Here is a 111,807-nt window from a genome sequence, read left to right on the forward strand (position 1 = left end):
CTGAAGGGCGTGAACTTCGACTTCGACAAGTCGAACCTGCGTCCGGACGCTGTGGCCATCCTGTCGGAAGCTTCGGAAATCCTGAAGCGTTACCCGGATCTGCGCGTTGAAGTGGCCGGTCACACCGACTCGAAGGGTACCGACGCTTACAACCAGAAGCTGTCCGAGCGTCGCGCCACCGCGGTGTACAACTACCTGACCCAGAACGGCGTGGACGCTTCGCGTCTGGTCGGCCCGATCGGCTACGGCGAGAGCCGTCCGATTGCTCCGAACACCAACCCGGATGGTTCGGACAACCCGGAAGGTCGCGCCAAGAACCGTCGTACCGAGCTGAACGTCCAGAACTAAGTTCTGACGCTCTGCCAGTAAGACACAGCAGGACCCGGCTTCGGCCGGGTCTTGTTGTTTGTGGAGCCAGGGAATGTGCGGGTACCGCGCAAAGACAACCGTCCATCGGCTTTTTTTCCAGAAAACCAACAAGTTGCCGTATTCATTGAAGGTTCCGCTTGAAAGCTGTGGCGGCATTGCTAAACTCGCCGCGTCACTTCCTTTCGTGGATGCCCCTCATGTTGCGCTCTGCATCGGCCGCCGTTCTGGCGCTGGCCCTGGTTCCCGCTGCCCACGCCGCGGTTGATTGCTCGGTCAACACCAGCGCGTCGCCGCTGCCCCTGCCGGCCACCGCCATCGCGCCGGTGGCCGACGAGCTGTACATCCGCGGCAGCCAGCTGGGCATGTCCGCCGGCGTGCTGGGCAGCAGCTACGATCCGTCGCAGTCGCTGGACCAGGTGCTGCAGCGTCTGCGCATCGATGGCTGCCAGAACATTGCCAAGGCCATTCCGAGTGCGCCGGCGGTGAAGCCGAACGACCCGGCCGCGTACAAGCCGCAGACCGAGTTCGACAACACGCCGTGGCGCTTTGACATGAGCCAGAACGGCAAGCGCATGACCGCCGAAGAGTTCGACGCCTGGATGAAGGCGCGCGGCGTGCGTGTGGTCAAGGCACGCCCGGCACCGGCCGCGGCGCCGGCGGCCGCCACCGAAGCACCGGCTGAAACCAAGCCGGGCGAGAAGAAGTAAGCCGCGCGGGGAGCAGAGGCTTGCGCACGCGCCGCCCACCTGCCACCCCCGCCGCCCGCGCCCACGCACCGCGTGGGCGTGCGAATGCCACTGCGGCACCGGCCGGGGTTCGCCATGGCCTGGCCCGCGTGTTGTCCAAGGCGGGCGTCTGCTCGCGTACCGAAGCCGCGCGCTGGATTGCCGAAGGGCGCGTGCGCGTGTCCGGGCGCATCGTGCGTGACCCCGAATTCCCGATTGCCAGCCCGGCACCGCCGATCGAGGTGGATGGCCAGCCGCTGGCGCCGCCGCAGCGCCTGTACCTGATGTTGAACAAGCCGCGCGGGGTGGTGACCACCGCCCAGGACGAGCGTGGGCGCGACACGGTGTACCGCTGTTTCGATGGTGCCGGCCTGCCGTGGATCGCCCCGGTGGGGCGCCTGGACAAGGCCAGTGAAGGGCTGCTGCTGTTCAGCAACGACCCGCAATGGGCCGCGCGCCTGACCGATCCGCAGACCGGGCCGGACAAGACCTATCACGTGCAGACCGACCGCCTGCCCGACGACGCCACCCTGGCGGCGCTGCAGGCCGGTATTGAAGACGAGGGCGAGTTCCTGGTGGCCCGTGCCGTGCGCGTCCTGCGCAGCGGCGACAAGACCGCGTGGCTGGAGGTGGTGCTCGACGAGGGCCGCAACCGCCATATCCGTCGCCTGTTGGCGGCCTTCGACCTGCAGGTGTTGCGCCTGGTCCGGGTCGCGATCGGCGGGCTGGTGCTTGGCGATCTCGGCAAGGGGCAATGGCGGGAGCTGCAGGTCAGCGACCAGCAGCAGCTTGTGGCTGCTGCACCGGGCTGAAGTCCGGCCCACGGCTGGCCGCGGCCAGCCACCGTTCCAGGCGTAGGGGGCGCCTGGTTTTCGATTTACTTGAACGGAGTGTGCCCATGTACCCGACCCTCAACCGAACCCTGCGCTGCGCCGGCCTGCTGTTGCCGCTGGCCGTGCTGACCGCCTGCAGCGGCCACAAGAAGGTGGCCAAGGCCGAAACCCCGGCCGAGGCGCCGGTGGTGGAGGTAAAGACCCCGGAACTGGATGGCCGCGGCAGCTACCGCTTCATGATGAGCAACGGCGACCAGAAGATGACCGCCGACCAGTTCGACGCCTGGATGAAGGCCAACGGCATCCGCGTGGCCAAGGGCAACGCGCAGGACGCCGCCGCCAAGCCGGTGGTGGTGGCCAGCAAGGACGAACCGAAGGACAAGAAGAAAAAGAAGAAGTAAGCACCGGCAGGTGCCGACCTTTAAGCCCCGGTAGGTGCCGACCTTGGTCGGCACGCTATGCGCGGTGGGGTCAGCACGCCATCAGGCCCGGTAGGTGCCGACCTTGGTCGGCACGCTCTGCTTGATGGGGTCAGAGCCCTTTCCTGCGGAAAGGGATCCGACCCCGGACCTGATCAACCCTTGATCACGCCCAGTTCCACGCCGATGCGGGTGAACGCATCGATCGCGCGGTCCAGGTGCTCGCGGGTGTGGGCGGCACTGATCTGGGTGCGGATGCGCGCCTGGCCCTTGGGCACCACCGGGAAGAAGAAGCCGATCGCGTAGATGCCTTCTTCCAGCAGGCGCTCGGCGAACTTCTGCGCCAGCGGTGCGTCGTACAGCATCACCGGGCTGATCGGATGCACGCCCGGCTTCACGTCGAAACCGGCGGCGACCATCTTTTCGCGGAAGTAGGTGGTGTTCTGCACCAGCGTGCTGCGCAGATCATCGGCGGCGGCCAGCATCTCGAAAGCCTTGATGCCGGCGGCCACCACGTGCGGCGGCAGCGAGTTGGAGAACAGGTACGGGCGCGAACGCTGGCGCAGCAGTTCGATCACTTCGGCGCTGGCGCAGGTGAAACCGCCGAGCGCGCCGCCCATGGCCTTGCCCAGGGTGCCGGTGATGATGTCGATCTTTTCCAGCACGCCCTTCACTTCGGCCGAGCCGCGACCGCTGGCACCGAGGAAGCCGGTGGCGTGGCATTCGTCGATGTGCACCAGTGCGTTGTACTTCTTCGCCAGCGCGGTGATTTCGTCCAGCGGGGCGATGAAGCCGTCCATCGAGAACACGCCGTCGGTGGTGATCAGCTTGGTCTTGCAGCCGGCCGCATCGGCGGCCTGCAGCTGCGCTTCCAGGTCGGCCATGTCGCAGTTGGCGTAGCGGAAGCGCTTGGCCTTGCACAGGCGCACGCCGTCGATGATCGAGGCGTGGTTCAGTGCGTCGGAAATGATCGCGTCGTTCTCGCCGAGCAGCGGTTCGAACAGACCGCCGTTGGCGTCGAAGCAGGCCGCGTACAGGATCGTGTCCTGCTTGCCGAAGAAGTCGGCAATCTGCTTTTCCAGCTGCTTGTGCAGGTCCTGGGTGCCGCAGATGAAGCGCACCGAGGCCATGCCGAAGCCGTGGCTGTCCAGCGCGTCCTTGGCGGCCTGGATCAGGTCCGGGTGGTCGGCAAGGCCCAGGTAGTTGTTGGCGCAGAAGTTCAGCACGGTGCGGCCATCGTCGAGGGTGATCTCGGCCGACTGCGGGCTGGTGATGATCCGCTCGGACTTGAACAGGCCTTGGGCGCGGATGGCGTCCAGTTCGTCGGCGTAATGGCGGGTCAGGGCGGAGGAGGCGTCGGTCATGGCGTGGGCACGGCTCAGCACGGGAAACCACCGATTCTACCGGGCAACCCGGGCCGTCGACCGGGCAGGGCGCGCCACCGCCATGGCCGGCACATGTTGCATCGCAATAGCAAACGGGTTAAAAATTCGTGAACCGGCCCTGTCTGGCCCGGTTGCCGCTTCCGCCTTCCACGCCACCGCCCCCCACCGGAGACGCCCATGAAGCACGCCCGTGCCTGCCTGTCCCTTGCCGCCGCCCTTGCCCTGGCCCCGTTTGCCGCCAGCGCCCAGGAGGCCGAGTCGCCTTACAGCTGGAATGTCACCGCTGTTTCCGATTACCTGTTCCGTGGCGTATCGCAGACCGACGAAGATCCGACCCTGCAGGCCGGCTTCACCTACACCAGCCCGGTCGGCCTGTATGCCGGCGTGTGGGGTTCGGGCGTGGATTTCGGCCCGGGCGACCCGAGCGTCGAAGTGGACTACCAGATCGGCTACGGCATTGACGCTACCGAGCGCCTGAACTTCGATGTGCTGCTGAACCGCTACACCTATCCCGGTGCCAGCGAGCTGAACTACAACGAGCTGATCACCACCACCACGCTGGATGACACCTACAAGCTGACGGTGGCCTACAGCAACGACGTGTGGAACAGCAGCACCGATGGCTGGTACTACGCGCTGGGCGGCGAGTGGGGCCTGCCGCAGGACTTCACGCTGAGCGCCAATGTCGGCCGCAGCACCTTCGAAAAGGGCATCGCCAAGGATTACACCGACTGGAACGTCGGCGTCAGCCGCCAGTTCGGCATGTTCAACGTGGGCCTGGGCTACTACGGCACCGACAGCGACGGCCGCTACAACTCCGGCAAGCTGGCGCACAGCCGCGTGATGCTGTCGGTTGCCATCGGCAACTGATCCGACGCTGCTGTCGTCCACGAAAAAGGCGCCCGATGGGCGCCTTTTTCACTACCGGAGCGTGCCGAGCAAGCTCGGCACCTACCATTCGCGCGCGGAACCGAGGATCAGTTCCAGCTGAGCACGACCTTGCCGGCCTTGCCTTCTTCCATCAGGTCGAAGCCCTTCTGGAAATCGTCGATCGGCAGCTGGTGGGTCATCACCTTGCCCAGCGGGAAGCCGGACAGCACCAGCTGGGTCATCTTGTACCAGGTCTCGTACATCTTGCGGCCGTAGATGCCCTGCACGGTCAGGCCCTTGAAGATGATCTTGTCCCAGTCGCAGCCGGCGCCCTTGGGCATGATGCCGAGCATGGCGATCTTGCCGCCGTGGTACATGCAGTCGAGCATGTCGTTGAACGCGCGCGGGTTGCCGCTCATTTCCAGGCCCACGTCGAAGCCCTCCATGTGCAGTTCCTTCATCACGTCCTTCAGCGACTGGTTGGCGACGTTCACCACGCGGGTGGCGCCCATGTCGGCGGCCAGCTTCAGGCGGAAGTCGTTGACGTCGGTGACCACCACGTTGCGCGCACCGATGTGCTTGCAGATGCCGGCGGCGATGATGCCGATCGGGCCTGCGCCGGTGATCAGCACGTCCTCGCCGATGACGTCGAATTCCAGCGCGCAGTGCGCGGCATTGCCGTACGGGTCGAAGAAGGCGGCCAGCTCGGACGGGATCTGGTCGGGGATCGGCCACAGGTTGCTGGCCGGCATCACCATGTATTCGGCGAAGGCGCCGTTGACGTTGACGCCGATGCCGACGGTGTTCGGGCACAGGTGCGGGCGGCCGCCGCGGCAGTTGCGGCAGTGGCCGCAGACGATGTGGCCTTCGGCCGAGACGCGCTGGCCGATTTCATAGCCGGTGACGGCCGAGCCGAGTCCGGCGATGCGGCCGACGAACTCGTGGCCGATGGTCAGGCCCGGCTTGATGGTGCGCTGGCTCCACTCGTCCCACAGGTAGATATGCAGGTCGGTACCGCAGATGGCGGTCTTTTCCAGCTTGATCAGCACCTCGTTCGGGCCCGGGGTCGGAACCGGAACCTCTTCCAGCCAGATGCCCTTGGCGGCTTCGCGCTTGACCAGGGCCTTCATCGTTTGCTGCGCCATCGGGTGGAACTCGTCAGGGGGAAAACGCGGATTATAGAGCGCTGGGCGCAATTCCCATGTTGCGCTGCGGGTGCGCAGCACCCCCGGCAGCGCCAGGCCCTGCCCGGCGCCCATGCCCGGCGGGAAGGCCCGCGCAGCCCATGACTTCCGGGCATCGGGCGGGGCAGGGGGCTGGGCTACACTCGGCGGTTCTTTCACCAGGGGCTGCTCGATGCGCTCGAACCTGCTTGCATTCTCCGTCGTCGCCAGCCTCGGGCTGGTCCAGGTCGCCCATGCCGCCGAAGGCATGTGGGTGCCGCAGCAGCTGCCGGAAATCGCCGGCCCGCTGCAGAAGGCCGGCCTGAAGCTGTCCCCGCAGCAGCTGGCCGACCTGACCGGCGACCCGATGGGCGCGGTGGTTGCGCTGGGCGGCTGCACCGCCAGCTTCGTCTCCCCGCAGGGCCTGGTGGTGACCAACCACCACTGTGCCTACGGCGCCATCCAGCTCAATTCGACCGCGCAGAAGAACCTGATCAAGGACGGCTTCAACGCGCCGACCCTGAAGGACGAACTGAGCGCCGGCCCGAACGCACGCGTGTTCGTGCTTGACCAGATCACCGACGTCACCGCCCAGGCCAAGGCCGCCATTGCCGCCGCCGGCAAGGACCCGCTCGCCCGCAGCCGCGCGCTGGATGCCTTCGACAAGGCCCAGGTGGCCGCCTGTGAAGCCGACGCCGGCTTCCGCTGCCGCCTGTACTCGTTCAGCGGCGGCAACACCTACCGCCTGTTCCGCAACATGGAAATCAAGGACGTGCGCCTGGTCTACGCGCCCCCGGGCAGCGTCGGCAAGTTCGGTGGCGACATCGACAACTGGATGTGGCCGCGCCACACCGGCGATTTCTCGTTCTACCGCGCTTACGTCGGCAAGGACGGCAAGCCGGCGGCATTCTCGGCCGACAACGTGCCCTACCAGCCCAAGCACTTCCTGAAGTTCGCCGACCAGCCGCTGGGCGCCGACGACTTCGTGATGGTGGCCGGTTACCCGGGCCGCACCAACCGCTACGCGCTGGCCGGTGAGTTCAACGAAACCGCCAGCTTCACCTACCCGACCATCGCCCGCCACTACAACGCGGTGCTGAAGATGATCGACGAGGCCGGCAAGGCCGACCCGGACGTGAAGGTGAAGTACGCCGCCACCGCGGCCAGCATGAACAACGTGGCCAAGAACTACCAGGGCCAGCTGGAAGGCTTCAAGCGCATCGACGCGGCCGGCCAGAAGCAGGCCGAAGAAGCGGCCGTGCTGGCCTGGCTGAAGAAGCAGGGCGCCGCCGGCAAGCCGGCACTGGCCGCGCACGCGCAGCTGATCCAGCACCTGGCCACCAGCAAGGCCACCCGTGAACGCGATCTGTTCGTGGGCCAGTTCAACAACACTTCGGCGGTGGGCGCGGCCATCACCCTGTACCGCCTGTCGATCGAACGCAGCAAGCCGGACGCCGAGCGCGAAGCCGGTTTCCAGCAGCGTGACCTGACCACCATCGAAGGTGGCCTGAAGCAGATGGACCGCCGCTACGTGGCGAAGATGGACCAGCAGCTGCAGACCTACTGGCTGGACCAGTACGTGGCCCTGCCGGCCGCGCAGCGCGACAACGAAGTGCTGAACAAGTGGCTGGGTGGCAGCAACGAGGCCGCCGTGAAGTCGCTGGTGGGCAAGCTGTCGGGCACCGAGCTGGGCAGCCTGGACACGCGCCTGAAGTGGTTCAACGCCGACCGCGCGGCCTTTGAAGCCAGCACCGATCCGGCCATCCAGTACGCCGTGGCAGTGATGCCGGCGCTGCTGAAGCAGGAAGAGCAGAAGAAGATCCGCGAGGGCGAATCGCTGACGGCCCGTCCGCTGTACCTGCAGGCCGTGGCCGACTACAAGAAGAGCCAGGGCGAGTTCGTCTACCCCGATGCCAACCTGTCGCTGCGCATCACCTTCGGCAACGTGATGGGCTACGGCAAGGACGGTGTGCAGTACACCCCGTTCACCACCCTGGAAGGCGTGGCCGCCAAGGAAACCGGCGAAGACCCGTTCGATTCGCCGAAGGCGCTGCTGGATGCGGTCAAGGCCAAGCGTTACGGTGGCCTGGAAGACAAGCGCATCGGTTCGGTGCCGGTGAACTTCCTGTCCAACCTGGATATCACCGGTGGCAACTCGGGTTCGCCGGTGCTGGATGCGCACGGCAAGCTGGTCGGCCTGGCCTTCGACGGCAACTGGGAATCGGTCAGCTCCAACTGGGTGTTCGACCCGGTGATGACCCGCATGATTGCCGTGGACAGCCGCTACATGCAGTGGATCATGCAGGAAGTGGCGCCGGCGCCGCAGCTGCTGAAGGAACTGAACCTGGCGAAATAAGGTAGTGCCGGCCGCTGGCCGGCAACGCCACCGGCGGATCATCCACGCATGGCGTGGATCTACCAACCCCGCGACCGACGTCGCGGGGTTTTTTCATGCCCGGTCCGGCCCGGTGCGCCGAACAGGTATCATCCCTGTTCCGCGTACTTCACAGGATGTGAACGAAACGGAATCTTCCTCCCCCCAGGACCCCTTGTTCGCATGCGCATCCTGCTTGCCCGTCACGGCGAAACGCCGTGGAACGCCGAAGGCCGCTACCAGGGCCAGATCGACATCCCGCTTTCGCCCATCGGCGAAGCCCAGGCCCAGGCTCTGGGCGCCCGTCTTGCTTCGGTGGACATCACCCGTGCGGTGGCCTCGCCGCTGTCGCGCGCCCAGCTGACCGCCCAGCTTGCCCTGGGTGCCGACCGCGCCGGCATGCTGCAGACCGAACCGGATCTGCAGGAAATCGCCCACGGTGAGTGGGAAGGCCTGCTGGCCAGCGAGATCAACGAAAAAGACCCGTCGCGCCTGAAGGCCTGGCGCGAGGAACCCGATACCGTGCTGATGCCGGGCGGCGAATCGCTGCGCCTGGTGCTGGAGCGCAGCTGGCGTGGCCTGGCCCGTGCCGCTGAAGGCCTGGGCGAGCACGACACCCTGCTGGTGGTCGCCCACGACGCAGTGAACCGGGTGATCCTGTGCAAGGTGCTGGGCCTGCCGATTTCCCGCCTGTGGACCTTCCGCCAGGCGCCGACCACCCTGAACCTGCTCGAAGGCGCCGACCTGGACAGCCTGGAAGTGGTGCGCCTGAACGATTGCGCCCACCACACGCCGTTCTTCGGCGAAGCCAAGCACCGCGCGCTGTAAACCCTTCCAACGAACCACCTGCTGCTGCTGGAACCCTTGCCGTGACGAACACCCCGACCACCCTGGCCGACTGGCTGGACTACATTGAACGCCAGCACCCGGCGAGCATCGACATGGGCCTGGAGCGCGTGCGCAGCGTGGCCGCGGCGATGGGCCTGGGCGCACCGGCCGGGCGCACCATCGTGGTCGGTGGCACCAACGGCAAGGGTTCCACCGTCGCCTTCATCGAAGCCATCGCCCGCGCCGCCGGCTGGAAGGTTGGCGCCTACACCTCGCCGCACCTGCTGCGCTACAACGAGCGCGTGCGCATCGATGGCCAGGACGTGGACGATGCCGCGCTGGTGGCGGCGTTCAACGCGGTGGAAGCGGCGCGCGGGCAGACCACCTTGACCTATTTCGAGTACGGCACGCTGGCCGCGCTGCACCTGTTCGCGGCGGCCGGGCTGGATCTGGCCGTGCTGGAAGTGGGGTTGGGTGGTCGCCTGGACGCGGTGAACATCGTCGATGCGGATGTGTCGGTGATCACCACCGTGGATATCGACCACGCCGAATGGCTGGGCGAGGACCGCGAAGCCATCGGCGCCGAGAAGGCCGGCATCATCCGTGGCTGGAAGCCGGTGATCCTGGCCGAGACCGATCCGCCGTCCAGCGTGCTGGCCCGTGCCTATCTGCTGGGTGCCAATGCCATCCGCGGTGGCAGCGACTACTTCTACGAACCGATCGATGCGCAGCGCTGGCGCTGGCGCGATGTCGGCACCCGCCTGGAGCTGCCGACCCCGGCGCTGGCTGGCCCGATCCAGCTGGCCAATGCCGGCGCGGCGATCGCCGCCCTGCGCGCGCTGGACAAGCCGGTGCCGCGCGCGGCCTGGGCCGAAGGCGTGGCCGCCGCGCGCATTGCCGGCCGCCTGCAGGCGTTCGAGCGCGATGGCGTGCAGATCCGGGTGGATGTGGGCCACAACCCGCAGGCGGCCGGGCAGCTGGCCCGCGCGCTGAAGGCCGAAGTCGTGCCTGGCCGCACCCTGGCGGTGTACGCCGCGCTGCAGGACAAGGACGCGGTGGGCGTGGTGAACGCGCTGCAGGACGTGGTGACGCAGTGGACCCTGGCCGGCCTGGACGGCGCCCGTGGGCAGAGCGCGCAGCAGCTGCAGGCGCGCCTGGCTGACACCGCCGCGGCAGCGGCCCCGCGGGCCGACAGCGTCGAGCAGGCCCTGCAGCAGGTGCTGGCGCAGGCGCAGCGCGGCGATCGCGTGCTGGTGTTCGGCTCGTTCCACACCGCGGCACAGGCGCTGGCGTGGCTGCAGGCCTCGGCCTGACCCGCGTTCAGCCGACGCCGACGCCGTTTCGCCCGGCACCCGTATAATCGACCCAACTCCCGCCTGTCGCCTGCCTCACGTGGATACACCCCTGAAACAGCGTTTGATTGGCGCCATCGTCCTGGTGGCCTTGGCCGTGATCTTCCTGCCGATGCTGGTCAAGGGGCCGGCCCCGGACAGCGGTGTGGCCAATGTGCCGATCACCGCGCCCGATGCGCCGGGCGATGGCCAGTTCGAAACCCGTGAGCTGCCTCTGGTGGCTCCGGCAGGCGGCGCCACCGGCCTGCAGAGTGGCCAGGCCCGTGCGCTGGACGAAGCGGCCGCACCGGCCACCCCGCCCACCGTGGACACCTCGCCGGCCGTTGCCGCCGGCAACTACGCGGTCACCTTCGGCGCCTACGCCAGCCAGGCCGATGCCGAGGCGGTGATCGCCTACCTGAAGCGCTCGCAGCTGCCGGGCTTCTCGGACACCACCACCATCAATGGTCGCGCGGCGTGGCGGGTGCGCGTGGGGCCGTATGCCGATCGTGCCCAGGCCGAAGCGGCCCGGTTGCAGGCGGTGAAGGTGCGGGCCGACGTGAAGGCCGAAGTGATCACCCTGGACGCGGCTCCGGCGGCAGCCGTTGCCGCCAGCCCGGCGGCGACCGCGCCCAGCGCCAGTACCCCGGTGGCCGCACCGTCTTCGGCCGCCACGGCCAACCCGGTGCGCAGCGAAGCCCTGCCGGCCAGCACGCCGGTGGCGGCAGCGCCGAAGCCCGAAGCGCCCAAGCCGGCACCGAAGCCGGAAGCGCCGAAGCCTGAAACCCCGAAGCCGCAGCCCAAGCCCGAGGCCAGCGCTGCGGCCAAGCCGGCACCGGCAACGCCCGCGGCGCCTGCGGCCAGCAGCGTCGGTTTCGCCGTGCAGCTGGGGGCCTTCGGCCAGGCCAATGACGCAAATGCCTTGCGCGACAAGGTGCGTGCGGCCGGTTTCAGCGCCTTCGTCGAGCAGGTGCGCACCGACAAGGGCACCCTGCACCGGGTGCGCGTGGGGCCCGTGGCCAACCGCGCCGACGCCGACCAGCTGAAGGCCCAGGTGGCCGCCAAGGTCGGCGTGGCCGGCATGGTGCGCCCGCACCCATGACCTGTCCGCCGCCTCGTTGCCAGCGCCGCCGAAGGAGCGGGGCGCCATGATCGACGTGGTGCTGCTGATCGTGATCGCCGCCTCCACCCTGCTGGGGTTGCTGCGCGGCTTTGTGAGCATCGTCATCGGCACGGTGTCGTGGCTGGTGGCGGCCTGGGCGGCCTTCGCCTTCGGCAATGATGCCGCCCGCTGGTGGGCGGCCCCGGCCGCCCCCGGCGGCGAACACTTCGTCGGTGGCTATCTGGGCGTCGGCATCGGCGTGATGATCGTGGTGGCCGTGATCGGCATGGTCATCAAGCACATCGTCCACCGCAACATGCTGGGCAGCCTGGACCGCCTGCTGGGCGGGGTGCTGGGCGCCGTGCGCGGCGGCCTGATCGCCGCCATCCTGCTGCTGCTGGGCAGCTTCACCCCATTGGCCGCCGAACGGTCGTGGCAGGCCTCGGCCATCCGCCCGGTGCTGAACCCGGCCGTGGCCTGGATGAACAGCAAACTGCCGCACTGGCAGGTGCCCGGTGCCGATCTGCTGCCCAAGGCCTTGCCGATGGACGCTTTGTCCCCATCTGCGTTGATGGAACTGGGCAAGAGCGCCGGCGCCGATTTGGGCAAGCCGGGCGCGACAGGCGATAATGGCATCCTCAACCAGGTAGTGGCGGGCAGCGGATGGCTGCGGCCCGCGAAAGCGGAACAGGGCGAAGCATACGATCCGGCCGAAGTGCGCCCGGATGCCCCTGCACTGCCGGGCAACATCGAGCCGGACGATCCGGCCAACGTCGACCGCAGGCGCGGCGACCACTAAAGGCCAGGCACGGCCACCTTCCTTGTAACTGGGCACTGCCCAGCGGAGACCTCGCACCATGTGTGGCATCGTCGGAATCGTCGGCAACCAGAACGTCGCCGGGCAGTTGTATGACGGCTTGACCGTCCTCCAGCACCGTGGCCAGGACGCGGCAGGCATCGCCACCGCCAGCGGCAGCCGCCTGCGGGTGCAGAAGGCCACCGGCCTGGTCCGCGATGTGTTCGATGCGCGCACCATGTCCACCCTGGAAGGCAGCGTCGGCATCGCCCATGTGCGCTACCCGACCGCCGGTTCGGAGGGCATGGACGAGGCGCAGCCGTTCTACGTCAACTCGCCCTACGGCATCGCCCTGGCCCACAACGGCAACCTGATCAATACCGAAGCCCTGCGCCAGCAGGTGTTCGAGCAGGACCGCCGCAACGTCAACACCGATTCGGACAGCGAAGTGCTGCTGAACGTGTTCGCCTACGAACTGGAACAGCAGCGCCAGCTGAGCCCGGAAGCGGCGATCCGCGCGGTGGCCGGCGTGCACCGTCGCTGCAAGGGTGGCTATGCCGTGGTCAGCGTGGTGCTGGGCCTGGGCCTGGTCGCCTTCCGCGATCCGCACGGCATCCGCCCGCTGGTGCTGGGCAAGCGCAGCCACGCCGAAGGCGATGAGTACATCGTGGCCTCCGAATCGGCGGCGCTGGACATCCTCGGTTTCCAGCGCGTGCGTGATGTGCAGCCCGGCGAAGCGCTGGTGATCACCGCGCGCGGCGAGCTGTTCTCGGAAATCTGCGCCGAGCCGGCCGAGCACACCCCGTGCATCTTCGAGTACGTGTACTTTGCCCGCCCCGATTCGATGATCGACAACGTGTCGGTGCACAAGGCGCGCATGCGCATGGGCATCAAGCTGGGCGAGAAGATCCTGCGCCTGCGCCCGGACCACGACATCGACACCATCATTCCGATTCCCGATACCTCGCGTGACGCCGCGCTGGAAATTTCCAACGTGCTGGGCGTGAAGTACCGCGAAGGCTTCATCAAGAACCGCTACGTCGGCCGCACCTTCATCATGCCGGGGCAGGGCGAGCGGGTGAAATCGGTGCGCCGCAAGCTGAACCCGATCCACCTGGAATTCCGCAACCGCGTGGTGCTGCTGGTGGATGATTCCATCGTGCGCGGCACCACCAGCCAGCAGATCGTGCAGATGGCGCGCGACGCCGGTGCCCGCAAGGTCTACCTGGCCAGCGCCGCACCGCCGGTGCGCTTCCCCAACATCTACGGCATCGACATGCCGGCCGCCGAAGAGCTGGTGGCGCACAACCGCAGCGTGGAAGAGATCGAGGCGCACCTGGGCTGCGACTGGCTGATCTACCAGGACATCGAAGACATGGAAGCGGCGGTGCGCGAAGGTAACGCCGCACTGCAGAACTTCGATTCGTCGTGCTTCAACGGGCATTACCCCACCGGTATCGAGCCGGGCTATTTCGAGCGCATCCAGCAGTTGCGTTCGGACGATGCCAAGCACAAGCGCCGCGCCTGAGGCGCAGCCGGTGGTTGACCTGCCCGACGCAGGCGGTGACCTGCTGCGCGCCGCGCAGCAGTGTCTGGCCGAAGCCGATCCGCTGCGCAAGGTGGCACTGACCCAGGCCTACGCAGCGGCCTTCCGCAGCGGACGCCTGAAGGTGCCGGCCGATGCGCCGCCGCCCGAGCCGATCCGCATGCCCGGGCGGCCGCCGCAGCTGCGGCTGGTGCATCCGCGCGAAGTGCCGCGGCGCGGGTTGGGTGGCGTGGAAGGGCGGGCTGCCTTCATCCACGCCATCGCCCATATCGAACTGAACGCCATCGACCTGGCCTGGGATGCGGTCTACCGCTTCCGTGGCCTGCCGCCGGCCTTCCACGCCGACTGGGTCAGTTGCGCCGACGACGAATCGCGCCACTTCATGCTGCTGCGCGAACGCCTGTTGGCGCATGGCCACGAATACGCCGATTTCCCCGCCCATAACGGCTTGTGGGAAATGTGTGAGAAGACCGCCCACGACGGCCTGGCACGCATGGCGCTGGTGCCGCGCGTGCTGGAAGCGCGTGGCCTGGACGTGACGCCGGGCATGATCGAGAAGCTGCGCAACGTCGGCGATGCTGCTACCGCTGATGTCCTGCAAGTGATCCTGCGCGAGGAAGTGGCCCACGTGGCCGCCGGTTCGCGCTGGTACCGCTGGTACTGCGATCGCGCCGGCGTCGAGCCGCGTGCGCGCTTCAAAGCATTGCTGCAGGAGTTCGCCGGCGGTTACCTGCATGGGCCGTTCAATCTGGAAGCGCGGCTGCTGGCCGGTTTCGATGAAGACGAGCTGGCCAATCTGGTGGAACAGGCCGGCTGAGCCGCAGGGCAGGGCGTCCATCCACGCATGTATCGGTAGATCCACGCCATGCGTGGATGGCCGCGCGCTGATGCGCTGTGCCAAGCAAGCTTGGCACCTACCAGAAGCGGGCAAGCTTGGCACCTACCAGAAGCGGGTTCGCGTAGTAGATCCACGCCATGCGTGGATGGGCCTCACGCGTTGGGCAGCACCACCCGTCGGCCATCCACCGTTGGCCGGTTGATGTAGAACAACCCCGGCCCCGGCCGATACGGCAGCTCGCTCACCCCCGCATCGGCGGCGAAGGTCAGCGCGGTATCGCCCAGTGCATCGAAGTTCCAGTGCGCCGACTGCATCAGGTAACGGCGTCGCAGCAGGGCTTCCTGGGTCGGCGTCAGGGTCTGCCCCGCCAGCAGCCGGCGCGCGATCGGCTGCAGCGGCGCTGGCAGCTCCCAGCCCGGCACCTGCGCCCCATCTGCGCTCCACTGCACGCCGGCTTCAGCGGCGCGCTGCTGCATCACCTGCAGGGCGATCAGCTGGTAGCGCCAGTCGATGCGCCTACGCAGCACCACCGCAGCGGTCACGTGCAGCACCGGTGCCATCATCACGCTGCGGCTGCCGGCGCGGCGCTGCTGCTGCCACTGGTGCCACACATCCACCCATACTTCCTTTTCCGTCGCCCCCAGCTGCTGGCGCCAGCGCTCGGCATCGGCCTGCGCTTCGGCGTAGACCGTGGTGGCCTGCAGCATCGCCAGCGTGGGGGTCTGGTAATCGTCCACCGGCGCCCGCCGCAACGGCTGCCGGCGCGGGCGAGCCAGCAGTTTCGGGCCTTCTTCCAGCTGGTCGTAGCCGCCGCCGATGTTGGCGTGCACGCCCGGCAGGGCAATCTCTTCATGGGTCGGTGCGACCGTGGTCAAGGCGTAGTGCTGGCGATGCTCGTCGCGCGCACTCAGTTGCACCACACGCTCGGCAATGCCCGCCGGCAGGGCGATGCGCGGCTGCTCGTCGGCGCGCCGGCCGCTGACCGCCACCACGGTGTCGAACAACCCGACGAAACGCAGTGCAGGGCGCGGCAGGGCGAAGTCGGCGGCGCAGGGCAACCCGGCGCCCTGCAGGCGCAGGCGCCACTGGTTGGCATCCCAGCCACGCAGTTGATTGGCCAGGTCGCGCGCGGCCGCGGCCCCGCGCGAAAAGCCGAACAGATCGACCTGCACCCCGTGCAGCGGCTGCTGCCAGTGCGCCGTCAGCGCCGAAAGCGCAGCCGGCAGCAGCTCGTGCAGTGCGCGCTGCACCTTGGCGCGCACACCGCTGGCGCCAATGCCGAAGGCCAGGCCGATCAGATCATCCTCGGCATCGTCGCGGGTTCCCACCCCTTCCACGTAGATCGCCAGCGACGGTTCGGCCAGCGGCGCACGACGGCTGTCCGGGTACAGCTGGTGCAGCCGCGCGATGTTGGTGGTGCCGTTGTCGTAGCTGCTGGTCAGCCGGCTCTGGTAGGTCGAATCGTCGTCGGCACGCAGCAGGGCAGGGCGCGGTTGCGGTGGCTGCGGCCGCCCGCGCGCCAGGTTGTGCGCGTTGTTGCGGGTGCCATCGAAGAACAGGCCCAGGTGCAGCACGGCGCCCTGCGCACTGTCCCCGTTGCGGGTCTGACCTGCAGCCATGTGCATCCCCTGTGGTGGTCATGTCACGGCGGTGCGAAGGCCGTGTATGGGCGCAGTGTACAGCGGCTCTTGACCTGCCTGAACACTGCCGCTGGCCGTCACAGATCCGCATGCCGACCGGCTTCAAGGCTTGTATTCACGGGGGCTGCGCAGGCCATATGGCCACACCCGGCACCCGGGTCGTGCTGCATCAACGCTGTCTACTTCACTCCAAGGAGCGACAAGATGATGTCCAGATACATCGGTCAAGCGGCAGGTGGTGTGTTGTTGGGGCTGTGCGTGGTAACGGCCGCGCAGGCGGCGCCGCTGTTCGAACCGGTCACCGTGCTCAGCCGGGCCTCGGCCAGCAGTGAACCGCAGCTGGGGCGGCTGCTGTCGGCACCGTCCACCGCAACGGTGCAGGAAGTGCGGGTGGATGCGGCGGCCACCGCGCAGTCGCAGCTGGAATTCGAACTGCTGGGGCAGCAGGTGCAGGCCACGCGCAGCCGGGTCGAGGCGTTGGCCGACGGGGGCAGTGTCTGGTACGGGCAGATCCGCAGCCCGTCCGATCGCCTGCAGAAGGCGGGCGCCACACTGCCGGATGATCCGGCGAATTCGGTCATCCTGGTGCGGTCGGGCAACACGCTCACCGGTTCCATCCGCAAGGACGGCACGCTGTACCGGCTGCGTCCATTGGGCGATCGGCACGTGCTGGTGGAAGTGGATGAATCGCGCATGCCCGCCGATCATCCGGCCGATTACAACCAGCTGCCGAAGATCAGCATGCCGGCCAATGATCGTGTCGGCATCGCGCAGGCGTCATCGGGCAGTCCGGCCACGATCCGCGTGCTGGTGGTAGCCACCAATGCGGCGGTGGCCGCCTATGGCGGCAACATGCAATCGCTGGTGCAGCTGGCGGTGGCCGAATCCAACCAGGGCTATACCAACAGCAACGTGGGCATCACCCTGCAGTTGGCCGGGTACGAAACCACCAGCTACACCGAGTCCGGCAATTTCAGCACCGACCTGGCCCGCTTCCGCAGCACCAGCGACGGCTACATGGACAGCATCCACACCAGCCGCAACAACACCGCGGCCGATGTCGGCGTGCTGCTGATCAACAACAGCAGTTATTGCGGGCTGGCCTCGGGCATCGGCTCCACCGCGTCCACCGCCTTCGCCGCGGTGTATTGGGACTGCGCGACCGGCTACTACTCGTTTGCCCACGAAATCGGCCACCTGCAGAGTGCGCGGCATGACATCGCCGCCGACCCCAGCACGTCGCCGTATGCCTATGGCCATGGTTATCGCTATGAACCGGCCAGTGGTTCGCGCTGGCGCACGATCATGGCCTATGCCTGCTCGGCCGGCTGCCCGCGGCTGAATTTCTGGTCGAACCCGAACATCAGTTACAACGGTGTGCCGATGGGCATTGCCAGCAGCGCCGACAACCAGCGCGTGCTGGTGAATACCAAGGCCACCATCGCCGGCTTCCGCTGACGCGGTTACCGGATGGCACCCGCCGACCAAGGTCGGCGTCTACCGGCCTACGCGCTCTGGTAGATGCCAACCTTGGTTGGCGCTCGGCAATCCGTCATTCGCGCTTGAGCGAATCCAGGTGCCAACCGTCGGCGTCCACGCGCAGCACCGAACCCTGTTCGTACCAGTCGCCCAGCACGATGCGGGTGCAGTTGCGGCCACCGGCCTGCAGGCTGTGGATGGCCGGGCGGTGGGTATGCCCGTGGATCATGGTGTCCACACCATGGCGTGCGAAGGTGGCTTCCACTTCCGCCGGGGCCACGTCGGTCACCGTTTCAAACTGTGCGCGGTCGCCCTGCTTCATTTCCGACTGGCGGGCCTGGCTGGCATCGCGTGCCTTGTGCGCGAACGCAATGCGTGCGGCCAGCGGCTGCGCCAGGAACTGTGCCTGGAACACCGGATCGCGGGTCTGCGCGCGAAACTGCTGGTAGGGAATGTCATCGGTACACAGCAGGTCACCGTGCTGCAGCATCACCGCGCGGCCGTACAGATCGATCACGCAGGGGTCGGGCAGGATGCGCAGGCCGGCGCGGCGCGCATAGTCTTCGCCCAGAAGGAAATCGCGGTTGCCGCGGATGAAATAGATCGGCACGCCGCTTTCGGACAGCGTCTTCAGTGCGTCGGCCACGGCGTCGGCCACCGGCGAGGGCGTGTCATCGCCGATCCAGGCTTCGAACAGGTCGCCCAGGATGTACAGCGCATCGGCGCCAGGCGCTTCCTCGCGCAGGAAGCGCAGGAACAGGTCGGTGATGGCTGGACGGCTGGGGTCCAGGTGCAGATCGGAAATGAACAACGTGGTCATGTGGGCATTCTAGGGCATCGGCCCGCCGCGTCGGGCCGGGGTCAGAGCCCTTTCCGCAGGAAAGGGATCCGACCCCCCGGAATTAATCCAAGCCGTATCACACCGGCAGCGGCAGCCAGGCCAGGCTGGCCCACGCCAGCAGCGTGGCGATGCCCGTCGCGGCCAGTACATCGCTGGGGTAGTGCAGGCCCAGTACCACCCGCGACAGTCCCACGCCCAGGGTGAACGGCACCAGCAGCGGTGCCAGCCACGGGTAGTAGGCCAGCGCCACGATGGTGAACGACACCGCATGCAGGGTGTGTCCCGACGGGAAGCTGAACTCGTCCAGCGGGGCCACCCAGGCGCGGATGCGCAGGTCGGCTGCATACGGGCGCGGGCGCCGGGTCCAGCGCTTCAGCCCCTTGTACAGCAGCAGCGCGGCCAGCCCGGTGGCGGCCATGTGCACCGATGCCCGCAGGCCATCGAAGCCATCCACCAGCACCAGCGCGCCCATCAGCAGGTACCAGAACACGCCGTCGCCCAGGCGGCTGATCACCGCGAACAGGCGGCGTACCCGGCGGCGGCGGCAGTAGTGGTTGGCGCGGCGGCACAGCCGTGCTTCGCGCCCGGCCAGCGATTCAAGCGGCGTGGTGCGCATGGCCGTTCCTCCGCGCCTGTGCCAGTTCGGCCAGCAGCGATTCGAACTCGGCCACCACCTGCTGCGGGTGCAGGCGCTTCATCGCGCGGGCGGCATTGCTGCCCAGCTCGCGGCGCAGCGCGTCATCGCTGGCCAGCTGCACGGCGGCCTCCACGAACTGCGCATCGTCGTCCACGGGCGCGCCGTTTTCGCCGTTGCGCAGGTATTCGCGCGCGGCACCGTAATCGAAGGCCACCGTGGCCAGGCCGCTGGCCATGCTTTCCAGAGTCACGTTGCCGAACGTCTCGCTGCGGCTGGGGAACAGGAACAGATCGCCGCTGGCGAAATGGCGGGCCAGCGCGTCGCCGCGCTGGATGCCGCAGAAAATGAAATCGGGATTGTCGTGGGCCAGTTTTTCGCGCGCCGGGCCATCGCCCACGAACACGAAGCGTGCCTTCGGTCGTACCTGCTGCAGGCGGCGGAAGGCCTTCACCGCCAGCCCCAGGTTCTTTTCGGCGGCGATGCGGCCCACGTACAGGGCCACCAGTCCGTTGCCGTCCACGCCCCATTCCTCGCGCAGCGCAGGATCGCGCCGGGCCGGGTCGAACTGCTGGCTGTCCACCGCGCGCGCCAGCAGGCGCACGCGCTCGAAGCCCTGCTCGCCCAGGAATTGCTGCAGCTCGCGGGTCGGTACCAGGGTGGCGTCGGCCTGGTTGTGGAAGCGGCGCATCCAGCGCATGGCCGCCGACTGCAGCCACGCTACGCCGTAGTCGGGCAGGTATTCGTCGAAGCGGGTGTGGAAGCCGGTGGCCACCGGAATGCCCAGCCGCCGTGCGGTGCGCAGCGCCGACCAGCCCAGTGGGCCTTCGGTGGCGATGTAGATGGCATCAGGGCGGTGCTGCTGCCAGTGCCGGCCCAGGCGGATGGGGGCGGGCAGGCCGAAGCGCAGGCCGGGGTAGCGGGGCAGGGCCGCCCCCGGTACCAGCAGGGTGCCCGGCGCGGCTTCCAGCGCTTCGTTGGCCTGGCGTGGGCGGATCAGATCGACCTCATGGCCGGCGGCGCGCAATCCCTGCTCCAGGCTCTGCACAGTCAGTGCAACGCCGTTGACCTCCGGCGGATAGGTCTCGGTGACGATGGCATGGCGCATGGCGGGCCTCCGGTTTTCCGGCATGCTCGGGCCTGGCGATGTAGCCGTTGTGACCGTAATGCGACCGCCCGATGACGGTGCCCGGGCCTGCCGCACGCAGAAAAAACCACGGCCCCGAAGGGCCGTGGTCGTGTCAGCTCATGACGGCAGCGCGGTGGATCAGAAGCGCTGCTGGTACTTCAGGTAGACGAAGCGACCGATGTCGTAGCCACCGTAGTAGGAGAACACCGAGTTCGGCTTGGTGTACATGTTCGGGCCGTACTTCTCGAACACGTTGTTGGCACCGACCGAAACAGTGGCATCCCACGGCAGGTTGTAGCGGAACTGCACGTCGTGGAAGGTGACCGAACCGCGCTCGTTGTAGTTGCGGGCGCCGGAGTACCACGGTGCACGCACGCCCGGATCGGAGCACTCATCCGGATGCGTGATCGCATTCAGGCAGGTCTCCTTCACGCCGGAGTAGTAACGGGCGGTCCAGCTGACACCGAAGTCGCCCTTGTCCCAACCGACGGTCAGGTTCGAACGCACGCGGAAGCCGCTGGTGGAGTTGGTGGAAATGCCGTTGACCGGGGTCGGCACCACGGTCGGGTCGTTGGTCGAACGGAAGATGTTCGAGCTGACGTAGGTGGTCGACCACTGGGTGCTGAAGCTGCCCAGCGCGTCGGTGTCCAGACGGTGGGTCAGTTCCATGTCGTAACCTTCGGTTTCCAGGAAACCGGCGTTACGGTTGCCGTAGGTCAGCTTGTTGACGATGCCCAGCACCGGATCACGGGTGAACTGCGCGCAACGCGAATCGATGCCCTGCTCGTAGCAGTCGATCAGGATCTGGTTCGGGCTGTCGGCAACGATGGTGTTGTCGATGCGGATCTTCCACCAGTCCAGCGACACGTTGAAGTTGCGGATGAAGCTCGGGCTCCAGACCAGACCCAGGGTCTTGCTCTTGGAGGTTTCCGGCTGCAGCAGCGGGTTGGAGCCGTTGGTGAACGGTACCGGGGTCTGGTCGGTGCTGCTGGTGATCGGCACGTTGCCCTGCTTCAGCTGACGGTAGGTGTCAGCGTTGGCGATGTCGCGGGCGCAGCGGGCGCGCACGGCGGCGCTGGTACGCGACGGGCCGTAGACGGTGTCGCAGGGATCGGCGTAACCGGTGGTGAAGGTTTCCGAACCACCGCCGTACAGGTCGTTGATGGTCGGGGCGCGGAAGCCTTCAGCCCAGGTGCCGCGCACCATCAGCTGTTCGATCGGGCGCCACTTGAAGCCGAACTTGCTGTTGAGCGTGTTGCCGAAGGTGTCGTAGTCCGAGAAGCGGGTGGCCGCGTTCAGGGTCAGCTCCTGCGCGCCCGGCAGACCGGCCAGGATCGGCGCGTTCAACTCCAGATAGGCTTCCTTCACCTTGTAGCCGCCACCGGTCGGGCCAGCGGCCAGGTTGGTGGTGGCACCGGTCTGGGCCAGCGCATCGGGAATGAATTCACCGGTTTCCTTGCGGTGTTCAACACCGAAGGCGAAGCCCAGGTCGCCGCCCGGCAGGGTCAGGATGCTGCCGGCGATGGTGGCGAAGAAGTTCTTGCCCACGGTCTTGCCGGAGGAATCTTCAGCCGGCATCAGGTAGTCGATCAGGGCCTGGTTGCCGGTCAGACCGTACGGGTTCACCACGCCGGCAGCGACCAGCGGGTTCCAGACCATGCAGTTGGCGATGGGCGCGGCGGCGCTGCCGCACTCCACTTTGCCGGTAGCGGCGTTGTAGTACGACGGGCCGACGGCGTTCTTCACGCGTTCCTTGTGCAGGTTGCCGGTGGCGTGCTGGCGCAGTTCGTTCTTGTTGTACTGGTAGCCCACTTCCCAGTCGAAGTAGCGCTCGCCGATGTTGAAGGTGCCATCGAAGGCGGCCACGGCGCGGTAGGTCTTCAGTTCACTGTCGCTGACGCGCGGCACTTCCCAGGTGCGGTGGTTCCAGGCCACGGCGGTCGGGGTGGCGTAGCCGTTCTTGCGGCCGAACGGGTTGAAGTAGCTGTCGATCGACATCGAACCGATGCCGGCGGTGGACGACTGCAGCGGGTAGCCGGCGATCTGGCGGCTCGATTCGCGCTTGTTGTAGCCCAGCTGGGTGCTGAAGTGCACGTTGTCGGTGATGTTCAGGCGACCATCGACGAACACCGAATCACGCTTCAGCGGATAGTTCAGGTGCATCTGTTCGTTGGTGTTGCTGACATCGCCATCCGGTGCATTGGCATTGGTCAGGTGGTAATTGGCCGGGTTCAGCGGGTCGGCGCCGCGGTTCAGCGAGTAGCTGCAGGTGCCGTTGTTGGCCGCGGTGCAGCCCGGGCCACGCAGGCCGGTGATCTGGCCCCACTGGCTGACCGTGGTCCACGCTTCGGTCGGGTGGCGCGAGGTGTTGCCGAAGGCGCTGAAATCGCGGTCCTTGGCCCACACCGCCTTTTCTTCCGAATGCTCGGCCGACAGGGTGATCGAGCCGCGGTCGTTGGCCCAGCCGGCCACCACGTCGAAGCGGTCACGGGCGCCGTCGCCCTGGCTGTACTGGCCGTGGTAGACGTTGGCGGTCACGCCGGTGGCGTTGTGGCGGGTGATGATGTTGACCACGCCGGCCATGGCGTCCGAACCATAGATGGCCGAGGCGCCGTCCTTCAGCACTTCAATGCGCTCCACCGCCGACACCGGCAGGCTCGACACGTCCTGGTAACCGGAGGTGCTGATGCCCAGGCGCTTGCCGTTCACCAGCACCAGGGTGCGCTGCGCGCCCAGGTTGCGCATGTCGATGTAGGTGCCGCCCGCGTTTTCACCGGCGCTGAGCACGTTGGCGCGGCTGATCGCCGGGCTGCCCATGGCGGTGACGTTCTGCAGGATGTCGGCCACCGAGCTGAAGCCCTGGCGTTCGATGTCCTTGCGCGAGATCGCCAGCACCGGGTTGGCGTTTTCCACGTCGACTTGGCGGATGCGCGAACCGGTGATCTCGATGCGGTCGAGGGTGGTGGGGGCGCCGTCCTGGGCCAGGGCAGGCAGCGCGATGGTCGCGGTGCCGACGATCAGGGCATGGCGGATCGCCTGGCCCAGCACGGTGGAGCGTGAAGTCATCGAGTCTCTCTCTCTCGTTGAGTCTGCAGATGCAGGCCAAAAGGGCCTGCGAAAGCCGGATTCGCCTGTTGGGACTGAGCCGGTGACTTCGATTTATTCTCGTTCGTTAACCACCTGTAAAGAGGGTGTTGCAAATTGTGTCGCAATTTTTCGCGTTCAGTTCACGCAATTTGAACAAAAGCAAGGGCTTAGCGTCATGACGAAAGTCACGGGTCAGGCGCGAATCAGAAACCTGAATCCGCATTCAGGTAGTGAACTGCGCAAAACGCAACGAACAACGGCCCGCTGAGGGGCCGTTGTCGGGGTGCTGCGGGAGGGGTAGGGCTGCCCGTCGGGGCGGCGCTCAGACCACGAACGGGCGGAACTGCAGGCCCAGGCCAGCCAGGCCTTCGGTCTCGCCGATCAGGTCGGCGCGCAGCAGCGGGCGCGCATCGATGAAGGCCTGTGGGACGATCAGCGACAACCGGCTGTCGTCGGCGGTCAGTTCCAGCGCCGGCGGCGGCACGTCTTCGTGGGCGCGGTTCAGCAGCACGGCCAGACGCAGCAGCGCGGTCAAGCGCCGTGCGGTCAGCAGCAGGCGCTCGGGCAGGGCATCGAACGCGGACTTGCCGACGCTGCGCCGGTGGCTGCGCACCAGGGCGGCCAGCATCTGCTGTTCCTGGCGCGAGAAGCCGGCGATGTCGGAGTTTTCCAGCACGTAGCTGCCATGCACGTGGTAGCCGCTGTGGGCGATCATCAGGCCCAGCTCGTGCAGGCGCGCGGCCCAGCCCAGCATGCGCGCATCGTCGGCATCCAGCTTCCAGCGTTCCTGCACCTGCTCCAGCAGGCCCAGCGCGGTGTCCTGCACGCGGTCGGCCTGGGCGGTATCGATGCCGTAGCGCTGGGTGAGCGCGGCTACCGATTCGTCGCGCGGATCGTTCTCGCCGGCGCGGCCGAGGATGTCGTACAGGATGCCCTCGCGCATGGCCGCCTTGCTGACCAGCAGCTTCTGCAGGCCCAGCGCCTGGAAGGCCGCTTCCAGCACCAGGATGCCGCCGGCGATGATCGGCCGGCGGTCGCTGGACAGGCCGGGCAGCTCGATGTCGTCGATCTTCTTGGCCTTCAGCAGCTCGTCGCGCAGCTGCGGCAGGGCTTCGGCGGTGATCGCGCCCTTGCTCAGCTTCATGCTGGCGCAGATCTCGCTGATCGCCTTGTGCGTGCCCGACGAACCCAGCGCCTCGTGCCAGCCCAGCACGCGGTACTTGCTGGCGAAGGGCTGGAACTCGCGGCCGATCTCGGCCAGCGCATCCTTCCAGCGCTTGCGGCTGAGCTTGCCGCCGGGGAAGAAGCGGCGGGTGCTGGCGATGCAGCCGGCCTGCAGGCTCTCGCGTTCCAGGGTCTGCATGCCCTGGCCGATGATGAATTCGGTGGAGCCGCCGCCGATGTCGATCACCAGGCGGCGCTGGTCGGCCTTGGGCGGCTGTGCATGGGCCACGCCCAGGTAGATCAGGCGGGCCTCTTCGCGCCCGCTCACCACTTCGATGGCATGCCCCAGCGCGGTTTCGGCCGGCATCAGGAAGGCCTGCGGCGAGCGCAGCTGGCGCACGGTGTTGGTGGCCAGGGCGCGCACCCGGTGCGGGGGCACGTTGCGGATGCGCTGGCCGAAGCGGGCCAGGCATTCCAGTGCGCGCTGGCGTGCGGCGGCGGACAGGCCGCCCTTGCCATCCAGGCCATCGGCCATGCGCACGGTTTCGCGCAGGCGGTCGATCACCCGCAGCTGGCCGAGCGTGTAGCGCGCGATGACCATGTGGAAGCTGTTGGAGCCAAGGTCGATGGCGGCCAGCAGGTCGCCATCCTGCAATGCGGGCGGAGTCGTGGTGGTATGCGGCATGGGCGAATGTTAGCCGAAGGGGCGGTGTGCTCGTCACCGCGCGGCCTTCACATTTTGTAGGGGGCGTACGGCAGGGCTGCGCCCTGCACCTGCTCAATGCAACGTCAACGTCAACGTCAACGTCAAAGGCGGGCTGTCCGTGGGATGGCGGGGTGGGTCCGGTTGCTGCGTAACGGGCTCTGACCCCGGTGTTGAATCGCTTTTGTAGAGTCGAGCCATGCTCGACTGCCTTTGCTGTTGGTAGGTGCCGACCAAGGTCGGCACCTACCGGCTGTCCGGACGGCACGGGGTCGGATCCCGTTGCTGCGCAACGGGCTCTGACCCCGGTGTTCTGCATGGAGCGCGTTGTGCCGACCAAGGTCGGCACCTACCGGATCACAGCCCCTGCATCAGCGCCATCTGCGCCGAATGCGGCGCTTCGTCGTGGGCCGGGGCGCGCTTGTGGTACACGCCTTCGGCATCCAGCTCCCACGCGTTGAGGTTGTCGTCCAGGTAGTTCTGCAGCACTTCGCGGTAGACCCGCTTGGCCAGTTCCGGGTCCAGGATCGGGAAGCCGGTTTCGACCCGGCGCAGCAGGTTGCGTTCCAGCCAGTCGGCGCTGGCGCAGTACATCTCCGGCGCGCCGTCGTTGCCGAACCAGTACACGCGGCTGTGCTCCAGGAAGCGGCCGACAATGGAGCGCACGCGGATGTTGTCCGACACCCCCGGCACGCCCGGGCGCAGAGTGCAGGCGCCACGGATGATCAGGTCGATCTGCACCCCGGCCTGCGAGGCGGCGTACAGCGCGCGCACCACCTGCGGTTCGTTCAGTGCGTTCATCTTGGCGATGATGCGCGCCGGGCGACCGGTGGCGGCGACGCGCGTCTCGCGCTCGATGCGGCCGAGAATGCCGGTGTGCAGGGTGAAGGGCGACTGCAGCAGGCGCTTGAGCTTCATCTTCGAGGCCAGCCCCGACAGCTGCTGGAACAGCAGGTGCACGTCGTTGCCGATATCCGCATCGGCGGTGATCAGGCTGATGTCGGTGTACGCGCGTGCGGTGCCGCTGTGGTAGTTGCCGGTGCCCAGGTGCACGTAGCGACGCAGCTTGCGGCCTTCGCGGCGCACGATCAGCAGCATCTTGGCATGGGTCTTGTAGCCCACCACGCCGTACACCACCTGCACGCCGGCTTCCTGCAGGCGGTCGGCGAGGCCCAGGTTGGCTTCCTCGTCGAAGCGCGCGCGCAGCTCGACCACCACCGTCACGTCCTTGCCGTTGCGCGCGGCCTGGATCAGCGCATCGACGATCAGCGAATCCTTGCCGGTGCGGTACAGGGTCTGCTTGATCGCCAGCACGTTCGGGTCCACTGCGGCCTGCTTGATCAGGTCCAGCACGGCGGTGAAGGCATCGAACGGATGGTGCAGCAGCAGGTCCTGGCGGCGGGCGATCTCGAAGATGCCGTCGCTGTCGCGCAGGGTGCGCGGGTTCATCGGCGGGTACTTCAGGTCCGGCTGCGGCACCAGGTCGTACAGCTGGATGATGCGGTTGAGGTTCACCGGGCCGTCGATGCGGTACACCGCGTTCTCGGTCAGGCCGAAGTTCTGCAGCAGGGTACGCACGATGTCCTTGGGCGTGTCCTCGGCGATCTCCAGGCGCACCGCTGGCCGGTAGCCGCGGTCGACCAGTTCATCGCGCAGGGCCAGCGCCAGGTTCTCCACTTCTTCCTCGTCCACCACCAGTTCGGAATTGCGGGTGACGCGGAACTGGTAGGCGCCCTGGACTTCCATGCCCGGGAACAGCTCGTCGACGAAGGCCGACAGCACCGAGGACAGGAACACGAAGTTCTGGCCGCCGCCCAGACTTTCCGGCAGCTGGATGATGCGCGGCAGCGAACGCGGTGCGCGCACGATGGCCAGGTGGCCGGCGCGGCCGAACGCGTCGGTGCCCTTCAGCACGACGACGATGTTCAGCGACTTGTTGAGAATCTTCGGGAACGGATGCACCGGGTCCAGGCCCAGCGGCGACAGCACCGGCATGATCTCGTTGCGGAAATACGCGCGCAGCCAGCGCTTCTGCCGGTGGTTCCAGGAATGCCGACCGAGCACGCCGATGCCAGCCTCGGCCAGCGCCGGGCGCAGCGTCTGGTTCCAGCAACGGTACTGCTGGTCCACCAGTTCGGCGGCGCGGTCATGGATGGCGTTGAGGATGGCCTGCGGGCTCATCCCGTCCGGCGCTGGCGGCAGGCCGAATTCCTGCGCGTGGCGTACGGCCGCGGCGCGGATCTCGAAGAACTCGTCCAGGTTGGTGCAGGAGATGCACATGAAGCGCAGGCGCTCCAGCAGCGGCACCTGCGGGTCCATGGCCTGGGCCAGCACGCGGAAGTTGAAATCCAGCTGCGACAGTTCGCGGTTGATGTACAGCGCCGGGTCGCGCAACGGATCGCTGTCCGGGCTCACGGGGAGGGGGAGGGATCCGAGGCTGCTCATGGCGTCATTCTTCGATGGAAGTCAGGGGGGCGGTGTCGCGCGTTCGTACGTGGTCGGCATCGAAATGGCAGGCAAACACCGAGCCCTTGCCGACTTCGCTGTCGATCTCCAGCCGGGCGTGGTGCAGGCCGAGGATGTGCTTGACGATGGACAGGCCCAGGCCGGTGCCGCCGCTCTCGCGCGAGCGGCTGCTGGACACCCGGTAAAACCGTTCGGTCAGGCGCGGCAGGTGGCTGGCCGGAATACCGTAACCGGTATCGCGCACGGCCAGCACCACGCCGTCGCCTTCGCGGCGGAACTGCACGTCGATGCGGCCACCGGCCGGGGTGTAGCGCACGGCGTTGGTCACCAGGTTGGAGAAAGCGCTGTGCAGCTCCTTGGTCGAGCCCTGCAGGTCCACCCCGGCCAAGTCGTCCACGTTGATCTGGTGGCGGCCCTGGCTGTGTGCCTCCGCTTCGCGGCGCAGGGTGGCCAGCATCGGCTGCATGGCCACGGTCTCTTCCTCGCTGTGTTCCTGCGATTCCAGCCGCGACAGGGTCAGCAGGTCTTCCACCAGCTGGGCCATGCGCTGGCTCTGCTTGCGCATTTCTTCCAGCATCGGGCCGGTGCCGGGGAAATCCTCCGGGTCCATCATGTCCAGGTAGCCATGCACCACGGTCAGCGGCGTGCGCAGTTCGTGCGACACGTTGGCGACGAAATCGCGACGCACCTGTTCCAGCCGCAGCAGCTTGCTGACATCGCGCGCGATCAGCAGCCAGTAGTCCTGCGAATAGGGAATCAGCCGCAGGTTCAGGCGGATGGCCGGGTCGACCGGCGAGGGCACGTCCAGGATCGGTTCGGCGTTGCGCCCGCCGGCCAGCCAGTGGGCCAGCGGCATCGGTTGCAGGCGGTCCACCAGCGCTTCGCCCAGATCGCCGGGGTGGTGCAGGCCGAGCAGGGCAGTGGCCGCTTCGTTGAACCACTGCACGCGCTGGCTGTTGCGGTCCAGCACCACCACCGCATCGGGCAGCGCGGCAGCGGCGGCACGGTAGCTGCGCAGCATGTCCAGCAGGCGGCGCTTGCGCACGCGCATTTCCACCTGGTTGCGGTACAGCAGGCGGTCCAGCTCGTTCCACACGCCGGAACCTTCCTCGGCGGTTTCCCAGCGCTGGCGTGCGGTCAGCCGGCGCAGCACGCTGCGCAGGCGCCAGTAGTGCCAGGCCAGCGTGGCCAGGGCGGCCAGCGCGATGCACAGCCACAGATGCCCACTGAACCACCCGACCACGCCGGCCAGCACCAACACCGCTGCCACGGAGGCCAGCGTCTTCAACCAGGCGGAGCGGATGTGGCGGGGCATTGCGGTCTCGTCGTTGGAGGCGGCGGTTCATGCGGTGAACCGAGGGTTATAGCAGAGTTGCCGACACCGGCACCGGCAGGTGCGCGGTGCCGGCACGACGAGGCTCAGGTCGCGGTGGAGAAGCGGTAACCGGCGCCGCGCACGGTCTGCACCATGTTCTCGGCATTGAACGGTTCCAGCGTCTTGCGCAGGCGGCGGATGTGCACGTCGATGGTGCGCTCTTCCACGTACACGCTGCCGCCCCACACATGGTCCAGCAGCTGCGCGCGGGTATACACGCGTTCGGGGTGGGTCATGAAGAAGTGCAGCAGGCGGTATTCGGTCGGGCCGATCGGCACCGGCTGGTCGTTGGCGAACACGCGGTGGGCGGCGCCGTCGATGCGGATCGGGCCGACCGACACGCTGCCGTCCTCGTCGTCATCGCGGGCGCGGCGCATGACCGCGCGGATGCGCGCCAGCAGTTCGCGCGCGGAGAACGGCTTGACCACGTAGTCGTCCACGCCTGCTTCCAGGCCGCCCACGCGGTCGTTCTCTTCGCCGCGTGCGGTCAGCATGATGATCGGCACTTCGCGGGTCAGCGTTTCCTTGCGCCAGCGACGGGCCAGGTCCAGGCCGCTGGTGCCCGGCAGCATCCAGTCCAGCAGGATCAGGTCCGGCACGCGGTCGGCGATGGCGGTCTGGGCTTCACGGGCATCGCCCGCGTGCACCGGCTCGTAATCGCCCTTGCGCAGGGCGAAGGCGACCATTTCTCGGATCGCGGGCTCGTCATCGACGATCAGGATGCGTTTCTGCACGAGGACACCGTAGGGCTCGGTTACTGGAGTGGTGCCAGTAGACTACGGTTTGATGACATGTTTGTGACGACCCGGCCGGATAAATCTCCCGCTGCCACACACCGGTCATCCGCGCCTCAGCGGCGGTCCAGCTCCGGGTCCTGCACGCCCTGGCGGCGCAGCTCCAGCACGGTGGGGGTGATCGCCTCGATACGCGCATCCACGCGGGCGCGGCCCACGTAGTCCAGCTCCGGATTGCGCTTCAGCGCCTGCAGCTGCATCAGCGCCTGTTCCGGGCGGCCCCCCAGGAAGGCGGCTTCGGCGTAGGCTTCGCTGGCGCGCACGCTGTCCCCGGCCAGTTCGCTGGCACGGGCGTAACGCTGCTGGAAGACCGGATCGTTACCACTTTGCGACAGCAGCGGGCGCAGCATGGCCTGGGCGCGCTGGCCGGCCTCGCGGCCGCCCTGTTCGTTCAGGATCTCGGCATAGGTCAGCGCCACCGGTCGGCTGTTGGGGTGCTGGCGCAGCAGTTGTTCGAAGCGCGCGTTGGCCTGGGCGGGCTGGCCCGAGCGCGATTCGGCTTCGGCCAGGGCCAGCGCCACCCACAGGTTGTCCGGGTGGGTCTGGGCCAGCCCGGCCAGGGCCTGGCGGGACTGCAGCGCACCGCTGCGGCTGCCGCGCATGCCGGCCAGGGCCTGGCCATAGCGCTGCGCATCGGTCAGCCCGTTCTTCTGCCGCTTGGCCAGATCGGCGTACTCACGGTCCACTTCGCCGCTGTTGTCGCCACTGAGCACGCGCAGGCGTTCGCGGGCCCAGTCGAAATCGCCGCTGGGGCCACGGTTGAGCTGGCCGATCGGCAGGCGCAGCACGCTGCCCGGCAGCAGCGGGTTGTTGCCGCGCAACAGCGGCTCGGACAGGCTGGGGTCGGCAGGATTCACCCGCTCCTTGCGCTCACCGCCGGGGGTGGTGGTGGTCAGCACCACCGTGTCCTTCTTCATCTGCTCGGCCCGCGCCTTGGCTTCGCTGATGCGCGTGGTGTTGACCGGGTGGGTGCGCAGGAAATCGGGAATGCTGTAGCCGCCGTCGTTGCCGCGCATGGCCGCGGACATGCGTTCGAAGAAGCCGGCCATCGCGTCCACGTCGTAGCCGCTGCGCGACAGGGTGCGGATCCCCAGGCGGTCGGCCTCGGATTCGTTGGAGCGGGTGTAGTTGATCTGCCGCTGCTGCATCAGCCCCATGCCGGAACTGATCGCGGCCATGGTGGCATCGCCGGACGAATTGCCGCCGCTGGCCTGGGCGGCCACCACCGCCGCCAGCATGCCCAGCAGGATCGGAATCTGGTCGCGCTGGGCCCGTTCCACCCCGCGCAGCACGTGCTGCTGGGTCACGTGGGCGATTTCATGGGACAGCACCGCAGCCACTTCATCTTCGCGCTCGGCGGTCAGCACCAGGCCTGCATTGACCCCGATATAGCCGCCCAGGGTGGCGAAGGCATTGATCTGCCGGTCCTTCATCATGAAGAAGGTGTAGGACTGGCGGGGCTGGTCGCTGTTGGAGCCCAGCCGGGTGCCCATGGTCTGCAGCCAGTCGTTCACCAGCGGGTCGTCCAGCAGGTAACCGTAGTTGCGCAGCTCGCGCAGCATCATGGCGCCGTACTCGGCCTGGCGGGCCGGGGTCAGCAGCTCGCCGGCCGACGAGCCGATGTCGGGCAGCTTTTCCTGGGCGCGCGCCAGCGGCATGGCCAGGGCCAGGGTAACGGCGGTGGTCAGCAGCAGGGCTCGCAAGCGGGACATCCTCGGGCAGGGCGGGCACAGCGTGGCAGGGCAGGGGGCAACCCTTCGTTAATCCACAGTGTTGCGGTGGTGGCGTGGAAATTCCAGCGCACCGGTACCATATACAGACCGTCGATCCATCGTGGAGTTTCCCGTGACAGCCCAGCCCACCGGCGCCAGCCCCGCCATCACCATCTATTCCACCGCCGTCTGCCCGTACTGCGTGGCCGCCAAGAACTTCCTCAAGAGCAAGGGCCAGCAGTGGACCGAGGTCCGCATCGACCTGGACCCGGCCGAGCGCGAGAAGATGATGGCCCTGACCCGCCGTACCAGCGTGCCGCAGATCTTCGTGGGTGAAGTCCACGTGGGAGGCTATGACGACATGATGGCCCTGCACCGTGAAGGCAAGCTTGAGCCGCTGCTGGCCGGGCAGGGCCAGGCATGAGCGCCGCCGACGAGGGCAGCAAGGACCGCATCGCCGAGTTCACCGCGTTCCGCAAGCGCATGAACGAGCGCATCCTGGGTGAACCCAACCAGGTCGTGCGCCGCTTCTTCGCGCTGGATACGCAGACCTACCAGGCCGGCGCGCTGGATGTGAAGACCAAGGAACTGCTGGGCCTGGTGGCCTCGATGGTGCTCCGCTGCGATGACTGCATCAGCTATCACGTGGCCCAGTGCAAGGACGCCGGGGTCACCCGCGAAGAGTTCTTCGAGACCTTCTCGGTGGGCCTGGTGGTGGGCGGTTCGATCGTCATTCCGCACCTGCGCCGTGCCGTCGATTTCCTCGACCAGCTGGAAGGCGGCGCCGCCGCCCCCGAAGCGCACGAACACTGAAACCACGCCGGGCCAATCCCGGCGGGCAGCTGAACGAACAGCCGCCGGGCACGGCCCGGCGCTACCGGCCCCCGCTGCGCGGGGCCTTTCCCGCGATCCCGCCGCCCAGGAGCCCCCTTGTTGTTGAAGGGGGCGCGCCGACAGGCGCGGGGATAAGGTGGAATGCGCGGGCAATTCTGCCTGAGCCGGGGACTGGGACCATGGTCTATTTGGGACCTCGGCCCCGGCTCAGGCATAATTGCGGGTGAAACTTCCTTTGCGCCGGCGTTTCCGGGCACGTCCGGACGGCGTACTTCCCCCTGTTCGGAACATCGATCAATGACGCAGAAAATTACGGTCATCCGCGGCGACGGCATCGGCCCGGAAATCATGGACGCCACCCTGTACGTGCTGGACCAGCTGAACGCTGGCCTGGAGTACGAAGACGCCGACGCCGGCCTGGTGGCCCTGGAAAAGCACGGCGACCTGATGCCGGCGGTGACCCTGGAATCGATCGCGCGCAACAAGGTGGCGCTGAAGAGCCCGCTGACCACCCCGGTCGGTGGTGGCTTCACCTCGATCAACGTCAGCCTGCGCCGCCATTTCGACCTGTACGCCAACGTGCGTCCGGCCCACACCTTCCCGAACACCAAGTCGCGTTTCGACAACGTCGACCTGATCACCGTGCGTGAGAACACCGAAGGCGCGTACCTGGCCGAAGGCCAGGAAGTCTCGGCTGACGGTGAGACTGCCTTCTCGGGCACCCGCATCACCCGCAAGGGCTCCGAGCGCATCGTGCGCTACGCCTTCGAGCTGGCCCGCAGCGTCGGCCGCAAGAAGGTCACCGCCGTGCACAAGGCCAACATCATCAAGTCGACCTCGGGCCTGTTCCTGAACGTCGCCCGTGAAGTGGCCGCGCAGTACCCGGACATCGAGTTCCAGGAAATGATCGTCGACAACTGCTGCATGCAGCTGGTGATGCGTCCGGAACAGTTCGATGTGATCGTCACCACCAACCTGTTCGGCGACATCATCTCCGACCTCTGCGCCGGTCTGGTCGGCGGCCTGGGCCTGGCCCCGGGTGCCAACATCGGCAAGGACGCGGCGATCTTCGAAGCCGTGCACGGCACCGCGCCGGACATCGCCGGCCAGGGCAAGGCCAACCCGTGCGCGCTGCTGCTGGCAGCCGCACAGATGCTGGACCATATCGGCCAGCCGGAAAACGCCGAGCGCCTGCGCAAGGCCATCGTGGCCACCATGGAAGCCAAGGATTCGCTGACCGGCGACCTGGGCGGCACCGGCACCACCATGGGCTTCGCCAAGGCCATCGCCACCCGCCTGTAAGCGGAAGGTCGATCGCGGTTCGATACCCAGCGGGGCGCCTTCGGGCGCCCCGTTGCGTTTGCGGGTGGATCCACGCACGCGTGGATGACGGAACGCCAATCTGTGCGTTTCCCGCACAGATCATGTGCCGGAACACGGCTGGTCCGTGCGCTATCGGCTGCGCATCCTGTGCCGACTTTCCCTTGCACAGGAGCTGTCCCATGAACCTTTCCGCGTTTGGCCTGGCCAGCCTGATCGGCATCGCCGTCACCGCCCCCGTCGCCGCGGCCGCGCCTTCCCATCCCACCATCCGCCACATGGCCGGTGCGCCTTCGGTCACTGCACTGGACGCAGCGACGACCGCGGTGCTGGTCATCGACTTCCAGAACGAATACTTCGATGCCAGTGCCGCGCCGGGCTTCAGCGGCGGGCGCATGGTCATTCCCGATGGCAAGGCGGCGCTGCGCCAGGCCAAGCGCGTGGTCGATTTCGCCGATGCCAATGGCATCCGCGTCATCCATGTGCAGCACGTGTTGCCGGCCGCTGCACCGCTGTTCGCGCAGGGCAGCGTCAACGCCGCCTTCCACCGTGACCTGCAGCCGCGCCCGGGCGACACCGTGGTGCAGAAGGACAACGTGAGTGTGTTCGCCGGTGCCTCGGCCGCCGTGCTGGACAAGACGTTGAAGGACGCGGGCATCGATACCCTGATCGTGACCGGCCTGCAGACCCACGCCTGCGTGGTCGGTGCTGCCCGCGACGCCGCCGCCGCCCCGCGCGGCTACCGCGTGATCGTGGCCGGCGATGCCACTGCCAGCCGGGATCTGGACCTGGCCGGCGGCCAGCGTATCGGTCACCGCGCGCTGCACGAGGCATCGTTGGCGCAGATCGAAGATGCCTTCGGCCAGGTGCTGAGCACCGATGCGGTCCTGGCGCTGCCGGTGCGCAAGGCTGGCGACGGCGCTTGATAAGCTGGCGGGGCCCGCAGATCGCGGGCTCCGCTTCCGGGGGCTGTCTTCGATGGATCACTTCGCCGCCCTGCGCGCGCTGCGCGCCATCGTCGAAGCAGGCAGTTTCAGCGCCGCCGCCGAGCGCCAGGGCACCACCCATTCGGCAATGTCGCGGCAACTGCGGCAACTGGAAGAGCACCTGCAGGTGCGCCTGCTCGACCGTAACAGCCGCCGCCTGTCGCTCACCGAGGCCGGCCGCGAGTACTACGGCGAAGCGGTCGGCCTGCTTGATCGCCTGGACGCGGCCGATGATCGCGCCCGCGCCGGCCAGGCGCAGCCCAGCGGACGCCTGCGCATCAGCGTGCCGCAGGTGGTGGCCAGCCAGGAACTGCCGCATTGGCTGCCGGCTTTCCTCGCCCGCTACCCGCAGGTCTCGCTGGATCTGTCGGCCGACGATCAACTGGTCGACATCGTGGGCGGCGGTTTCGATCTTGCCCTGCGCATTGCGCCATCGCTGCCGGACAGTCAGCTGGTAGCGCGCGAGCTGGCCCGTTGCCCGCGCATCCTGGTGGCGGCGCCACCGTATCTGGCGCGGCATGGCTTGCCGCGGCAGGTGGCGGATCTGCAGCAGCATGCGCTGCTGGGCTTCAGCCCCACCGCTGCCAGTGCGCCGTGGCACCTGCACGGCCCGCGTGCCGCCACCGCCACGATCGACGCCGGCCAGCGCCTGCGCGTGGACGCCACGCCGGCCCTGTATGCGGCGGTGCTGGCAGGCATGGGCATCAGTCTGTTCACCGCATTGACCGTGCAGGAGGACCTGCGTGCCGGTCGCCTGGTGCGCGTGCTGCCGGCCTGGCATGGCGGCCAGCGCTGCTACTTCGCGCTGTATCCGCACGCACGTGCGCTGGCGCCCAAGGTGCGGGCGCTGATCGACCATCTGGCCACGCACTATGCGGCGTGGCGCAGTGGCTGATGCTCAGGCCGGGCGGAACATGCGGAAGCGTTGTTCGGCACTGACCCGGAAGTAGTCGGCCGGGCCGCCACCGCGCAGGATGGGATCGCCGGCGGCGGTGTCGTAGATGCCATCCACCAGCAGTTGCTGGTCGATATGCACGGCCACCACTTCGCCCAGCACCAGCCAGCCGTTGGTGTCCTGCCCGCCGGCATCGCGCAGGCGCACGATCTGCGTGCAGCGGCACTCCATGCTGACCGGGCTCTGCGCGACGCGCGGCGGGCGCACCTGGGTGGACGCCAGCGGGGTCAGCCCGGCCAGGGCGAACTCGTCCACCTCCGGCGGCACCGCGCGGCAGCTCTCGTTCATCGCTTCGGCCAGCGCGAACGTGGCCAGGTTCCAGACGAACTCGCCCGTGGCCTCGATGTTGTGCAGCGAATCCTTGCGGCCCTGGCTGGAGAAGCCAATGATCGGCGGGATGTAGTTGAACGCGTTGAAGAAGCTGTAGGGCGCCAGGTTCAGCGCGCCCTCGGCGTTGCAGCTGGAAATCCAGCCGATCGGGCGCGGGCCGATGATGGCGTTGAACGGATCGTGCGGCAGGCCGTGGCCTTCGGCCGGGCGGTAGCTGTGGAAGCGGGGGAGGGAGGCGTTCTGCATGGCGTGGGGTTCCAGATGAAAAAACCGCGACCCTTGCGGATCGCGGTTTGTCGTTTACAGCCGTTTCTGCGATCAGCGCTGCTGGATCTTCGACAGCAGGCGCAGGAATTCGACGTACAGCCAGACCAGGGTCACCATCAGGCCAAATGCGCCATACCACTCCATGTACTTCGGCGCGCGCTGGGCCACGCCGCTTTCGATGAAGTCGAAATCCAGCACCAGGTTCAGTGCGGCCACCACCACCACGAACAGGCTGAAGGCAATGCCCAGCCAGCTGGCGTCATGGATCACCGGCACGTTGATGTTGAAGAAGCCCAGCACGAACGAGGCCAGGTAGAGCAGGGCGATGCCGCCGGTGGCCGCGACCACGCCCAGCTTGAAGTTCTCGGTCGCCTTGATCAGGCCGCTGCGATAGGCCATCAGCAGGGCGAACAGGGTGCCGAAGGTGAGCAGCACGGCCTGGAACACGATGCCCGGGAAGCGCAGCTCGAACACCGCGGAAATGGCGCCCAGGAACAGGCCTTCCACCAGCGCATACAGCGGCGCGGTCACCGGCGACCATTCCTTCTTGAACACGGTGATCAGTGCCAGCACCAGGCCGCCGATCGCGCCGCCCATGGCGTACAGCTTCGCTCCGGCCATCACCTGGCCGTAGTCGTCCACGGTCTGGTTCCAGGCAAAGGCAGCGGTCAGCACGGTCAACAGCAGCAGGATGCCGGTCTTGTTGACGGTGCCGTTGAGGGTCATGGCCTGGTCGGGGTGGGTGACCACCGAGCCGCTGGCCAGGTCCAGGAAGGTCGACTCGGAAAGAGCCGGGTTGCCGCTGCGCATGCGAAGTCTCCGTGCGAAAAGGGGATCGATACGGCCATCCGGCCGCTGGCTGCGAGCATAGCCGATGGCTGCTTACGCTGCTGTGGTGGCCGCGCCGGGGCGCCCCGGTTGCTGCCGGCCGCGTTGACAGGCTGCGCCGCGCTTGGCCACAATGGCCAGCTCGCCGGGCCTGTGCCTGGTGGGGAAGCATCACCGGGGTATAGCGCAGTCTGGTAGCGCGCCTGCTTTGGGAGCAGGATGTCGGGGGTTCGAATCCCTCTACCCCGACCAATCCCACGCCATGTCGGATTGGACGCCGTTCCGGTTCGGGCGCCCGTAGCTCAACTGGATAGAGCACCGGCCTTCTAAGCCGGCGGTTACAGGTTCGATTCCTGTCGGGCGCGCCATCGGCGCGACAGTCCAGGGTATCGCTGGTGCGATGTGAAGAAGTGCTTGCAAAAGCGCGGCGGCTGCACCAGAATGTCGGACTCGCTTCGGCGGATCGGAACTTCGGTAACGGCCCCGGGCAACGTTTCAAGCTTCAACGCCAGCAGCATCGGCGGTGCAGCGAAAGTTTCAGTGGTGGCTGTAGCTCAGTTGGTTAGAGTACCGGATTGTGATTCCGGTGGTCGGGGGTTCGAATCCCCTCAGCCACCCCACTGATTCAACCGCATCGGCAACGCCGACACGGTATTGCAATAAACAGAATGCACGTTACAATGTGCGTCTGAGTTTCACGGGCTGTTAGCTCAGTTGGTAGAGCAGTTGACTCTTAATCAATAGGTCCAAGGTTCGAATCCTTGACAGCCCACCAAGACGGAAGCCACCTGGTTCGCCAGGTGGCTTTTTTCTTCAGATGTAACCCTTCGCGATGGATCGCAGGTTGCAGTGCTTGTTTCAACGCTGTTGAAGAAAGTGCTTGCAACGCCCTCGCGGATCGGGTCATAATTCGCGCCCCGATTTCGGGCTGTTAGCTCAGTTGGTAGAGCAGTTGACTCTTAATCAATAGGTCCAAGGTTCGAATCCTTGACAGCCCACCAAGACGAAAGCCACCTGGTCCGCCAGGTGGCTTTTTTCTTTTCTGCGCTATTCGCGACAGGGGCGCGGTGCCTCAAGGTCGCATCCGTGCCACATGCGTCAGCGATGTTCTGCAGGATGTGCGCTGCATCCCAGCGCGCCCTGGGCGAGTGCTTCCCAATGAAGATTCCGCGCCGCCGTGCGCATCTTCCAGGAATGCTTTGATGGCCCCGATCAATCGTCATGCCGTCGCCGTGGCAATGCTTGTCGCGATCGCCACTGCGGGATGTGTCGCAGTTGACCCTCCGGCGCAGGCGGAGGCCGCCGTGGCAGCGCCCGATCCCGCGCACACTGTCGAACGCCCGGAGGGCAGTGCGTTCCAGCCCGCGCAGCCGCTGGATCCCGCCGAAGGGCAGCCGTCCGCCCCCGCAGGCGTCGCCGTGCAGCGCTCGGCCGATGGGCAGGCGATGCAGATCCGCACCCTGGACGAAGCCGAGGCGGCTGCGGCGGGCGACGATGCCCAGCCCGCCCGGCCGGTCGATCCCGCGCCCTGACCCCGGCAAGGGGGACGGCCAAGCCCTGCACAGTGCCTGCGCGGTGGGGGTGGGAAAATACCGGCATGAATCCCGATACCTCCCACTCCCGCCCGCGCTGGCTGGGTTCGCGCCAGCAGTGGCTGGAGCGCCTGGCCCTGTGGGGCGGCGCGGTGGCCGTGGCGCTGGCCGCGATTGTCTTCGCCAAGGCCAGCGACGCGGCGTTCGCGGTGTTCCGTCGCGTGCACGACGCCTCGCCGTGGTGGCCGCTGCTGCTGACCCCGGCGCTGTTCGCCCTGCTGGCTTGGCTGACCCAGGGCATTCTGCGGCCGACCCGGGGCAGTGGCATTCCGCAGGTCATCGCCGCGCTGGATACCCCAGACCGTGCCTTCCGCAGGCAGAACCTGTCCCTGCCGGTGTCGCTGGGCAAGCTGGGCCTGACCGTGCTGGCCCTGCTGGGCGGTGCGTCGGTGGGGCGCGAAGGCCCTACGGTGCACATCGGCGCCAGCCTGATGTACATGATCGGCCGCGCGTTCGGTTTCCGCGATCCACGCCAGGCGACCCATTTCCTGCTGGCCGGTGGCGCCGCCGGTATCGCCGCGGCCTTCAACACCCCCTTGGCGGGCGTGGTGTTCGCCATCGAAGAGCTATCCGGCCGCTTCGAACACCGCTTCTCCGGCACCCTGCTGACTGCAGTCATCGTGGCCGGCGTGGTGTCGCTGGGCCTGCTCGGCAACTACACCTATTTCGGCCGGGTCAGCGCCACGCTGCCGCTGGGCATGGGCTGGCTGGCGGTGCTGCTGTGTGGGCTGGTGGGTGGCCTGGCCGGTGGGTTCTTCAGCCGGTTGGTACTGGCCGCCGTGGACGGCCGGCCGCGCTGGCTGGGTCGCAGCCGCAGTGCGCACCCGGTGCTGTTCGCCGGCGCCTGTGGGCTGGCCCTGGCCGTGCTGGGCCTGGTGTTCGGGCTGGGCGCGTTCGGTACCGGCTACGAGCAGGCCCGCGAACTGGTGCAGGGCGGTGGCGGGGTGGGGCACAGCTTCGGGGCGATGAAGTTTGCCGCCAACCTGGTGTCGTATGTGGCCGGTATTCCCGGCGGGCTGTTCTCGCCCGCGCTTGCCGTGGGCGCCGGCATCGGCCACAACCTGGCCGTGCTGCTGCCCGGCGTGGACCCGGCCGCGGTGGTGGTGCTGGGCATGTGCGCCTACCTGACCGGCGTCACCCAGGCGCCGCTCACCTCGGCGGTCATTTCGCTGGAACTGACCGATACCAGCGACATGCTGCTGCCGATCCTGGCGGCGGTGCTGCTGGCGCGGGTCGCCTCCTCCTGGGTCTGTCACGTGCCGATCTACCGCGCGCTGGCCGAACGTCTGACCGCCGCGATGCCCGCCCCGGCACCCGTTGCAGCCGCGCCTGGCCCCTGAATCCAGCGCGTTCAGCTTTGTCACGCCTTCCGCTTTGCAGCCCCGCCTGCGACAATGAACGCCTGTGCCGGCCACGCGAAAGTGGCGGAATTGGTAGACGCCCTGGATTTAGGTTCCAGTGCCGCAAGGCGTGGGGGTTCGAGTCCCCCCTTTCGCACCAGTGCCGGCCTGTCCCCGCCCTGATCGGGCCCTGCGCGGCCGCTTGACCGCCGCGCGCTGGCAGTGCACGCCGAATTGGGCGAAACTAAAGGGCTGCGGCAATGCAGGCGCGTCCCAGACGCCGTGTCCTTACAACCGATTCATCCATCATCGAGCCGGGGGCCAGGGCGCCACCGGTGGCAGGAGTCAACATGCAAGCTTCTATCGAATCCACCGGCAACCTGGAACGCCGCCTGAGCTTCTCGCTGCCGGAAGACCGTCTGCAGAGCCACATCAACGGCCGCCTGGGCGAAATCGCCCGTACCACCCGCATCAAGGGCTTCCGTCCGGGCAAGGTGCCGGCCAAGGTGATCGAGCAGCGTTTCGGCGCGCAGGTCCGTGGCGAGGCGCTGGACGGCCTGCTGCGCGAAACCTTCGACGCGGCCGTGCGTGAGCACGACCTGCGCATCGTCGGCAGCCCGCGCATCGACAAGGGCGAGGAAGGCGAATTCTCCTTCGTGGCCACCGTGGAAGTGGTGCCGGACTTCGGCGACCTGGACGTCAGCAAGCTGACCGTGGTCCGCCACTCGGCCGAGATCACCGACGCCGACATCGACCAGATGATCGAAAACCTGCAGAACCAGCGTCGTACCTGGGCCCCGGTCAGCCGTGGCGCGCAGGACGGCGACCTGGTCGCGGTGGAAACCTGGTCGCAGGCCGGCGAAGAGCGCCTGCCGGCCGAGGGCACCGAGAAGGGTTCGATCGTGCTCGGCCAGGGCATGATGTTCGACACCATCGAAAAGGGCCTGGTCGGCCTGGCCAAGGGTGAAGAAAAGACCCTGGACGTGGACTTCCCGGCTGACTGGCGCGTGCCGGTGCTGGCCGGCAAGACCGTGCAGGTCACCGTGAAGGTGGCTGAAGTGTCCGAGCCGGTCGTGCCGGCGGTGGACGAAGCCTTCATCAAGAGCTTCGGCGTGAAGGGCGGCGACGTCGAGCAGTTCCGCAGCGACATCCGCGCCAACCTGGAGCGTGAGCTGAAGGGCGCGCTGATGAACCGCCTGCGCCGCGAAGTGGGCGAGCAGCTGATCGCCGCCTACGCATCGGTGGAAATGCCGCCGCGCCTGGTCGAGAACGAAGCCCGCGCCATGCTGGCCCAGCAGGTCGAGCAGGCCCGCCGCAACGGCCAGAACGTTGGCCAGGTGCCGGCCGATGCCCATGAAGGCTTCAAGGACGCTGCTGCCAAGCGCGTGCTGGTCGGCCTGGTGGTGGGCGAAGTGGCCCGCGGCAACGACCTGCGCCTGGACCCCAAGCGCCTGAACGAAACGATGCGCCTGATCGCCTCGACCTACGAAGAGCCGGAGCAGGTCATTGAGATGTACCGCAACGATCCCCAGCTCATGTCGGGTCTGCAGAACCGTGTGATGGAAGAGCAGGTGATCGACTGGATCGCCGAGCGCGCCCAGCACACCGAAGAAAAGCTGTCGTTCCAGGACGCGATCCGCCAGTAACATCGGGCGGATCGTCCCAAACCCCGCGCCAGCCCTGGCGCGGGGGTGTTTCCCCCCAAGATAGGTACCTCACGAAATGGACAACCGGACCAAAGCCCTGAACATGGTGCCCATGGTGGTCGAGCAGACCAGCCGCGGCGAGCGTGCCTACGACATCTATTCGCGCCTGTTGAAGGAGCGCCTGATCTTCCTGGTGGGCCCGATCGACGATCACATGGCCAACGTGGTGGTGGCGCAGCTGCTGTTCCTGGAAGCGGAAAACCCGGAAAAGGACATCAGCATCTACATCAACTCGCCCGGTGGCGTGGTCACCGCCGGTATGGCGATCTACGACACCATGCAGTACATCAAGCCGGACGTCAGCACCATCTGCGTCGGCCAGGCCGCCTCGATGGGCGCACTGCTGCTGGCCTCGGGCGCTGCCGGCAAGCGTTATGCGCTGCCGAACTCGCGCGTGATGATCCACCAGCCGCTGGGCGGCTTCCAGGGTCAGGCGACCGATATCGACATCCACGCCCGCGAGATCCTGACCCTGCGGTCGCGCCTGAACGAAGTGCTGGCCAAGCACACCGGCCAGTCGCTGGAAACGATCGCCCGCGACACCGAGCGCGACAACTTCAAGAGCGCGGTCGACTCGGTGGCCTACGGCCTGGTCGACCAGGTGCTGGAGCGTCGTCCGGAAGAGTCGATCCAGGCCGGCTGACCGGCCTTCACGGGGCCAGGGAGGCCTCGTTCCTGCAGGGTCGGACCGGGACTGGTGTCCCTCCGGCCCTGTGCTATTCTCGAATCGAACCCCCGTTCAGCGGGTGGGGTAACTGGGTAAGCGAAGCATGAGCGAAGACCGCCAAGGTCGTTCCACGGACACCGGCAAGATCCTCTACTGCTCTTTCTGCGGCAAGAGCCAGCATGAAGTGCGCAAGCTGATTGCGGGTCCGAGCGTGTTCATCTGCGATGAATGCGTAGAGCTGTGCAACGACATCATCCGCGAGGAACTTGAGGAAAAGGCGCAGTCGGCGCGCAGTTCGCTGCCCAAGCCGCGCGAGATCCTCGAGGTGCTCGATCAGTACGTGATCGGCCAGAACCGTGCCAAGCGCACCCTGGCCGTGGCCGTGTACAACCACTACAAGCGCATCGAGAGCCGGCAGAAGAACGACGACGTCGAATTGGCGAAGTCGAACATCCTGCTGGTCGGCCCGACCGGTTCGGGCAAGACGCTGCTGGCCGAAACCCTGGCCCGCCTGCTCAACGTGCCGTTCACCATGGCCGACGCCACCACGCTGACCGAAGCCGGTTACGTGGGCGAGGACGTGGAAAACATCATCCAGAAGCTGCTGCAGAAGTGCGACTACGACGTCGAGAAGGCACAGCAGGGCATCGTCTACATCGATGAAATCGACAAGATCTCGCGCAAGAGCGAGAACCCGTCGATCACCCGCGATGTGTCCGGCGAAGGCGTGCAGCAGGCCCTGCTGAAGCTGATCGAAGGCACCGTGGCCAGCGTGCCGCCGCAGGGCGGGCGCAAGCATCCGCAGCAGGAATTCCTGCAGGTGGACACCAAGAACATCCTGTTCATCTGCGGCGGTGCGTTCGCCGGCCTGGACAAGGTGATCCAGCAGCGCTCCAACGACGCCGGCGGCATCGGCTTCGGCGCCAAGGTGAAGAGCAGCGAGCGCAAGCAGGAAGTGGGCAAGGTGCTGGCTGAAGTCGAGCCGGAAGACCTGATCAAGTTCGGCCTCATTCCCGAGTTCGTCGGCCGCCTGCCGGTGGTGGCGACCCTGGAAGAGCTGGACGAGCCGGCCCTGATCAAGATCCTGACCGAGCCCAAGAACGCCATCACCAAGCAGTTCAAGAAGCTGTTCGAGATGGAGAACGTGGAGCTGGAGTTCCGCCCGGATGCCCTGTCGGCCATTGCCCGCAAGGCGCTGAAGCGCAAGACCGGTGCCCGTGGCCTGCGTACCATCGTCGAATCGGTCCTGCTGGACACCATGTACGACCTGCCGTCGCAGGAAAACGTCAGCAAGGTGGTGGTGGACGAATCGGTGATCGAACACAAGTCCGAGCCGTACCTGATCTACCAGACCCCGGCGGCCCCTGAACAGAAGGCCGCAGGCGCCGAGTGACGCTTTCAAGCTGCTGATTTGAAAGTAGTTTTCACGAACGCCTTGCATCTGAAAGCCGATGGCCCCATAACGGGGCCATCGGCTTTTTTTGTCTCCGGAAGATGCCCTCCCGGAGACGGTTTTCCCCTTCCCTGGAGCCCCCATGGCCCGTTCCCCAAGTGAGACCCTCGACCTGCCGGTCCTGCCGCTGCGCGACGTAGTGGTGTTCCCGCACATGGTCATTCCGCTGTTCGTCGGCCGTGACAAGTCCATGCACGCGCTCGAACAGGCAATGGAGGCAGACAAGCGCATCCTGCTGCTGGCGCAGAAGTCCGCCGAAACCGACGACCCGCACGCGGCCGACCTGTACCAGGTCGGTACCTTGGCGCAGGTGCTGCAGCTGCTGAAGCTGCCCGACGGCACCATCAAGGTGCTGGTCGAAGGCCTGTCGCGCGTACAGGTCACCCACGTCGACGAGCGCGACGGCTCGCTGCACGGCCAGGCCGTGGAGATCGAGGCCGAAGACGCCCGCGAACCGCGCGAGATCGAGGCGATTGCCCGCTCGCTGATGTCGCTGTTCGAGCAGTACGTGAAGACCAACCGCAAGCTGCCGCCGGAACTGCTGCAGACCCTGGCCGGCATCGACGAGCCGGCACGTCTGGCTGACACCATCGCCGCGCACATCAGCGTGCGCCTGGCCGACAAGCAGCGCCTGCTGGAAACGCTGGCCGTGGGCGAGCGCCTGGAAATGCTGGTCGGCCTGGTCGACGGCGAGATCGACGTGCAGCAGATGGAAAAGCGCATCCGCGGCCGCGTGAAGTCGCAGATGGAAAAGAGCCAGCGCGAGTACTACCTCAACGAACAGATGAAGGCCATCCAGAAAGAACTGGGTGACCTGGACGATGCGCCGGGCGAGCTGGAAGAGCTGGCCCGCAAGATCGCCGAAGCCGGCATGCCCAAGGCGGTGGAAGCCAAGGCGCGCAACGAACTGAACAAGCTCAAGCAGATGTCGCCGATGTCGGCCGAAGCGGCCGTCGTGCGCAACTACCTGGAATGGCTGCTGGGCGTGCCGTGGAAGAAGCGCACCAAGGTGCGCAAGGACCTGAAGGCCGCGCAGGACACCCTGGACGCCGATCATTACGGCCTGGAGAAGGTCAAGGACCGCATCCTGGAATACCTGGCGGTGCAGTCGCGGGTGAAGCAGATGAAGGGCCCGATCCTGTGCCTGGTCGGCCCGCCGGGCGTGGGCAAGACCTCGCTGGGGCAGTCCATCGCCAAGGCCACCAACCGCAAGTTCGTGCGCATGTCGCTGGGCGGCGTGCGCGACGAGGCCGAGATCCGCGGCCACCGCCGCACCTATGTCGGTTCCATGCCGGGCCGCATCGTGCAGAACCTCAACAAGGTCGGCAGCAAGAACCCGCTGTTCGTGCTCGATGAGATCGACAAGATGTCGATGGACTTCCGTGGCGATCCGTCGTCGGCGCTGCTGGAAGTGCTCGATCCGGAACAGAACAACGCCTTCAACGACCACTACCTGGAAGTGGACCTGGACCTGTCCGAAGTGATGTTCGTGGCCACGTCCAATTCGCTGAACATTCCCGGCCCGCTGCTGGACCGCATGGAAGTGATCCGCATCCCCGGCTACACCGAGGATGAGAAGCTCAACATCGCCACCCGTTACCTGTCGCCGAAGCAGATCAAGGCCAACGGCCTGAAGCCGGAAGAGCTGGAGATCGGCAGCGATGCGATCCAGGACATCGTGCGCTACTACACGCGCGAATCGGGCGTGCGCAACCTGGAACGCGAGATCGCCAAGATCTGCCGCAAGGTGGTGAAGGAAATCGCGCTGGCCGGCCCGCAGGCGGCCAAGCCGAAGAAGGGTGCGAAGAAATCCAAGGCGCTGGTCAGCGTGACCAGCAAGAACCTGGACAAGTACCTGGGCGTGCGTCGCTTCGACTTCGGTCGTGCCGAAGAAGAAAACGAGATCGGTCTGGTCACCGGCCTGGCCTGGACCGAAGTGGGTGGCGATCTGCTGCAGATCGAATCGACCCTGGTGCCGGGCAAGGGTCAGCTGATCCTGACGGGCCAGCTGGGCAACGTGATGAAGGAATCGGCCTCGGCGGCGCTGTCGGTGGTGCGTTCGCGCGCCGACGGTTTCGGCATCGATGGCGACTTCCTGCAGAAGCACGACGTGCACGTGCACGTGCCCGATGGTGCCACCCCGAAGGACGGCCCCAGTGCCGGTGCGGCCATGGTCACCTCGCTGGTGTCCATGCTGACCAAGGTGCCGGTGCGTGCCGACGTGGCGATGACCGGCGAGATCACCCTGCGTGGTCGCGTCACCGCCATCGGTGGCCTGAAGGAAAAGCTGCTGGCCGCACTGCGTGGCGGTATCCGCACGGTCATCATTCCCGAGGAGAACCGCAAGGATCTGGCGGACATTCCGGCCAACGTCACTCGCGATCTGCAGATCGTGCCGGTGAAGTACATCGAGGAAGTGCTCGACCTGGCCCTGGAGCGTCCGCTGGCCCCGAAGAAGGCACGCAAGAGTGCGCAACGCGTCACGGTGCGTGGCAAGGGCAAACCGGCTTCGAACGCGCGCGTCAAGCATTGACGCGCGTTGTCGAAATGCTTGAAACCCGCGTCGTTGCTGGCTTTCCGGCTTGCGTGGGGGTAGGGCCGCTGGTATAAAAGCAGCACTCGCGAATGAGTGATCGCAATCGCTGATCGCTGAATTCGGCGAACCGTTTCCACATGGCGGCCGTGCGCAGATGGCGTGCGGTTGCTCCCCTGTCGAATAAGCGGAACCCACCGCCAAAGGAGCTGTAAAGAATGAACAAGACCGAATTGATCGATGCCGTTGCTGAAGCCGCCGACCTGACCAAGGCCGAGTCCAGCCGCGCTGTCGATGCTGTCGTTGCCGCCGTCACCAAGGCGCTGAAGGACGGCGATGCGGTCACCCTGGTTGGCTTCGGTACCTTCCAGGTGCGCGACCGTGCCGCCCGTACCGGCCGCAACCCGAAGACCGGCGACACCATCAAGATCGCTGCTTCGAAGAATCCGTCGTTCAAGGCTGGTAAGGCCCTGAAGGATGCTGTAAACTAAGCGGCTCGCTGGGGTGCTTAGCTCAGCGGTAGAGCGTCTCCTTTACACGGAGAGGGTCGGGGGTTCGAAACCCTCAGCACCCACCACAGCACCGTAGTAAAAGTTTGAGTGTGGAGCGGTAGTTCAGCTGGTTAGAATGCTGGCCTGTCACGCCGGAGGTCGCGGGTTCGAGTCCCGTCCGCTCCGCCACTTCAACGCGAGGCCCCCGGGCAACTGGGGGCTTTGTTTTCTTCCAGGCTTCGGCCCGGGGGAACTGCAGTAAAACTGGAGCGGTAGTTCAGCTGGTTAGAATGCTGGCCTGTCACGCCGGAGGTCGCGGGTTCGAGTCCCGTCCGCTCCGCCAGTTGCAAAGGCTTCCGGGCAACCGGGCGCCTTGTTTCCTTCCCGGCCCCGGCCGGGGGAAGCAGAAAGGTTTACGACAACGTGGAGCGGTAGTTCAGCTGGTTAGAATGCTGGCCTGTCACGCCGGAGGTCGCGGGTTCGAGTCCCGTCCGCTCCGCCAAGTTGTGAACTGGTTTCAAGGGGTATCCGAAGTTTGTCGTGGAGCGGTAGTTCAGCTGGTTAGAATGCTGGCCTGTCACGCCGGAGGTCGCGGGTTCGAGTCCCGTCCGCTCCGCCATCCCCGGATCCCAACAAGTTCTGCCTATGTGGAGCGGTAGTTCAGCTGGTTAGAATGCTGGCCTGTCACGCCGGAGGTCGCGGGTTCGAGTCCCGTCCGCTCCGCCAGCAGAGTTTGAAGTGTCATCGAAGATGCCCGTCGGTCCTGGACCCGCGGGCATTTTGCTTTTTTGGGGCTGTGCGCATGCACGTGCCCGCCGGGCGTGGCCCGCTGCTAGCGTTCAAGTGATGCGACGCGGTCCAGCACCGACTGCGCGGCCATATGCCGCTGCACCGACGCCTGCAGCGCGGGCAGCCCCGGAAATGCATCGGCCTGCAACGCGTGCGCGAACAGCGCCGGCAGATCCTCCAGGCGGCGCAGCCACAGCCCGGCACCGGCTGCCTGCAGGCGAGCGGCATGGTCAAACTGGTCGTAATCCAGCGGATACACCAGCGCCGGAATGCCTGCACACAACGCGTGGTACATCACCCCGGCGCCGCCATGGTGCAGTACCTGGTCGTAGCGCGGCAGATGGCGCGCGTAATCGACGAAGGGCAGCAGGTGCAGGTTCGGCAGCGGCTGCGCGCGCGTGGACAGATCGTGCTGGTGCCCCTGGCTGACGTGCACCTGCCAGTGCGGGTACTGCCGCGCCAATGCGGCGGCAGCCTCGGCCAGTCGTGGTTTGACCCAGTCCTGATGCGTGCCTGCGGTCACCAGCAGGTGTCGCGCGCCGTCCACGAACGGCGGCGCTGCGTGCTCGCTGTGCGGGGTGTGCAGCATCGGCCCGATGAACTGCAGCGCCGCCGGCCAGCGCCGCGGAAATTCCAGTTCCGGCACGCCCAGGGCCAGGATGCATTCATCGGAGTAAACCTGTTCACTGCCATCGCGGCGGTAGATGGCAGGCACGCCCAGGCGGCGCATCGCCGGGCGCTGCCAGGCATGCACGCCGCGCTTGAACAGGCGGATCATCTGCCGCCCCGCCGCCTGCTGCACGCGCTGCCACACCGTGCGCGGCGGCGACATGCCGCCCAGGTAGGGCGGTGGCCCATCGGCGCAGTCCAGCACGCAGGGCGAGGGCAGGCTGGTCCACCAGCGGATGCCGAGTTCGGCGGCCAGCAGGCCGGCCGGCGGCAGGGTGAAGTCAACGATGACCAGATCCGGCCGCTGCTCGGCCCAGCGCTGCTGCAGCGCGTGCCGCATCTGCGCCATCAACTGCAGGGCCTGGCGCAGCTGCGCGTGCATGCGCAGCGGGTTGGCCTTCACCGCCACGCCGGGATTGGCGATCTGCCACAGCGCCGCTTCGTGCGCGGCCGAAAGCAGCACATCGCCATGCAGCCCGCTGGCAGTAATCGCCGCTTGCGCGCCGGGCGTGCTCAACACCGTTACCTGGTGTTGCGCCTGCAGTTGCCGGGCGATGGCCAGCAGCGGATGCAGGTGGCCGCTGTAGGGCGGTGCCAGCAGCTCGATCTTCACGGCAACGCCTGCTCGATGCGGGCAATCATCGCGTGCGCCTGCGCCAGCACCGGCGCCTGTTGCAGATAATCCATGTGGCCGCTGCGCACCCACTGTCGCGCGCCGCGCCAGCCGGCTCGGGAGATCCAGTCCTGCCGCCCCACCAGCACCTGCAGGCGTGCGGCCGCCGGGGCGTGTCGCGCGACAGGGCCATAGGCCAATACGCTGAACCGCTGTGACAGTGTGGCCGGCAACTGCAGGTTGGCCAGCAGTTCCAGCCCGCAGCTGCCGGCCAGCAACAGCGTGTGTGGCGCCGCGTCCAGCAGATCAGTCACCGCGGCAACATGGCGGCGGGCGAAGGCTGGCTGGCGTGAGCGCAGGTACTGGCGGCTGTTGTGCCAGCTTGCCGATAGCAAGGACACGCGGCGGAACGGCGCTGTGCGCGCGTCGTAGGGGAAGTTGCAGGGATGCAGGCGTCGGCCAGGTGCCAGCAGCGCCTGGCCGAACTGCAGTTGAGCCGGGCTGAGCGCGCAGCGCGCCGGATCACTCTGCCCGCACAGGAAGGCGATCTGCAGGTGGATGGGCGGCGCGGCGGGTTCAGGCATCGTGGAAGCGGTCATTGGCGCGCACATGATAGAGATGGGTGCGCCAGCGGATGCGCCGCACGCAGGTCGCGTGCAGCAGGTGCAGGGGTTGCAGCAGTTCGGCCAGCACCGACAGCACGGGCCGATGGCGCACACGCCCACTGGCGCGCCGCTGCAGTCGCATCAGTACCGCCGCACGCAGCAGCAGCACGGCGGCCGCGATCAGTGCCGGTGCTCCCAGCGGTGGCCACGCCGCCAGCAGCAGCACCGCCCACAGCAGCAGCGGCGGCAGGCCGTGCAGCAGCCCGATCAAGGCGCGTACCGGGCGCGATTCATCGCGCAGCAACAGCAGCGCAAACAGCATCCAGCGGTGCATCTGCTGCCGGTAGCGCTGCAGCGTCGGCACATGCGTCTGCACTTCCACGCAGGCGGTGGACTGGTGCAGGCGGGCGCCCTGGTCGCGCAGGGCACGTGCCAGCGCCAGATCGTCGGCCAGCATGTGCCGCAGCGGCGCGAAGCCGCCCAGTTCGCGCAGGCGCGCGGTCTGCAGTGCGTAGCACATGCCATTGATCGACAGCGGCGCCAGCCACGGCAGCAGGCCCAGATAGGTGAGTGCGGTGTTGTTGTTGACGAACTGCGCCATCAATCGCGAGCCGAACCGGGCGTCGTCACGGTAGCAGGGCAGGGCGGTGACCAGATCGGCGTGCGGCAGCTCATCCAGCATCTGTGCCAGCGCCGCTGCGGACAGCCGCGCATCGTCGTCCAGCACCAGCACGACCGGCTCCTGCACGCGCGGCAATACGCCATCGAGTTTGAATGTCTTGGGATTGATGCCCTGCGGCGCCGCGGGGTGCAGCAGGCAGGTGATGGGGTGGTCGGGGTACTGCGCACACAGCTGCGCCGCCGCCGCCCGCCCCAGCGCATCGGCTTCATCCAGCAGCCAGTGGAAATGCGCGCCGGGCAGCGCCTGCAGGTTCGCCGCCAGCACCTGGGCCAGCAGTGGGTCACCGCCCAGGATCGTTTGCAGGATCGCCACTCCCCGGCCGTCGAAGCGGCTGTGGGGGCTGGGCGGTCGTTGCCGCAGCACGCGCATCGCCCCCGTTGCCTTCAGGGCGAGCAGCAGCAGGTAGGCCAGTGCGATTGCGGCGCTGACGAGGTTCACGGTGTTCATTGCGCACGCTGCTCGTGGATGAGGCGTTCGATGGCGGTCTCCATGCCCAGCAGGGGCGGGCCCAGATCGGCCAGCATGCGCTGCGGGTTGAAGGTCTTTGAATAGGCGAATGCGGCCACGCCGAAGCGGGTGATGGGCGGCTCGCCGCGCAGGCGCAGCAGGCGCCAGACGCCTTCCAGCGCGCCGGCGCCGGCCAGCGCCAGACCGGTGGGCAGGCGGCGGCCCAGCGGTGGCAGCTCCAACGCGGCCAGCAGGCGCTGCAGCAGGGCCTGCACATCCACCGGCTGCGCGTTGGTCAGGTTGTAGGCCGGGGCCAGCCGGGGCGCCTGGATGGCCCGCAGCAGGTACGCCACCAGGGTGTCGATGTGGATCAGGTCGATCAGCGGTGGCCCGCCGGCGCTGACCAGCCGTGGCAACGCCCCGCGACGGGCGGCCTGCAGCAGGCGCGGCATCAGCAGGGTGTCGCCCGGGCCGAACACTGCGCGCGGGCGCAGGATGCAGTGCGGCCCCGGATAGGCCGATACCAGCGCCTCGGCTGCCGCCTTGCTGCGCGCGTAGTCGTTGAGGAAGGCCGGGCCGATCGGGCTGTCCTCGTCCAGGTCGTACTGGTGCGCGGCGCGGTAGAACACCGCCGTAGTGGACAGGTGCAGCAGGCGCGGCAGGCCGTTGGCCTGGCAGAAGGCGATGACCTGCGCGGTGGCGTCTACGTTGTGCTGCCGGTACTGCGCCGGGCTGGCCCAGGGCGCTGCCAAGGCCGCCGCATGCACCACCACGTCGGGCCGGAACGACAGGTGCAGCGGCTGCCGCAGGTCCGCCTGCACGTAGTCCGGCCGGTCCAGCGGGCGGCGGCCGACGCCCAGCGCCTGTACCTGCGGCAGCGAGGCCAGGCGGCGCAGCAGGGCGCCGCCGATGAAGCCGGACGCGCCGGTGACCAGGATGCGCATGGGCGTGGTTTCCTCCGCCCTTGCCGCGGGCCGAACGCAGGTCGCATGCCTGCCGGGGCGGCCAGTATGCGCAATGACGGCTGCGGCAGCCATGCCGGGGGGCTGGCGACCTGCCGCAGAGGCTTGTGCCGCCTGCCTTGCGGCCGTTTTTGGTGCCTGCGGCGAAGCGGGTTACACTGCCGGGCTCGCCAATCAGGCCATGTGATTCCTCACCATGCTGCAGAAACTCCGCGACAAGACCTCAGGCTGGATCGTCACTGTGATCCTGGGGCTGCTGATGATTCCGTTCCTGTTCGTGATCGACAACAGCTACCTCGGTGGTGTCGGCGCGCAGAACGTGGCCAAGGTTTCGGCACCGCCGACCTGGTGGCGCTCGGCGCCGTCGTGGTGGCCGGTGCGCTTGCTGTGGCAGCACCACGAGATCAGTTCGCAGGATTTCCGCACCCGCTTCGAGCAGGAGCGCATGCGCGCCCGCCAGCAGCAGGGTGAAGACTTCGACCCGCGTGCGTTTGAAAGCACCGAGAACAAGCTGGCCGTGCTCGATCAGCTGGTGGACGAGCAGGTCGTTCGCCTGGTCGGTGAACAGGCCGGTGTCGTCATTGGCGACGGCGCGGTGCGCGAGTACATCATGACCATCCCGGCCTTCCTGGGCCAGGATGGCAAGTTCAGCGAAGCCAACTACCGCCTGGCCCTGCAGACCGGCAACCCGCCGCGCACGCCCACCCAGTTCCAGGAACTGGTGCGTGACAGCCTGCAGCAGTCGGTCATTCCGTCGGGCCTGCAGAATTCGGGCTTCGTTACCCAGGCCGAGACCGAGCGCCTGCTGAAGCTGCTGGGCGAAACCCGCGACGTGCAGCTGGTGGGTCTGCCGGAAGTGCCGGCCGATACCGCGCCGGTGACCGACGCGCAGATCAAGCAGTGGTACGACAGCCACGGCAAGGATTTCCGCCAGGCCGAATCGGTTTCGCTGGAGTTCGTCGAAGTGAATGGCGCCAACCTGCCGGCCCCGGCCGCAGCCGACGAAGCTGCCCTGCGCAAGCGCTATGAAGAAGAGAAGGCCAAGTTCGTGGCGCCGGAACAGCGCCAGGCCGCGCACATCCTGCTGACCGGCGACGGTGCCGAAGCCAAGGCCGCCAAGCTGGCCGCCGAAGCCAAGGGTGGCGCTGACTTCGCCGCGCTGGCCAAGGCCAATTCGCAGGACCCCGGTTCCAAGGACCAAGGCGGTGACCTGGGCTGGGTGGAACGCGGTGCGATGGTGAAGCCGTTCGAAGATGCCCTGTTCGCCGCCAAGGCCGGCGAGATCGTCGGCCCGGTGAAGACCGATTTCGGTTATCACGTCATCAAGGTCGCCGCAGTGCGCGGTGGCGAAGGCAAGTCGTTCGAGGAAGTGCGTGACACCCTGGCCGCCGAGCAGCTGAAGGCCGATGGCGAGCGCGGTTTCAACGAACTGGCCAGCCGCCTGGTCGATGCCATCAACAAGAGCCCGAGCGATCTGGCCGCCGCCGCCAAGGAAGTGGGCCTGCCGCTGCAGACCACCGGCGTGATCACCCGCGCCACCGCCAGTGGCGTGGTGGCCGACCCGGCCGTGCTGCGCGATGCGTTCTCCGACGTGCGCGTGCAGGACGGCACCTCCAGCGATCCGATCGCCGTGGGTGGCAGCAGCAACCACAGCGTGGTGATCCGGGTGGCCGCGCACACCCCGGAACAGGCGCTGCCGCTGGACAAGGCCCGTGAGCAGGTGATTGCCGCCATCCGTGCCGACCGTCAGCGCCAGGTCAGCGACAAGGCCGCCGACGCCCTGCTGGCCAAGCTGAAGGGCGGCGCCAGCCTGCAGTCGCTGGCTGCCAGCGAGAAGCTGCAGGTCAGCCCGATGCCGGGCCTGCCGCGCAGCCAGCCGGTGCCGACCCCGGACATCCACCGCGCCATCTTCAGCGCGCCGGTGCCGACCGAGGGCAAGCCGAGCTACGGCAAGATTGACGTGAATGGCCACGCGTTGGTGTTCGTGGTGGACAAGGTCACCCCGGGTGACGTGAAGGAAGTGACCGCCGAGCAGCAGAAGCAGCTGAAGGACCAGTTGGCCCAGATCGATGGCGCCGCTGCGGCCAAGGCCTTCGTGGAAGCCATGCGCAAGAAGTTCGTGGTGCAGACCACCGAAGCCAACCTGTAACCCAGGGCGGCGCGCAGAACGAAAAGGCCCGGCAATGCCGGGCCTTTTTTGTTGTGTGCCGCGGGGGGAGGCTTCGTAGAGTCGAGCTTGCTCGACTGAAGCAGTCGAGCAACGCTCGACTGAAGCCACTATGTGTAGAGTCGAGCCATGCTCGACTGAAGTGCAGTCGAGCAAGCTCGACTCTACCGGGGCGTGCAGTCGAGCAACGCTCGACTCTACCGGGCGCGGGTCAGTCTTCCACGCGCAGTACGGCGCCGGGCTTCAGCACGCTGCTGCCGCTCAGGCCGTTCAACGACAGCAGTGCCTTCACCGGCATGCCGTAGCGGCGGGCGATGGTCCAGGCCGATTCGCCGTTGCGTACGGTGTGGCGGCGGCTGCGCGGGCGGTCGGCGGCGCTGGCCACGGTACCGGCCACCTGCGGTGCAGGCGTGGCGATGGGCGCTTCAGTAGCCGCCGTAGCGGCCACGGCGGCCGCGGCGTCCAGCACACTGGCATTGGCGGCCGAAACCGGCGCCAGTACCCGCGCGTTGCCGCTCGGGCGCTTGCCTGCGGCCAGGCCCGGGTTCAGGCGGGCGATGCGGGCCGGGTCCAGCGACCGTTGCGCGGCCCACTGCTGCACCGTGGTGCCGGCCGGCAGCGTGTGGTCCTTCAGCACCGGCACGGTGCGGTCCAGCGAGGCCATCACGCCCGGCTGGTCTTCCACGTTTTCCAGCACGCAGGCCAGCGCATGCAGCTTTTCCACATACGCATGGGTGACCGGCGACAGACCGGGCAGGGCGGAGGGCTTGGCATTCTGTGCGTTCATGCCGGCCTTGCGCATCGACTGCAGCACCCGGTACTCGCCGGCGTTGTAGGCCATGGTGGCCAGGCGCCAGTCGCCGCCGAACATGCCGTGCAGGGTCTTCAGGTAGCGCACCGCCGCCTGGGTCGATTCCACCGCCGACAGGCGGCCGTCGTAGCCGTTGGACATCGGCACGCGATGGTTGCGCGCGGTGGTGGCGATGAACTGCCACAGGCCGGTGGGGCCGCTGCCGTTGCGGGCATTGGGGCGGTAGCCGCTTTCCACGAACGGGATCAACGCGAATTCGGTGGGCAGGTTGGCCTTGCGCAGTTCTTCGACTACATAGCCGAACAGCACCAGGGCGTCATCGTCCTGGTTGGCCAGGCGCGAGGGGGCGTGGGCGAACTGCTTCTGCCAGCGCGGGCTGGTGGCCTCGGCGTCGCAGGTGGGCTCGGCCAGGCCGTCGCGGAAGCTGGTGAATATGTCCTGGCCGTTGCGCACGCTGGCCGCCGGCAGGGCCGTCGGGTCCAGCGGTACCGCGGCAGCGGCGGTCAGGTTCTGGCTGATGCCGGCGCCCAGCGACTGCGCGCCCGCGTTCCCGGCCAACCCCAAGGCAAGCCCCAGGGCCAGCGTCAGACTTCGGCGCATCATGCGCGGAAGCCGTCTTTCCAGTGCCGGAGACCGGCCATGACGTCGACGTCGTCCACGACCTCGCGCCCCAGGTGCGCCGACACCGCCGCGCGGATCGGCGCGGTATGTGTACGCAGGAACGGATTGCAGTCGAGCTCGTTGGCCAGGGTTACCGGCAGGGTGGAACGGTCATCGCGGCGCATGGCCAAAGCCTCCTCTTGGCGCTGCAGCAACGCAGCGTTGGCGGGGTCGACATGCCGCGCGAAGACGGCATTTGACACGGTGTACTCGTGAGCGCAACACAACAGCAGTTGCGCGGGCAGGGCACCCAGCCTGCGCATTGATGCCAGCAGCTGGGACGGCGTACCTTCGAACAGGCGTCCACAGCCCAGGCTGAACAACGAATCGCCGCTGAAAAGCTGTTCAGCGGTGTGAAACGCGATGTGGCTGCGGGTGTGCCCGGGCACGGATAGTACGTGGAACATCTGCCCCAGTGCCTGAACGCGTTCACCTTCGCCCACCCGCTCGGTGGCCGTGGGAATGCGTTCTTCCACCGGGGCCACCACCCGCACGCCGGGAAAACGCGCCTGCAGTGCGGGCACGCCACCGATGTGATCGTCGTGGTGGTGGGTGAGCAGGATGGTGTCCACGCGCAGGCCCTGGTCGGCCAGCGCCAGTACCGGCGCGGCATCGCCAGGGTCGATCACGACCGCGGCGCCGTCGTCGGCCGTCAACATCCAGATGTAGTTATCCGCAAATGCGGGCAGGGCAGTCAGTCGCATAGAATTGGACCATGCCCCTGCTGCAGAGCCACCGTCAAGCGAGCCTGGTGCCCTGGTTCGACAGCGAGCCGGCGCAGCCGCTGCGCGTGCTGGAACGGCAGCTGCTGCTGCCGCAGCTGGCCGCGCTGCCGGTGCAACCCTGGTTGTGGATCGCGCCCAGCCCGGCCTGGTTGCAGGACGCGCAGGCCGCCGGGCGTGGCCTGCGCCTGTACCGCACCGGCCAGGGCTACGCCGGTGACACCCGCTGCGCGCTGCCGTTGCCGCTGGCCAACGAGAGCGTGAACGCAATCGTGCTGCAGCACGTGACCGCCGCCGACGCCGATGCGCTGCTGGACGAATGTGAGCGCGTGCTGATGCCCGGCGGACACCTGTGGCTGACCAGCCTCAACCCGTTCAGCCCCTACCGGGCGCGCTGGCGCCAACACGGCCTGGTGGTGCGCACCCCGCAACGCCTGCGCCAGCTGCTGGACCGGCACGGGCTGGACTGTGGGCAGACACGCTACCTGGGGCCGCTGTGGCAGGGCCCGGGCAGCCGCGCGCGCCCCGGCTGGGCGCCGCTGCGGGCGGCCTGCCTGTTCCATGCCCAAAAACGTACGCTGGCCCTGCCAGGGCCGACCCCGCTGCCGGTGCGCTGGCACGGCACCGTAGCCACCTGATCTGGAGTTGTATTGAAAACCATTGAAATCCACACCGACGGTTCCTGCCTGGGCAATCCTGGTCCCGGCGGCTGGGCCGCGCTGCTGCGCTACAAGGGGCACGAGCGTGAACTCAGTGGCGGCGAAGCGCACACCACCAACAACCGGATGGAGCTGATGGCGGCCATCTGTGCGCTGGAAACCCTGACCGAGCCGTGCAACATCGTGCTGTTCACCGATTCGCAGTACGTGCGCCAGGGCCTGACCCAGTGGATGGCGGGGTGGATCCGCAAGAACTGGAGGACCGCCGGCGGCGACCCGGTGAAGAACCGCGAGCTGTGGGAGCGCCTGCATGCGGCCACGCTGCGCCACCAGATCGACTGGCGCTGGGTGAAGGGCCATTCCGGTGACCCGGACAACGAGCGCGTGGATACCCTGGCGCGCAATGCCGCGACCCAGATCCGCGACGGCAGCCCGGTAAACTGAGCCCATGCGTCAGATCATTCTCGATACCGAAACCACCGGCCTGGAGTGGAAGAAGGGCAACCGCGTCGTCGAAATCGGCTGCGTGGAGCTGTTCAAGCGCCGCCCGTCCGGTAACAACTACCACCAGTACCTGAAGCCCGACTGCGACTTCGAGCAGGGCGCGCAGGAAGTGACCGGGCTGACCCTGGAGTTCCTGGACGACAAGCCCGCCTTCGCCGAGGTGGCCGATGAGTTCCTGGCCTTCATCAAGGGCGCCGAACTGATCATCCACAACGCGGCGTTCGACCTGGGCTTCCTGGACAACGAACTGTCGCTGCTGGGCCCGCAGTACGGCCGGATCACCGACCACTGCACCGTGGTCGACACCCTGGCGCTGGCGCGCGAGCGGTTCCCGGGCCAGCGCAATTCGCTCGATGCCCTGTGCAAGCGCCTGGGCGTGGACAACTCGCACCGCGCACTGCACGGCGCGCTGCTCGATGCGCAGATCCTGGGTGATGTGTACATCGCGCTGACCTCGGGCCAGGAAGAAATCGGCTTCGGTCTGGACGACGAGGGCGGTGGGGCAGGGGCGGCGCTGCAGGCGTTCGATACCAGTGCGCTGCTGCCGCGCCCGCGCGTGGTGGCCACGCCGTCCGAGCAGGAAGCCCATGCCGCCCGCCTGGAGCGCCTGCGCAAGAAGGCCGGCCACGCGTTGTGGGATGGCCCGAAGGTGGAAGAAGCGGCGAGCGCGTAGGCGGTGGGGGTGGCCGCCGGGCATGGCCCGGCGCTACCACCCTATCCACGCATGGCGTGGATCTACCCTCATCGTATCCACGCATGGCGTGGATCTACAGTAGAGCCACGCCATGCGTGGCTATCAGTGGCAGCGCACCAGGATTACGGTGATGTTGTCCGATGACGCGCCAGCGCATTCGCGCTGACGCCCCACAATTTGCGCTGCAAATCGTGGGCCCCGTCTCATCATCACCCATACCCCCGCCGCTTCGCGTCCGCCCCCTGACTCAGGGGGCTCTCCCCCAGATGCAGCGTGCGTGCGTCAGGATCAGTGGCAGCGCACCAGGATTACGGTGATGTTGTCAGAACCGCCGCCGTCGAGGGCGGCGGCGACCAGGGTGTCCACGCATTCCTGGGCGCTTGCATCGTCGTAGGCCAGGGTGCGGGCAATGCCGCGGTCGTCCACTTCCTCGGTCAGGCCGTCGCTGCACAGCAGCAGCTGCATGCCCGGGCGCAGTTCACCACTGGTGGTGGCCACGTTCAGGTGGGTGGGGTCGGTTACCCCCAGTGCCTGGGTCACCACGTTGCGGTGCGGGTGGGCGCGGGCCTGTTCGGCGGTCAGGTTGCCCTGCGCCACCAGTTCCTGCACCACGCTGTGGTCCTGGCTGAGCTGGGCCAGCTGGCCGTCGCGCCACAGATAGGCCCGGCTGTCGCCCACCCAGGCCACCTCATAGCGGTTGCCCTGCACCCGCGCGGCGACCACGGTGGTTCCCATCGGCAGGGTGTCGTTGCGGCGGCGCGAGGCACGGATGATCTCCTCGTCGGCGGTGCGGATGGCCTGGGCCAGCGGCGCGCCCCGGCGGATCTCGCGCACGATGGTCTCGCGCGCCAGCGCGCTGGCCACCTCGCCGCAGGCATGCCCGCCCATGCCGTCGGCCACCAGCCACAGCGACAGCTCGCCATCACCGTAATAGGTGTCTTCGTTGAGCTCCCGGCGCAGGCCGGGGTGGGTGAGGTGTCCGAATTCGATCATGGTGGGGGCTGGGGAAGGGTGATGCCGGGGAGAACGGCATCATCACGGCCAAGCGGACATCCGGCAAGGCATGCAGTCAGAAATATTTCATCGGATGTGCGGCAATGGCTTGTGGTCTGCCTCGCTTCCTCGTATTATTCGCGTCCCCGGTTCGCCGGGGACCATCTGGAGAGGTGGCAGAGCGGTTGAATGTACCTGACTCGAAATCAGGCAGGCGTTTATAGCGCCTCGGGGGTTCGAATCCCCCCCTCTCCGCCAGATTAAAAAAAACGGGCTGCCTTAGGGCAGCCCGTTTTTTTTAATCTGGCGCGGGATGCGAAACGCGCTTTGCGCGCTTCGCCCCATGCGTTGCTGCGCAACGCATGGGGCCCCTCCCTTTGCCTGCCTCTCCCCGCCCCTGTCGGGGCAGCCCCTCAACAGAGGGGCTTGTTCCACCCGACGCGACATCGGGTTGCTGTCACGCGGGAACAGCATCTTCGCTGCGGGTTACCATGTGCGCATCATTTGCTGGAGCGTCCCCCATGACCGCTGAAATCCTGGTGCCTGTGTCTTTCGGCGAGCTGCTGGACAAGATCTCGATCCTGCAGATCAAGTCCGAGCGGATCAGTGACGAGGGCAAGCTGGCCAATGTGCGCCGCGAGCTGTCGGCGCTGGATACCACCTGGATGGGCCATCCGGCCGCGGTGAAAGACATCGCCAAGCTGCGTGCCGAGCTGAAGGCGGTGAACGAGCAGCTGTGGGACATCGAGGACGATATCCGCCTGAAGGAAAAGGCGCAGTCCTTCGACCAGGGCTTCATCGACCTGGCGCGCAGTGTCTACCTGCGCAATGACGAGCGCGCGCGCATCAAGAAGGCGATCAACCTGGCGCTGGGCTCGGTGTACGTGGAAGAGAAGTCGTACCAGGATTACGCGCCCCGCGCGTAATCCCGTAGATCCACGCCATGCGTGGATGGGCCCACCGGCCCGTCGATCAACCCCGATGGTCGGCCACGTAGCGCTCGAAGGCGGCAATGCCGTCCTCGACCGTGATCAGTTCCATCACATCGTCGAACTCGATCTTGGTGCCCCACTTCAGGTCGACCGCCTGCTTGCCCAGGTACTTGCGCGCGGCATCGTCGTAGCGGTCCACGCAGTAGCGGCGGTCCGAATACGGGCCGCTGCGGTGCGGGTTGCTGGCCGCATGCAGGCCCAGCACCTTGCTGCCCATGGCGTTGGCGATGTGCATCGGCCCCGAATCGGGGGTCATCACCAGGTCGGCGCGGGCCAGCAGCGCCGGCAACTGCTTCAGCGTGTCCCTGCCCACCAGATCCAGTGCCGGGGTCTCCAGCTGGGCCTGGATGGCATCGGCCATGCTGCGTTCCAGTTCACTGCGGCCGCCGCACAGCACCACGCGCCAGCCACGGGCCTGGGCATGGGTGGCCACGGCGGCGTAGCGGTCGGCATACCAGTTGCGGCGCACGTGGCTGGAACACGGCGAGATCATCAGCACCGGGCGGCCATCGTCCTCCCATTGCGCCGCGGCCCACTCAAAGGCGGCCGGCGGTACGGCCAGGTCCCAGCTGACCGTGTCCTGGCGCAGGCCCAGCGGCTCGCAGAAGCTGCCGATGGCATCGAGCACATGGATGCCGGGGCGGTCGGGAATGCGTTCGTTGATGAACAGCCCGTGCAGGTCCTTGGAGCGGCTGCGGTCGTAGCCGATGCGGCGCTCGGCCGGAATGAAGGCCGACAGCAGGTTCGCGCGGAAGGCCACCTGCATCTGCAGCAGCGCCTCGAAGCGCCCGGGCGGCAACTGATGGCGCAGTGCCTTCACCCCGGCCATGCCGGTCTTCTTGTCATAGGCATGGAAGACCACGCCGGGCAGGCCGTCCAGCAGCTTGTGGCCGACCTTGTCGATGATCCAGTGGATCGGCGTATCCGGGCGCGCGGCCTGCAGGGTACGCACCAGCGGCACGACATGGGTGACATCGCCCAGGGCAGACAGGCGAAGGAGGCACAAGGATGAGGACGCTGATGCCATGTGTTGTTAGACTCAAAGGAATGGTCGCATTTGACGCCAATGAAGCGCTGACGCCATGCCGCGAGGGTCGCGGCATCGGGGCCATTCTGTTCGACCGCGAGCGGCTGCGGCAAGCCGAGGCGGGTCTGTTCTCGCCCCAGTACTGGGGAAACAAGGCCCGGCCGGTGGGCGAGGGCGGCCGCGGCAGCGCCTGGTTCGTCGATGCTTCCTTCGGCCCCGGGGTGCTGCGCCACTACCTGCGCGGCGGCCTGGCAGCCAAGCTCAGCCACGACCAGTACATCTGGCGCGGCTCGGACCGGACCCGCAGCTTTGCCGAATTCCGGCTGATGCGCGCGCTGCGTGCGCAGAAGCTGCCGGTGCCCCGGCCGATCGCCGCGTTCTACATGCGCGAGGGCCTGCGCTACCGCGCGGCCATCCTGATGGAGCGCATCGAGGGCGTGCGCTCGCTGGCCGACCGTGCACTGGTGGCCGGCCGCGGTGCCCCCTGGGAAGAGGCCGGCCGTCTGATCGCGCGCTTCCACCGCGCCGGGCTGGACCATGCCGACCTCAACGCACACAACATCCTGTTCGATGGCAACGGCCATGGCTGGCTGATCGATTTCGACCGTGGGGTCATCCGTATTCCTGCCACTGCCTGGCGCGAGCGCAACCTGAAGCGCCTGCTGCGTTCGCTGCTGAAGCTGCGCGGCGAGCGCAGCGTGGAAGACGTGCAGAAGGATTACGCGCGGCTGCGCCGTGCCTACGACATGGCCTGGAACCGGGGCACCTGATGGACTGGTCGTTGCGTTTCCTCGGCGTCGGCAATGCGTCGGCGGTCGAGCTGGGTTCGCCCATGTCGGTGATCGAATGCGATGGCCGTCCGTGGCTGACCATCGATTGTGGCGGCGAAGGGCTGACCGCGTTCAAGGCGCACTACGGGCACCTGCCGCAGGCGCTGTTCGTCACCCATGTACACCTGGACCACGTGGCCGGCTTCGAGCGGCTGTTCGTGGATACCTTCTTCAGTGCGCAGCGGCGCGGCAAGGTGCGCCTGTATGTGCCGGCCACGGTGGTGCCGCTGCTGCACAAGCGCATCGGTGACTACCCGAACGTGCTGGCCGAAGGCGGCGCCAACTTCTGGGATGCCTTCCAGCTGATCGTGGTGGGCGATGCGTTCTGGCATGAAGGCGTGCGCCTGGAAGTCTTCCCGGTACGCCACCACTGGCCGGAAACCGCCTATGGCCTGCGCCTGCAGGGGGCGCTGGTGTGGAGTGGCGATACCCGGCCGATTCCGGAAATGCTGGCGCGCTTTGCCAACGACAACGAACTGATCGCCCACGACTGCGGCCTGCACGGCAATCCGTCGCACACCGGCGTGGACGATCTGGAACGTGAGTACAGCACCGAACTGCAGGCGCGGATGATGCTCTACCACTACGCCAGCGCGGCCGATGGCCAGGCCCTGGCCGCACGCGGGCATCGCGTGGCCCAGCCCGGGCAGTGCGTGGCACTGGCAGTGCCCACCGCGCCGAACGTGCTGGCGCAGGACCCGCCGTGAATATCTGCGGCCAGCCTGCTGGCGCGGCGCTGGCGGCCGAACTGGAACATCTGGAACGCGCGCTGCACACCCCGCACGTGCGCGGAGACCGTGCGCGGCTGGCGGAACTGCTGGATGAGGATTTCAGCGAGATCGGCAGTTCAGGCCAGAGCTACGGCCGTGCGGCAGCGCTGGCCGAGATTCCGCTGGAACGGGCGCAGGTGCAGATCGAATCGGAGCAGTACGCGGTTGCGCTGCTGACGCCCGAGCTGGCCCAGGTGCGTTACCGCAGCCGCTACCACGTGGATGGCCAGCCGCAGCGCTGGGTGCTGCGCAGTTCGCTGTGGCGCCGGCATGCGCAGGGATGGCGGGTGGTGTTCCATCAGGGCACGCCGGAGGCGGGGTAGCGCCGGGCCATGCCCGGCGAAGGGCGCCAACCAAGGTTGGCAGCTACCAGGGCGAGGGGCGCCAGCCATGCTTGGTATCTACGGGGAACGAGGCACGGCCTGAAAAGGCGGTGGCCCCGCCGGCTGACCTCGGCGCCCGCGTCGATCGATACCGTTGCTGCCTTCCGGCCCTGGCGGGATTTTCGACCTAGCGTCGCGAGGGGCCGACGGGGCCACCATAGAGACGTTGGCCGCCCAAGGGCGGCCGGTTCACGGAACAGGGGAAGTGGCGCGCAGCGCGCCGAAGACCACAGCCGGACTGCACATCGACTGGGCCGATGGCAGGCGCGCATTCTAGCGCAGGCGCGGCCGCTTGTGCCAGCGCCGCGCACTGAATCGGCTGTAACCCGGCACCACCTGCAGCGGCCCCGGCGCAGCCGCGTTGCTAGAATGCCCGACAGGAGGAACGGCCTCCCCCACATCGGGAATGAATGACCAGGACGGCCTGGCCCTGCCAAAAGGAGGGCCGTCATGGCCTGGATCCAATTGTTGTTCGCTGGCCTGCTGGAAATCGTCTGGGCCGTTGCGATGAAGCAATCCGAGGGCTTCAGCAAGCCCGTTCCGTCCATCATCACCGTGGTCGGCATGATCGCCAGCTTCTGGCTGCTGGCACTGGCCATGCGCAACCTGCCGCTGGGCACCGCGTACACCATCTGGACCGGCATCGGCGCGGTCGGCGCGTTCGTGGTGGGTATCGTTTTCCTGGGCGAGCAGCTCAGTGCGATGCGTATTGGCGCGGCGGTGCTGATCGTCAGCGGGCTGGTGCTGATGAAGCTGTCCAGCAGCTGACAGGTCGCTACACTTTGCGGCCCCACCGTGCCTGTGCCGCGGGCCGACGCAAGGACGCAATGCCGCCATGACCACTGCAACACGGACACCCCGCGCTGACCGCGTGGCCAAAGGGCTGTTGTTTACCCTGATGGGCATGGCGATGCTGGCCATCGCCGGCTGGACCCTGGCCGATCGCCTGCAGTTCCTGGACCGGGCACAGCCGGTCCAGGGCTGGGTGGATCATCTCAATGCCGGCGGCTCGCACCCGCAGGTGGTGTTCCAGACACCGGCAGGGCAGCGCGTGTCGTACGCCCAGAACGGGCTGATCTTCGGCTATGCGCCGGGACAGCCGGTGCGCGTGCTGTACCTGCCCGAGGCGCCGGCGCGTGATCCGGTGGTGGACACGCCCGCTGCGTTGTGGGGCGTGATCGTACTGATTGGCCTGATCGGTGCGGTGTTCGTGTTCGCCGGGTTGGGGCGGGTGCTGCCGCGTCGTTAGAGCTGGTTGTGCGTGCAGGGATCGCGCACAAGGTGCAGTTCCATTTCGACGGCATGCAGTCCGGGCCCGTGTCCGTCCACGGTTTCCCGCACCACATGGAAGCCCAGGGCCGCATAGAACCCCTGGGTGTGCTGGCTGGTGTTCAGCACCACGCGATGCACCCGTTCGTCGGCCTGTGCCTGGCGCAGCCGCGCGTGGGCCAGCATGCGCCCCAGGCCCCGGCCTTGATGCTCCCGCGCGACCATGCCCCAGCAGAAGCCGGCACTGCCATCGGCATGCCGTGACAATCCGCCGCAGGCGACGACGAGGCCATCGACTTCGACGACCTGGAAGGCGTGCGCGAGCGCGTGGTCGCGCAGGAATCCGGTGAAATCCGTGCGCTCGGCGGGTGCGAAGAACGCCGGTGTATTGCCATCGAACAGTGCCAGGCAGGCGTTGGCATCGCTCAGCCGGTAGGCGCGCAGCTCAGGTGTCATATACGCCGCTGTCCCACGGTTCGAAGAACGCCATGTAGTTGCCGGGCTGCATTTCCACTGCCCACAGATCGTCCTCGTCTTCCGGTGCGCGTGCGACCAGGCCGAAGGTCGTGCCGAACTGCTCCACCGCGAACGGTGCAACCTGCACGCGCCGATGCTCGATGGCACCCAGGGCGTGCAGGCGTGCCTGGTGGATCGCGCGGTGCTGTTGTGCATCCACCTGGTCGCGCGGGCCCAGCGAATCGATCTGCGCATCCAGCAGGGCGCCGTCGGCGTCGAACAGGTACAGCGCGATGTATTCGCAGCCTGGCTGGCGCCGCGTGGCCGGTTCGAACGGTGTGGTCAGGATGAACTGCCGTCCATCTTCCGTGCGGCCGATGCAGTCGGCGTAATGGTCATCCGGGTCGATGGCGATCCGTTCGGGGCATTGGCTCATGGTGGCGTCCTTGCAGGGGAGCGGCATTGAACCGCGTCTGCCCGGGGCGACTCAAGTGATCGCCGCAGGTATTGGTGTCTGAAGATGGCGAGCAGCCGGCCGCGCGTGCCCGCAGACTGCGCGCCTCGCAGACACGGAGTTCCCATGATCGATCGCCATCATCGTTTTGAAAGCCTGCACCGCAGCGCTGACCTGTTGGTGCTGCCCACCGTGTGGGACGCAGGCAGCGCGCGCCTGGCTGAGGAGTGCGGTGCGCAGGCACTGGGCACTTCCAGCGCGGCCATGGCCTGGTCCTGCGGCCATGCCGATGCGTGCGTGTTGCCGGAGGACGCGCTGCTTGAGCGCGTGCGGCAGATTCTGAGGGTGACGACGCTGCCGCTCACCGTGGATATCGAGAACGGCTACAGCGACGATCCGCAGCAGGTGGCCGCGCGCGTGCTTCGCCTGGCTGATCTGGGCGTGGTGGGCATCAACATCGAGGATGGCGAGGGCAGCGTCGAGCTGTTGGCGGCGAAGATCGCGGCGGTGCGCTGCGCGCTGGCGGGGCGTCCGTTGTTCATCAACGCACGGACCGACGTGTATCTGCGCGGCTTGGCAGAGGGTGCGCAGGCCGTGGCACTGAGCGTGCAGCGCCTGCAGGCCTATGCGCAGGCCGGTGCGGATGGGGGATTTGTTCCTGGATTGCAGGCGCTGGCCGAGGTGGCGGACGTCGCTGCACAGGTGGCGCTGCCACTGAACCTGATGGCGTTGCCCGGCATGGCGCCAGCCGACCATTTGCGCCAGGCCGGCGTACGCCGCTTGAGCGCCGGGCCGGCGCTGTTCCTGCAGGCCTGGGCGGCTACGGCAGCGGCAACGCGCACGCTGCTGCAGAGTGGGGCGCTGGTGGGTGCGGCTGCTGCGTCTTACCCGGATGTTGACCGACGCTTTGCGATCACTGACCGGCGCCAGGCTCAATAGCGATCGGTGTGGCGAGTCATGCCATGACGAACAGCGGCTGCATCGATTCTAGTTCCAGATCACGATGGTTCCATCCGCGCAGTTCAACTGCATTGCTTCCGGGCCAGAGTAGCCGCTGTCACTCACGTCTACGGTGAGTGATACCCCGCCAGAAAACTGCGCCACCATTGTCGTTTGATCGAGCAGATAGTTCGTTAGAAGCAGCCCCTGTGGGGCTTGCGCAGGCTGCTTCGCAGTGCCATCGCAATGAAGGCGGACAGTGTTGTAGATGTGCAGCTCCCAGCCATCATGGGTCCTGATCGTCGTGATGCCGTCGCCCGTTTCCAGCGTCACCGCTTTCCCGATCAGATTCCGAAGTCCCGCCATCTGATGTTCCATCATGTTTCGGCCCGTACGACTGGAGAAGGGAATGGCAGCCAGGATGTCGCTGCGTCGCTGCAGTATGGGGCGGCGACGCAGCGGGAGAGAGTGGGGGCGGGGAAGGGGAAGGGGCCGGTGAAGCCAACCCCGGAGGGCTTCTCAGCCCCCGTCCCACTCGCCGACCAACGCAGAAGGGTGGCCTTGTGGGCGGGCCCAAGGTGAAGAGGGCAAGAGAGTGGTGCGAAGGACGTCTGCTCCACGCAAGGCGTGGATCTACGGATCTGTCCGGACGAGCAAGCCCCTCTGTTGAGGGGCTGCCCCGACAGGGGCGGGGAGAGGCAGGCAAAGGGAGGGGCCCATTCGTTGCGTAGCAACGCATGGGGCGAAGCGCGCGCAGCGCACTTCGCATCCCGCGCCAGATAAATGAAAAAGGCTGCCCAGAGGGCAGCCTTTTTCATTTATCTGGCGGAGAGAGGGGGATTGTCGGGTGCATCCCTGCACCCGATCCCGATGCGCGTTGCACATCGGGACCAGCCTCCGGCTGTCCGGTTCTGCTCCTGCAGAACCGTCGAACCCCAGCGGGGCGTCTCACCCGCCATCCCGTCCGCCGCACAAACGCAGAAGGGCCACCCTGTGGGCGGCCCTTCTGCGTTTGTCTGGCGGAGAGAGGGGGATTCGAACCCCCGAAGCGCGGTTTAGACGCTTACACACTTTCCAGGCGTGCTCCTTCAACCACTCGGACACCTCTCCGGATTCCCTGCCATCGGCAAACGCCTCAGCAGGGGCGCAGATTCTAGCGGGCGCCGCGCCCGGACACAAGCACCGTGTTTCAGGGGGAGGGGGCTGGACAGGCATGGCACAATGGAACATCCGATGGAAGACGGTGGCCTGATGTCCTATCTCGTGCTTGCCCGCAAGTGGCGTCCGAAGCGTTTCGCCGAGCTGGTGGGCCAGGAACACGTGGTCCGTGCGCTCAGCAATGCGCTGGACAGTGGCCGGGTCCACCATGCGTTCCTGTTCACCGGTACCCGCGGCGTGGGCAAGACCACCATCGCGCGTATCTTCGCCAAGTCGCTGAACTGCGAACAGGGCACCAGTGCCGACCCCTGTGGCCAGTGCGCAGCCTGCCTGGACATCGACGCCGGCCGCTACATCGACCTGCTGGAAATCGACGCCGCGTCCAATACCGGCGTGGATGACGTGCGCGAAGTGATCGAGAACGCCCAGTACATGCCCTCGCGCGGCAAGTACAAGGTCTACCTGATCGACGAAGTGCACATGCTGTCCAAGGCGGCGTTCAACGCGCTGCTGAAGACGCTGGAAGAGCCGCCGGAGCATGTGAAGTTCCTGCTGGCCACCACCGACCCGCAGAAGCTGCCGGTTACCGTGCTCAGCCGCTGCCTGCAGTTCAACCTGAAGCGGCTGGACGAGGACCAGATCCAGGGCCAGATGACCCGCATCCTGGCCGCCGAGGAGATCGACTCCGATCCCAGCGCCATTGTGCAGCTGTCGAAGGCCGCCGATGGCAGCCTGCGTGATGGCCTGTCGCTGCTCGACCAGGCCATTGCCTATGCCGGTGGTGCCCTGCGCGACGACGTGGTGCGCACCATGCTGGGCACCGTGGACCGCACCCAGGTGGCGGCCATGTTGGATGCCTTGGCCGACGGCGAGGGCGCGCGCCTGCTGCAGGTAGTGGCGGCGCTGGCCGAGTTCTCGCCCGACTGGAGCGGCGTGCTGGAAGCGCTGGCCGAGGGGCTGCACCGTATCCAGGTGCAGCAGCTGGTACCGGGCGCGGCTGCCGCCGCCGAGGGCCTGGACGTGGCCGCCTTTGCTGTCCGCCTGCGCCCGGAAGTGGTGCAGCTGTGGTACCAGATGGCGCTCAATGGCCGCCGCGACCTGCCGCTGGCGCCGAGCCCGCGCGCAGGCTTCGAAATGGCCGTGCTGCGCATGCTGGCCTTCCGCCCGGCGGCCGCGGTGCCGCCGGTCCCGCGTGCGGTCGACCCGGCCGCAGGTGCTGCCCCGGGCGGCAACGCGCCCAACGGCGGTGGTGCCGGTGGCAGCCAGGAGGCCGCTCCGGCCGCTGCTGCCTCCGCCCAGGCCCCGGCGGCGTCAGAGCAGGTGCGCGCAGCAGCGCATACCCCGTCGCCGCAGCCCGAGCCGCCGCCGCGCGAACCAGAGCCTGAACCGGAACCGGAACCCACCCCGGAACCTGAACCGGTGCCGGTGGAAGAACCCGAAACCCCCACGCCGGTGAAGGCCGAGATTGCCGCGCCGCCGGCCGAAGCGAGCGACGATCTGCCGCCGTGGGCGACCGAGGAGGCCGAGGCCGCCCACGCCCGTGATGCGTCGCTGGCCGCCGCGCATGCCACCCCGGAGGCGGCCATGGTCGCCCCCTGGCACGAACCGCCGGCGCCGGCACAGCCCGCCGAGGTTGCCGAAGAGCGCGCGTTCCAGCCGGAAGGCATTGCCATTGCGCCCGCACCGGCGGCCGCCGACCGTGGCCCGCAGGAAGCGGTGAGCGAACTGGCCAGTGCCGAGGACTGGCTGGACCTGGTGGCCGGCAGCGGCCTGAACGGCCCGTCGCGCCAGTTGGCCGCCAACGCCGCCTTCATCAGTTGCCAGCAGGGCACCTTGAAACTGGGGCTTTCGCCCGGATTTGAATACCTGCGCTCCGAGCGCGCGCTGGCGGCGCTGGGCGAGGTGCTGGAAAAGGCCCTGGGCCAGGCGCTGCGGATCGTGGTCGAGACCGTGGAAACCGAACACGTACCGGCCGAGACCCTGCACCAGCGTGCCGACCGCCAGCGCGGCGAGCGCCAGCAGGCCGCCGAGGCCACCTTCATGGACGATCCGGAAGTCCAGCTGCTGATCCAGCAGCACGGCGCCCGGGTCGTTTCCGATTCCATCCGTACTTTTGACGAGTAAGACGACATGCGCGGGAACATCGCCCAACTGATGCAGCAGGCCCAGAAGATGCAGGAAAACCTGCAGAAGGCCCAGGAAGAAATCGCCAGGATCGAAGTGACCGGCAGCGCCGGTGGCGGCATGGTCAGCGTCACCCTTACCGGTGCGAAGGAATGCCGCAAGGTGCGCATCGACCCGTCGCTGACCAGCGATCCGGAAATGCTGGAAGACCTGATCGCGGCCGCCTTCAACGACGCGTCCAACAAGATCGACGCCGAATCGAAGTCGAAGATGGGCTCGGCCACGGCCGGCATGCAGCTGCCGCCGGGCATGAAGCTGCCGTTCTGATACCCGTAGCGTCGAGCGTGCTCGACTGGTCGTTCCGTAGCGTCGAGCTTGCTCGACTGGTCCTTCCGTAGCGTCGAGCTTGCTCGACTGCATGCATGAATCAGTCGAGCATGGCTCGACTCTACCAAGCCCTTCAGTCGAGCATGGCTCGACTCTACTGAACCCTTCAGTCGAGCATGGCTCGACTCTACCAAGCCCTTCAGTCGAGCAAGCTCGACTCTACAAAGCCTGCCGCCGTGTCCGCACCTCTGCTTGAACAATTGATCGATGCGCTGCGGGTGCTGCCGGGCGTGGGCCAGAAGACGGCCCAGCGCATGGCCTACCACCTGCTGGAACGCGAGCGCGAGGGCGGCCAGCGCCTGGCCGAAACCCTGGCGTTGGCGGTGGAGCGCATCGGCCACTGCGCGCAGTGCCGTGATTTCAGCGAGAGCGAGGTGTGCCCCACCTGCGCCAACGGCAGCCGCGAGCGCAGCCAGCTGTGCGTGGTGGAATCGCCGGCCGACCGCCTGGCCATTGAAAACGCCACCGGCTTCCGCGGCGTCTACTTCGTGCTGCAGGGGCGCTTGTCACCGCTCGATGGCGTGGGCCCGCGCGAGCTGGGCCTGGAACAGCTGGAGCAGCGCCTGGCCCAGGGCGAGGTGCAGGAACTGATCATCGCCACCAGTGCCACCGTGGAAGGCGAAGCGACCGCGCACTACCTGGCGCAGTTGGCGCGCGTCCGCCAGGTGCGGCCCAGCCGCCTGGCCCAGGGCCTGCCGCTGGGGGGCGAACTGGAATACGTCGATCGCGGCACCCTGTCGCACGCCTTCGGCACCCGCAGCGAATTCCGCGACTGATACGCGGCCGGGCAACGCCTGCTGTCGCCGGCCTACAATGCGGGGCATATCCCGCCGAGGCCGACCATGAGCAGCGAAACCCTCTTCAGCAAGATCATCCGCCGCGAGATCCCGGCCACCATCGTCTACGAAGACGACGAGGTGCTGGGCTTCAAGGACATCGCACCGCAGGCGCCGGTGCACGTGCTGTTCATTCCAAAGAACGAGATCATTCCCACGCTGGATGACCTGCAGCCGTCGCAGGCGCACCTGATCGGCAAGCTGGCGCTGGCAGCCGCGGCCTACGCGCGCAGCGAGGGTTTGGCCGAAGACGGCTACCGCATCGTGATGAACTGCCGCGAGCATGCCGGGCAGACCGTGTTCCATATCCACATGCACCTGCTGGCCGGCGCGCCGCTGGGGCATTTCGGTACGCCGGGGCGTTGAGGCCACCGCATCCACGCGTGGCCAGGGTGATGGCGCGCGTAAAAAAAGGCCGCCCTGGGGCGGCCTTTCTGTACTTACCACCAGCCCCAGCGGCCGTAGCCCCAGTACGGGCCCGGGCCCCACGGGCCATATGGACCGTACGGGTAGGGCACCACATCCACCTGGCGCTGTTCCGGCCACAGGTAGATCACATCGGCGGCCAGCTTCGGCAGGCGGTAGTCGTAATCACCGATGCGCGTATTGGAATAGCCGTCGATCTTGCCGATGAAGGTCACATCGCGGCCGGCTTCGAACACGGCCGGGTCGTAGAAGCCGGCGCGGCAGGCAATGAAGCGGCCGTCGCTGGCGTCGGACGAGGTGGTGTTCGGGCGGCCACTGCCATTGAGCGGGCGCGAGATCATCTGGAAGCAGGTCTCGCCCTGGCCGGGCAGGGTTTCAATGATGCGACCGCCCCAACGGACCGGCGTGCCGACCTGCTGGGTGGCGACCGAATCGCGCGGGGACACCAGGCTGAACTGTCCCTGCAGCGGCTTGGGTGCCGTTGCGCAGGCCGACAGGGCCAGCGTGGCCACGGCAGTAAGAAGGAACTTGGTTTTCATTGGGAAGCTCCGGAAGACGGGCGATGCCTGCGCAGGTCCCGCAATAATGCGGCGAGGTCGGTGCGAGTGCCAGCGTAACGCGCGTCAGCGAAACGCTGGCTGAGTGCCAGCAGGGCAGGGTCAGGGTGCTGGGCATGCACGCGGCCGGCCCAGATCATGGGGGGCTCGTGCGGTTCGCGGCCCAGGCCGCGCCGCGCGTAGCGCCGGCCCAGGCGGCGCCAGGCGCGCAGCAGGGGATCGCGCTCGCGCTCGCCACGTGCCAGCAGCCAGGCCATCCAGGCCAGTGCCAGCAACGCGGCCGTCACGAAGCCCGCCAGCAGCTGTCCCGGCCCCAGATCGTCCAGCCCCAGTGGCTGCAGCATCTGCTGCTGGCGGCGTGCGTCGAAGGAAAGCACCAGGTCGTTCCAGCCGCGGCGCAGCCAATCGCCCATCTGTCCGATCTGCAGCCAGCGCTGCTGCAGGTTGGTATCGGTGCCGGCCTGCAGGCGGTCGTCCAGTGTGTCCAGGATCCGTTCCGGTGCCACCGCGGCGGTCGGGTCCACCCGCACCCAGCCCTGCTGCGGCAGCCACACTTCGGCCCAGGCGTGGGCGTCCATGCGGCGTACCACCCAGTAATTGCCGATGCGGTTGCGGGTGCCGCCGGCGAAGCCGGTCACCACCCGCGCGGGAATGCCGGCGTTGCGCATCAGCACCACGAAGGAAGAACTGAAGTGCTGGCAGAAGCCGGCCTTGTAGTCGAACAGGAAGGCATCGACCGGATCGCGCCCGGCCACCGGGGTTTCCAGCGTGTAGGAGAAGTCAGTGGTGATCCAGGCCAGCGCCCGGCGTACCACGGCGGCATCGTCATTGCCGGCCTCTTGTCGCCACTGCCGGGCCAGGGTAGCGGTGCGCGGGTTGAAGCCTGCGGGCAACTGCAATGCTGCGCGGCGCTGTTCGGCCGACAGCGTGGCATCGAAGCGGCGTGCTGGTGCCGATTGCAGGCGCCAGCGGGTCAGTGCGCTCAGGCGGCGGTCGCTGGACAGGCTCATGTCCGCATCCAGGCGGGCGCCGGCCGGTGCGCTGCGCGGCAGGTCCAGCGCCACCAGCTGGCGGCGGTCGGTGGGCTCGTAATCGATCTGGTAATCCCAGCCGGAACCTGTCTGTTCCACGACCGCCGGCGTGCGGAACTGCGCGGCGGGATCGCGCCGCCACACGTGGCCATCGAAGCGGGTCATCACCGGGCCGCGCCAGTAGCGCTGTTCCGCCGCTGGCGCTGCACCGAAGAACTGCACGCGCAGGGCGGGCGTATCGTCGGCCATCAGGTCCAGCCACTGGTCCGGCTCCATCGTGTCGGACAGCCCGGGCGTGCCGACGGCGCGATCGGGAATGCCCCACAACGGCGTGGCCAGGCGCGGGAACAGCCAGAAGCAGGCCAGCGCCAGCGGCAGGCCGATCAGCAGCAGGCGGCCAACGCCGTGCAGCTGACCGCGCAGCGGCACCGGCGCGCTATGGCCTTCGCCCTGGGCCAGGCGCTGCAGCGCCAGCAGGCCGGTGATGCCGGCCAGTGCCGCCAGCGCGGTGGTCAGCGGCCCCTGGTCGAGCAGGAAGGCGGCAAACGGTGCGAACAGGGCGAAGCCGATCAGGCTGCGCGCATCACGCAGGCTGCGCAGCTCGCTGGATTTGATCGCCAGCATCGCCGCCAGCATCGCGCAGCCGGTGTCGCGGCCGGGGCGCATGGCGCCCATCTGCCAGACGATGGCGCCCAGCATGGCCAGCACCAGCAGCACGCGCACCGGCATCGGCAGCACGCGCCGCTGCGACAGCAGGGCGGTCAGCACGGCGGCACCGGCAAACAGCGCGGCCAACAGCGTGGGCAACTGCAGCAGCAGCGGCAGCAGGGCCAGCGCCGCACTGGCCAGCGTCCAGTAGCGCGCGTTGCGATCGATCAGGGGCGCGGTGTCAGTCATGCGGCAACAGGGCCAGTGCGCGCAGGCACAGATGGTGGTGGCTGGCACCCTGGCCGGGGCCCAGCGCGGGCTGGCCGGGCAGCAGCAGGGTATAGCGGCGTCCCTCACGTTCGGCCAGGTCGACCCAGCGCGCCAGCCGCGCAATGCGCGCTTCGCCGGCCATCGGTGCCAGGGCGCGCCAGTCCAGCATCACCTCGATGCCGACTGGCTTTTCGTATTCGCGTACCAGCAGGCTGTCGCGCCGCGCCGAATGTTTCCAGGCAATGCTGCGCGGTGGGTCACCGGCGCGGTACGGGCGCAGCTGGTGCAGTTCCTCGCCGCTGGCATGGGCGCGGGTGTGCAGCGGGTCGCTGCCGCGCTCGGGCAGGGCCGGGCCCTGTGCTTCGGCGTGGGGGTAGACCAGCAGCGGTTGTTCGGGCCAGACCCACGACCAGGCCCGCACCAGGCCCAGCGGCTGGGTGCTGGACAGGCGCACGCGTGGCAGGTCCAGCCAGCCGCGCCGCTGCGTGGGTACATCCAGTTCCACTTCGCCGCGGCCCTGCGCTGGCAGGTCGGTCCAGGCCTGGCTGTCGCCCAGTTGCAGGTGCAGACCGTGGCGCGCACGTGGGTCGCGCACGGAAAGATCGATGCGCAGCCGCAGCGGTTGTCCGGCTGCGACCGGTTCGGCGGCGATCGCATCGACCTGCACGCCGGACAGCTGCAGGTGCGCGGCAATCGCGCTGGCCACCGCGGCCGCTGCCAGCAGCAGGGCCAGCAGCAGGGCCGGGTTGTTGTTGTAGTTCAGTGCGCCCAGCAGCATGGCCGCCAGCAGGGTAGCCACGAACAGGCCGAAGCGCGTGGGCAGCACGTAGATGCGGCGGCGGTCCAGCCGCTGCGGCAATGCCTCCGGCGTGCGTGGGCGCGCCAGCAACTGCAGCCGTGCCCAGCGCGAGGAGACGTTCAATCGACCGCCACCGTCTGCAGGATCGCCCGTGCCAGGGCCGGACCGGCGCTGGATTCGGCTTCGCCCACCAGGCGGTGGCCGGCGACCGCGACGAACAGGGTCTGCACGTCTTCGGGCACCACATGGCCGCGGCCCAGCAGCAAGGCATGCGCCTTGGCCGCGCGCAGCAGGGCCAGGCCGGCGCGCGGTGACAGGCCCACGCGCACGCCTGCATGCTGGCGGCTGCGGGTCAGCAGCGCCTGCACGTAGTCCACCAGGGCATCGCTCACATGGATCTGGCCGACCGCTTCGCGCAATTGCCGCACCTGGTTGTCATCCAGCTGCGGCACCGCACGTGCAATCAGGTCGCGGCGGTCGGTGCCGCGCAGCAGCTCGCGCTCGGCCTGCGGGCTGGGATACCCCATGGCCAGGCGCAGCAGGAAGCGGTCCAGCTGTGAATCGGGCAGCGGGAACGTGCCGGACAGATCCACCGGGTTCTGCGTGGCGATCACGAAGAACGGGTCCGGCAGGGTATGCGTCTGCCCGTCCAGCGTGACCTGCTGTTCGGCCATGGCTTCCAGCAGGGCGCTCTGCGTGCGCGGCGGCGCGCGGTTGATCTCATCGGCCAGCAGCACATGGGTGAACACCGGGCCGGGATGGAACTGGAACTGGCGGCTGCCAGCGTCGTACACCGATACGCCCAGCACATCGGCGGGCAGCAGGTCGGAGGTGAACTGCACGCGCTGGAAGCCCAGCCCCAGGCTGCTGGCCAATGCGTGCGCCAGCGTGGTCTTGCCCAGGCCGGGCAGATCCTCGATCAGCAGATGGCCGCCGGAAAGCAGGGCAACGAAGGCCAGGCGCACCTCCTGCACCTTGCCCAACACCAGCGCGTTGACCTGGTCCTGCGCATTGCGCAGGGACTGTCGCAGTTGATCGGTTAGCATGCTGGGCATGGGGGACGAAGCTGTCATGATCGTCTCACGTTCGGGAACCCATCGATTCTATCCATAGAGCAATGCAGGGCGAACAGCGCGCACGCACGATATTTGTCTGGTTATGGACGCTCGTCACAGCGGCCAAGCTGGTCGTGGCCGCACGGCTGCCCCTGTTCGTCGATGAGGCGTTCTATTGGCAGGAGGGCCAGCACCTTGCGGCCGCCTATTCCGATCTGCCCGGCCTGACCGCGTGGCTGGCGCGGCTGGGCGTGGAAATCGGTGGCCATCATGTGCTGGCGCTGCGCCTGCCGTTCCTGGCCATCGGCGCGTTGCTGCCGTTGCTGGTTTCGCGCGTGGCCACCCGCTGGTTCGGCGCGGTGGCCGGTTGGCAGGCCGGCAGCCTGACCTTGTTGATGCCGTTGTCGGCCACGCTGGGCCTGCTGGCCGTGCCCGATGTGCCGATGGCGCTGGCGGCGGTGTTGTGCCTGGATGCCGGTGCGCGCCTGCTGCGCAACGTCGATGCCTCTTCGGCGGTGAAGCTGGGCCTGGGCCTGCTGATCGGCGCACTCAGCCACTACCGTTTCATTGGTGTCATCGGCGTGGGCTTCATTGCCCTGCTGGCGCTGCCGCAGGGGCGGCGGATGCTGGCCGACCCGCGCGTGTGGGTGGCGCTGGCGGTGGGGGTGTTGGCCTGGCTGCCGCTGCTGGCCTGGAATGCCGACAACCACGATGCTGGGCTGAAGTTCCAGGTGGTGGAGCGCCATCCCTGGGCATTCGAGTGGCGCGGGCTATGGTTCCTGGTGATCCAGCCGATGCTGGTCACGCCCATCCTGTGCATTGCCATGTGGAAGGTGGCGCTGGCCGGTACCCGCAGCGGTGGCGGTGCGCGCGTGCAGTGGCGCTACTTCGGCCTGGTGGGCGGCGTATCCACGCTGGCCATCTTCGTGCTGGGCTTCTTCACCGATGTGGAGCGCATCAGTTTCCACTGGCCGTTGCCGGGCTACCTGGCCCTGCTGGTGGCGGTGCCGGTGGTACTCAACGGCTGGCCGCGCGGCCTGCGCCGCACCGGCTGGTGGCTGGCGGGCGCAGGCATGGTGCTGGCGTTCTCCTATTACCTGATGGCGTCCTCGCCGGGCCTGCGCGAACAGCTGGCGGGTAACAAGTACTACCCGCGCAATTTCGCAGGCTGGCAGCCGCTGGCAGCGGCGGTGCGCGAAGAGCTGGCACAGATGCCGGAAGGCACCCGGGTGCTGGCCGGCAACTTCAAGGTGGGCGCCGAGCTGGGCTTCCAGCTTGGCGATGGGGATATCGCGGTGCTGCCGCACCCGCTCAACGACAAGCATGGGCGCAGCGCGCAGCTGGCGCAATGGCAGTTGCTGCACGATGGCACGCGGCAGCAGCCGATGCTGCTGGTGCTGTCGCCCAGCGACCAGCGCTACCGCGACCTGCTGCAGCGTTACCACGCGGTGTGCGAACAGGTGGGGCCGTTGCCGCCGCCACGCGTGGTCAGCAGCGATCACGGCTTCCAGCGCTTCCTGTTGTTCCGCCTGCCGGCGCAGCGCGTGGACGCGCCGTGCGTGACCCCGGCGATGGCGTGGCTGGATGCGCCGTCCAATGGTGATGTCGTTTCCGGCACGCTTGCGGTGAAGGGCTGGGCCTTCAAGGACGGTGTCGGGCTGTCGCGGGTGGAGGTGCTGCTGGACGGCCAATCGCTGGGCGATGCCCGCTATGGCCGCGAATTCGACATCCGCGCCGCCTGGCCGGGCACCACCGATCCCAGCCACCCGCACGTAGGCTTCGATGCCAGCGTGGATACGCGAGCGCTGGCGCCCGGCCGGCATTGGCTGGGCCTGCGTCTGCATGGCCGCGACGGCAGCGTGGAGCAGTGGCAGGAACAACCGTTCGAGGTTGCCCCGTAACGCGCAATGTCGAGCGTGCTCGACTGTCGGGTGCGTAGAGTCGAGCTTGCTCGACTGCTTTGCCTGTAGAGTCGAGCCATGCTCGACTGATCGGTACATTCAGTCGAGCATGGCTCGACTCTACCAATGTGGGGTCACGGCACGGCGAAGCCGGCCTTCCGCAGCAGCCCGCACAGGGCGATCAGGGGTAGGCCGACCAGCGCGGTGGGGTCGCGGTTGTCGATCGCCTCGAACAGGCTGATGCCCAGTCCTTCGCACTTGAAGCTGCCGGCGCAGTCCAGTGGCTGCTCGGCCGCGACGTAGCGGGCGATCTCGTCCTGATTGAGAACGCGGAAGCGGACCTCGGTCACATCCACGGCTGCCAGCTCGTCTCCATCACGCGTGAGACTGATGGCGGTATGGAAGCGCACGGTTTTCCCGGACATGGCGGCCAACTGCGCGCAGGCGGCGTCCACCGTGCCCGGCTTGCCCAGCGGCAGGCCGTCCAGGTCGGCCACCTGGTCCGAGCCGATCACCCAGGCGCCGGGGTGGCGCGCGGCCACCTCGGCGGCCTTGGCGGCGGCCAGGCGTACCGCCAGCGCGGCCGGTGCCTCGCCGGCGCCCGGGGTCTCGTCCACGTCCGGGCGTGCGCAGTCGAAGGGCAGGCCCAGCCGTTGTAGCAGCTCGCGGCGGTAGCGGGAGGTGGAGGCCAGCAGCAGGGCGGACATGCGATAATTCCGGGGCAGGGCGGGGCAGTCTGGCCCGGCGTGAAGGCCCACAGCAAGCCCCGCCCGGCGGGGTATTTGACAGCGGGCGGGCTGATCCTTAGTATTCAGCGGCTTATGTCCGCGAACGTGCCCGAAACGCTGGATGCTTGGCGGATGGTTGTAGCGCGCAGGCGCTTCGACGGCCAGGTCTCTTTGGCTGAATTGACCCGCCTGCAGGGCTTGGTCGCCGATACCGACGGTGAGTGCAGTTACTCGCTTGAATTCGGTCGCGACGAGGTCTTGCGGGTATCCTATGTGGAACTGACCATCGATACCGCGTTGCCGCTGACCTGTCAGCGCAGCATGCAGCGATTCCTGTTGCCGGTGAAGATGACCCAGAGGCTTGGCCTGATCCGCGACGAGGACGAGGAATCGTCCCTGCCGGAAGAGTACGAAGCGTTGCTGGTGCCGGAAGATGGCCAGCTGCGTCCGCTGGACCTGGTCGAAGACGAGTTGGTGCTGGCGGTGCCGGTGGTGCCGTTGTCACCCGACGGTGAAGCCGTCGACCGGGACTGGGCACCAAGCGAAGAAGAAACGAAGAAAGCCAACCCGTTTGCGGCGTTGGCGGCCCTGAAGAAAGAATAGAAGCATTAGCAGCCGGATTGTCGTCGGCGGCTGCGGCGAAAGCGAAAGTGTGCTGGGCGCTGGCGTCCTGCGCGACGATACGACGAAGCAAAAACGAACCGAGTTTGGAGCAATCCCATGGCTGTCCAGAAATCCCGTGTCACCCCGTCCCGCCGCGGTATGCGCCGTGCGCATGACGCCCTGAGCGCCAAGCAGCTGTCGACCGACCCGACCACCGGCGAAGTGCACCTGCGTCACCACATCACTGCTGACGGTTTCTACCGCGGCAAGAAGGTCATCCAGACCAAGACCTCGGCCGTCGAAGAAGATTGATGTGCCGGGAAGGCCGCTGCCTGATGGCAGCGGCCTTCGCCTTTCTTCCCGGGTGTGCCGGTGATCGGCGGCCCGCGCAACAGGAAACATGATGAGCAAGCGGATCTACTCGAGGATCGCGGGCACCGGTAGCTATTTGCCGGAAAAAGTCCTGACCAACGCCGACCTGGAAAAAATGGTCGAAACCTCGGACGAGTGGATCCAGACGCGCACCGGTATCCGCGAACGGCACATTGCTGCCGAAGGCGAAACCACCAGCGATCTCGGCTACCAGGCCGCGCTGCGTGCGCTCGAAGCGGCCGGCATCGATGCCAGCCAGCTCGACATGATCGTGGTGGGTACCACCACCCCAGACCTTATTTTCCCGTCCACCGCGTGCCTGATCCAGGCCAAGCTCGGTGCATCGGGTTGCCCCGCTTTCGACGTGAACGCCGCCTGCTCGGGCTTCGTGTTCGCGCTCAGCGTGGCCGACAAATTCATCCGTTCCGGTGATGCCCGCCACGTGCTGGTGATCGGTACGGAAACCCTGACCCGCATCGTTGACTGGGAAGACCGCACCACCTGCGTGCTGTTCGGCGATGGTGCCGGCGCGGTCGTGCTCAAGGCCGACGAAGAGACCGGCATCCTCAGCACCCACCTGCATTCGGACGGCAGCAAGAAAGAGCTGCTGTGGAACCCGGTGGGCGTGTCGGTCGGTTTCAAGGGCGGCGCCAATGGCGGCGGCACCATCAACATGAAGGGCAACGACGTGTTCAAGTACGCCGTGAAGGCGCTGGACTCGGTCGTGGACGAAACCCTGGAGGCCAACGGCCTGGACAAGTCCGACCTGGATTGGCTGATTCCGCACCAGGCCAACCTGCGCATCATCGAAGCCACGGCCAAGCGCCTGGACATGTCGATGGACCAGGTGGTGGTCACTGTCGATCGCCACGGCAACACCTCCTCGGCCTCGGTGCCGCTGGCGCTGGACGCCGCCGTGCGTTCGGGCAAGGTCGAGCGCGGCCAGCTGCTGCTGCTGGAAGCCTTCGGTGGCGGCTTCACGTGGGGTTCGGCTCTGCTGCGCTATTGATAGCGTCAGTTACGACAACGTGAATCTGTCGTTACGGCCCCTCTGGGGCCGTAACGCGTTTAGGAGAACCGTCATGGTTGAGCCCATCGTGATTGAAGGGCAGCGTGCCTGGCTGAAGCAGTACGGCAAGGGAAGCCGCGCACTGGCCCTGGGCCTGCTGAACTTCGTCGCCCATCGTTTCCAGTTGGACGCGCTGCGTCCGCCGCCGCACCGTGGTGGTGATGCCGCCCGCGAAACCGAAGCACGCCGCCTGAGCGAACTGCATGCGCAGGGCATCAACGTGCCCGAAGTGATCGGCAGCGGCCACGCCGCGCTGGTGATCGGCGACAACGGCAGCTCCTTCAATACCTGCCTGCGCGAGGCCGACGCGGCCGGTCGCGACCGCCTGGTGGCCGCCGCCATGCAGGCACTGGCCGAGGCACATGCGCGCGGGGCCTATTTCGGCCAGCCGCTGCCGCGCAACCTCACCTGGGACGGGCAGAAGGTGGGCTTCATCGATTTCGAAGAAGACCCGCTGGAAGTGATGGACCTGGCCGAGGCACAGGCCCGCGACTGGCTGATGTTCGGCTATGGCGTGGCCAAGTACTACGGCGACCGCCCCGAACGCCTGCAGGCGATGATGGCCGAGGCCATGAACAGCGTGCAGGGGCCGGTGCGCGCCCACGTGCATTCGGTCAGCGGGCGCCTGCAGGGCCTGGCCCGGGTCTGCATGAAGATGGGGCGCTCGGCGCGCGCGTTGGCGCATTCGATCTTCATCACCCATGGCGCCACCACGCTGGGCCTGATCATGGTGGTGGGGCTGTGCATGGACTTCTTCGCCGACGGCGAGCTGGACATCCTGCAGCTGTTCTGCTGAAGGCGGGCAGGGGTCAGGGCCCTTTTCCGGAGGAAAAGGGATCCGGCCCCGCCATTGCTCCATACGCCGTGCATACGCGCACGTACAGACGACACGGGGAATTCACCCTTATCATGGCCCGCTTCGATTGCAACAAGCGGATGACCGCGTGACCGTATCCACCCTCGCTTTTGTCTTCCCCGGTCAGGGCTCGCAGTCCGTGGGCATGCTGGCCGAACTGGCCGAGCTGCACCCGCAGGTGCGTGAAGCCTTCACCGAAGCATCCGATGGTGCCGGTGTCGACCTGTGGGCGCTGTCCCAGGGCGGCCCGGAGGAAATGCTCAACCGTACCGAATACACCCAGCCGGCGCTGCTGGCCGCGAGCATCGGCGCATGGCGCGCCTGGAATGCCGTGGGCGGTCCGCGTCCGTCGGTGCTGGCCGGCCACAGCCTGGGCGAGTACACCGCACTGGTCGCTGCCGGCGCGCTGAGCCTGCACGATGGCGCCCACCTGGTGCGCCTGCGTGGCCAGCTGATGCAGGAAGCCGCGCCGGCCGGCGTGGGTGCCATGGCCGCCGTGCTGGGCGCCGAAGACCAGCTGGTGCTGGACGTCTGCGCCGAAGCTGCGGGCAGCCAGGTGGTGGTGCCGGCCAACTTCAATTCGCCGGGCCAGATCGTGATCGGTGGCGACGCCGATGCGGTGGACCGCGCGTTGGCGCTGCTGGCCGAAAAGGGCGTGCGCAAAGCGGTCAAGCTGGCCGTCAGCGTGCCCTCGCACACCCCGCTGATGCGCGAAGCCGCCAACCGCCTGGCCGAAGTGATGGCCGGCCTGTCCTGGCAGGCACCGCAGCTGCCGGTGGTGCAGAACGTCGATGCCAAGGTGCATGACGGCGTCGATGCCATCCGTACCGCGCTGGTGCAGCAGCTGTACCAGCCGGTGCAGTGGACCGGTTGCGTGCAGGCCCTGGCCGCCCGTGGCATCACCCAGATCGCCGAGTGCGGCCCGGGCAAGGTGCTGACCGGCCTGGTCAAGCGCATCGACAAGACCCTTGATGGTCGCTCGCTGGCCACCCCGGGCGATTTCGAAACCGCCCGCGAGACGTGGTCGGCCTGATCCCCCTGTTCCTGCCGACCGTGCCGGTGGCCGCTGCAAGCGGCACGGGTGCGGCGGCCGCCCCAGCCTGAGGAAAACATCATGAGCAAGCCCCTGCAGGGTGAAATCGCACTGGTCACCGGCGCCAGCCGTGGCATTGGTGCCGCCATCGCCGATCTGCTGGCCGCCCAGGGCGCCACCGTCATCGGCACCGCCACCACCGAATCCGGCGCCGCCGCGATCGGTGAGCGCCTGGCCGCCCACGGTGGCCACGGCCGCGCCCTGAACGTGACCGATGCGGCCGCGCTGGACAGCGTGCTGGACGGCATCGCCAAGGAATTCGGCGCGATCTCGATCCTGGTCAACAACGCCGGCATCACCCGCGACAACCTGCTGATGCGCATGAAGGACGAGGACTGGGCGTCGATCATCGACACCAACCTCACCAGCGTGTTCCGCACCAGCAAGGCCGTCATGCGCGGCATGATGAAGGCGCGCAAGGGCCGCATCATCAACATCGCCTCGGTGGTGGGCGTGACCGGCAATGCCGGCCAGGCCAACTATGCCGCCGCCAAGGCCGGCATCATCGGTTTCAGCAAGTCGCTGGCCAAGGAAATCGGCTCGCGCGGCGTCACCGTGAACGTGGTCGCGCCGGGCTTCATCGACACCGACATGACCAAGGCGCTGCCGGAAGAAGCACGCACCGCCCTGATCAACGACATCGCCCTCGAACGCCTGGGTTCGCCGGAAGACATCGCCCATGCGGTGGCCTTCCTGGCCAGTCCGGCGGCCGGCTACATCACCGGCGAAACCCTCCATGTGAACGGCGGCATGTACATGCCGTAAGCAAGGGGCGCAGGGATTGCGCCGCAAGTGGTTGATCTGCGAGGATTTTTGCTGCAATGCAAGGTCGCGCCGGTTTCCACTACACTATCCCACGGCCATCGCCTTTGATGGCGACCATTTTTGAACCACAACTCCATCTGGAGCGAGATCCCATGAGCACCATCGAAGAACGCGTCAAGAAAATCGTCATCGAACAGCTTGGCGTCAAGGAAGAAGAAGTCACCAACAGCGCATCGTTCGTCGATGACCTGGGCGCTGACTCGCTGGACACCGTCGAGCTGGTGATGGCCCTGGAAGAAGAGTTCGAGTGCGAAATCCCGGACGAAGAAGCCGAGAAGATCAGCACCGTGCAGGCTGCCATCGACTACATCAAGGCCCACGTCAAGGCCTGATGTCAGACGGCCGTGCGCGTGCGGGCTCCGGCTCGCCGCGCACCGCACCCCATGGGGCCGCAGTTGCGGCCCCGTGTGTTTGAGCATCACATCGAAGCAAACCGTGTTACCCGTCGAAAACGTGCGGGTCAGGAGAATCAGCAATGAAGCGTCGCGTCGTCGTAACCGGCCTGGGTATCGTCTCGCCGTTGGGCAATGATCTGGCCAGCAGCTGGGAAGGCATCACCCACGGTCGTTCGGGCATCGGTCCGCTGACCAACGTTTCTGATGCCTACCTGGAACGGTTCACCACCAAGATTGCAGGTGAGGTCAAGGGCTTTGACATCACCGCCGACAACCCGTTGTTCGGCAAGTACCGGGTCAGTGGCAAGGATGCCAAGAAGATGGACCCGTTCATTCATTACGGCCTGGGCGCTTCGTTCATGGCCCTGCACGATTCGGGCCTGGAAATCACCGAAGCCAACGCCGAGCGCGTGGGCGCCATCGTCGGCGCCGGCATCGGCGGCCTGCTGGGCATCGAAGAGCAGACCATCGAATTCCACGAGGGCAAGAAGATCTCGCCCTTCTACGTGCCCAAGACCATCATCAACATGCTGCCGGGCCAGCTGAGCATCATCGCCGGGCTGAAGGGCCCGTCGTTCTCGGCCGTGTCCGCCTGCGCGACCTCCAATCATTCGATCGGTACCGCGATGCGCATGATCCAGTACGGCGATGCCGACGTGATGGTGGTCGGTGGCGCCGAGCGTGGCTCCTCGCCGACCGCGCTGGGCGGCTTCTGCGCCATGAAGGCCATGAGCACCCGCAACGATGCCCCGGAACAGGCCTCGCGCCCGTGGGACAAGGACCGTGACGGCTTCGTGCTGGGCGACGGCGCCGGCATCCTGATCCTGGAAGAGTACGAGCACGCCAAGGCGCGTGGCGCGAAGATCTACTGTGAACTGGCCGGCTTCGGCGCCAGCTCCGACGCGTACCACATGACCGCCCCGGCCGAGAACGGCGAAGGCGCAGCGCGCTGCATGACCATGGCACTGAAGGACGCCGGCGTGACCCCGGACCAGGTCGGTTACCTCAACGCCCACGGCACCTCCACGCCGCTGGGCGACCTGGGCGAAACCATGGCCATGAAGACCGCCTTCGGCGACCACGCCTACAAGATGATGGTCAGCTCCACCAAGTCGATGACCGGCCACCTGCTGGGTGCCGCCGGCGGCGTGGAAGCGATCTTCTCGGTGATGGCGCTGCAGGACAACATCATTCCGCCGACCATCAACCTGGAACAGCCGGGCGAAGGCTGCGACCTGGACTACGTGCCCAACGAAGCACGCCAGGCCAAGGTGGACGTGGTGATGTCCAACGGCTTCGGCTTCGGCGGCACCAACGGCACGCTGATCTTCAAGCGCGTCTGACCGGCGCGCGGTAGAGTCGACCGTTGGTCGACTTCGCCGTTGTGTAGAGTCGAGCCATGCTCGACTTCGCCGTTGTGTAGAGTCGACCGTTGGTCGACTGAACGTGCAATCCAGTCGAGCATGGCTCGACTCTACATGCGAAGAAGCCGCCGCAAGGCGGCTTCCGTGCATCTGAACCCCTGAACTGGCCGCCATGACCCACGCACCGCTGATCCACCCGCTGCCGCACCCGATCGACCTGCTGGCCGTGCAGCAGCACGCCCCCGCGCGCTTCCCGCTGCTGATGGAGTCCACCGCCTCGGGTACCGCGCAGGGGCGCTGGAGCCTGCTGCTGGCCGCGCAGGGCGACCAGCTGCGGCTGGATGCCGATGGCCAGGTGCGTGACCAGCACGATGCGGTGCAGCCGGGCACCTTCCTGCAGGTGCTCGACCGCGCCTGGCAGGCCGAGCGCCTGCCGCACGACGGCAGCCATAGCCTGCCGTTCCGCGGTGGTTGGGCACTGATGCTGGACTACGAAGTGGCCAGCCAGATCGAACCGGTGCTGCCGGCGCGCGCGCGCGACGATGGCCGGCCCACGGCGCTGGCACTGCGTTGTCCGGCTGCGCTGCTGCACGACCACGAAGCGAACGCCAGTTTCGTCATTGCCGAGGCTGACCAGCAGGTCCTGCTGGACGCGCTGGTGGCACAGGCCGCGGCTGCGCTGCCCGAAGCCGGGCAGGGCTGGCAGCCGCCGCAGTCGGTCGGCGAAGACGCGCCGCAGCGCTTCACTGATGGCGTGTGCCGGGTGATCGATTACCTGCGCGCCGGCGATGTGTTCCAGGTGAACCTGTCGCGCCGCTGGAGCGCACAGTTCGCCGCGCCGGTCAGCCCGCAGGCGCTGTACGCGCAGCTGCGTCGTGCCAACCCGGCACCGTTTGCCGGGCTGTTCAGTGCGCACGGCCGCCATGTGGTCAGCTCATCGCCGGAGCGCCTGGTATCGGTGCACGCCGGCCATGCGCAGACCCGGCCGATTGCCGGCACCCGCCCGCGCTTCGAAGGTGACGACGATGCCGCGCGCATCCAGGAACTGGTCGGCCACCCAAAGGAACGCGCCGAGCACGTGATGCTGATCGACCTGGAGCGCAACGACCTGGGCCGCATCTGCCTGCCCGGCACGGTGGTGGTCGATGAACTGATGACGGTGGAGAGCTATGCCCATGTGCACCACATCGTCAGCAACGTCAGCGGCCATCTGCGCCCTGACGTCACCCCCGGCGAAGTGATCGCCGCCACCTTCCCCGGCGGCACCATCACCGGCTGCCCGAAGGTGCGCTGCATGCAGATCATCAGCGAACTGGAACAGATGCCGCGCGGTGCCTACACCGGCGCCTTCGGCTGGCTGAACCGCGACGGCGACCTGGACCTGAACATCCTGATCCGCACCGCCGAAGTGGACGGCAGCGAAGTCAGTTTCCGTACCGGCGCCGGCATCGTGGTCGATTCAGACCCGGACAAGGAACTGGACGAGACCCGCGCCAAGGCCCGCGGCCTGCTGCGCGCGCTGGGCCAGCAGGGCTGACCGGCCGGGGGTCAGATCCCTCGCGCGGCGCGCGAGGGCTCTGACCCCCGGCGACGACGCCGCCGGGCGGCACTGGCACACACCCCCATCATGACCCCGCGCCACCGGGCACGGTATCCTGCACGGCGGAATCGCATTCAGAGGTAGTCCATGGCGGGAGCCAAGCGCGGGTGTCTGTTCGTGGTAACGCTGCTGCTGGTGCTGGCCGCCGTGCTGGTCGGTGCGGGCGCGTGGTTCTTCCACCAGCAGAGCCAGTTCGCCGACCAGCCGATCAGCCCGTCTACCGACAGCGTGGTCATCGCCAGCGGCGATGGCCTGAACAGCGTGCTGCGCAAGCTGCGCGACGCCGGCGTGGACGAAGGCCAGGACACCCAGTGGCAGCTGCTGGCGCGCCAGCTCGATGCCGCCGGCAAGCTGAAGGTGGGCGAGTACGCACTGGACAACAAGCTGACCCCGCGCGAACTGCTGCTGCGCATGCGTGCCGGCAAGGTGCTGCAGCACCGCGTCACGATCGTCGAAGGCTGGAACATCCGCCAAGTACGCGCGGCCCTGAAGCGCGCCGAACCGCTGCTGCACACCACCGATACCCTGGATGACGCTGCCCTGATGCAGCGCCTGGGCTTCGGTGGCCAGCACCCGGAGGGCCGCTTCCTGCCGGAAACCTACGTCTACCAGCGTGGTGACAGCGACCTGGACGTGCTCAAGCGCGCGCACGCGGCGATGAAAAAAGCCCTGGACGAAGCCTGGGAAAGCCGCGCGCCGGATCTGCCGATCAACACGCCCTACGAGCTGCTGACCCTGGCCTCGATCATCGAAAAAGAAACCGCGCTTGCCAGCGAGCGGCCGCAGATTGCCGGGGTGTTCATGCGCCGCCTGAAGATCGGCATGCGCCTGCAGACCGACCCGACGGTGATCTACGGCATCGGCACGGCCTACGACGGCAACATCCGCCGCCGCGACCTGACCACCGACACGCCCTACAACACCTACACGCGTGCCGGGCTGACGCCCACCCCGATCGCCATGCCCAGCCGCGATGCGCTGATGGCCGCCGCGCAGCCGGCACCGGGCGATGCGCTGTACTTCGTCGCCGTGGGCGATGGCAGCGGCGCACACGTGTTTTCGCGCAACCTGGACCAGCACAACGCCGCCGTAGCCCGCTACCTGCAGCAGCTGCGCCAGCAACGCAACAAGGAGACCCCGGCGCAATGAGTTCCGCGCTGCTTCGCCACCCGCGTTTCGTCAGCCTGGAAGGCGGCGAGGGCGCGGGCAAGACCACCGCCATCAACGCCATCCGCGATTGCCTGCGCAGCCATGGCCACGAGGTGGTGCTGACCCGCGAACCGGGCGGCACGCCGCTGGCCGAGCGCATCCGCGGCCTGGTGCTGAAGCCCGACGCCGAGATCGCCGCCGAACCGCTCAGTGCCGAGGCCGAACTGCTGCTGGTGTTCGCCGCGCGTGCGCAGCATGTGCGCCAGGTGATCCAGCCGGCACTGCAGCGCGGTGCCTACGTGCTCAGTGATCGCTTCACCGATTCCAGCTACGCCTACCAGGGCGGTGGCCGCGGCCTGGACCCGCAGTGGATTGCCGATCTGGAGCGCCGCGCGGTGGGCCTGCTGCCGGGCCTGACCCTGCTGCTGGATGTGGACGTGGCCGTGGGCCGCGCCCGCGCCAACGGCCGCGATCTGTGGCCGGACCGCATCGAAAGCGAGCAGGACGATTTCTTCCAGCGCGTGCGCGAAGTGTTCCGCAGCCGCGCCCAGCAGGACCCGCAGCGCTTCGCCCTGGTCGATGCCGGGCAGGTGCAGGAACGCGTCGCCGCCGATGTGGTGGCGCGCGTGGAGCAGTGGCTGCAGGCGGGGCAGGGCGCATGAGCACCTTCTCGCCCTGGCAGCAGCGTGCCTTCGATCAGACCGTGGCCGCGCTCGATGCCGACCGGCTGGGCCATGGCCTGTTGATCTGCGGCCCGGCCGGGCTGGGCAAGCGCGAAGTGGCGCTGGCCCTGGCCGACCATGTGCTGGCCCGCGGTGATGCGGCCCACGCGGCACGCACGCGCCAGTTGATTGCCGCCGGCACCCACCCGGATCTGCAACTGGTCAGCTTCATTCCGAACAAGAGCGGCGACAAGCTGCGCACCGAGATCGTGATCGAGCAGGTGCGCGAGATCACCAACAAGCTGGCGCTGACCCCGCAGTACGGCGTGGCCCAGGTGGTGATCGTCGATCCGGCCGATGCGATCAACCGTTCGGCCGCCAACGCGCTGCTGAAGACGTTGGAAGAGCCGCAGCCCGGTCGTTACCTGTGGCTGATCAGCAGCGACCCGGCGCGTCTGCCGCAGACCGTGCGCAGCCGTTGCCAGCGTCTGGAATTCAAGCTGCCGCCGCATGACGAAGCCTTGGCTTGGCTGCTGCAGCAGGGCCACAGTGAAGCGGCCGCGCGCGAAGCGCTGGAGGCCGCGCGTGGCCATCCCGGCCAGGCCGACAACTGGCTGCGCGAAGACGGCCTGAGCCTGCGCCGCGAAGTGGGGCGCGAGCTGGAACAGCTGGCCGCCGGCAGGACCGGTGCGGTGGAGCTGGCGCAGAAGTGGTGTGGCGATGACAACGCGGCCCTGCGCCTGCGCTTCGCCGCCGACCTGGCGCTGGCCCAGGCCAGCACCGATGCCTTGACCACGCCGGAGCGATTGCACAAGCTTGCAGCCTGGTTCGATGCGGCCAATCGCACCCGCGACCTGCTGCGCACCACGGTGCGTGCAGATCTGGCGGTGGTCGAGCTGCTGCTGGCCTGGAACAAAGTCAACGAGCGGCCTGCCGCAAGGGGTAACCGATGAGTGCCAGCAACGCCCGCCAGGGCATCCTGTCCCTGGCCGTGAAGGACAAGGCCGCGCTGTACAGCGCGTACATGCCATTCGTGAAGAACGGCGGCATCTTCGTGCCCACGCCCAAGCGCTACTTCCTGGGCGACGAAGTCTTCCTGCTGCTGACCCTGCCCGATTCCAGCGAACGCCTGCCGGTGGCCGGCAAGGTGATCTGGGTCACCCCGGCCGGCGCACAGGGCAACCGCACCGCCGGCATCGGCGTGCAGCTGGCCGACGGCCAGGAAGGCGAGACCGTGCGCCACAAGATCGAAACCCTGCTGGCCGGCCTGACCAGCTCGGACAAGCCCACCCACACCATGTAAGGCGCCGAACCTCGAAACACCCGAGATCCCGCCCCTTCGTAGAGTCGAGCTTGCTCGACTGCTCCTCCAATGTAGAGTCGAGCCATGCTCGACTGCAGCTCGTCGACAGGCCTGAAAAAGCCCCAAGAACACAAATGTGAAAAAGTGTTGACGGCCTCAAAAAAGCCCCTATAATGAGCGGCTCAGCAACACACCGGGCGGTTAGCTCAGCGGTAGAGCATTGCCTTCACACGGCAAGGGTCACAGGTTCGATCCCTGTACCGCCCACCATGTTGCAGAACGAAAGAAGCCTCCAGAAATGGGGGCTTTTTTGTTGGCTGATCATGTCTGATCAGCTCGTTACGGATGCCATCCCATCCCCCAGCTCCACACGCACCCGCTCCGCTAGTTGCCGCGCTGCAAACAACAACCCATCGCGGTGACCATCCCCCAGATGCTCGTGTGGCTGACCCTGCACGCGTGCACGCTCATCGGCATGCAGCAGCTCCAGTGCAGTGGCCAGTGCGGCCAGTGAACGGCTGATCGATGCCACGCAAGGTGCAGCGAGAATCTGTGCAGCGCAGGTCTGGCCGTCCTCCGCATCACCGATGCGGATCGCCTGCAGCTGGGCAAGGAACAGGGATTGATCCGTGGCGGGCGAGGCGTCGCGCAACGCGCACTCGATTTCTCGGGCAATGTCGTCGGGCACGTCGCTGGCGATATCGCCGATCAGCGCGTGCAGGCGGGGATGGAGGCTGGATCGATTGGTCATGGCGAAACCCTCACTGGCGTATGGCCACCTTCTGGAAGAAAGGTGGCGGACGGTGCGGGTTGGCGTACCAAGGCAAACAAGCTTCAGGGGAGAAGAAGGCCTGGCGGATCTACTGATCCCCACGCACCGGCCGCCATTGGAGGCAGTCGGTGCATTCTCGCTGCTGCGATCAATTCCGCAGCCCCTAAATCTTGTTTGTTTATTCGAGACGCCAATCCCGACCAAGGCAACGTGCCCCGGCAGGCCGAGCATCGGCGCGTTCCAGCACGAACGTCACTGAGGAAAGTTGCCATTCCGCAGAGGATTTCACTTCTGTGAGCAGCACCACACACCACCTGCGCACGCGATCACCAATGGCACCAGCTCTCGTTCAACACACCACACACGCAACGCACCAGTACCCAGCGTCACCCGGTCGTTCGCGTCACTCCCCCAAAAGCCAAACTTTACAACCGTTTTAAGACGGATATGTCGCAATTGCCCCTTCGGCACGACACCCCATGCGGATAGCGTTGTCACCAGACGTTTTCAACACGCGAGGGAGTGCCGATGTCCGCCCACTACGACAGCATGGTCGATCAGTACGTAGCCTATGCGGGGGCGTCGCCCACGCGCCCCATCGAAGTGCGCACCCTGCTGCAGCTGGCCGGCCCGCTGCAGGGGCGCGATGTGCTGGACCTGGCCTGTGGCTCGGGTTACTACGGCCGCGTGCTGCTGCGCCATGGCGCGCGCAGTGCGGTGGGCGTGGACCAGTCGCAGGGCATGATCGACTTCGCCCGTGCGCTGTCGCGGCACAGCAACGACGACATGCAGTTCCACACCCGTGACGTGCTGGACATGGCCGACATCGGTACGTTCGACATCGTGGTGGCGGCCTGGCTGTTCAACTACGCCGAGTGTCCGGCCACCCTGCAGGCGATGTTCGCCGCGGTGGAGCGCCACCTGAAGCCCGGCGGACGGCTGGTGGTGCAGACCTTCAATCCCGATTACCGGCTGGCGCTGGGCGACTACGCGCAGTACGGAGTGAAGGTGCTGGAAGAGCAGCCCTGGCAGGACGGTGCGCGGCTGCGCCTGCAGTTTCCCGGCACGCCGCCGGCGCAGGTCACCAACTATCGTTGGCCGCGCACGCACTACGAAGAGGCCGCCGTGCTGGCTGGCTTTGCGCGACCGCAGTGGCACGAGCCGCAGCTGGATGCCGAAGACGTGGCGCGCCATCACCCCGGCTACTGGAACGACTACGTGCACAACTGCATGTCGGTGAACCTGCTCTGCCAGCGCTGAGCGGCACCGCTCAGGACGGACGGGGGCGGGGCGCGCCGCAGGGGGTGGTTGCGACCTGCCTCCCTCCGTCCCCTTGCGTGGGCTTGGGTATGCTGGGGCGCCTTTCTGCATGTGCATGCCATGAACGAACGACGTACCGCGCTCATTTCCGCCCTGCGCAGCGCCGGCTGCAGCGACCCGGCCAGCTGGGCCGACAGCGAACTGCGCGAAGACATTCCGCAGTTCGCCCGCTTCCTGGTGCTGCGCGACGTGCATCGCTTGGCCGACGATGTGGATTCGGCGCTGGCCGAAACACTGTTCGATCGCGACGATCTGGCGGACACCCTGCAGGCCCTGCGCAGTGCAGTGCCGGCCGCCGCGCTGGAGGCGTTCCTGCGCGCCTATGGCCAGGCGCTGGGCAACAGCTTCGTGATGGCGGTGGACGAAGGCCCGTCGATGCGCGAAGACGGCATGCCCGGGTGGGTGCTGATGGAAACTGACGCAGATGACACGCCCAGCGGCCGCCTGATCCAGGGCCTGCACGAAGACTATCTGGACTTAGCAACGTCCGTCGCGCCGTAGTCTGCGGCGCCCGGCCGCCGTTCGCGCGCCACCGGCCGTCTCGCCGGGTGATACCCGGAACGGCCATGATGGCCCCCCGTGAATGTCATCTGCGCTCGGCTATGATGGACGTCGAACTGAAGTGAGTACGCATATGGAAGTACGACTCACGCGCGAGCAGGTGCTCGCGCTGGCGCCGGATGCGGCGTCGGCCAAGGCCGGCGCTGCGCTGGCCATCGATGGCAAGTGGGGCCTGCTGGGCGCCGATGCCGAAGCCCTGTGGGGCGAATGCCAGGGCAGCGGTTCCAAGCCATACCAGACCCAGGTGGACCTGGCCGCGCTGGTCAGCCGGTGCTCGTGCCCCAGCCGCAAATTTCCGTGCAAGCACGGCCTGGCGTTGCTGCTGCTGTACGCATCGGGCAACCCGCGCTGCGTACCGCAGGCGCGCCCGGCGTGGGTGGATGAATGGCTGCAGGGTCGCCGCGATCGCTCGGCGCGCAAGGAAGCCGCCGCCGAAGCCGCGGCCAGCGCGCCGCCGCCCGACCCGCAGGCGGCAGCCGCTGCCGCCGGCAAGCGCGAGCAGGGCCGCTGGGCGCGCATCGAGGCCGGTGCCGCTGAGCTTGAACGGTGGATCGCCGACCAGTTCCGCCAGGGGCTGGCCAATCTCCCCGCCGATTTCGATGCCGATGCGCAGCGCATGGTCGCGCGCATGGTCGATGCGCAGGCGCCGGGTCTGGCCAGCCAGCTCGATGCTGCACTGGGCACCGGTACGCGCGGGCTGGCGCAGCTGGGTGAACTGGCCCTGCAACTGGGGCTGCTGCAACTGCTCACCCAGGCCGTGCCGCGCCGCGACAGCCTGACCGCTGCTCGCGTGGCCGATCTGCGCGCCGCGCTGGGCTGGCCGCTGGAACGCGAGAGCGTGCAGCGCGACGGCGAAGCCGTTGCCGACCGCTGGCACGTGCAGGGGCAGCGACTGATCGAACAGGCCGGCAACCTCATTGAACGCCGGGTCTGGCTGCAGGGCCTGGACAGCGGGCGCACCGCGCTGCTGCAGGAATTCAGCCACGGTGGCCGCGGCTGGGACGCGCAATGGCTGACCGGCTGCGTGCACGCGGCAACGCTGCATTTCCACCCCGGTACGGTGCCGCTGCGCGCGCTCGCCAGCGATGTGCAGGCCGCCACGCCGGGCCCGGCCAGCGCACGGCCCGATACGCTGGAATCGGCAACGCAGCCCTATGCCGACAACCCCTGGTTGCCGCAGGTCGCGCTGCGCGTCAGTGATGTGCATGTGGCCCACGACGGCACGCGCAGCTGGTTGCAGCACGCCGAAGGCGCGTTGCCGCTGCAGTTGCCCGGCCTGCAGGCCTGGTCGTTGGTCGCCTTCGGCGGTGGCCAGGCGCTGTGCGTGATGGGCGAATGGGATGGGCAGACGCTGTGGCCGCTGTCGGCGTGGAATGCGCAGGGCGAGCGCTGGGAAAGGAGTGCCGCATGAACGAGGCCTGGTTGAAACCGGCATTGCTGGGCGTGGACCGACCGCAGGCCATCTGCACCGGTGGCGCGATGGACGATGTGCTGCAGGCCATCGCAGGCGCCGACGACCCGGCGCTGGCGTACAGCCGGCAGATGGGCGTGCTGGCCGCCTGCCGCCGCGCGGCCGCGCCGTTGGCAGCGGCGGTGGCGGTGCCCGCACCGGCCCCGCACGATCCGGCGGCCTTGCCGGCCGACCATGGTTGGGCGTCGCTGCTGGCCACCTTGTTCAACGCCGGCCATGCCGCGCCGTGGCTGAAGCGTCTGCGCCAGCAAGCCTGTGTGCGCCTGGCTGCGCAGGGCAGGCACCTGCCGGTGGCGGTGCTGCCGGCTGCGCTCGACACGGGCGCACGCTTCGCCACATTGCGTGACGTGCTGCGCCCGGTGCTGGGCGAGCGCGGGCGCTGGTTGGCGGCGTGCAACGACGAGTGGCGCTATGCGCTGGGCGGTGTCGCCCCGGCGGCAACGGCGCAGGACCTGGAACAGGTCTGGAGCGAGGGCAGCAGCGAAGCACGCCTGCAGGCGTTCCAGCAGCAGCGTGCGATCGATCCGGGCGCGGCGCGTGCGCGTCTGCAGCAGAACCTGAAGGAATTGCCGGCCCGTGATCGCGCGCTGTTCGTGGCGGCGCTGGGCAACGGCCTGCACGCCGACGATGAAGCGCTGTTGCAGGCACTGTTGAAGGACCGCAGTCGCGAGGTACGCGCGCTGGTGGGTCCGCTGCTGGCGCGACTGCCCGACAGCGCGCACGCGCGCTTCCTGCAGGCGCAGATGCAGGGCCTGCTGCAGGCCCAGCGCAGTGGACTGCTGCGGCGTAGCACTTGGCAGTTGCAGGCACCGGCGGCCGCGGAAGCGGGGTGGGCCGAGGCCGGCATCGACAGCAAGCGGCCCAACGGCGAATCGCTGGGCGAACGTGCCTGGTGGCTGTATCAGTTGGCCCGCCAGTGGCCGCTGCAGTGGTGGTGCCAGACCCTGGAAAAGACCCCCGACGAGGTGCTGGCCTGGGCGCAGAAGACCGATTGGTTCGCCGCCCTGCTGCGCGCCTGGATCGAACAGGTCGATGCCCGCGAACCGGCCTGGGTGGAAGCGTTGATCGCGCACAAGGCCAGTTACCACCACAAGACCGCGTTGCTGGCGCTGTTGCCGGTGCAGCAGCGTGAGCGCCACTGGCCGGCCACGCTGACCGAACTGCAGGCGCAGGGCCTGCTGCACACCGTTCTGGACAGTACCGAAGCGGCACAGGTGCTGGGCCCGGCCTATTCGCAGGCGCTGGCCCCGCAGGTGGGCGCGCTGCTGGGCGATGAGCGCCTGCGCTACGACTACCTGCTGCGCGATCAGTTGCTGGAACTGCTGGTCGTGCTGCACCCGTCGGTACTGGCGCAGGTGCAGGTGGCCGAACCGCCGGCCAACGCCACCGAGGCGATGCTGGCCTGCACGCAGCAGGCCCGCGCGGTGCTGCTCACCCGCCGCGCGCTGTACGCACCGATCTGACTGTTTCCCCCTTTTCGAATTGCCACTGGAGCCACCATGAGCACGACCGTCCTGCGCCAGCACGCTGAACACCAATATGCCCACGAACTGGAGGAACTGCGCCGGCAGGACAACCGCCAGCGCCCGGCCAACTGGATGCTGTCGCCGTGGGCGGTGGTGACCTATCTGGTCGGCGGCACGCTGGACAATGGTTTCGTGGTCAGCCCCAAGTACATCGGCGACCGTCGCCTGATGGAAATCGCAGTGGCCACCATCGCCACCGATCGCGCGCTGCTGCTGTTCGGCGTGCCGGGCACCGCCAAGTCGTGGGTGTCCGAACACATGACCGCGGCCATCAGCGGCGATTCCACCCTGCTGGTGCAGGGCACGGCCGGTACCAGCGAAGAGCAGATCCGCTACGGCTGGAACTACGCGCAGCTGCTGGCCAACGGCCCCAGCGAAAAGGCACTGGTGCCCAGCCCGCTGATGAATGCCATGCGTCTGGGCAAGATCGCGCGCATCGAAGAACTCACCCGCATTCCCGCCGATGTGCAGGACGCACTGATCACCGTGCTTTCGGAAAAGACCCTGCCGGTGCCCGAACTGGGCAGCGAGGTGCAGGCCGTGCGCGGTTTCAGCGTGATCGCTACCGCCAACAACCGCGACAAGGGTGTGAACGAGCTTTCCAGCGCGCTGAAGCGCCGCTTCAACACCGTCATCCTGCCGGTGCCGTCCAGCGAGCAGGACGAAGTGGCGATCGTGCTCAAGCGCGTGGCAGAGATGGGCAGCGCGCTGGACCTGCCGGCCGAGCCGCCGGCGCTGCAGGAAGTGGCGCGCGTGGTGCGCATCTTCCGCGAGCTGCGCAACGGCATTACCGAAGATGGCAAGGCCAAGCTGAAGAGCCCCACTGCCACCCTGTCCACCGCCGAAGCAATCTCGGTCATCAACAACGGCATGGCGCTGGCCGGGCACTTCGGTGATGGCGTGCTGCGCCCGGCCGACATGGCCGCCGGCATGATCGGCGCCATCGTGAAGGATCCGGTGCAGGACGCCCTGGTGTGGAAGGAGTACCTGGAAACGGTGGTGAAGGAACGCGATGACTGGAAGGATCTGTACCGCGCCTTCCGCGAACACGCCTGAGCAGGCCCACGCCGATGAGTGAAGGGATTTCCCTGTTCGGCATCCGCCACCACGGCCCGGGCTGCGCACGCAGCCTGCTGGCCGCGCTGCAGGCATTGCAGCCGGAGTGCGTGCTGATTGAAGGCCCAGCCGGCTGCGAAGACCTGCTGCCGCACGTGCTGGACGCCGACATGCAGCCGCCGGTGGCGCTGCTGTCCTACAGCGTGGACGATCCGCAACTGGCGGTGTTCCACCCCTACGCGCTGTATTCGCCGGAATGGCAGGCCCTGCAGTGGGCGCTGCGCAACGGCGTGGCCGTGCGCTTCATGGATGTGCCGGCGGCGCTGTCGCTGGAATGGCGCGCGCAGCCGCCGGCCGAACCGCAGCCAGATGAGCCTGAAGACCTGGACGACGCCGGCACGGCCGCGCCGGACCCGACCCACGCGGCCACACCGCTGCAGCGCCCGGCCGATCCGCTGGACTGGCTGGCGCAGGCGGCCGGTCACGCCGACGGCGAGGCCTGGTGGAACTACATGGTGGAAGAGCGCGGCGACGGGCAGGGCCTGTTTGAAGCCATTGCCGAGGCGATGACCGCCGTGCGCGAACATACGCCGGCCTATCCCGGCCAGCGTGCCGAACAGGAAGCCGTGCGCGAGGCGCACATGCGCAGCGCGCTGCGCAGTGCCAGCAAGGAGTTCCAGCGCGTTGCCGTGGTCTGCGGTGCCTGGCATGTGCCGGCCCTGCAGCCGCAGGCGCTGCGCGCGAACACCGCCGCGGCCGACAACCGACTGCTGAAGGGGCTGCCGCGGCGCCGCACGCAGAGCACCTGGGTGCCCTGGACCTACCGCCACCTGAGCACGGGCAGCGGTTACGGCGCCGGTGTGGACGCGCCGGGCTGGTACGACCATCTGTGGCGCAACGCCGGCGTGCATGGCCAGCGTGCGGTGGGCTGGTATGCGCGCGTTGGCCGCCTGCTGCGCGAGCACGGGCTGGACTGTTCCTCTGCACACCTGATCGAAGCGACCCGCCTGGCCGATACCCTGGCCGCGCTGCGCGGTCGCCCGGCGCCCGGGCTTGAAGACATTGCCGATGCCAGCCGCAGCGTCATCTGCAACGGCGACGACGCGCCGATGCGCCTGATCGCCGAGCACCTGCTGGTGGGCGACGTGCTGGGCCAGGTGCCCGACAGCGTGCCGGTGGTGCCGCTGCAGCGCGATCTGGAAGCGCAGCAGAAGCGCCTGCGGCTGAAGCCGGAGGCGCTGGAAAAGACCCTCGATCTGGACCTGCGCAAGGACAACGATCTGGCCCGCAGCCATCTGCTGCACCGGCTGGGCCTGCTGGGCATCGAGTGGGGGCGGCTGGCGCGCACCGGCCATTCGGCGCGCGGCACCTTCCATGAAATCTGGCAGCTGGCGTGGCAGCCGCACTTCGCGGTGGCGGTGGTGGAAGCCAGCCGCCACGGACAGACGCTGGTGGATGCGGCCGGTAACCACGCCATCGGCAAGGCGCGCCGCGCCGATGGCCTGGCCGAGGTATCCGCGCTGGTGGACCGCGTGCTGCTGGCCGATCTGCCGCACGCGGTGCAGGCCATCGCCGCGGAACTGGAGGCGCGCGCGGCCACGGCGGCCGATCCGTTGGCGCTGCTGGCCGCCTTGCCGCCGCTGGCCAACATCCATCGCTACGGCAACGTGCGGCAGACCGAAGGCGTGCAGGTGGCACACCTGTTCGACAGCATGCTGGAACGCGCCGGCGTGGGTCTGCTGATAGCGGTCAGCGCGCTGGACGAAGCGCACGCCGAGCACGCCCGCGAGGTGCTGCTGGCGGCCGATCGTGCCGTGGCGCTGCGCAACGATGCCGAGCGCAGCGGGCACTGGCGGCAGGCGCTGCAGCGGGTGGCCCTGTCACCGGCCAGCAGCGCGCTGCTGCGCGGCGTCAGCCTGCGCCTGTTGTTCGACAGCGGCACGCTGGATGCGGGCGCCGTGCACGCGCAGCTGCAGCTGCAGCTTTCGGCAGGCGCCACGCCGCTGGAGGCCGCGCAATGGCTCGATGGTTTCCTCAACCGCAACGCCACCGTGCTGCTGCACGATGAGGCGGTGTGGCAGATGATCGATGCCTGGGTGGTAGCGCTGGACGAGGACGCGCTGGTGCGCGTGTTGCCGCTGGTGCGGCGCACGTTCTCGGCGTTCGAAGCAGCCGATCGTCGCGACCTTGGGACGCGTGTGAAGCAGGCGCCGGGCGCGCCGGTGGCGACCACCGCTGCGGCACCGGACTGGAACCGGGCACGCGCCGAACGCGCGCTGCCGATGCTGCGTGAACTGCTGGGAGTGCCCGCATGAGCCTTGAACGAGACGAAACGCTGCCGGCTACCACTTCGCGCGAACAGCGCTGGCGGTTGATCCTGGGCGAGCAGGCCGACGCCAGCTGCGGCGAACTGCCCAAGGCATTGCAGGGCATCGACCAGGCACTGGCCGCGCTGTACGAACCGGATGGCCAGGGTGGCCTGTCCCGGCGCGGTGGCCGCGGTGGTTCGGCGCCCAACGTGGCGCGCTGGCTGGGCGATATCCGCCGCTACTTCCCGTCGTCGGTGGTGCAGGTGATGCAGCGCGACGCGCTGCAGCGGTTGAACCTGACCCAGATGCTGCTGGAAAAGGAAATGCTGGAACAGGTGCAGCCGGACGTGCACATGGTCGCCAACCTGATTGGCCTGAGCCGGGTCATTCCGGCGCAGACCAAGGAAACGGCGCGCATGGTGGTGCGCGCGGTGGTGGACGATCTGCTGGCGCGGCTGGAAGAGCCGATGCGCACGGCAGTCAGCGGGGCGCTGGACCGTGCACGCCGCAACCGGCGCCCGCGCCTGGCCGAGATCGACTGGCACCGCACCATCCGCAGCAACCTGCGGCATTGGCAGCCGGAACTGCGCACGGTGGTGCCGCAGGAACTGGTGGGCTATGGCCGCAAGGCGCGCAAGCCGCAGCGCGAAGTGCTGCTGTGCATCGACCAGAGCGGCTCGATGGCCGCCTCGGTGGTGTATTCCAGCATCTTCGGTGCGGTGATGGCATCGCTGCCATCGGTATCCACCCGGCTGGTGGTGTTCGACACCGAAGTGGTGGACATGAGCGAGCAGCTGGATGATCCGGTGGACATCCTGTTCGGCGTGCAGCTGGGCGGGGGGACCGACATCCACCGTGCGGTGAGCTACTGCCAGGGCCTGATCCGCGAACCGCACAGCGCCATCCTGGTACTGATTTCCGATCTGTACGAAGGCGGCGTTGAAGACAAACTGCTGGCGCGCGCACGCGAACTGGTCGAATCGGGCGTGCAGTTCATCGTGCTGCTGGCACTGAGCGATGAAGGCCGTCCGTCCTACGACCAGCAACTGGCGGCCAAGCTGGCGGCGCTGGGCGTGCCGTCGTTCGCCTGCACGCCCGATGCGTTCCCTGGTCTGATGGCCGCGGCCATCCGCCGCGACGACATCAACCAGTGGGCCGGCGCCAATGGCCTGCTGGCCACCCGCGCCGAATGAGGGTCAGGCCTTCAGCCAGCGCGGCGACACCGCCACGCCCAGGAAGGCCACCGCCACGCCGATGAAGGCGCCCACCAGCCCCACATGGTGGGCGGCGAAGCCGATCAGCACCGGCCCGGCCAGCACGCCGGCATAACCCAGCGTGGTGACCGCGGTGATCGCCACGCCCTCGGGCATGCGGGTCTGGTTGCCGGCCAGCGAGAACAGCGCCGGCACCACGTTGGCGCAGCCCAGGCCCAGCATCACGTAGCCGACCAGCGAGGCCTGCCACGGCGTGACCAGGGTGAGCACCAGCACGCCCGCCGCGCCCAGCAGGCCGCCCAGCACGATGGCGCGGTGCCGCCCCAGGTGGTCCACCACGCGGTCACCGAACAGGCGCGCCACGGTCATGCTCAGGGCGAAGGCCGCATAGCCCAGGCCAGCCAGCGTCGGTGCCACGCCGCGCACATCGGTCAGCAGCAGCGCGCTCCAGTCCAGCATGGTGCCTTCGGCCAGGAAGGCCACGAACGCCAGCACGCTGATGAACAGCACGATGCCGCGCGGCCAGGCCAGGAAGGGGCCCTCATGCGCGACCCGTTCGCTGCGCCAGCGGCGCAGGGCGGGCAGGGCAATCAGCACCATCACCGCGCAGCCCACCAGCACCGCCGGCAGCAGCGGCAGCCAGGCCCCCAGCAGCAGCGTGCTGGCCGCACCAACGAAGCCGCCGATGCTGTAGAAGGCGTGGAAGCCGGACATCATCGCGCGCCCCGATTCGCGTTCCACCACCACGGCCTGCACGTTCATGGTGCAGTCCATGGCACCCACGCCGGCACCGAACACGAACAGGATCGCGCCCAGCGCCCACGGCGAGGAGGCCACCGCCAGCCACGGCAGGGACAGGCAGATCAGCGCGCTGGTGGCGATCATCACCGTGCGGCAGCCCAGCCGTGCCGCCAGCACGCCGGCCAGCGGCATGGCCAGCAGCGAACCGGCACCCAGGCCGAGCAGGATCAGACCAAGGGTGGCGTCGTCCACCCCGCTGCGGGCCTTGGCAAAGGGCACCAGGGTGGCCCAGATGGCGGTGGCGAAACCAGGAATGAAGAACGCAGCACGGGTGGCGTGCTGCTGCGCGCGGGGCGAGGAAACGGGCGTCATGGAAGAACCGGGCAAGGGGATCAGGAATGCGTGGGATGCACGGCGATGCCGGCGGCACGGAAGCGTTCGGCCAGCGCGACCGGGGCGGAGGTGGTCAACACCAGATCGTCGATCTCATCCAGCGCAGCCACCTGCCACACGCCACGCGCGCCCAGCTTTTCGGTGGTCGCGGCCACGATCACCCGGCTGGCGCAGGCCAGCATCGCGCGCTTCAACGTGGCTTCCTCGCCATCCATCGCCCACACGCCGGTATCGGCATCGACCGCACAGGCGCCGGGCAGGTACACATCGGCGCGCAGCCGCTGCACCTGGGCCAGCGCCTCGGCGCCCACCGCACCGCCGCCGTCGGCCAGGCGGCCGCCGATCAGGTGCACGCGGGTGCCGGCCTGCCACGCCGCCGCCGTGGCGATCTGCGGCGCATTGGTGATGACCGTCAGCGCCAGCGCACCCGGCAGCTGCTGGGCAATGGCCTGGTTGGTCGAACCGGCATCGATCAGCAGCACCTGGCCGGGCTGCAGCAGGGCCACCACGCGTGCGGCCAGTTCGGCCTTGTCGCCGCGGTCCTGGGTCAGCCGTTCGCGCAGCGGCGCCGGCTTCGGGGCCGGCAGCACGGCGCCGCCGTACACACGCTGGCACAGTCCCTGCGCCGCCAGTTCGCGCAGGTCGCGGCGGATCGAGTCTTCGGACACGGCATAGCGGCGCGCCAGGTCGGCGGCCACCACGCGGCCCTGCTGGCGCAGTTCGTCCAGGATCAGCTGGGTGCGCTGGGCGGGGAGAGTGGCTGTCATGGAGTGAAGTGTGCATGATCGTGCATCATCGTGCAATTGTGTGCATTCGGGCGCGCGATGTCCGGCACTGGTAGGGCCGCGCGATACGCCGCGTGTATCGTGCAGGCGGTCCAACGGTATTGGCGGCCCGAGGGCCCGCACCGCGATGCTGGGCGGATGAAGCCGATTTCCCTTGTTTCCTTTGCGGGCCAGGTTGGACTGGTGACCGGCGCGGCCGGTGGCCTGGGCCTGGCCTATAGCCGCCTGCTGGCCGAGCGCGGCGCCCACGTTGTGATGCACGACATCGGTGCGGGCCTGGATGGCACCGGCAGCGACCCGCAGCGCATCGGCCAGTGCGTGCAGGCGCTGCAGGCGCAAGGCCTGGCCGTGGAAGCGGCCAGCGGTGCGATCGACCAGCGTGAGAGCTGCCATGCGCTGGTGCGCGACATCCTGCAGCGCCATGGCCGCCTGGACTTCCTGATCCACAACGCCGGCTGGGTGGCCTACCAGGGCGTGGAAAGCATCGACGATGCCGCGCTGGAGCAGATGCTGTGCGTGGCCGCCAAGACACCGCTGTGGCTGGCACAGGCCGCATGGCCTGCCATGCGCGAGGCCGGTGGCGGCCGCATCGTGATCACCACTTCCGACCGCGCGCTGTACCCGCAGTACGCGCAGCGCGGGCTGTCGGCCTATGCCATGGCCAAGCTGGCCGCGCAGGGGCTGGTGAACGTGCTGGCGCTGGAGGGGGCCGAGCACGGCATCGTGGTCAACGCGGTTTCGCCGGTGGCCAAGACGCGCATGTGGGGCATCGAAGGCGAACCCGACGAACTGCATCCTGCCGCCGTCGCCACCGGTGTCGCGTTCCTGGCGTCCACGCGCTGCCGGCAGGGCGGCTGGATCCTGCGCGCCAGCAATGGCCAGTTCCATGCGCTGCGGCTGCAGGAAGCCGAGCATGTCGCGTATCCGCACGATCTGCGCGCGGTGCAGGCCGACAGCATCGAGTCGGTGGCCCTGCAGTGGCCGGCGATCGCACGGCCCAGTGTCGACGCGCGCGGCTGAGCGCGTACCCTAGGCGGGTCTCTTGAATCGGCCCAGCCATGATCGACCTGCGTCTGCTCCGCCAGTTCGTGGCGGTGGCCGAGGAACTGCATTTCCACCGGGCCGCTGCCCGCCTGCACATGTCGCAGCCACCGCTGACGGCCGCCGTGCGACGCCTGGAAGAAGAGCTCGGCGCCGAGCTGATCGTGCGCGGCAATCGCACGCTGGGGCTGACCACGGCCGGCAGGACGCTGCTGGTTGAAGCGCGGGCGACCCTGCTGCAGGCCGACCAGGCGGTGCAACGCACGCGCGAAGCGGCGGCCGGGCAGATCGGCAGCCTGCGCGTGGGCTACGTGGGCAGCGCCCTGTATGGGCGCCTGCCCAGCTTGATCCGGCGCTTCCGCCAGGCCTTCCCGCAGGTGCGCTTGCACCTGCAGGAAGCGACCTCGCGGCAGCAGCAGCATGGGTTGCGCGAATGCAACGTGGATGTCGGCGTGCTGATTCCGCCGATCATCTCGGCCGAGCTGCGCCTGCAGCCGTTCGACGTCGACTGCTTGGCCATTGCCTTGCCGCGCGGGCATCGCCTGGTCGCGCAACCGGCACTGAGCGTGGCCGCGTTGGCCGACGAAGCGTTCGTGTCCTGGCCCTCGGCCGAAGGCGTTGGCTTCCACGCGCAGGTGCTGGGCCTGTGCACGGCCGCGGGCTTCACCCCGCGAGTGGTACAGGAGGCACATGGCATGCACGCGGTGCTGTCGCTGGTGGCGGTGGAAGCGGGCGTGGCCATCGTGCCGGCCAGCATGGCCGGCTTCCGTCCTGATGAAATCGTCTATCGGGTGATCGAAGGACGCGCGGCGCGTTTCGAACTGCAGCTGTGCACGCGCCCGGAACTGCCCGCACCGGTGTTGCAGCAGTTCCTGGACATGGCGGATGCGGAACATCTGGCGTGATCGACTCGATGCGCGTGGGGACGGTGTCGCGCGCGGCCCGAATCCGCGCGTGTGATTGCCTTCAGCCACGGCGGCCGGCAAGCGCGAAGCGCTGATTCTGCAGGGTCACGACATCGCCTGAGCAGCCGCTGGAAAAACCCCCGCTGTTGCAGCGGCACTTTCCTACATACAGTCAGCGCCGGGCAGGCAAGTCTGTGCGTGCCGGTTCCGTGGGATCGGTTGGGATTGGCGTCCCACAATCAACTCTGGCGCAGCACCGGCGCACGTCACGGACGGCGTGCCTGGCTGCTGCGAAGCACTGTCTGTGGTGGGCGATGTGTGGGGATCATGACGGTCCGCCGGTCAGTCCAGAGTTGTCCGGTACGCCAACCCGCATCGCCCGCCGCCCGTCCGCACCTCGTCGCGGACGTGTCGGTTGCGCCTGCTCGGGGGCAGTGCGCAGCGCGCCTGGGGAGTGGCGGCGGGCGGTGCATCTACGGCACTAGGGCAGCAGCTCGCGTGCCATGCGGAAGATGTCACTGACGGCATACAGGCCATCGTGTCGTGCCAGATGGGCGTTGTCCGGCCCGTGTTCAACGCCGCTGGCCAGCAGGCGGAACTGGTGGGCCGGGTCGGGTTGCTGCTGCAGACCGTACAAGGCGTGGCGGTCCACGTAGTCGCGGCCGTCGTTCAGGCGTTCACCGCGGGCGACGACGCCCTGCAGCTGTTCCCATGCCAGCGGCGTGTCCTGTGCAATGTCGTAGAACTCCACGATGGGCGCATCGCCGTTGATCTTCAGCACGTAGAAGGCGTGGTGGTGTCCGGCCACCTGCATGCCCACGACATCGCCAGCGCGCCAGGCGGTGTTCGCCTTCGGCACCGACGGGCGCCGTGCCGGCATCAACGGCGCGCTGCGCAGCAACGCTTCAATCTCAGCGCTGCGACGGTGGAAGGTGTCGTTCAAGGCCACCGCCGCATTCAGGGCCGCGATGGCCGTGATCGCATCGCCGGTCAGCCGCGTATCGGCGAAGCCCTGCCGGTGCAGGCACACGGCCAGTGCCAGCGCAGTCGTGTGCACGTACAGCGGCGCAACCTCGGCAGGGGCGGCGTGCAGGATGCAGTTCCAGCGCAGCAGCACGGTGTCGATCACCTCGGCGCCGATCTGCGCCTGCGCGCGCTCAGCCGCCTGCGGCCCCAGCCGTGCCCAGTGCGCGCAGCGCTTTACGTCGCTGTCGATCGCTTCGACCAGGTTGGCCGCGGCAAGAAGCTTCAGTACGTCCGGGTGTTTGATCGCCATGCGCCTAAGTGTGATTGCTACGGCCGCACAGTCTATCGAGCGCGGAACGGTTGGCGCTGTCATCGTCGCGTCGCCAGGAACTCACGCGGCCTATGCCGCAATGGGTCTAGGGTTGATCGTCCCCGTCCCCCACGGAGACCTGCCATGTGGCTGCTTGATCATCTCTGGCCCAGCCGCCGACCGCTGCCGACGCCGATGGCGGTTGATCCGCCCTTGCCGCCCCGTCGGCCCTGGCTCAAGCGTCCCGCACGGGCAGGGCGCAGTGGCATGGCGCCATGGCAGAAGATCGGCCCGCCAGCGCGCCGAAGCCGTCACTGAGCGTCGGTGTCGGAGGTCCGGTCGGCCGGATGGTTCACGCCATCGTTTGTCGGAATCAACCCCAACGCGAAGGGATCGATGCCCTCCAGGCAGGCCACGTTGTAGCCGAACTGGTCCGGGTTGGAACGGCGCCGGTGGTGGGTGTAGATGCCACACAGGCCACAGAAGTAGTGCTCGGCCACGTGGGTGTTGAACTGGTACAGGCGCAGGTGGGCGTGCCCGCGCAGCACCTGCAGGCCCTGCCGGGTCACGCTGGCCACGATGGCGCCGCGGCGCCGGCACATGGAGCAGTCGCAGCGGCGTGGATCGACGATGCCCTCGGGCAGGTCCAGCTGCAGCTCGACCGTGCCGCAATGGCAGGTGGCGCGGTGCTGCGCCTGCACCGGAACCCCGGCGACCGATGTGATGCCCATGCATGCTCCCTGCACTGTGGTCAGGCCGCCAGTATGCGCTTGCTGAACGCGTTGTAGATGCCAGGGTCAGGTCGCTTGTGGCTAACTAGGCCGCCCCCGCAAGCGACAGGATGCCCGTGAGAGCCGCAGGACGTTGGATGACAGGATGTGCCATGGCGCTGCTGGCGCTGTGGGTGGCCGGCCTGCTGGCCTACCAGTTGCCCGGGCCGGGCTGGCTGTCGGCGGCCGTGGCCGTGCTGTGGCTGGCGCTGGCCGGCTTCACCGCCTGGCGGGTGGCACGGGGCCGCAGCCCGCGCCGCTGGACAGCCGCGGTGACCGCCTGCCTGGGTCTGGCCGGGCTGGGCTGGCTGCTGCTGACCCCGCGCCAGGACCGCGACTGGGCCGATGATGTGGCCCAGCGCCTGCACGTGGCCTCCTTCGACGGCCGCCATGTGGTGCTGGACAACGTGCGCGACTTCACCTGGCGCAGCGAAACCGACTACGACGCGCGCTGGGTGCAGCGCCGCTACGATCTGGACCAGCTGCGTTCGGCCGATCTGGTGCTGTCGTACTGGATGGGCCCGGCCATCGCCCACACGCTGGTCTCGTTCGGCTTCGACGATGGGCGCTACCTGGTGTTTTCGCTGGAAATCCGCAAGGAACGCGGCGAGGCATTTTCGGCCATCGGCGGTTTCTTCCGCCGCTTCGAAATGACCCTGGTGGCGTCGGAGGAAACCGACATCCTGCGCACCCGCACCAATGCGCGCGGCGAGGATGTGTACCTGTACCGGCTGCACGGCATGGACCGCGCACAGCTGAAAACCCTGTTTGCCGCCTATCTGGACGAGGCGCGCAAGCTGGATGAGAAGCCCGCCTTCTACAACACCCTGACCAGCAACTGCACCACCATCGTGTTCGACCTGGCGCGGCATATCGCACCGGGTCTGCCGCTGGACTACCGCCTGTTGTTGTCGGGCTACCTGGCCGAATACGCGCAGCAGGTAGGCGCGTTGACCCCGGGCGTGCCCTTCAACGAACTGCACGCGAAGGGACGCATCACCCAGCGTGCGCTGCAGATGGCGCCGGGGCAGGACTTTTCCCGCGTGATCCGCCAGGGCGTGCCGGGAACCGGCCAGGACGAACAGCCATGAGCCTGCGCGCGTTGATGGGCGCGGGCCGCCTGCTGCCGGCCGTGCTGGCCACCTTCCTGCTGCTGGGCAGCAGTGGCTGCGCGATGGTGACGGTGAAGCAGGTCGCGTCCAGCGACTCGCTGGTGAACAAGCGCTCGGATGTACTGAACACTGGCAAGCTGAGCCCGGCTTCCCGCGAAACGCTGAGTGCGGCCGGTCTGGATGAAGCGCAGTGCGAAAAGGACTTCCTGGTCTGCCGCAGCACCTTGCTGATGACCGACGATCTGAACGTCGAGCAGCGGCTGTCCACCTTGTCCGAGCTGTGGGTGAAGGCGGCGCTGGCGCTGACCCCGAAGAAGCACGTGCAGGGCGAACCGCCGATGAGCGATGCCGCGCTGGATGCCTGGCTGGAAGCGGCGCGCTACGGCTATGCCTATCTGTTCCACAGCGGTCGCTCGCCGTCGGATCGCGCGTTCGAGGATCGCCAGACCCAGGTGCGCGATTACTACAACTACGCCGCCGAGAAAGCGGCAGTGGTGCTGTTCACCCGTGCGCGCGCGGCGGCGCTGGCCGGCGAGGACTACACCCAGCCGCTGTCGGCCGGCAGTTGGACGCTGGCCTCGAACTACGGGCAGTTGCAGTTGAAGAGCATTCCCGCGCAGCTGGTGCCGGCCGGCTCGGTCAGCTTCGTCGGCCTGCGCAGCACCTACCGCCGTGATGGCTTCGGTGCCGAACTGGTGATGGTGATGGACCCGCCGAAGCTGGTGGCGCCGGTGATCGCCGGCGACGGTCCGCAGGTGCAGGGCAGCGACAGCGGCGCTGGAGCATCGATGCCCCGCCGTGGGCGCGATGCCGACGTGCCGGTGTTCAGTGAAATGTCGGCGATCAACGTGACCGCGCTGCTGCGCTTCCAGGGTGAAACGCTGGACGATGTGATGCGCACGCGGCGGGTGGAGCTGGATGCCTATTCGCCGGAAGCCACCGAACGCATCACCCTGCACGGCGAAAGCGTGCCGCTGGCCGGCAACTTCACCGCTGCCTATGGCCTGTGGCTGGCGCAGAGCGGCTTTGCTACGCAGTCGCTGCGCACGCTGTTCGGCCTGAGCGAAGGCATCGGCGAACCGCACATCTACCTGATGCAGCCGTGGGACCCGAACCGCCGCATCATCTTCATGCTGCACGGCCTGGCCAGCAGCCCGGAAGCCTGGGTGAACCTGGCCAACGAGATCATGGGCGACCCCGAGCTGCGCAGCCAGTTCCAGGTGTGGCAGGTCTACTACCCGACCAATGCACCGATCGCACTGAACCGCTACGAGATCGCCACCGCATTCAACCAGACGTTGAAGCATTTCGACCCGCAGGGCAGCGCGCCGGCGTCGAAGGACATGGTCTACATCGGCCACAGCATGGGCGGCGTGCTGGCGCGGCTGCTGGTCAGCGATTCCGGTGAAGTGCTGTGGGACGACCTGCTGGCCAGCTATGAACTGAAGGGCGAACGCCTCAAGCGCGTGCAGGCCAAGCTGGGCCCGCTGCTGCACTTCAAGGCGCAGCCCAATGTCGAGCGCGCGATCTTCATTGCCGCCCCCCACCAAGGTACCGATATTGCCGGCAACAAGCTGGGGCGGCTGATCGGCCGGCTGGTGCGGCTGCCGCTGACCATCCTGGGCAAGTTCGAAGACGTGTTCCTGGCCCTCGCGCAGGCCGAGCAGCAGGTTGATGGCACCGCCAAACCGAAGATTCCCAACAGCATCGACAACCTGAAGGCCAGCGACCCGTTCGTGAAGGCCGCCGCGCACCTGCCGATCGAGGCGGGGCTGAAGTACCACTCGATCATTGCCCAGCGCAAACCGGAACTGCCGTTGCAGCAGTCCGATGATGGCCTGGTGCCGTACTGGAGCGCGCACCTGCCGGGCGCGCTGTCGGAAAAGGTGATCATTTCCGGCCACAGCGTGCAGGAAACACCGCAGGCGGTGCTGGAAGTGCGGCGCATCCTGCACCAGGACATCGATGACGTGGGGGTTGTTGCCAAGCCGTGAGGCCTTGGGGTCGGAGCCGTTTTCTGCGAAAACGGATCCGACCCCGGGGTCAGATCCCTTTCCCGCGGAAAGGGCTCTGACCCCACAGAACCATCACACCCGCCGCGCAACCGCGGTAGCGAACATGGCCAGGCCGACGGTGATCGCCAGGCACAGCACATAGCCGGTGTGCGGCGCGCTTTCCACGAACAGGGCGAACAAGGCGCCGGACACGGCCAGCGCCGTGGCCACGCACAGTGCTTCGCTCAACTGCAGCGCCGAACTGTTGCGGCCCTGTTCCTGCGGCGCTGACAGCGACAGGGTGAGCACCGACAGGCTGGCGTAGATCAGGCCCATGCCGAAACCGGTCAGGGCCCAGCCTGCCAGCGCCAGCAGCAGCGGCACCGCGTTGAACAGCACCGCCAGGGTGGCGGCGATGCCCACGCTCATCAGTACCGTGCCCACCCGCAGCAGGCGCTGGCGCGACCAGCCGCGCTGCTGGTGGCCCTGCAGCCACGAACCGGCGAACCAGCCCAGCGCACCCAGGCTGAGCACCGCACCGGCCCAACTGGGCGAGAGCCCGCGCTCGCGTTGCAGCAGCAGCGGCAGGTACGCCTCGCAGGCGAAGAAGGCCGATGCGGCGACGCCGCGCAGCGCGATCACGCTGGGCAGGCCGCGGCGCAGTGCCAGGGTGCCGTTGGGCAACAGCCTGCGCGCACACCACAGCAATGCGATCAACGCCACGATCATGCAGGCCGCGGCCACGCCGCCGTGCTGCTGGCCGCCCACGTACAACAACAGGGCGGCCAACGCCGCGCCGCCCGCCCAGCGCACGCGGTCGTCGGGCTCGTCCGCGCCCGCAGGGGCTGAAACGCGCGCCGGACCGGCCAGGGCCGGCCGCAGCATCAGCGCCGCCGGCACCGCCAGCAATGGCACCAGCAGGAATACCCAGCGCCAGCCCAGGTGCTGCACGATCAAGCCACTGATCGCCGGTCCCACCAGTGACGGCACGACCCAGCCGGCGGAAAACGCGGCGAACACTTTCGGCCGCAGCGTTTCGGAATAGTGGCGGCCGACCATCACATACAGCGCCACCGAGATGGCGCCGCTGCCCAGCCCCTGCAGCAGTCGGCCAGCCACCAGCATGCCCATGCGCGTGGCCAGCCCGGCAAGCAGCAGGCCCAGCAGGAAGCTGGCCAGGCCCCACCACAGCGGGCGGGCGGGGCCGTCGCGGTCGGCCCAGCGTCCGGCCACGGTCATGCCGACCACGCTGGTGGCCAGTGTTCCGCCAAAGGCCAGCGCATACAGGCGCAGGCCGTCCAGCGCCTCGGCTACGGTGGGCATGGCCGCTGCCACCGCCAGCGCCTCGAAGGCCAGCAATGCAACCAGTACCACCATGCCCACGGTGGTGGCGCGGTGGGCAGGGGACAGAATGGAATCGGCCACGGGCGCTTGCGCCATGGCAACGGGGGAGTTGGTGTTCATCGGCAAACGATAGCAGTGCGGCGCTTGTGTTCACGCTGCGGAAGCGCCAGCATCGCACCTGAACCAAGGTTGAGGTCAAGCGATGGCGGAATCGGAACTGGCGGTGGGCGAGGTGGCGCGACGCAGCGGCGTGGCGGTGTCGGCGCTGCACTTCTACGAGCGCAAGGGGCTGATCAGCAGCCTGCGCACCGCGGGCAACCAGCGCCGCTACGCGCGTGATGTGCTGCGCCGGCTGGCGGTCATTCGCGTGGCGCAGCGGGTGGGCATGCCGTTGGAGGCAGTGGCGCGCGCGTTCGAGACCCTGCCGCAGGGGCGCGCGCCGACCAAGGCCGATTGGGCACGACTGTCGGCGCGCTGGCAGCAGGAGCTGGAAGAACGCATCCACATGCTGCAGCTGCTGCGCGATGAACTGACCGGCTGCATCGGCTGCGGTTGCCTGTCGTTGAAGCGCTGCCGGCTGGCCAACCCGGACGATGTGTTGGGCCAGCGCGGCGATGGCCCCATGCGCTGGGGCTGATCCGTTGCTGCCAGCGCCTACCAGACGGTGAGCGTCTCGCCGCTCTGGATGCCTTCCACCGCGCGCTGGAAGGCCAGCGCGGCGCGCTGCGCGGTCACCGCTTCAAAGCCCGGGAAGTACGGCCCGTAGGCCTCCATCGATTCCACCAGCACGTTCGGGCTGACCACGTTGATGCGCAGCCCGCGCGGCAGCAGTTCCAGCGCAGCAGCGCGAACGAAGCCTTCCAGCGCCTGGTTCACCGCGGTCGCGTTGGCGCCGTCGCGGATCGGCTGCGCGCTGACAATGCCGCTGGTCAGCGTGATCGAACCGCCTGCAGGCAGGTGATGCTGGGCGGCCAGTGCCAGACGCACCTGGCCCAGCAGCTTGTCCTGCAGGCCGCTGTTGAACTGGGCGGCGGTCATGCTCTGCAGCGGGCCGAAGTGCAGCTTGCCGGCGGTGGAAATCACCGCATCCAGCGGGCCGCTCTGCGCGAACAGCTCGGCCACGCTGCTGTCATCGGTCAGATCCACGCGCAGGCTGCCGCTGTTGCGGCCGGCGGTGATGATCTGGTGCTGCTGGCCCAGGTGGCGGGCGACGGCCTGGCCCAGCGTACCGCTGGCACCGACGAGCAGGATCTTCATGGCGACTCCAAGGCGAAGAGGTGAGGCGGCCAGTCTGCGCCGGGATCCATGGGTTTGGTAAGGTAGAAAAGGTTCGCTGATTGCTAATCAGAGGTTTGCAATGGATCTGTTGCGCTGCATGCAGGCGTTCGTGGCCGTGGCCGACCATGGCAGCTTTTCCGCCGCCGCCGAACACCTGCAGGTCTCGGCGGTGATGGTGGGCAAGTACATCCAGCAGCTGGAGGCGCACCTGGGCAGCGCGCTGCTGCAGCGGAATACCCGCCGCCAACGGCTGACCGACGCCGGCGTTACCTATCTGGCCGCTTGCCGCCAGGTGCAGGAGCAGGTGCTGCAGGCCGAGGCCGACGTGGCGGGCCTGCAGCGGCAGCCGCGTGGCCTGCTGCGCATCAGCGCGCCCACCACCTGGGGCAGCTGCGTGCTGGCGCCCCTGCTGGCTGGTCTGCTGCGCGCACAGCCGGAACTGAACATCGAACTGGACCTGAGCAACCGCCGTGTGGACCTGATCGAAGACGGCTTCGATGCGGCGATCCGGGTTGGCCCGCTGCCGTCACAGGAACTGGTGGCGCGCCCGTTGCCGCCGTATGCGATGAGCCTGTGCGCGGCACCGGCCTATCTGCGCCGTCGCGGCACACCGCGCACGCCGGCCGATCTGGCCGGGCATGACTGCCTGAGCCACCTGGCGTGGCGCGGTGGCCATGGCTGGCAGCTGGCCAACGGCGAACAGGTGGACTGGGAAGCGCGCTTGAG

General features: G+C 67.7%; 104 protein-coding genes, 15 tRNA genes and 1 other RNA gene (2 of these 120 running past the window's edge). 81 read left to right on the forward strand and 39 right to left on the reverse strand.

What is annotated here, in order from left to right; all coding sequences use genetic code 11:
- The 4 genes from C1933_RS04265 to C1933_RS04280 form a co-directional block, all read left to right on the forward strand.
- Nucleotides 1-348, forward strand: partial view of an OmpA family protein gene (locus C1933_RS04265; protein ID WP_108752289.1) — the end only. It extends 744 nt beyond the left edge of the window; only the last 348 of its 1,092 coding nucleotides appear in the window; its start codon lies off the left edge, out of view; the stop codon is at nt 346-348.
- 218 nt (nt 349-566) lie between these two features.
- Nucleotides 567-1,076, forward strand: coding sequence for a hypothetical protein (locus C1933_RS04270; RefSeq protein ID WP_108752290.1), 510 nt, complete (start codon nt 567-569; stop codon nt 1,074-1,076).
- A gap of 20 nt (nt 1,077-1,096) precedes the next feature.
- On the forward strand, nt 1,097-1,906 hold the full coding sequence (locus C1933_RS04275; RefSeq protein ID WP_108752291.1) for a pseudouridine synthase: 810 nt from the start codon (nt 1,097-1,099) through the stop codon (nt 1,904-1,906).
- An 86-nt stretch (nt 1,907-1,992) separates the two neighbouring features.
- On the forward strand, nt 1,993-2,328 hold the full coding sequence (locus C1933_RS04280) for a hypothetical protein (protein ID WP_108752292.1): 336 nt from the start codon (nt 1,993-1,995) through the stop codon (nt 2,326-2,328).
- A gap of 173 nt (nt 2,329-2,501) precedes the next feature.
- Here C1933_RS04280 and kbl read toward each other — a convergent pair whose 3' ends face one another.
- Nucleotides 2,502-3,710: a glycine C-acetyltransferase gene (gene kbl, locus C1933_RS04285; protein ID WP_108752293.1), complete on the reverse strand. Its 1,209-nt coding sequence runs from the start codon at nt 3,708-3,710 to the stop codon at nt 2,502-2,504.
- Between the two features lie 198 nt (nt 3,711-3,908).
- On the opposite strand from kbl, the gene C1933_RS04290 reads away from it, so the two are divergent.
- Nucleotides 3,909-4,601: a TorF family putative porin gene (locus C1933_RS04290; protein ID WP_108752294.1), complete on the forward strand. Its 693-nt coding sequence runs from the start codon at nt 3,909-3,911 to the stop codon at nt 4,599-4,601.
- Between the two features lie 107 nt (nt 4,602-4,708).
- Here C1933_RS04290 and tdh read toward each other — a convergent pair whose 3' ends face one another.
- Nucleotides 4,709-5,731: an L-threonine 3-dehydrogenase gene (gene tdh / locus C1933_RS04295; RefSeq protein WP_108752295.1), complete on the reverse strand. Its 1,023-nt coding sequence runs from the start codon at nt 5,729-5,731 to the stop codon at nt 4,709-4,711.
- A gap of 226 nt (nt 5,732-5,957) precedes the next feature.
- On the opposite strand from tdh, the gene C1933_RS04300 reads away from it, so the two are divergent.
- From C1933_RS04300 to C1933_RS04330, 7 genes are all read left to right on the forward strand, one after another.
- The gene (locus tag C1933_RS04300) at nt 5,958-8,120 is read left to right on the forward strand and encodes a S46 family peptidase (protein WP_108752296.1); all 2,163 of its coding nucleotides are present in this window, start codon (nt 5,958-5,960) and stop codon (nt 8,118-8,120) included.
- Between the two features lie 201 nt (nt 8,121-8,321).
- Nucleotides 8,322-8,966 (forward strand): histidine phosphatase family protein, encoded by a 645-nt coding sequence (locus C1933_RS04305; protein ID WP_079220782.1) that lies wholly within the window; start codon nt 8,322-8,324, stop codon nt 8,964-8,966.
- A gap of 41 nt (nt 8,967-9,007) precedes the next feature.
- Nucleotides 9,008-10,279, forward strand: a complete 1,272-nt coding sequence (gene folC / locus C1933_RS04310; protein WP_108752297.1) for a bifunctional tetrahydrofolate synthase/dihydrofolate synthase — start codon at nt 9,008-9,010, stop codon at nt 10,277-10,279.
- Nucleotides 10,280-10,358: 79 nt separating this feature from the next.
- On the forward strand, nt 10,359-11,399 hold the full coding sequence (locus C1933_RS04315) for an SPOR domain-containing protein (protein ID WP_108752298.1): 1,041 nt from the start codon (nt 10,359-10,361) through the stop codon (nt 11,397-11,399).
- A 46-nt stretch (nt 11,400-11,445) separates the two neighbouring features.
- Nucleotides 11,446-12,198: a CvpA family protein gene (locus C1933_RS04320; protein WP_233614963.1), complete on the forward strand. Its 753-nt coding sequence runs from the start codon at nt 11,446-11,448 to the stop codon at nt 12,196-12,198.
- 58 nt (nt 12,199-12,256) lie between these two features.
- On the forward strand, nt 12,257-13,723 hold the full coding sequence (purF, locus tag C1933_RS04325) for an amidophosphoribosyltransferase (RefSeq protein ID WP_108752299.1): 1,467 nt from the start codon (nt 12,257-12,259) through the stop codon (nt 13,721-13,723).
- A gap of 10 nt (nt 13,724-13,733) precedes the next feature.
- A complete protein-coding gene (locus C1933_RS04330) occupies nt 13,734-14,558 on the forward strand; it encodes a ferritin-like domain-containing protein (protein ID WP_108752300.1) in 825 nt (274 codons plus the stop codon).
- Nucleotides 14,559-14,731: 173 nt separating this feature from the next.
- Here C1933_RS04330 and C1933_RS04335 read toward each other — a convergent pair whose 3' ends face one another.
- Nucleotides 14,732-16,198 (reverse strand): DUF2235 domain-containing protein, encoded by a 1,467-nt coding sequence (locus C1933_RS04335; RefSeq protein WP_108754734.1) that lies wholly within the window; start codon nt 16,196-16,198, stop codon nt 14,732-14,734.
- A gap of 225 nt (nt 16,199-16,423) precedes the next feature.
- Here C1933_RS04335 and C1933_RS04340 point away from each other — a divergent pair, with 225 nt between their 5' ends.
- A complete protein-coding gene (locus C1933_RS04340; protein WP_108752301.1) occupies nt 16,424-17,677 on the forward strand; it encodes a M12 family metallo-peptidase in 1,254 nt (417 codons plus the stop codon).
- Between the two features lie 94 nt (nt 17,678-17,771).
- Here C1933_RS04340 and lpxH read toward each other — a convergent pair whose 3' ends face one another.
- From lpxH to C1933_RS04385, 9 genes are all read right to left on the reverse strand, one after another.
- Nucleotides 17,772-18,518 carry a UDP-2,3-diacylglucosamine diphosphatase gene (gene lpxH, locus C1933_RS04345; protein WP_108752302.1) on the reverse strand — a complete coding sequence of 249 codons (747 nt, stop codon included), beginning with the start codon at nt 18,516-18,518 and terminating at the stop codon, nt 17,772-17,774.
- Between the two features lie 97 nt (nt 18,519-18,615).
- On the reverse strand, nt 18,616-19,155 hold the full coding sequence (locus C1933_RS04350) for a phosphatase PAP2 family protein (protein WP_108752303.1): 540 nt from the start codon (nt 19,153-19,155) through the stop codon (nt 18,616-18,618).
- On the reverse strand, nt 19,136-20,281 hold the full coding sequence (locus C1933_RS04355; protein WP_108752304.1) for a glycosyltransferase family 1 protein: 1,146 nt from the start codon (nt 20,279-20,281) through the stop codon (nt 19,136-19,138). Before C1933_RS04355 ends, C1933_RS04350 begins: the two co-directional genes overlap by 20 nt.
- Before the next feature lie 159 nt (nt 20,282-20,440).
- Nucleotides 20,441-23,368, reverse strand: coding sequence for a TonB-dependent receptor (locus tag C1933_RS04360; RefSeq protein ID WP_108752305.1), 2,928 nt, complete (start codon nt 23,366-23,368; stop codon nt 20,441-20,443).
- Nucleotides 23,369-23,711: 343 nt separating this feature from the next.
- The gene (gene ppx / locus C1933_RS04365; RefSeq protein ID WP_108748697.1) at nt 23,712-25,238 is read right to left on the reverse strand and encodes an exopolyphosphatase; all 1,527 of its coding nucleotides are present in this window, start codon (nt 25,236-25,238) and stop codon (nt 23,712-23,714) included.
- Between the two features lie 375 nt (nt 25,239-25,613).
- Nucleotides 25,614-27,701: a polyphosphate kinase 1 gene (gene ppk1, locus C1933_RS04370; protein ID WP_108752306.1), complete on the reverse strand. Its 2,088-nt coding sequence runs from the start codon at nt 27,699-27,701 to the stop codon at nt 25,614-25,616.
- Between the two features lie 4 nt (nt 27,702-27,705).
- Complete coding sequence (gene phoR, locus C1933_RS04375; protein WP_108752307.1) at nt 27,706-29,037, reverse strand: phosphate regulon sensor histidine kinase PhoR; 1,332 nt, start codon at nt 29,035-29,037, stop codon at nt 27,706-27,708.
- Between the two features lie 104 nt (nt 29,038-29,141).
- Nucleotides 29,142-29,831, reverse strand: a complete 690-nt coding sequence (phoB, locus tag C1933_RS04380) for a phosphate regulon transcriptional regulator PhoB (RefSeq protein ID WP_108748700.1) — start codon at nt 29,829-29,831, stop codon at nt 29,142-29,144.
- A 116-nt stretch (nt 29,832-29,947) separates the two neighbouring features.
- The gene (locus tag C1933_RS04385) at nt 29,948-31,603 is read right to left on the reverse strand and encodes a M48 family metalloprotease (RefSeq protein WP_199911412.1); all 1,656 of its coding nucleotides are present in this window, start codon (nt 31,601-31,603) and stop codon (nt 29,948-29,950) included.
- 133 nt (nt 31,604-31,736) lie between these two features.
- Between C1933_RS04385 and grxC the strand changes: the two genes are divergently transcribed.
- From grxC to C1933_RS04410, 5 genes are all read left to right on the forward strand, one after another.
- Nucleotides 31,737-32,027 (forward strand): glutaredoxin 3, encoded by a 291-nt coding sequence (gene grxC / locus C1933_RS04390; RefSeq protein WP_108748702.1) that lies wholly within the window; start codon nt 31,737-31,739, stop codon nt 32,025-32,027.
- Nucleotides 32,024-32,416, forward strand: a complete 393-nt coding sequence (locus C1933_RS04395; RefSeq protein WP_108752308.1) for a carboxymuconolactone decarboxylase family protein — start codon at nt 32,024-32,026, stop codon at nt 32,414-32,416. The genes grxC and C1933_RS04395 overlap by 4 nt, the downstream gene beginning before the upstream one ends.
- Before the next feature lie 318 nt (nt 32,417-32,734).
- The gene (locus C1933_RS04400; RefSeq protein ID WP_108748704.1) at nt 32,735-33,739 is read left to right on the forward strand and encodes an isocitrate dehydrogenase; all 1,005 of its coding nucleotides are present in this window, start codon (nt 32,735-32,737) and stop codon (nt 33,737-33,739) included.
- A gap of 200 nt (nt 33,740-33,939) precedes the next feature.
- Nucleotides 33,940-34,683, forward strand: a complete 744-nt coding sequence (locus C1933_RS04405) for a cysteine hydrolase (RefSeq protein WP_108752309.1) — start codon at nt 33,940-33,942, stop codon at nt 34,681-34,683.
- Nucleotides 34,684-34,735: 52 nt separating this feature from the next.
- A complete protein-coding gene (locus C1933_RS04410) occupies nt 34,736-35,638 on the forward strand; it encodes a LysR family transcriptional regulator (RefSeq protein WP_108752310.1) in 903 nt (300 codons plus the stop codon).
- A gap of 3 nt (nt 35,639-35,641) precedes the next feature.
- Here the strand turns inward: C1933_RS04410 and C1933_RS04415 are convergent, their stop codons facing one another.
- Nucleotides 35,642-36,274, reverse strand: coding sequence for a flavin reductase family protein (locus C1933_RS04415; protein WP_108752311.1), 633 nt, complete (start codon nt 36,272-36,274; stop codon nt 35,642-35,644).
- A gap of 72 nt (nt 36,275-36,346) precedes the next feature.
- A complete protein-coding gene (locus C1933_RS04420; protein ID WP_108752312.1) occupies nt 36,347-37,105 on the reverse strand; it encodes a Bax inhibitor-1/YccA family protein in 759 nt (252 codons plus the stop codon).
- Between the two features lie 193 nt (nt 37,106-37,298).
- Here C1933_RS04420 and C1933_RS04425 point away from each other — a divergent pair.
- The 19 genes from C1933_RS04425 (at nt 37,299) to C1933_RS04515 (ending at nt 47,631) form a co-directional block, all read left to right on the forward strand.
- Nucleotides 37,299-37,375, forward strand: a tRNA-Pro gene (locus C1933_RS04425).
- Between the two features lie 39 nt (nt 37,376-37,414).
- Nucleotides 37,415-37,491 (forward strand) — tRNA-Arg (locus C1933_RS04430).
- A gap of 175 nt (nt 37,492-37,666) precedes the next feature.
- A tRNA-His gene (locus C1933_RS04435) sits at nt 37,667-37,743 on the forward strand.
- A 79-nt stretch (nt 37,744-37,822) separates the two neighbouring features.
- Nucleotides 37,823-37,898, forward strand: a tRNA-Lys gene (locus tag C1933_RS04440).
- Between the two features lie 150 nt (nt 37,899-38,048).
- Nucleotides 38,049-38,124 (forward strand) — tRNA-Lys (locus C1933_RS04445).
- Nucleotides 38,125-38,325: 201 nt separating this feature from the next.
- Nucleotides 38,326-38,655: a hypothetical protein gene (locus tag C1933_RS04450; protein ID WP_108752313.1), complete on the forward strand. Its 330-nt coding sequence runs from the start codon at nt 38,326-38,328 to the stop codon at nt 38,653-38,655.
- 65 nt (nt 38,656-38,720) lie between these two features.
- The gene (locus C1933_RS04455; RefSeq protein ID WP_108752314.1) at nt 38,721-40,055 is read left to right on the forward strand and encodes a chloride channel protein; all 1,335 of its coding nucleotides are present in this window, start codon (nt 38,721-38,723) and stop codon (nt 40,053-40,055) included.
- 75 nt (nt 40,056-40,130) lie between these two features.
- A tRNA-Leu gene (locus C1933_RS04460) sits at nt 40,131-40,215 on the forward strand.
- Nucleotides 40,216-40,405: 190 nt separating this feature from the next.
- A complete protein-coding gene (gene tig, locus C1933_RS04465) occupies nt 40,406-41,701 on the forward strand; it encodes a trigger factor (RefSeq protein ID WP_108748712.1) in 1,296 nt (431 codons plus the stop codon).
- A gap of 76 nt (nt 41,702-41,777) precedes the next feature.
- Complete coding sequence (gene clpP, locus C1933_RS04470; RefSeq protein ID WP_079220811.1) at nt 41,778-42,404, forward strand: ATP-dependent Clp endopeptidase proteolytic subunit ClpP; 627 nt, start codon at nt 41,778-41,780, stop codon at nt 42,402-42,404.
- A gap of 127 nt (nt 42,405-42,531) precedes the next feature.
- On the forward strand, nt 42,532-43,821 hold the full coding sequence (gene clpX / locus C1933_RS04475; protein WP_108748713.1) for an ATP-dependent Clp protease ATP-binding subunit ClpX: 1,290 nt from the start codon (nt 42,532-42,534) through the stop codon (nt 43,819-43,821).
- Between the two features lie 142 nt (nt 43,822-43,963).
- Nucleotides 43,964-46,414, forward strand: a complete 2,451-nt coding sequence (gene lon, locus C1933_RS04480; RefSeq protein WP_108748714.1) for an endopeptidase La — start codon at nt 43,964-43,966, stop codon at nt 46,412-46,414.
- Between the two features lie 218 nt (nt 46,415-46,632).
- Nucleotides 46,633-46,905 (forward strand): HU family DNA-binding protein, encoded by a 273-nt coding sequence (locus C1933_RS04485; RefSeq protein ID WP_004146343.1) that lies wholly within the window; start codon nt 46,633-46,635, stop codon nt 46,903-46,905.
- An 11-nt stretch (nt 46,906-46,916) separates the two neighbouring features.
- Nucleotides 46,917-46,991: transfer RNA gene (locus tag C1933_RS04490), tRNA-Val, on the forward strand.
- A gap of 26 nt (nt 46,992-47,017) precedes the next feature.
- A tRNA-Asp gene (locus tag C1933_RS04495) sits at nt 47,018-47,094 on the forward strand.
- A gap of 77 nt (nt 47,095-47,171) precedes the next feature.
- A tRNA-Asp gene (locus C1933_RS04500) sits at nt 47,172-47,248 on the forward strand.
- An 82-nt stretch (nt 47,249-47,330) separates the two neighbouring features.
- Nucleotides 47,331-47,407: transfer RNA gene (locus C1933_RS04505), tRNA-Asp, on the forward strand.
- 40 nt (nt 47,408-47,447) lie between these two features.
- Nucleotides 47,448-47,524: transfer RNA gene (locus C1933_RS04510), tRNA-Asp, on the forward strand.
- Nucleotides 47,525-47,554: 30 nt separating this feature from the next.
- Nucleotides 47,555-47,631: transfer RNA gene (locus C1933_RS04515), tRNA-Asp, on the forward strand.
- Between the two features lie 106 nt (nt 47,632-47,737).
- Here the strand turns inward: C1933_RS04515 and C1933_RS04520 are convergent.
- The 4 genes from C1933_RS04520 to C1933_RS04535 are packed head-to-tail and all read right to left on the reverse strand — an operon-like array spanning nt 47,738 to nt 51,654.
- Nucleotides 47,738-48,976, reverse strand: a complete 1,239-nt coding sequence (locus C1933_RS04520) for a nucleotide disphospho-sugar-binding domain-containing protein (RefSeq protein ID WP_108752315.1) — start codon at nt 48,974-48,976, stop codon at nt 47,738-47,740.
- Complete coding sequence (locus C1933_RS04525) at nt 48,973-49,560, reverse strand: hypothetical protein (RefSeq protein WP_108752316.1); 588 nt, start codon at nt 49,558-49,560, stop codon at nt 48,973-48,975. Before C1933_RS04525 ends, C1933_RS04520 begins: the two co-directional genes overlap by 4 nt.
- Complete coding sequence (locus C1933_RS04530; protein ID WP_108752317.1) at nt 49,553-50,710, reverse strand: glycosyltransferase; 1,158 nt, start codon at nt 50,708-50,710, stop codon at nt 49,553-49,555. Before C1933_RS04530 ends, C1933_RS04525 begins: the two co-directional genes overlap by 8 nt.
- Complete coding sequence (locus C1933_RS04535; protein ID WP_108752318.1) at nt 50,707-51,654, reverse strand: NAD(P)-dependent oxidoreductase; 948 nt, start codon at nt 51,652-51,654, stop codon at nt 50,707-50,709. Before C1933_RS04535 ends, C1933_RS04530 begins: the two co-directional genes overlap by 4 nt.
- Before the next feature lie 214 nt (nt 51,655-51,868).
- On the opposite strand from C1933_RS04535, the gene C1933_RS04540 reads away from it, so the two are divergent.
- Nucleotides 51,869-53,821: a peptidyl-prolyl cis-trans isomerase gene (locus C1933_RS04540; protein WP_108752319.1), complete on the forward strand. Its 1,953-nt coding sequence runs from the start codon at nt 51,869-51,871 to the stop codon at nt 53,819-53,821.
- A 229-nt stretch (nt 53,822-54,050) separates the two neighbouring features.
- Here the strand turns inward: C1933_RS04540 and C1933_RS04545 are convergent, their stop codons facing one another.
- Nucleotides 54,051-55,253, reverse strand: coding sequence for a lytic transglycosylase domain-containing protein (locus C1933_RS04545; RefSeq protein ID WP_108752320.1), 1,203 nt, complete (start codon nt 55,251-55,253; stop codon nt 54,051-54,053).
- A complete protein-coding gene (gene gloB, locus C1933_RS04550; protein WP_108752321.1) occupies nt 55,250-56,014 on the reverse strand; it encodes a hydroxyacylglutathione hydrolase in 765 nt (254 codons plus the stop codon). The genes C1933_RS04545 and gloB overlap by 4 nt, the downstream gene beginning before the upstream one ends.
- 11 nt (nt 56,015-56,025) lie before the next feature.
- On the opposite strand from gloB, the gene C1933_RS04555 reads away from it, so the two are divergent.
- Genes C1933_RS04555 through dnaQ form a run of 3 tightly spaced genes read left to right on the forward strand, consistent with a single transcriptional unit; the run spans nt 56,026 to nt 57,868 of the window.
- Nucleotides 56,026-56,670 (forward strand): methyltransferase domain-containing protein, encoded by a 645-nt coding sequence (locus tag C1933_RS04555; protein ID WP_108752322.1) that lies wholly within the window; start codon nt 56,026-56,028, stop codon nt 56,668-56,670.
- Nucleotides 56,671-56,682: 12 nt separating this feature from the next.
- Nucleotides 56,683-57,135, forward strand: a complete 453-nt coding sequence (gene rnhA, locus C1933_RS04560; protein ID WP_108752323.1) for a ribonuclease HI — start codon at nt 56,683-56,685, stop codon at nt 57,133-57,135.
- A 4-nt stretch (nt 57,136-57,139) separates the two neighbouring features.
- Complete coding sequence (gene dnaQ / locus C1933_RS04565) at nt 57,140-57,868, forward strand: DNA polymerase III subunit epsilon (protein ID WP_108748724.1); 729 nt, start codon at nt 57,140-57,142, stop codon at nt 57,866-57,868.
- A 309-nt stretch (nt 57,869-58,177) separates the two neighbouring features.
- On the opposite strand, the gene C1933_RS04570 is transcribed toward dnaQ, so the two are convergent.
- Nucleotides 58,178-58,882: a protein phosphatase 2C domain-containing protein gene (locus C1933_RS04570; RefSeq protein ID WP_108752324.1), complete on the reverse strand. Its 705-nt coding sequence runs from the start codon at nt 58,880-58,882 to the stop codon at nt 58,178-58,180.
- Between the two features lie 167 nt (nt 58,883-59,049).
- On the opposite strand from C1933_RS04570, the gene C1933_RS04575 reads away from it, so the two are divergent.
- Nucleotides 59,050-59,140, forward strand: a tRNA-Ser gene (locus C1933_RS04575).
- A gap of 263 nt (nt 59,141-59,403) precedes the next feature.
- Complete coding sequence (locus C1933_RS04580) at nt 59,404-59,808, forward strand: DUF6165 family protein (protein ID WP_108752325.1); 405 nt, start codon at nt 59,404-59,406, stop codon at nt 59,806-59,808.
- 46 nt (nt 59,809-59,854) lie between these two features.
- On the opposite strand, the gene C1933_RS04585 is transcribed toward C1933_RS04580, so the two are convergent.
- A complete protein-coding gene (locus tag C1933_RS04585; protein WP_108752326.1) occupies nt 59,855-60,901 on the reverse strand; it encodes a glycosyltransferase family 9 protein in 1,047 nt (348 codons plus the stop codon).
- Nucleotides 60,902-60,921: 20 nt separating this feature from the next.
- Between C1933_RS04585 and C1933_RS04590 the strand changes: the two genes are divergently transcribed.
- The 3 genes from C1933_RS04590 to C1933_RS04600 are packed head-to-tail and all read left to right on the forward strand — an operon-like array spanning nt 60,922 to nt 62,824.
- On the forward strand, nt 60,922-61,671 hold the full coding sequence (locus tag C1933_RS04590) for a 3-deoxy-D-manno-octulosonic acid kinase (RefSeq protein ID WP_108748728.1): 750 nt from the start codon (nt 60,922-60,924) through the stop codon (nt 61,669-61,671).
- On the forward strand, nt 61,671-62,438 hold the full coding sequence (locus tag C1933_RS04595) for an MBL fold metallo-hydrolase (protein WP_108752327.1): 768 nt from the start codon (nt 61,671-61,673) through the stop codon (nt 62,436-62,438). Before C1933_RS04590 ends, C1933_RS04595 begins: the two co-directional genes overlap by 1 nt.
- Nucleotides 62,435-62,824 carry a nuclear transport factor 2 family protein gene (locus C1933_RS04600; protein WP_108752328.1) on the forward strand — a complete coding sequence of 130 codons (390 nt, stop codon included), beginning with the start codon at nt 62,435-62,437 and terminating at the stop codon, nt 62,822-62,824. The genes C1933_RS04595 and C1933_RS04600 overlap by 4 nt, the downstream gene beginning before the upstream one ends.
- 113 nt (nt 62,825-62,937) lie before the next feature.
- On the opposite strand, the gene ffs is transcribed toward C1933_RS04600, so the two are convergent.
- Nucleotides 62,938-63,034: signal recognition particle sRNA small type (gene ffs, locus C1933_RS04605), an RNA gene on the reverse strand.
- Nucleotides 63,035-63,334: 300 nt separating this feature from the next.
- On the opposite strand from ffs, the gene C1933_RS04610 reads away from it, so the two are divergent.
- Nucleotides 63,335-63,652 (forward strand): multidrug efflux SMR transporter, encoded by a 318-nt coding sequence (locus tag C1933_RS04610; RefSeq protein ID WP_108752329.1) that lies wholly within the window; start codon nt 63,335-63,337, stop codon nt 63,650-63,652.
- Nucleotides 63,653-63,719: 67 nt separating this feature from the next.
- Complete coding sequence (locus tag C1933_RS04615) at nt 63,720-64,133, forward strand: DUF3592 domain-containing protein (RefSeq protein ID WP_108752330.1); 414 nt, start codon at nt 63,720-63,722, stop codon at nt 64,131-64,133.
- Here the strand turns inward: C1933_RS04615 and C1933_RS04620 are convergent.
- Complete coding sequence (locus C1933_RS04620) at nt 64,130-64,609, reverse strand: GNAT family N-acetyltransferase (protein WP_108752331.1); 480 nt, start codon at nt 64,607-64,609, stop codon at nt 64,130-64,132. The genes C1933_RS04615 and C1933_RS04620 overlap by 4 nt on opposite strands.
- On the reverse strand, nt 64,599-65,045 hold the full coding sequence (locus C1933_RS04625; protein WP_108752332.1) for a hypothetical protein: 447 nt from the start codon (nt 65,043-65,045) through the stop codon (nt 64,599-64,601). The genes C1933_RS04620 and C1933_RS04625 overlap by 11 nt, the downstream gene beginning before the upstream one ends.
- 144 nt (nt 65,046-65,189) lie before the next feature.
- On the opposite strand from C1933_RS04625, the gene C1933_RS04630 reads away from it, so the two are divergent.
- Entirely contained in the window at nt 65,190-66,002 is an 813-nt protein-coding gene (locus C1933_RS04630; RefSeq protein ID WP_108752333.1) for an isocitrate lyase/phosphoenolpyruvate mutase family protein, read from the forward strand.
- Nucleotides 66,003-66,050: 48 nt separating this feature from the next.
- Here C1933_RS04630 and C1933_RS04635 read toward each other — a convergent pair whose 3' ends face one another.
- Together C1933_RS04635 and C1933_RS04640 are read right to left on the reverse strand one after the other, a co-directional pair.
- Nucleotides 66,051-66,383, reverse strand: a complete 333-nt coding sequence (locus C1933_RS04635; protein ID WP_234414652.1) for a hypothetical protein — start codon at nt 66,381-66,383, stop codon at nt 66,051-66,053.
- A gap of 636 nt (nt 66,384-67,019) precedes the next feature.
- Nucleotides 67,020-67,112 (reverse strand) — tRNA-Ser (locus C1933_RS04640).
- A 141-nt stretch (nt 67,113-67,253) separates the two neighbouring features.
- Here C1933_RS04640 and dnaX point away from each other — a divergent pair.
- The 4 genes from dnaX to C1933_RS04660 all read left to right on the forward strand — a co-directional run bounded on the left by dnaX (nt 67,254) and on the right by C1933_RS04660 (nt 70,873).
- The gene (gene dnaX, locus C1933_RS04645) at nt 67,254-69,284 is read left to right on the forward strand and encodes a DNA polymerase III subunit gamma/tau (protein ID WP_199911413.1); all 2,031 of its coding nucleotides are present in this window, start codon (nt 67,254-67,256) and stop codon (nt 69,282-69,284) included.
- A 6-nt stretch (nt 69,285-69,290) separates the two neighbouring features.
- Nucleotides 69,291-69,611: a YbaB/EbfC family nucleoid-associated protein gene (locus C1933_RS04650; protein ID WP_019659509.1), complete on the forward strand. Its 321-nt coding sequence runs from the start codon at nt 69,291-69,293 to the stop codon at nt 69,609-69,611.
- A gap of 236 nt (nt 69,612-69,847) precedes the next feature.
- Complete coding sequence (gene recR / locus C1933_RS04655) at nt 69,848-70,447, forward strand: recombination mediator RecR (RefSeq protein WP_108752335.1); 600 nt, start codon at nt 69,848-69,850, stop codon at nt 70,445-70,447.
- Nucleotides 70,448-70,513: 66 nt separating this feature from the next.
- Nucleotides 70,514-70,873, forward strand: coding sequence for a histidine triad nucleotide-binding protein (locus tag C1933_RS04660; RefSeq protein ID WP_108748739.1), 360 nt, complete (start codon nt 70,514-70,516; stop codon nt 70,871-70,873).
- A gap of 74 nt (nt 70,874-70,947) precedes the next feature.
- Here C1933_RS04660 and C1933_RS04665 read toward each other — a convergent pair whose 3' ends face one another.
- From C1933_RS04665 to C1933_RS04680, 4 genes are read right to left on the reverse strand one after another with little or no spacing between them, the layout of a single operon-like run.
- Nucleotides 70,948-71,472, reverse strand: a complete 525-nt coding sequence (locus tag C1933_RS04665) for a Slp family lipoprotein (protein WP_108748740.1) — start codon at nt 71,470-71,472, stop codon at nt 70,948-70,950.
- Entirely contained in the window at nt 71,469-73,418 is a 1,950-nt protein-coding gene (locus C1933_RS04670) for a DUF3488 and transglutaminase-like domain-containing protein (protein WP_108752336.1), read from the reverse strand. Before C1933_RS04670 ends, C1933_RS04665 begins: the two co-directional genes overlap by 4 nt.
- Nucleotides 73,411-74,361, reverse strand: coding sequence for a DUF58 domain-containing protein (locus C1933_RS04675; protein ID WP_199911414.1), 951 nt, complete (start codon nt 74,359-74,361; stop codon nt 73,411-73,413). Before C1933_RS04675 ends, C1933_RS04670 begins: the two co-directional genes overlap by 8 nt.
- Entirely contained in the window at nt 74,358-75,311 is a 954-nt protein-coding gene (locus C1933_RS04680) for a MoxR family ATPase (protein WP_108748742.1), read from the reverse strand. The genes C1933_RS04675 and C1933_RS04680 overlap by 4 nt, the downstream gene beginning before the upstream one ends.
- A gap of 44 nt (nt 75,312-75,355) precedes the next feature.
- Here C1933_RS04680 and C1933_RS04685 point away from each other — a divergent pair, with 44 nt between their 5' ends.
- Complete coding sequence (locus C1933_RS04685) at nt 75,356-77,194, forward strand: glycosyltransferase family 39 protein (RefSeq protein ID WP_108752337.1); 1,839 nt, start codon at nt 75,356-75,358, stop codon at nt 77,192-77,194.
- Between the two features lie 134 nt (nt 77,195-77,328).
- On the opposite strand, the gene C1933_RS04690 is transcribed toward C1933_RS04685, so the two are convergent.
- Entirely contained in the window at nt 77,329-77,901 is a 573-nt protein-coding gene (locus C1933_RS04690) for a Maf family nucleotide pyrophosphatase (RefSeq protein ID WP_108752338.1), read from the reverse strand.
- A gap of 114 nt (nt 77,902-78,015) precedes the next feature.
- On the opposite strand from C1933_RS04690, the gene C1933_RS04695 reads away from it, so the two are divergent.
- The 14 genes from C1933_RS04695 (at nt 78,016) to C1933_RS04760 (ending at nt 89,483) form a co-directional block, all read left to right on the forward strand.
- Nucleotides 78,016-78,525, forward strand: coding sequence for a YceD family protein (locus C1933_RS04695; RefSeq protein WP_108748745.1), 510 nt, complete (start codon nt 78,016-78,018; stop codon nt 78,523-78,525).
- 117 nt (nt 78,526-78,642) lie between these two features.
- Nucleotides 78,643-78,837, forward strand: coding sequence for a 50S ribosomal protein L32 (rpmF, locus tag C1933_RS04700; RefSeq protein WP_004154640.1), 195 nt, complete (start codon nt 78,643-78,645; stop codon nt 78,835-78,837).
- Nucleotides 78,838-78,928: 91 nt separating this feature from the next.
- Nucleotides 78,929-79,906, forward strand: coding sequence for a beta-ketoacyl-ACP synthase III (locus C1933_RS04705; protein ID WP_108748746.1), 978 nt, complete (start codon nt 78,929-78,931; stop codon nt 79,904-79,906).
- Between the two features lie 73 nt (nt 79,907-79,979).
- Nucleotides 79,980-80,762, forward strand: coding sequence for a serine/threonine protein phosphatase (locus tag C1933_RS04710; RefSeq protein WP_108752339.1), 783 nt, complete (start codon nt 79,980-79,982; stop codon nt 80,760-80,762).
- A gap of 148 nt (nt 80,763-80,910) precedes the next feature.
- Complete coding sequence (gene fabD, locus C1933_RS04715; protein WP_108754738.1) at nt 80,911-81,855, forward strand: ACP S-malonyltransferase; 945 nt, start codon at nt 80,911-80,913, stop codon at nt 81,853-81,855.
- 81 nt (nt 81,856-81,936) lie between these two features.
- Entirely contained in the window at nt 81,937-82,680 is a 744-nt protein-coding gene (gene fabG, locus C1933_RS04720) for a 3-oxoacyl-ACP reductase FabG (RefSeq protein ID WP_107230029.1), read from the forward strand.
- Nucleotides 82,681-82,832: 152 nt separating this feature from the next.
- Nucleotides 82,833-83,072, forward strand: a complete 240-nt coding sequence (gene acpP / locus C1933_RS04725) for an acyl carrier protein (protein WP_108748749.1) — start codon at nt 82,833-82,835, stop codon at nt 83,070-83,072.
- Between the two features lie 143 nt (nt 83,073-83,215).
- A complete protein-coding gene (gene fabF / locus C1933_RS04730) occupies nt 83,216-84,478 on the forward strand; it encodes a beta-ketoacyl-ACP synthase II (RefSeq protein WP_108752340.1) in 1,263 nt (420 codons plus the stop codon).
- 193 nt (nt 84,479-84,671) lie between these two features.
- Entirely contained in the window at nt 84,672-86,036 is a 1,365-nt protein-coding gene (locus C1933_RS04735; protein WP_108752341.1) for an aminodeoxychorismate synthase component I, read from the forward strand.
- A 150-nt stretch (nt 86,037-86,186) separates the two neighbouring features.
- Nucleotides 86,187-87,248, forward strand: coding sequence for an endolytic transglycosylase MltG (mltG, locus tag C1933_RS04740; RefSeq protein ID WP_108752342.1), 1,062 nt, complete (start codon nt 86,187-86,189; stop codon nt 87,246-87,248).
- The gene (gene tmk / locus C1933_RS04745) at nt 87,245-87,910 is read left to right on the forward strand and encodes a dTMP kinase (protein WP_108752343.1); all 666 of its coding nucleotides are present in this window, start codon (nt 87,245-87,247) and stop codon (nt 87,908-87,910) included. The genes mltG and tmk overlap by 4 nt, the downstream gene beginning before the upstream one ends.
- Nucleotides 87,907-88,863, forward strand: coding sequence for a DNA polymerase III subunit delta' (locus tag C1933_RS04750; protein ID WP_108752344.1), 957 nt, complete (start codon nt 87,907-87,909; stop codon nt 88,861-88,863). Before tmk ends, C1933_RS04750 begins: the two co-directional genes overlap by 4 nt.
- Nucleotides 88,860-89,213, forward strand: a complete 354-nt coding sequence (locus tag C1933_RS04755; RefSeq protein WP_108748755.1) for a PilZ domain-containing protein — start codon at nt 88,860-88,862, stop codon at nt 89,211-89,213. Before C1933_RS04750 ends, C1933_RS04755 begins: the two co-directional genes overlap by 4 nt.
- Before the next feature lie 195 nt (nt 89,214-89,408).
- Nucleotides 89,409-89,483, forward strand: a tRNA-Val gene (locus C1933_RS04760).
- Between the two features lie 61 nt (nt 89,484-89,544).
- On the opposite strand, the gene C1933_RS04765 is transcribed toward C1933_RS04760, so the two are convergent.
- The gene (locus C1933_RS04765) at nt 89,545-89,964 is read right to left on the reverse strand and encodes a hypothetical protein (RefSeq protein WP_108752345.1); all 420 of its coding nucleotides are present in this window, start codon (nt 89,962-89,964) and stop codon (nt 89,545-89,547) included.
- Nucleotides 89,965-90,513: 549 nt separating this feature from the next.
- Between C1933_RS04765 and C1933_RS04770 the strand changes: the two genes are divergently transcribed.
- From C1933_RS04770 to C1933_RS04800, 7 genes are all read left to right on the forward strand, one after another.
- Nucleotides 90,514-91,245, forward strand: coding sequence for a class I SAM-dependent methyltransferase (locus tag C1933_RS04770; RefSeq protein WP_108752346.1), 732 nt, complete (start codon nt 90,514-90,516; stop codon nt 91,243-91,245).
- Nucleotides 91,246-91,365: 120 nt separating this feature from the next.
- Nucleotides 91,366-91,806 (forward strand): hypothetical protein, encoded by a 441-nt coding sequence (locus C1933_RS04775; RefSeq protein WP_108752347.1) that lies wholly within the window; start codon nt 91,366-91,368, stop codon nt 91,804-91,806.
- A gap of 133 nt (nt 91,807-91,939) precedes the next feature.
- Nucleotides 91,940-93,277 carry an SWIM zinc finger family protein gene (locus C1933_RS04780; RefSeq protein WP_108752348.1) on the forward strand — a complete coding sequence of 446 codons (1,338 nt, stop codon included), beginning with the start codon at nt 91,940-91,942 and terminating at the stop codon, nt 93,275-93,277.
- Complete coding sequence (locus tag C1933_RS04785) at nt 93,274-94,800, forward strand: DUF5691 domain-containing protein (RefSeq protein ID WP_108752349.1); 1,527 nt, start codon at nt 93,274-93,276, stop codon at nt 94,798-94,800. The genes C1933_RS04780 and C1933_RS04785 overlap by 4 nt, the downstream gene beginning before the upstream one ends.
- Before the next feature lie 36 nt (nt 94,801-94,836).
- Nucleotides 94,837-95,919 carry an AAA family ATPase gene (locus C1933_RS04790; RefSeq protein WP_108752350.1) on the forward strand — a complete coding sequence of 361 codons (1,083 nt, stop codon included), beginning with the start codon at nt 94,837-94,839 and terminating at the stop codon, nt 95,917-95,919.
- A 14-nt stretch (nt 95,920-95,933) separates the two neighbouring features.
- A complete protein-coding gene (locus C1933_RS04795) occupies nt 95,934-98,234 on the forward strand; it encodes a DUF5682 family protein (protein ID WP_108752351.1) in 2,301 nt (766 codons plus the stop codon).
- Nucleotides 98,231-99,421 (forward strand): VWA domain-containing protein, encoded by a 1,191-nt coding sequence (locus tag C1933_RS04800; protein ID WP_108752352.1) that lies wholly within the window; start codon nt 98,231-98,233, stop codon nt 99,419-99,421. The genes C1933_RS04795 and C1933_RS04800 overlap by 4 nt, the downstream gene beginning before the upstream one ends.
- Before the next feature lie 3 nt (nt 99,422-99,424).
- Here C1933_RS04800 and C1933_RS04805 read toward each other — a convergent pair whose 3' ends face one another.
- Both C1933_RS04805 and C1933_RS04810 read right to left on the reverse strand, forming a co-directional pair.
- Nucleotides 99,425-100,555, reverse strand: a complete 1,131-nt coding sequence (locus C1933_RS04805; protein WP_108752353.1) for an MFS transporter — start codon at nt 100,553-100,555, stop codon at nt 99,425-99,427.
- A gap of 20 nt (nt 100,556-100,575) precedes the next feature.
- Nucleotides 100,576-101,343: a DeoR/GlpR family DNA-binding transcription regulator gene (locus tag C1933_RS04810; RefSeq protein ID WP_108752354.1), complete on the reverse strand. Its 768-nt coding sequence runs from the start codon at nt 101,341-101,343 to the stop codon at nt 100,576-100,578.
- A gap of 156 nt (nt 101,344-101,499) precedes the next feature.
- Between C1933_RS04810 and C1933_RS04815 the strand changes: the two genes are divergently transcribed.
- Nucleotides 101,500-102,381 (forward strand): SDR family oxidoreductase, encoded by an 882-nt coding sequence (locus C1933_RS04815; protein ID WP_108752355.1) that lies wholly within the window; start codon nt 101,500-101,502, stop codon nt 102,379-102,381.
- A 38-nt stretch (nt 102,382-102,419) separates the two neighbouring features.
- On the forward strand, nt 102,420-103,307 hold the full coding sequence (locus C1933_RS04820; protein ID WP_108752356.1) for a LysR family transcriptional regulator: 888 nt from the start codon (nt 102,420-102,422) through the stop codon (nt 103,305-103,307).
- Nucleotides 103,308-103,788: 481 nt separating this feature from the next.
- Here C1933_RS04820 and C1933_RS04825 read toward each other — a convergent pair whose 3' ends face one another.
- On the reverse strand, nt 103,789-104,583 hold the full coding sequence (locus C1933_RS04825; RefSeq protein ID WP_108752357.1) for a hypothetical protein: 795 nt from the start codon (nt 104,581-104,583) through the stop codon (nt 103,789-103,791).
- Between the two features lie 311 nt (nt 104,584-104,894).
- Entirely contained in the window at nt 104,895-105,314 is a 420-nt protein-coding gene (locus C1933_RS04830) for a GFA family protein (RefSeq protein ID WP_108752358.1), read from the reverse strand.
- A 152-nt stretch (nt 105,315-105,466) separates the two neighbouring features.
- On the opposite strand from C1933_RS04830, the gene C1933_RS04835 reads away from it, so the two are divergent.
- Complete coding sequence (locus C1933_RS04835) at nt 105,467-106,444, forward strand: DUF4105 domain-containing protein (protein ID WP_108752359.1); 978 nt, start codon at nt 105,467-105,469, stop codon at nt 106,442-106,444.
- Nucleotides 106,441-108,459 carry a hypothetical protein gene (locus tag C1933_RS04840; protein WP_108752360.1) on the forward strand — a complete coding sequence of 673 codons (2,019 nt, stop codon included), beginning with the start codon at nt 106,441-106,443 and terminating at the stop codon, nt 108,457-108,459. The genes C1933_RS04835 and C1933_RS04840 overlap by 4 nt, the downstream gene beginning before the upstream one ends.
- 93 nt (nt 108,460-108,552) lie before the next feature.
- On the opposite strand, the gene C1933_RS04845 is transcribed toward C1933_RS04840, so the two are convergent.
- Nucleotides 108,553-109,923, reverse strand: coding sequence for an MFS transporter (locus tag C1933_RS04845; protein ID WP_108752361.1), 1,371 nt, complete (start codon nt 109,921-109,923; stop codon nt 108,553-108,555).
- Between the two features lie 82 nt (nt 109,924-110,005).
- On the opposite strand from C1933_RS04845, the gene soxR reads away from it, so the two are divergent.
- Nucleotides 110,006-110,440 (forward strand): redox-sensitive transcriptional activator SoxR, encoded by a 435-nt coding sequence (gene soxR / locus C1933_RS04850; RefSeq protein WP_108748775.1) that lies wholly within the window; start codon nt 110,006-110,008, stop codon nt 110,438-110,440.
- A 17-nt stretch (nt 110,441-110,457) separates the two neighbouring features.
- On the opposite strand, the gene C1933_RS04855 is transcribed toward soxR, so the two are convergent.
- A complete protein-coding gene (locus tag C1933_RS04855; protein WP_108752362.1) occupies nt 110,458-111,060 on the reverse strand; it encodes a short chain dehydrogenase in 603 nt (200 codons plus the stop codon).
- Between the two features lie 100 nt (nt 111,061-111,160).
- Here C1933_RS04855 and C1933_RS04860 point away from each other — a divergent pair, with 100 nt between their 5' ends.
- Nucleotides 111,161-111,807: the 5' portion of a LysR family transcriptional regulator gene (locus tag C1933_RS04860; protein WP_108752363.1), read on the forward strand. Its footprint extends 226 nt past the window's final position; 647 of the gene's 873 nt are visible here — the first part of the coding sequence; the start codon lies at nt 111,161-111,163; the stop codon falls past the right edge of the window.

The organism is Stenotrophomonas sp. ZAC14D2_NAIMI4_6 (assembly GCF_003086875.1).
In the GTDB taxonomy this organism is placed as follows: Bacteria; Pseudomonadota; Gammaproteobacteria; order Xanthomonadales; family Xanthomonadaceae; genus Stenotrophomonas.

Bases quoted from the DNA above. Each gene is read 5' to 3' on its own strand.
- C1933_RS04625 (WP_108752332.1), bottom strand. From the start codon at position 65,045: ATGAGCCAATGCCCCGAACGGATCGCCATCGACCCGGATGACCATTAC.
- C1933_RS04585 (WP_108752326.1), bottom strand. From the start codon at position 60,901: ATGGCATCAGCGTCCTCATCCTTGTGCCTCCTTCGCCTGTCTGCCCTG.
- dnaQ (WP_108748724.1), top strand. From the start codon at position 57,140: ATGCGTCAGATCATTCTCGATACCGAAACCACCGGCCTGGAGTGGAAG.
- C1933_RS04360 (WP_108752305.1), bottom strand. From the start codon at position 23,368: ATGACTTCACGCTCCACCGTGCTGGGCCAGGCGATCCGCCATGCCCTG.
- C1933_RS04650 (WP_019659509.1), top strand. From the start codon at position 69,291: ATGCGCGGGAACATCGCCCAACTGATGCAGCAGGCCCAGAAGATGCAG.
- C1933_RS04580 (WP_108752325.1), top strand. From the start codon at position 59,404: ATGACCGCTGAAATCCTGGTGCCTGTGTCTTTCGGCGAGCTGCTGGAC.
- C1933_RS04670 (WP_108752336.1), bottom strand. From the start codon at position 73,418: ATGACTGACACCGCGCCCCTGATCGATCGCAACGCGCGCTACTGGACG.
- C1933_RS04555 (WP_108752322.1), top strand. From the start codon at position 56,026: ATGCCCCTGCTGCAGAGCCACCGTCAAGCGAGCCTGGTGCCCTGGTTC.
- C1933_RS04690 (WP_108752338.1), bottom strand. From the start codon at position 77,901: ATGTCCGCCCTGCTGCTGGCCTCCACCTCCCGCTACCGCCGCGAGCTG.
- tdh (WP_108752295.1), bottom strand. From the start codon at position 5,731: ATGAAGGCCCTGGTCAAGCGCGAAGCCGCCAAGGGCATCTGGCTGGAA.
- C1933_RS04830 (WP_108752358.1), bottom strand. From the start codon at position 105,314: ATGGGCATCACATCGGTCGCCGGGGTTCCGGTGCAGGCGCAGCACCGC.
- C1933_RS04620 (WP_108752331.1), bottom strand. From the start codon at position 64,609: ATGACACCTGAGCTGCGCGCCTACCGGCTGAGCGATGCCAACGCCTGC.
- C1933_RS04790 (WP_108752350.1), top strand. From the start codon at position 94,837: ATGAGCACGACCGTCCTGCGCCAGCACGCTGAACACCAATATGCCCAC.
- C1933_RS04665 (WP_108748740.1), bottom strand. From the start codon at position 71,472: ATGAAAACCAAGTTCCTTCTTACTGCCGTGGCCACGCTGGCCCTGTCG.
- acpP (WP_108748749.1), top strand. From the start codon at position 82,833: ATGAGCACCATCGAAGAACGCGTCAAGAAAATCGTCATCGAACAGCTT.
- C1933_RS04545 (WP_108752320.1), bottom strand. From the start codon at position 55,253: ATGATGCGCCGAAGTCTGACGCTGGCCCTGGGGCTTGCCTTGGGGTTG.
- C1933_RS04335 (WP_108754734.1), bottom strand. From the start codon at position 16,198: ATGGCTGCAGGTCAGACCCGCAACGGGGACAGTGCGCAGGGCGCCGTG.
- C1933_RS04455 (WP_108752314.1), top strand. From the start codon at position 38,721: ATGAATCCCGATACCTCCCACTCCCGCCCGCGCTGGCTGGGTTCGCGC.
- dnaX (WP_199911413.1), top strand. From the start codon at position 67,254: ATGTCCTATCTCGTGCTTGCCCGCAAGTGGCGTCCGAAGCGTTTCGCC.
- C1933_RS04570 (WP_108752324.1), bottom strand. From the start codon at position 58,882: ATGATCGAATTCGGACACCTCACCCACCCCGGCCTGCGCCGGGAGCTC.
- C1933_RS04410 (WP_108752310.1), top strand. From the start codon at position 34,736: ATGGATCACTTCGCCGCCCTGCGCGCGCTGCGCGCCATCGTCGAAGCA.
- C1933_RS04765 (WP_108752345.1), bottom strand. From the start codon at position 89,964: ATGACCAATCGATCCAGCCTCCATCCCCGCCTGCACGCGCTGATCGGC.
- C1933_RS04680 (WP_108748742.1), bottom strand. From the start codon at position 75,311: ATGACAGCTTCGTCCCCCATGCCCAGCATGCTAACCGATCAACTGCGA.
- C1933_RS04385 (WP_199911412.1), bottom strand. From the start codon at position 31,603: ATGTCCCGCTTGCGAGCCCTGCTGCTGACCACCGCCGTTACCCTGGCC.
- C1933_RS04840 (WP_108752360.1), top strand. From the start codon at position 106,441: ATGAGCCTGCGCGCGTTGATGGGCGCGGGCCGCCTGCTGCCGGCCGTG.
- C1933_RS04610 (WP_108752329.1), top strand. From the start codon at position 63,335: ATGGCCTGGATCCAATTGTTGTTCGCTGGCCTGCTGGAAATCGTCTGG.
- clpP (WP_079220811.1), top strand. From the start codon at position 41,778: ATGGACAACCGGACCAAAGCCCTGAACATGGTGCCCATGGTGGTCGAG.
- rpmF (WP_004154640.1), top strand. From the start codon at position 78,643: ATGGCTGTCCAGAAATCCCGTGTCACCCCGTCCCGCCGCGGTATGCGC.
- C1933_RS04280 (WP_108752292.1), top strand. From the start codon at position 1,993: ATGTACCCGACCCTCAACCGAACCCTGCGCTGCGCCGGCCTGCTGTTG.
- C1933_RS04755 (WP_108748755.1), top strand. From the start codon at position 88,860: ATGAGTGCCAGCAACGCCCGCCAGGGCATCCTGTCCCTGGCCGTGAAG.
- C1933_RS04530 (WP_108752317.1), bottom strand. From the start codon at position 50,710: ATGAACACCGTGAACCTCGTCAGCGCCGCAATCGCACTGGCCTACCTG.
- C1933_RS04710 (WP_108752339.1), top strand. From the start codon at position 79,980: ATGGTTGAGCCCATCGTGATTGAAGGGCAGCGTGCCTGGCTGAAGCAG.
- C1933_RS04420 (WP_108752312.1), bottom strand. From the start codon at position 37,105: ATGCGCAGCGGCAACCCGGCTCTTTCCGAGTCGACCTTCCTGGACCTG.
- C1933_RS04770 (WP_108752346.1), top strand. From the start codon at position 90,514: ATGTCCGCCCACTACGACAGCATGGTCGATCAGTACGTAGCCTATGCG.
- C1933_RS04540 (WP_108752319.1), top strand. From the start codon at position 51,869: ATGCTGCAGAAACTCCGCGACAAGACCTCAGGCTGGATCGTCACTGTG.
- C1933_RS04340 (WP_108752301.1), top strand. From the start codon at position 16,424: ATGATGTCCAGATACATCGGTCAAGCGGCAGGTGGTGTGTTGTTGGGG.
- C1933_RS04660 (WP_108748739.1), top strand. From the start codon at position 70,514: ATGAGCAGCGAAACCCTCTTCAGCAAGATCATCCGCCGCGAGATCCCG.
- C1933_RS04775 (WP_108752347.1), top strand. From the start codon at position 91,366: ATGAACGAACGACGTACCGCGCTCATTTCCGCCCTGCGCAGCGCCGGC.
- C1933_RS04805 (WP_108752353.1), bottom strand. From the start codon at position 100,555: ATGACGCCCGTTTCCTCGCCCCGCGCGCAGCAGCACGCCACCCGTGCT.
- soxR (WP_108748775.1), top strand. From the start codon at position 110,006: ATGGCGGAATCGGAACTGGCGGTGGGCGAGGTGGCGCGACGCAGCGGC.
- C1933_RS04735 (WP_108752341.1), top strand. From the start codon at position 84,672: ATGACCCACGCACCGCTGATCCACCCGCTGCCGCACCCGATCGACCTG.
- C1933_RS04415 (WP_108752311.1), bottom strand. From the start codon at position 36,274: ATGCAGAACGCCTCCCTCCCCCGCTTCCACAGCTACCGCCCGGCCGAA.
- C1933_RS04320 (WP_233614963.1), top strand. From the start codon at position 11,446: ATGATCGACGTGGTGCTGCTGATCGTGATCGCCGCCTCCACCCTGCTG.
- C1933_RS04820 (WP_108752356.1), top strand. From the start codon at position 102,420: ATGATCGACCTGCGTCTGCTCCGCCAGTTCGTGGCGGTGGCCGAGGAA.
- C1933_RS04595 (WP_108752327.1), top strand. From the start codon at position 61,671: ATGGACTGGTCGTTGCGTTTCCTCGGCGTCGGCAATGCGTCGGCGGTC.
- C1933_RS04825 (WP_108752357.1), bottom strand. From the start codon at position 104,583: ATGGCGATCAAACACCCGGACGTACTGAAGCTTCTTGCCGCGGCCAAC.
- C1933_RS04405 (WP_108752309.1), top strand. From the start codon at position 33,940: ATGAACCTTTCCGCGTTTGGCCTGGCCAGCCTGATCGGCATCGCCGTC.
- mltG (WP_108752342.1), top strand. From the start codon at position 86,187: ATGGCGGGAGCCAAGCGCGGGTGTCTGTTCGTGGTAACGCTGCTGCTG.
- tig (WP_108748712.1), top strand. From the start codon at position 40,406: ATGCAAGCTTCTATCGAATCCACCGGCAACCTGGAACGCCGCCTGAGC.
- C1933_RS04590 (WP_108748728.1), top strand. From the start codon at position 60,922: ATGGTCGCATTTGACGCCAATGAAGCGCTGACGCCATGCCGCGAGGGT.
- C1933_RS04525 (WP_108752316.1), bottom strand. From the start codon at position 49,560: ATGCCTGAACCCGCCGCGCCGCCCATCCACCTGCAGATCGCCTTCCTG.
- C1933_RS04785 (WP_108752349.1), top strand. From the start codon at position 93,274: ATGAACGAGGCCTGGTTGAAACCGGCATTGCTGGGCGTGGACCGACCG.
- C1933_RS04300 (WP_108752296.1), top strand. From the start codon at position 5,958: ATGCGCTCGAACCTGCTTGCATTCTCCGTCGTCGCCAGCCTCGGGCTG.
- C1933_RS04400 (WP_108748704.1), top strand. From the start codon at position 32,735: ATGACGCAGAAAATTACGGTCATCCGCGGCGACGGCATCGGCCCGGAA.
- C1933_RS04705 (WP_108748746.1), top strand. From the start codon at position 78,929: ATGAGCAAGCGGATCTACTCGAGGATCGCGGGCACCGGTAGCTATTTG.
- clpX (WP_108748713.1), top strand. From the start codon at position 42,532: ATGAGCGAAGACCGCCAAGGTCGTTCCACGGACACCGGCAAGATCCTC.
- lon (WP_108748714.1), top strand. From the start codon at position 43,964: ATGGCCCGTTCCCCAAGTGAGACCCTCGACCTGCCGGTCCTGCCGCTG.
- C1933_RS04350 (WP_108752303.1), bottom strand. From the start codon at position 19,155: ATGCGCACCACGCCGCTTGAATCGCTGGCCGGGCGCGAAGCACGGCTG.
- gloB (WP_108752321.1), bottom strand. From the start codon at position 56,014: ATGCGACTGACTGCCCTGCCCGCATTTGCGGATAACTACATCTGGATG.
- C1933_RS04815 (WP_108752355.1), top strand. From the start codon at position 101,500: ATGAAGCCGATTTCCCTTGTTTCCTTTGCGGGCCAGGTTGGACTGGTG.
- ppx (WP_108748697.1), bottom strand. From the start codon at position 25,238: ATGCCGCATACCACCACGACTCCGCCCGCATTGCAGGATGGCGACCTG.
- phoR (WP_108752307.1), bottom strand. From the start codon at position 29,037: ATGCCCCGCCACATCCGCTCCGCCTGGTTGAAGACGCTGGCCTCCGTG.
- ppk1 (WP_108752306.1), bottom strand. From the start codon at position 27,701: ATGAGCAGCCTCGGATCCCTCCCCCTCCCCGTGAGCCCGGACAGCGAT.
- purF (WP_108752299.1), top strand. From the start codon at position 12,257: ATGTGTGGCATCGTCGGAATCGTCGGCAACCAGAACGTCGCCGGGCAG.
- C1933_RS04685 (WP_108752337.1), top strand. From the start codon at position 75,356: ATGCAGGGCGAACAGCGCGCACGCACGATATTTGTCTGGTTATGGACG.
- C1933_RS04855 (WP_108752362.1), bottom strand. From the start codon at position 111,060: ATGAAGATCCTGCTCGTCGGTGCCAGCGGTACGCTGGGCCAGGCCGTC.
- C1933_RS04795 (WP_108752351.1), top strand. From the start codon at position 95,934: ATGAGTGAAGGGATTTCCCTGTTCGGCATCCGCCACCACGGCCCGGGC.
- C1933_RS04450 (WP_108752313.1), top strand. From the start codon at position 38,326: ATGGCCCCGATCAATCGTCATGCCGTCGCCGTGGCAATGCTTGTCGCG.
- C1933_RS04485 (WP_004146343.1), top strand. From the start codon at position 46,633: ATGAACAAGACCGAATTGATCGATGCCGTTGCTGAAGCCGCCGACCTG.
- C1933_RS04630 (WP_108752333.1), top strand. From the start codon at position 65,190: ATGATCGATCGCCATCATCGTTTTGAAAGCCTGCACCGCAGCGCTGAC.
- C1933_RS04635 (WP_234414652.1), bottom strand. From the start codon at position 66,383: ATGATGGAACATCAGATGGCGGGACTTCGGAATCTGATCGGGAAAGCG.
- C1933_RS04845 (WP_108752361.1), bottom strand. From the start codon at position 109,923: ATGAACACCAACTCCCCCGTTGCCATGGCGCAAGCGCCCGTGGCCGAT.
- tmk (WP_108752343.1), top strand. From the start codon at position 87,245: ATGAGTTCCGCGCTGCTTCGCCACCCGCGTTTCGTCAGCCTGGAAGGC.
- fabF (WP_108752340.1), top strand. From the start codon at position 83,216: ATGAAGCGTCGCGTCGTCGTAACCGGCCTGGGTATCGTCTCGCCGTTG.
- C1933_RS04835 (WP_108752359.1), top strand. From the start codon at position 105,467: ATGGCGCTGCTGGCGCTGTGGGTGGCCGGCCTGCTGGCCTACCAGTTG.
- C1933_RS04750 (WP_108752344.1), top strand. From the start codon at position 87,907: ATGAGCACCTTCTCGCCCTGGCAGCAGCGTGCCTTCGATCAGACCGTG.
- C1933_RS04695 (WP_108748745.1), top strand. From the start codon at position 78,016: ATGTCCGCGAACGTGCCCGAAACGCTGGATGCTTGGCGGATGGTTGTA.
- C1933_RS04800 (WP_108752352.1), top strand. From the start codon at position 98,231: ATGAGCCTTGAACGAGACGAAACGCTGCCGGCTACCACTTCGCGCGAA.
- C1933_RS04355 (WP_108752304.1), bottom strand. From the start codon at position 20,281: ATGCGCCATGCCATCGTCACCGAGACCTATCCGCCGGAGGTCAACGGC.
- fabG (WP_107230029.1), top strand. From the start codon at position 81,937: ATGAGCAAGCCCCTGCAGGGTGAAATCGCACTGGTCACCGGCGCCAGC.
- C1933_RS04305 (WP_079220782.1), top strand. From the start codon at position 8,322: ATGCGCATCCTGCTTGCCCGTCACGGCGAAACGCCGTGGAACGCCGAA.
- C1933_RS04270 (WP_108752290.1), top strand. From the start codon at position 567: ATGTTGCGCTCTGCATCGGCCGCCGTTCTGGCGCTGGCCCTGGTTCCC.
- lpxH (WP_108752302.1), bottom strand. From the start codon at position 18,518: ATGACCACGTTGTTCATTTCCGATCTGCACCTGGACCCCAGCCGTCCA.
- C1933_RS04535 (WP_108752318.1), bottom strand. From the start codon at position 51,654: ATGCGCATCCTGGTCACCGGCGCGTCCGGCTTCATCGGCGGCGCCCTG.
- C1933_RS04395 (WP_108752308.1), top strand. From the start codon at position 32,024: ATGAGCGCCGCCGACGAGGGCAGCAAGGACCGCATCGCCGAGTTCACC.
- C1933_RS04615 (WP_108752330.1), top strand. From the start codon at position 63,720: ATGACCACTGCAACACGGACACCCCGCGCTGACCGCGTGGCCAAAGGG.
- C1933_RS04290 (WP_108752294.1), top strand. From the start codon at position 3,909: ATGAAGCACGCCCGTGCCTGCCTGTCCCTTGCCGCCGCCCTTGCCCTG.
- kbl (WP_108752293.1), bottom strand. From the start codon at position 3,710: ATGACCGACGCCTCCTCCGCCCTGACCCGCCATTACGCCGACGAACTG.
- C1933_RS04810 (WP_108752354.1), bottom strand. From the start codon at position 101,343: ATGACAGCCACTCTCCCCGCCCAGCGCACCCAGCTGATCCTGGACGAA.
- C1933_RS04780 (WP_108752348.1), top strand. From the start codon at position 91,940: ATGGAAGTACGACTCACGCGCGAGCAGGTGCTCGCGCTGGCGCCGGAT.